This window comes from Tropicimonas omnivorans, from assembly GCF_031846565.1.
Classification (GTDB): domain Bacteria; phylum Pseudomonadota; class Alphaproteobacteria; order Rhodobacterales; family Rhodobacteraceae; genus Tropicimonas_B; species Tropicimonas_B omnivorans.
The window spans coordinates 615,204-725,288 of sequence record NZ_JAVRHL010000001.1; the positions used below are offsets into that span (position 1 = coordinate 615,204).

Genomic DNA, 110,085 nt, shown 5'->3' on the forward strand with positions numbered 1-110,085 from the left:
TCGGCGATGTGCGGCGCCTGCGCCAGGTTCTTCTCAATCTCGTCGGCAACGCGGTCAAGTTCACCGCGGACGGAACGGTCTCGGTGGAGGTCGAGAGGTTGCCCTGCGGCGTGACGGAGTTCCGCGTGATCGATACCGGCGTGGGGATCACGGAGGCGAATCTCGGAAAGATCTTCAACGATTTCGAGACGCTGGACGGTTCCTACACCCGCGCGGCCGGTGGAACGGGCCTAGGTCTCGGAATCGCCCGGCGCCTGACGGAGCTGATGGGCGGTGACATCGATGTTGAAAGTACGTTCGGCGAGGGAAGCTGCTTCCGCCTGCGCGTTCCGCTGGAGCTCGATTCAGGGGACGAGGAGGCGGAAGCGACGGGCCCCGCGGGCGGGCAGATCGCGGGACCGCTCGACCTGCTCCTGGTAGAAGACAACGAGATCAATCGGTTCGTCGCCCGCGCCATGCTGGAGGCCGACGGTCATCGCGTGATTGAGGCGCCGGACGGCCGCGTCGGCGTGGAGATGGCCGGAACGCGGCGGTTCGACGTGATCCTGATGGATATCTCGATGCCGGTGATGGACGGCCCGACTGCGGCCCGCGCGATCCGGGAGGGCAGCGGACCGTGCGCGGCGACGCCCATCGTCGCCGTGACGGCCCATGCCCTGCCGGAGGAGATCGCGCGGTTCAGTGCCGCGGGCATGGAGCACTGGGTCAGCAAGCCGATCGACAGGGCTGAGCTCCTGACGAAGCTGGCGGACATCGTCGCCGACGCGCCGGCACGGCCTGAGCGGGTGCGTCCGGGGCCCGGCGCGACCCCTCCGAACGCCGCGGCGGACTAGGGAGGATCTAACGCTGGACCCCTCGCGCTGTCGCCCCCTTCGCCTTTCTGCGGACAGCGGCATGAGGTAGGTTCGCCCTCACCGGGTGTACGGCATGGGAGAGGCGGGTGCTGCGATATTTGAAATGGACGTTCTGGATCGTCTTCTGGCTGATCTTCGCGGCGTTCCTCCACTACACGCTTCCGCAGACGGATATCGTCCGGATCACCGACACCGAGACGCGTCGGGTCGATTTCGGCGAGAACAGCATTTTCTGGGCCTCCCCCGATAGCGGCAACGCCACCGGCACGATCAATCGGGACGTCTTCTTCATTCAGGCGATCCGCACCAACGGGAAGCCGATCGTCTACCGGAACGAGGATACCGGCTGGGGCTGGCCTCCCTACTTCAAGTTCGACACCGCCAACCTGCAAACCCGGTCCGCCGACCTGCGGTCGACCTCGGCGGAGCCGCAATGGGCCGCGATGCGGCATTACGGGTGGCGCAACGAGGTCCTGTCCATCTATCCCAATGCCATCTCGGTGCGCCCGGTGGACGGGCCTGACGTGACGATCATCCCGTGGTTCAAGATCATCGTCCTGATCCTCCTCGCGATGCTGGTCTGGTTCATCTGGGCTCGCTGGCGACGGTTCCGGGAGCGGCGCCTCGACCCGATGTGGGACGAGCGCCACAGGGAGGCCGGCAATCGCCCGTCCGGTGCGCGGCGCTGGTTCGACGGCGGACGGAAGGGCTAGCTTCGGCTTTCCTCCGATGCGGGTGAACCGCCGGGCGCTCCGCGCGTTAGCCGGGCGTAGCGCTATGCAGGGGGCCGCCGTGACTGGCACCATCGTTGACACGGACATCGAGGATACGACCCGGGGCGTAGAGGGCTCCGAGACCGGGAACGGCGCGTCCCGGTCGTCGAGGGCAGGGGCCGTCGTGCTTCTGAACCTGGGGTCGGGAGCCGGCAAGGAAGACGGCGTTCCGGCCGACTTGCAAAAAGCCCTCGACGCGCATCCCGGCAAGTTCGAGTTGCGGACGATCGAGGGCGGTGACGATATCGAGCGCGAGACGAAGCGCGCCATGGCGGACGGCTTCCGAACGATCGTCGCAGCCGGCGGCGACGGTACGATCTGCGCCGTCGCCTCTCATGTCACCGGAACGGATCACACCCTCGGGGTCATCCCGCAGGGAACGTTCAACTATTTCTCCCGCGGCCTCGGCATCCCGGAGGATCCCGTGGAGGCCGTGAACCTGATCGCCATGGGGGACCATCACGCGATTTCCGTCGGCGAGGTGAACGGCCAGATCTTCCTCAACAACGCGTCTCTCGGTGTCTACCCTGCGATCCTTCGGCAGCGGGAAACCATCTACAAGCGTTGGGGCCGTAGCCGGATCGCGGCGCATTGGTCGGTCATCAAGACATTCTTCGGCTTCACACGGCGCCTGAAGATGGACGTGAAGGTGGACGGCAAGTCGATCCGGACGAAGACGCCGCTGGTTTTCGTCGCGCGGTCCGCGTTCCAGCTTGAGCAGTTCGGCCTCGACGGCGCCGATTGCGTGCGGCGCGGCCAGTTCGCCCTGCTTCTCGCCCCTGATACCGGGCGCTGGGCGTTGATGATGCTGGCGCTGCGCCTCGCCGTTCACAACATGCGCATGGGCAAGGACGTGGAGCTGATCTGCGGGGACGAGATCGTCATCACGCCGCGCCAGAAGAAGATGCTCCTGGCCCGGGACGGGGAGCGCGAGGCAATGGCTGCCCCGTTCCATTTCAAGATGCGCAAGGGTGCGCTGAAGCTGATCGCTCCGGCCGGGGAGGTCGAGTGACACGTCGCGTCGTTCATCTTTCGGATCTCCATTTCGGCCGAGACAACCCCGAGCTTCTGGACCCTCTCGTCGAGATGGTGAACGGGCTTTCCCCGGACCTCGTCGCCATCTCGGGAGACTTCACGCAGCGCGCGCGGATCTCCCAGTACAAGGAAGCCGCGGCGTTCCTCGATCGTCTCGATCATCCGTGGCTCGCGGTGCCCGGCAACCACGACACGCCGCTGGACAACCTTTTCGTGAGGTTCTTCCGGCCCTGGCGGCGGTATCGGGCGCACGTGACGCGAGACATGGAGCCCCGATTTTCGGACGAGGAAATGATCGTGGCCGGCGTGAACACGGTGAACCCCTACTCGTGGCAGCGCGGGCGGATCCGGCAGAAGGCCGTGCAGCGGGTGTGCGACGCGTTCGACGGGCGGCATGGGGAGCGGATGCGGATTGCGGTCCTGCATCACCCGCTCGAACAGGGGCCGGACGTGGACAAGGCGCCGACGCGGGGCGCCGACAGTGCGGTTGCGTCCTTCGGGGCGTGCGGCGCGGATATCGTCCTCTCCGGGCATCTGCATTCGTGGCGTGCTGAGCCGTTCGAGGGGGCGGCCGGCGTGCTGCTCGTGCAGGCCGGGACATCCCTGTCGACGCGATTGCGGGACGAGCCGAACGATTTCAACCTGCTGACCTTCGACGGGCCGGATCTCGAGGTGGCCCGGTACACCGCCCCGCAGGGAAAGCACGTCTTCGATAGGGCCGCGTCTCGCGCCTACAGCCGGACCGAGAGCGGATGGCGCGCGGCGTGACCCCATTGCGGGCAGCGTCCGTATGCTTCAGTTTCAGGGCAATCTTGATCAGGGGGACCCGCCCGAGATGAGTGCAGACTGGATCGCGGCGGACTGGTCCGGCGGCGTGCTGGTGGCTGTCGGCATCGGGCCGGGCGGAGCGGTGCTCTGGCAATCCGAATGCGCGGGCGCGTCGACCGAGGCCGCGTTGGCGGAGTTGCCGGAGCAGGCGCCCGCCATCGTCAGCGGCCCTGCACCCGAGGGCGGACGCGCGCTGCGGGGCGTACCGGCCAAGCCGCTCGACACCGCGCCCACGCGGACCGGCGACGCGCATGTCCTCAAGGGGCTGACGCAGGCCGAGCCGGTGGCGGCGATGGAGGGCCCCGAGGTCCGGATCGCCGGCTTTCAGGCGTTCAATCCGAAGTTCGACGGTATCCTGTGTCTTCCGGGCGCGGATGCGACATACTGGGCCGAGGTCAGCGCCGGCGAGGTCGTGTCGTTCCGAACTGCCCTCACGGGGCGCCTCGCGGAGGCGGTTTCGGGCGAGAGTGGGCCGCTCTTCGGCGATGCCTTCGAGGCGGCGCTGGATGCCACCCTCTCGCGGCCCGAACGGCTGGCGGAGACACTGGGCTCCGCCGCAGCGCGGCTAAGAACGGGCGCCGACGGGGCGGCTGACATGGCTCTCGGCGCGCTGATCGGTGCGGAGCTGGCAGCGGCGCGGCCCTATTGGCTCGGGCAAGAGGTCGCCGTGATCGGCAAGGGCGACGCGGCGCGCGCCTACGTCGCCGCGCTCGAGAGGCAGGGGACACCGGCCACCATCGCGGATCCCGATGCGATGTGGCTGCGAGGCATGAACGAGGCGAGGAGATCACTGGCATGAAACCCTTTGGCATCACCAAGGACGGTTACGGGGTCGAACGTCTGACGCTGCAGGCGGGCCCGGTCACGGCGAAGATCCTGACCCTCGGGGGGATCCTGCAGGACGTCCGGCTGGAGGGCGTTCCGCATTCGCTGACGCTCGGATCCGAGGATCTGGCCGCCTATGACGGGGGGCCGCTTGCCTATTTCGGCGCCATTGCCGGCCCCGTGGCGAACCGGCTGTCCGGCGGGCGCGCCGAGGTCGCCGGCCGCGAGATCGAGCTCGAGCCGTTCGCGGCGGGCGGACACTCCCTGCACAGCGAACCCCACGGCCTCCACGCGCGGATCTGGTCGATCGAAGATTTCGGGGCGGATCACGTCGAACTGGTCACCTGGGTTGGTGACGGGGAAGACGGTCTTCCGGGCAACCGGACGTTCCGGGCACTCTGGTCGGGCAGCGAGGATGGAACGCTGACGCTGACCGTCACGGTGGAGACCGACGCGCCGACACTGATGAACATCGCGCAGCATTCGATGTGGAATCTCGCCGGGACGGACACGATCGACGGTCACCTGCTGTCCATCGCCGCGGAGCGGGTGCTGCATATCGACAGCGCCGTCCTGCCCACCGGTGCCGCGCTGGACGTCTACGGCTGGCACTACGACTTCCGCGAGCCGAAGGAACTGGGGCCGGACGACCGTTTCGATCACAACTGGTGCCTGTCCGAGGCGCGGGAGCCGATGCGACAGGTGGCAACGCTCGCGGCTCCGAACGGACCGACGCTGACGATCTCCACCACCGAGCCCGGCCTCCAGGTCTACACCGCGGACGGATACGAGGCGGAGGGCGTCGAGGGACTCGACGGGCGGAGTTACGGCAACCGGTGCGGGATCGCGCTGGAGCCGCAGTTCTGGCCGGATGCGCCGAACCACGACTGGTTTCCCTCCATCCGCCTCGATCCCGGCGAGCCGTGGACACACGTGACGCGGCTGTCCTTCACGCGCTGACGCTTTACGCCTCGCAGGATGCGGGCGGGCGCGGTAAGTCCGTGGCATGACCGGCCTTCTGGATCTCGTCCCGCTCCCGCTTCTCGTTCTCGCCGCGTCCATCGCGGTGGGAGCCGGTGTCGTGAAGGGCGCCACGGGCTTCGCCTTCCCGATGATCATGATCTCGACGCTCGGCTCCTTTCTGCCGCCTCAGATCGCGCTCGCGGCGCTGATCGTGCCAACGGTGGTGACGAACGGATTCCAGGCATTCCGGGAAGGACCGGCGGCGGCGTGGGACGCGGTTCGGGCGCATTGGCTCTTCGTCCTCGTCGTGTCGATCTGCCTGATTTTGAGCGCTCAGCTCGTCGGCCTGCTGGATCCGCGGGTGATCTTCGCGGCAATCGGTGTGCCGATCACGCTCTTCGCGATCTTCCAGCTCGGCGGGTGGCGCCTGCGCATCACGCCCGGCTCGAAGCGCAAGGTGGAGATCGGCGCGGCGGCCTTCGCGGGCGCCGTCGGCGGGTTCTCCGGTGTCTGGGGGCCGCCGACCGTGGCCTACCTGACCGCCCTCGACACGCCGAAGACGGAGGCCGTACGGACCCAAGGGGTGATCTTCGGCCTGTCCTCGATCCTGCTTCTGCTGGCGCACATGAATTCGGGCGTTCTGAACCCGCAGACCTGGCCGCTCAGCCTCGCCATGGTCGTCCCGGCGCTTCTGGGCCTCAAGATCGGGCAGGGCCTCCAGGACAGCATGGACCAGGTCCGCTTCCGGCGGTTCACGCTCATCGTCCTTGTCGTGGCCGGGCTGAACCTCATCCGGCGGGCCTTGGCGGGATAGGACGGGCGCGGCTCCGACCGGCGGAGCCGCGCGGGATCGTTCAGCCGATCGCCACGGCCTTCACGTCGTCATCGATATGGGCGAGGTACTGCTCGAAATTCTCGGCGAACATGTCCACCAGCTTGGAGGCCTGCGCATCGTAGGCCGCAGGATCGTCCCAGGTGGAGCGCGGATCCAGAAGGCCGTCGTCCACGCCCCGGACGGAGACCGGGACCTGGAAGCCGAAATTGGAATCCTTCCGGAAGTCCGAATCGTTGAGCGAGCCATCGAGTGCCGCGGTCAGCAGCGCGCGGGTCGCCTTGATCGGCATCCGGCTCCCGGTGCCGTAGGCGCCGCCGGTCCAGCCGGTATTCACCAGCCAGCAGGTCGCCCCATGCTCGGCGATCTTGCCGCGCAGGAGCTCCCCGTAGACTTCCGGCCGGCGCGGCATGAAGGGCGCGCCGAAGCAGGTCGAGAAGGTCGGCTCCGGCTCGGTCACGCCACGCTCGGTGCCGGCGACCTTCGAGGTGAAGCCCGACAGGAAGTGGTACATCGCCTGCGCCGGGGTCAGCCGCGCGATGGGGGGAAGCACGCCGAACGCATCGCAGGTCAGCATGATGATGTTCTTGGGGTGCCCGCCGAGACCGGTCTCGGAGGCGTTGGTGATGTAGTCCAGCGGATAGGCGCAGCGCATGTTCGCGGTCAGGCTGTCATCCTCGAAATCGAGGGCCAGCGTCTCGGGATCGAACACCATGTTCTCGATCACGGTGCCGAACATCGACGTCGTGCGGAAGATCTCGGGCTCCGCCTCGGGAGAGAGGGAGATCGTCTTCGCGTAGCACCCGCCTTCGAAGTTGAACGTGCCCCGGTCGGACCAGCCGTGCTCGTCATCGCCGATCAGCGTGCGGTCCGGATCGGCGGAGAGCGTCGTCTTGCCCGTGCCCGACAGGCCGAAGAAGACCGCCGCGTCCACCGGGTTGCCGCTCGCGTGATTGGCCGAGCAGTGCATCGGCATGACGCCTTTCTCGGGCAACAGGTAGTTCAGCAGGGTGAAGACGGACTTCTTGTTCTCGCCGCTGTATTCAGTGCCGCCGATTAGGATCATCTTGCGGTCGAAGTTGAGGGCGATGACGGTCTCGCTCCGGCAATCGTGCTTCGCGGGGTCCGCCTTGAAGCCGGGGCAGTTCACGATGGTGAAGCCCGGTTCGAACGTGTCTAGCTCTGACGGATCGGGACGGCGGAGGAGATGGCGGATGAAGAGGCCGTGCCATGCCAGTTCCGTCACCATCCGCACGTCGAGACGGAGGGCGGGATCGGCGCCGGCGAAGAGGTCCTGCACGAACATCTCGCGGCCCTGCATGTAGTCCAGCATGTCCGCGTGGAGCGCGTCGAAGCCTTCGGGGGACATCGCGGCGTTGTTGTCCCACCAGATCGTGTCCGCCGTCGTCTCGGTGCGGACCACGTGCTTGTCCTTGGGAGAGCGACCCGTGAACTTGCCGGTCTCGACGAGAAGAGCGCCGCCGAGGCCGAGCGTTCCCTCGCGGCGCTCGATGGCGGCCTCAACGAGAGCGGGCTCGGCGAGATTGTAATGAACCGTGCCGAGGCCCGTCAGGCCCTGCGCGTCCAGTGTCAGGGACGGGTTCACGCGTCCGGTGCTCATGTCTTAGCTGCTCCCTGGCGCCGCATAAGGCCCGCGGTGCCATGTGTAGATTGCCGTCAGCGGCGCGGAGGATGCGCGCCGACCAGCCCCTCCCGGCCCGGTCTGGACGATATATCACCCCCAGTCGGCGAGGGAACCGGAGCGGGGAGGGGTTAGCGCAACCAAGTGCAGGTTAGCGCAACCACGTCCGGTCCGGTTGCATGATGGCGGGACCAACTGTGGTGCAAATTAGTCATTCCTTTGCGTTTTCCGCCGCATTCTGGGCGCCATTGCTCACAGAATCGGCTTTCCGAGTTGATCGCTCGCGCGGAAATCGGGAGGTTGGCTGAAAAGAATGATAACGGGTAGTATAGGGGCTTGAGTGCATGTCACGCATCGCGCTTGTCGACGATGACAGGAACATTCTGACGTCCGTGTCCATGACGCTCGAGGCCGAAGGCTTCGAGGTCGAGACCTACAATGACGGGCAATCCGCGCTCGACGCCTTCAACCGGAAGCTTCCGGACATGGCCGTGCTCGACATCAAGATGCCTCGCATGGACGGGATGGATCTGCTGCAGCGCCTGCGCCAGAAGACGCAGATGCCGGTGATCTTCCTCACCTCCAAGGACGACGAGATCGACGAGGTTCTCGGGCTGCGGATGGGGGCGGACGACTACGTCAAGAAGCCCTTCAGCCAGCGCCTTCTCGTGGAGCGGATCCGCGCCCTCTTGCGCCGTCAGGACACGCTGGCGGGCGATGTCGCCGGCGTCGAGCCGGAAACGTCCCAGGTTCTGGAGCGCGGCCATCTGCGCATGGATCCCTTGCGTCACTCCGTCCAGTGGAAGGGCCGGGACGTGACGCTGACGGTGACGGAGTTCCTGCTGCTTCAGGCGCTTGCCCAGCGGCCGGGCTTCGTGAAGAGCCGGGACCAGCTCATGGACGTCGCGTATGACGATCAAGTCTACGTCGACGACCGGACCATCGACAGCCACATCAAGCGACTTCGCAAGAAGATGCGCACGGTGGACGAGGACTTCCTCGCGATCGAGACGCTGTACGGAATCGGTTACCGCTACAACGAGGAATAGGACGCTCTCCGGAGGGTGTCTTTCGGGCGGGGACGGTCCCGTTCTGGCCTTGGAGGGGCTGTCGCTTGCGCGATACCAGACCTGGATATGACGGCGACGTGGTCCTCGGCGAGGAGTATGTCAGCCCCGGCGGCGGTGATGCCGGCCTCGCTGCCAGCCGCGCGGAGCGCAATCCGCTCAGGGTGAACCGCTCTCCGCTCGCGCGGAAGATCATCACCTTCAACCTCATCGCCCTGCTGATCCTCATCGGCGGCATCTTCTGGCTGGACCCGTTCCGCGGGCCCCTCGCGGTGCAACGCGGGGACGCGCTCTCACGCGAAGCGGCGCTCATTGCAAATGCCTTCGAGGTCCAGCTCCCGGGCGGTCTGCCCGTCAGTCTCGCGACAGGTGACGGGATCGACGCGGCAGCCACCCTCGGCGCGATCGATCTCGCGGACGGGGCGCAGGCCTTCGTCTTCGATGCCGCCGGCACCCTCGTCGCCGAAGCCGAAGGGCCCGCTCTGGCCGAGGCTGGCGGGAGCGATACGGTCCTCATCGATGCGCTGAACTCGGTCTGGGGCCTCTTCGCCCGGGTCTTCACGCCCGGCGGGGAGCCCGGTCCGGGGGAGGCCGCCGAAGCGCTCGTCCGCCAGCTCGTTCCGGGAGCGACGGACGGCGCCGCGTCGGTTCCCGTCGAGGCGACCGGCCCGCAGGGGACAATCTTCGCCGTGGCCGTTCCGATCCTGCAAGGGGACCGCACCGTCGGCGTCATCGGTCTGACCAGTGCCGCGACGGACCTTGATTCGCTGGCGCGCGGCGAGCGCGAACAGGCGCTGCAGATCTTCTTCATCGCGGTCTTTGTCTCGCTCGGTCTCAGCCTTCTTCTGGCGTCCACCATCGCCAACCCGCTGTCGGACCTCGCCGCGGCGGCGGAGATCGGCCGGGACCGCCACTCGCGCAAGCTCAATCCCGGCCGCGTGCGCATCCCGGACCTGACCGGGCGCCCGGACGAGATCGGCCGGCTTTCGGGCGCGCTTCGCGGCATGGTCGCCGCGCTCTACGACCGGATCGACGCCAACGAGCAGTTCGCCGCGGACGTGGCTCACGAGATCAAGAACCCGCTCGCCTCGCTCCGCTCCGCCGTCGTCACACTGCGCGTGGCCAAGCGGGAGGATCAGCGGGACCGGCTCCTCGACGTGATCGACCACGACGTGCGCCGCCTCGACCGGCTCGTCTCCGACATCTCCAACGCCTCCCGGCTCGACAGTGAGCTCGTGAAGGAGGAGGAGGAGAGCTTCGATCTGATCAAGATGGTCCGCAACCTGACCGACTACCTCGGCGAACAGGCGCGGGAGCGGGGCGTCGAGTTCATCACCGACCTGCCGCCGGGCCGCGTCGAGACGATGGGGCTGGAGGCAAGACTGGCGCAGGTCTTCGTCAACCTCATCACGAACGCGATTTCCTTCTGCGAGGAGGGAGACGCGGTGCGCGTCTGGGTCAGGCGGCGTGAGAACCGGGTGCTCGTCGTGGTCGAGGATACCGGGCCGGGCATCCCCGAGCAGGCGCTGACCAAGGTCTTCAACCGCTTCTACTCGGAGCGTCCGCCGGGGCAGTTCGGGGACCATTCCGGCCTCGGCCTCGCGATCTCCAAGCAGATCGTCGAATCGCATGGCGGCGTGATCTGGGCCGAGAACATCCGCCCCACCGATGCGGACATCACGTCCGACCCGCTCGGCGCGCGATTCGTCGTCGGCCTGCCGATCTGAGCGATGACGGAGGCGGGGGACCAGGGCGCAACCACCACGATCAGGGCCACCGCCATCGCGCGAGACGGACGCGCCGCGCTTCTGATGGGGCCGTCCGGCTCCGGCAAGTCCAGCCTCGCGCTCCGGCTGGCCGCCCTCGGGGGGCGGCTCGTCTCGGACGACATGACCCACGTTCGGCGCCGCGATCAGGTGCTCATCGCCTCCTGCCCGCGGCCAGAGCTTGCCGGCAAGATCGAGGCGCGAGGTGTCGGCATCATCGACATCCCCCATATCGAGCGGGCCGAGATCGTCCTTGCGGTCGAGTTGACCAATGGTCATGGCGTGCGGCACCCCGATCCCAGCACATTCGAGTTACTTGGCCTTCCAGTCACCTTGTATAGCGGTGCCGTATCGTCCCATTTTTGCGTGACGCTTCATCACCTGCTAGCCGGAAAGCCCGCGTGAACGATCCCAGGCCAGACGCCGTGCGGTCCTGCCCCGAAGTCCCCCGCTTCCTCATCGTGACGGGTGTCTCCGGCGCGGGACGGACCGTCGCCCTCCGGGCGATGGAGGATATCGGTTTCGAACCCATCGACAACCTGCCGCTCTCGCTGCTCGGCACGCTTTCCGGGTCGACCGCCGAGGATCGGCGCGTCGTCGTCGGGGTCGGCACGCGCAACCGCGACTTTTCTCCCGAGGCGCTCCTGGCGGCGCGGGGGCCGGACACGGTCCTCGTCTACCTCGACAGCCGGACCGACATCCTCGTGCGGCGCTACTCCGAAACCCGCCGTCGCCACCCGATCGGCGCCGAGACGGCGGAGGCCGGCGTCCTGCGCGAAATGGAGCTGCTGGCGCCGGTGCGGGACGGCGCGGACATGGTGATCGACACCTCCGAGATGACCCAGCACGATCTGCGCGCCGAAATGGAGCGGCGGTTCCGCTCGGGCCCGGCGCAGACGCGGCTGTCCGTGTCCGTGGAGAGCTTCTCCTATCGGCAGGGCATACCGGGCGGGCTCGATTTCGCGTTCGACTGCCGGTTTCTGGACAATCCGCATTGGGTCGAGGAATTGCGCCCGCTCGACGGGCGTTCGCCCGAAGTCGCTGCACATGTCGCCTCCGATCCGCGGCATGGCCCCTATCTCGAACAGGTTCTCGGGCTGCTGACCCTCGTCCTGCCGGCGCAGGCGGAGGAGGGCCGCGCCCATGTCGGGATCGGGTTCGGGTGCACCGGAGGGCAACACCGTTCCGTCGCGATGGTGGAGAGGGTGTCCAAGGCGCTTGCAGCCGGCGGATGGCAGGTGTCAACTCGTCACAGGGAAATCGAACGGCGGGCCGGCGGACAGGGCCGCGCCCTCACGGGGACAACGGCGTGATCGGCATCGTGATCGTGGCCCATGGCGGGCTGGCCCGCGAATATCTCGCGGCAGTGGAACATGTCGTCGGCCGGCAGGACGGTATCCGTGCGATCTCCATCGCGGCGGACCACGACCGCAGCGAGAAGCAGGGCGAGATCTGCGATGCGGCGGACGCGGTGGACGACGGCTCCGGCGTGGTCGTCGTGACGGACATGTTCGGCGGCACGCCGTCCAACCTTTCCCTGCGGGCCTGCGCGCCGCAGAACCGCCGGATCCTCTTCGGCGCGAACCTCCCGATGCTGATAAAGCTGGCCAAATCGCGACACATGCCCGTCGCCGATGCCGTGACGGTGGCCCTGAACGCCGGACGCAAGTATATCGACAGCTTCGACGGAGCGCCCGGCTGAGGCGGGCGGGAGGAGGAGAGGCGATGACAAGCGGCACCGTGCGGCGCGAGCTGGCAATCGTGAACGAGAAGGGCCTGCACGCCAGGGCCTCGGCAAAGTTCGTGGAGACGGTGGAGAGGTTCGACGCGCGCGCCGAGGTCAGCCGCGACGGCATGTCCGCCTCGGGGGACAGCATCATGGGTCTTTTGATGTTGGCAGCTTCGAGGGGAACCTCTATTGGTGTTGAGACCAGCGGCCCCGAGGCCGAAGCGCTGATGCAGGCGCTCGCCGCGCTGGTCGAGGACAGGTTCGGCGAGGACATGTAAGCGCCCCGCAGGAAAGGCCCGACGCTTTGGTTGACAGCCCGACGACTTCTCCACCGATCCTGATGCACGGATCCCGGAGCCTGCATGGTCAGGGCGACGGAACCGATCTTGGCGAGCAGCCGTACGACCGTCGCCGGCTGTCCTACGCCTCGACTTTCGACAACCGCTGGCAGCGCCTGTCGATCCAGACGATGGAAGCTCTGACGGGCAAGCTCCACCTGCTTCATCTCATCCGCAAGTTCGAGGCGATGGGCGTCCCCCACGGGCAGGCCTTCTGGCGGCAGGCGCTCGACGTGATGGGGATCGACCTTGCGACCCCGGCGGAGCAGATCGCCCGCATCCCGAAGGACGGCCCCCTCGTCATCGTTGCGAACCACCCGCACGGCCTGGTGGACGGCATGGTGCTGGCGGATCTCGTCGGGCGGCGGCGCACGGACTACAAGATCCTGACCCGGTCCCTTCTCACCGGCGTCGGCGAGATCGATCAGTTCATGATCCCGGTCCCCTTCGCGCATGAAAGCGACGCGCTGAAACAGAACCTCGAGATGCGGGCCAGGGCGATGGCGCATCTCGCCGATGGCGGCGTCGTGGTGCTCTTTCCTTCGGGCGTCGTGGCCGCGAGCCGGTCGATGTTCGGCCCGGTCGTCGAGGCGGACTGGAACCCCTTCACCGCGAAGATGATCCAGCGCAGCCGCGCTCAGGTCCTGCCGATCTTCTTTCCGGGGCGGAACAGCCGCTGGTATCAGATGGCCAACCGCGTGAGCGCGACGCTTCGGCAGGGCCTGCTGCTCTACGAGGTGAAGCACGCCCTCAATCGCCCGCAGGCCCCCGTCGTGGGCGAGGTCATCGGGCGAGACGTGGTCGAGGGCTACGCCGGCAAGCCGCGGGACTTCATGCGCTGGCTTCGCGAGACCACTCTGTCCCTCGGCCCGGCACGCCGCTGACCGATCAGCGGGTCGGCACCGGCGCGTCGCCACGATAGTCGTAGAAGCCCCGATCCGTCTTCCGGCCGAGCCAGCCGGCTTCGACGTATTTCGTCAGGAGCGGGCAAGGGCGATACTTGGTATCCGCCAGCCCGTCGTGCAGCACGTTCATGATCGCGAGGCACGTGTCGAGCCCGATGAAATCCGCCAGCTCCAGCGGCCCCATCGGATGGTTGGTGCCGAGCCGCATCGCGCTGTCGATGGAGGAGACGGAGCCGACGCCTTCGTAGAGCGTGTAGACCGCCTCGTTGATCATCGGCATCAGGATGCGGTTCACGATGAAGGCGGGGAAATCCTCCGAACTCGCGGCCGTCTTTCCAAGGGCCTCGACCACCCCCAGGAGCGTCTTGTAGGTCGCTTCGTCGGTCGCGATGCCGCGGATGAGCTCGACCAGCTGCATCACCGGGACAGGGTTCATGAAGTGGAACCCCATGAACTTTTCCGGCCGGTCCGTGCGGCTCGCGAGGCGCGTGATGGAGATCGACGAGGTGTTGGAGGTCAGGATCGTCTCGGGCTTCAGGTGCGGGACGAGCTCCTCGAAGATCGCTACCTTCACCGCTTCCCGCTCCGTCGCCGCCTCGATCACGAGGTCCATGCCGCCGAGATCGGACAGCTCAAGCGTGGTGGCGATGCGGCCAAGGGCGCCGTCCCGCTCCTCCTGGCTGATCTTCTCCTTGGAGACCTGACGGTCGAGGTTCCTCGTGACCGTCTCGATCGCCTTGTCCAGCGCGGTTTGGTCGATGTCGTTCAGAAGGATGTCGTATCCGGCGAGCGCGAAGACATGGGCGATGCCGCTGCCCATCTGGCCCGCTCCGACGATCCCCACACGCGTGATATCCATGGTCTTGGCGCTCCGTTGCTGCACTGCAGAGTGTAGCGTCTGCAGCCGTGCGCTCAACCCGCCCGAAAGGACCCGATTCCCTCGCATTGTACCCTTAGCCGTTTGTCAATTCCCCGGGCGCAAGTTGGGCGCGGGTGAGTCGAAACGGTGCGAAGGGATGAGATCCATGACGTTTGCGCGTTCGGGTCCGATCCGACTGGACTACGGTCTGTGTCGGTACGGGCAATCGAAACTGATGTGCCGCGGCCCCATGCGCCGCCTCAAGGGCGATTACGTCACCTTCCTCGGCGGGACGGAGACGTTCGGCAAGTTCGTCGAACGGCCCTATCCCGCGCTGCTCGACGAGCGGCTCGGGGCGACGATGATCAACATGGCCGCGAACAATGCGGGTGCGGATGCCCACGGGCTGGACGAGGATCTTCTCGCGCGCGCCAGCGACGGGGCGGCCTGCGTGATCCAGATTACCGGGGCGCCCTACGTTTCCAATCGTCTCTATTCGGTCCATCCCCGGCGGAACGACCGGTTCATCATGGCATCGCCCAGGCTGAGGGAAAGCTTCCCCGAGTTCGACTTCACCGAGATCGCCTTCGTCGGCCACCTGATGCGGCGTCTGCGAGAGGTCGCTCCGGAGCGGGTGGCGGAGCTCGAGGACGAGCTCAGGCGCGCATGGCTCGCACGGATGAAGCGCATGTTCGATGCGATTGCCGCGCCGAAGATCCTCCTTTGGATCGGCGAGGCTGCCCCTCCGCCCATCGGTGGGCACATCGCCGGGAAACGCGCGCCGCAGATCGTGGATCGGGGCATGATCGACGTGCTGAGGCCATCCGTGGAGGCCTATGTCGAGGTGGTGATCTCACCCCACGCCCGCGCGGCCGGCACGCGGGGAATGCTCCATTCGCTGATGGAAAAGCCCGCGGCGCAGGCCGTACCGAACCTGCGTGCCCATGCCGAGGTCGCGGACGCACTCGAGCCGACCCTTTCGGGATGGCTCTAGGCGGCGGTCAGGTCCGCCAGTCGAAGAAGCCGGGGCCGGCCTGTTCGAGAAGCCTCAGTGCCATCGCCCGGCCGAGCTCCGCGCCGTCTTCGACCGGCGCGACCTGCGTTTCTCCGATGGCCTCGGAGCCGTCCGGGCGCAGCACTTCCCCGGTAAGGCGGAGGGCGCCGTCCTCGAATTCCGCGAGGCCGGCGATGGGTGTCTCGCAGGACCCGTCAAGCGTGGCGAGGAAGGCGCGCTCGGCTGCAAGAAGAAGGCCGGTTTCCTCGTGGTGGATCGCGGCGAGAAGCCGGTCGATGTCCTCGTCGCCGATCCGCCGCTCGATCCCGATGGCGCCTTGCGCCACGGCAGGCAGCATCGAGCGGACCGGGACGGGCTGCCGCGGCACCTCGTCTCCCATGCCGAGGCGCGACAGGCCAGCGCAGGCGAGGAAGGTCGCACCCGCCACACCGTCCTCCAGCTTCTTCAGCCGCGTCTGAACGTTGCCGCGAAATTCGACCACGGTGAGGTCCGGCCGCTTGTAGAGCACCTGGGCCCGCCGCCTCAGGGAGGATGTCCCGACGACGCTGCCCTGCGGCAGATCGTCGAAGGCGGAGCCCGCCAGCGTGACGAAGGCGTCCCGCGGGTCCTCTCGCGGCAGGTAGGTGTCGAGGACGAGGCCGGCGGGTTGTTCGGAGGGCATGTCCTTCATCGAGTGGACCGCGATGTCGATGCCACCGGTCAGGAGCTGCTGCTCGATCTCGCGGGTGAAGAGGCCCTTCCCGCCAATTTCCTTCAGCGGCCGGTCGATGACGCGGTCGCCGGTGGTGCGGATGGGCACGATGGCGAAGGCGGTCTCCGGCAGGTCGTGCGCCGCCATCAGACGGTCCCGGGTCTCGTAGGCCTGGGCGAGGGCGAGCGGGGAGCCGCGGGTGCCGATGCGGAGCGGGCGGTCGGGAGAGAGTGTCATGGGGCCACTCGATACGGAACGTGCCGCGCACGGGCAAGCCGCCTTGACACCGGGCGCGCCGGCGGCGAGGCCTCCGGTCGCAATGGAGGGCGCGATGGCTGACAAGACGATCCTTAGGGCGCTGGCGGGGGAAACGCTTCCGGTCCCGCCGATCTGGATGATGCGGCAGGCGGGGCGCTACCTGCCCGAATACCGCGCGACGCGGGCGAAGGCGGGGGACTTCCTGTCGCTGTGCTACAACCCCGAGCTTGCCGCAGAGGTCACGCTCCAGCCGATCCGCCGCTACGGCTTCGACGCCGCGATCCTGTTCGCCGATATCCTCCTCGTGCCTCAGGCGCTGGGCGCGGATCTGTGGTTCGTGACCGGCGAGGGGCCGCGGCTGTCCACCATCACCTCGGAGGCCGACATGGCCCGTCTGGGCGATCCGAAGGACGTGCACGAGACGCTGTCCCCGATCTACCAGACCTTGCGCATCCTCAAGGGAGAACTGCCGAAGGAGACGACGCTGATCGGCTTTGCCGGTGCGCCCTGGACCGTCGCGACCTACATGATCGCCGGGCGCGGCACGCCCGACCAGGGGCCAGCCCATGCGTTGAAGGGGGAGAATCGCCCTGTCTTCGAGGCGCTCCTGTCGAAGATCACGGCGGCGACCATCGAGTACCTGTCCGCGCAGGCCGATGCCGGCGCGGAAGTCCTGAAGCTGTTCGATTCCTGGGCCGGATCGCTGGAGGGAGAGGCGTTCGAGCGCTACGCCGTCCGCCCCGCCGCGGAGATCATCGCCGCCCTGAAGGCGCGTCATCCGGGCGTGCCGGTCATCGCCTTCCCGCGCGGCGCGGGCTCCCGGTTCAAGGGGTTCGCACGGGCGACCGGCGCCGATTGCGTCGCTTTGGACGAGAGCACTGACCTCGCCTGGGCGGCGTCGCACGTTCAGACCGATGGCTGCGTGCAGGGCAATCTCGCCTCGCGGCACATGGTCACGGGCGGCGAGGATCTGGTGCGGGAGACCCGCGCCATCGTGGACGCCTTCTCGAACGGCCCCCACATCTTCAACCTCGGTCACGGGATCACGCCCGACGCCGATCCGGACAATGTCCACCGCATGATCGAGGCGGTGCGGGGCGCCTGACGCCCCGCGCGCCGATCAGAGGCCGCCCAGCTCCCTGACGATGTCCCATTCCGCAGGGGTCACCGGCTGGACGGAGAGGCGGGAATTGTTGACGAGCACCATCTCCGACAGGCGCGGATCGGCCTTGCACATGTCGAGCGAGACGGGGTTGGGAACGGGCTCCACCGCGCGGATGTCGACGCATTCCCAGCGCGCGTCCTCGGTGGTGCTGTCGGGGTGCGCCTCGGCGCAGACCTCGACGATGCCGACGATCTCCCGTGTCGTCTGGGAGTGGTAGAAGAAGCCGAGATCACCGACCTTCATCTGCCGCATGTTGTTGCGCGCCTGGTAGTTGCGCACGCCATCCCACTCTTCCCCCTCGGCGCCCTTGGCGACCTGGTCCTCCCAGGACCACACGTTCGGTTCGGACTTGAAGAGCCAGTACGCCATCAGCCAATCACCTTGTTCCATTCCGACACGGCGATGTCGGCGAACAGGCCGGCCTTGTTGTAGGGGTCGTCCTTCGCCCAGGACTGCGCGGTCTCGAGGTCGGGCGCATCGAGAACGATGAGCGAGCCTGCCATCTCTCCGCTGTCGTCGAGGAGCGGCCCGGCCATCTCGACCATGCCGGTCGCCTCGATATAGGCGAGATGGGCGGCGCGGGTGTCCTTGCGCACCTGGAGCTTGTTCGGCTTGTCTTTGCAGATCAGGGCAACGCGCATGGCGGCCTCCCGGGATGTTCGTGTCAGCGGCGCAATCTGGCGCCTGGTCGGAGGGGGCGCAACCCGCGATCAGGCCTTGGCGCCCTTTCGCCCACCGCCGATCAGGGCCGGGCTCGATGTGTCGAGGGGCCATCGGGGACGAGCGCCAAGGTCCATTCCGTCCCGGTGGCCCGCACGTATCCGCTCGATCCCGGCCCATGCGATCATCGCGGCATTGTCGGTGCAGAGGGGCAAGGGCGGGGCAATGAAGCGCGCGCCGGCACCTGCCGCGACGGTTTCGAGCCGCGATCTGATCGCTTCGTTTGCCGCGACCCCACCGGCCACCGCGAAGGACGGGGCCGTGGGCGCCTCCTCCTCCATGTAGACCGCGAGGGCCCGGCGGGACTTCTCGGCGAGGACATCCGCGACGGCGGCCTGGAACGACGCGCAAAGATCGGCGCGGCGGCGTTCGGGCAACCCGCCATGCTCGGCCACATCGGCGTCGCGCGCGCGCAGGAGGGCGGTCTTCAGCCCCGAGAAACTCATGTCGCAGCCCGGGCGGTCGAGAAGCGGGCGCGGAAAGCGGATCGCTCCCGGATCACCGCCCGCCGCGACGCGCTCCACGTGCGGACCGCCGGGCTGCGGCAGGGCGAGAAGCCGCGCACATTTGTCGAATGCCTCTCCCGGTGCGTCGTCGATGGTGCCGCCGAGACGGCGAAAGTCGTCCGGACCGCGCACGATCAGGAACTGGCAATGCCCTCCGGAGACGAGCAGCATGAGGTAGGGATAGGGCAGATGGTCCGTCAGTCGCGGGGTGAGGGCATGCCCGGCGAGATGGTTCACCCCGACGAGTGGCAGCCCGGTACCGAACGCGATCCCCTTCGCGCACATGACACCGGACAGGACGCCGCCGATCAGCCCCGGCCCGGCGGTGACCGCGATGCCGGACAGCTCAGCAAGGCGGGTCCCGGCTACCGCAAGCGCCGCCTCGACCGCGATATCGAGCCTCTCGGCATGGGCGCGGGCGGCAAGTTCGGGCACGACACCGCCATAGGCGGCATGGAGCGCGGCCTGTCCCGTCACCTCGGAGGACAGGATTTCGCCGTCGCTTCGGACCACCGCGGCGGCCGTGTCGTCGCAACTCGATTCGATGCCGAGCATGAGGAAGGGATCGCACATGGTCATCGCGGCGGCTCCGGGGCAGGATGGCCCGCAGATAGACCGCCCCGCCCCCCTTGTGAACCTGGTCCAACCGCCTTTGTCCCTTTCCCGCGCCACGCTTCTGCTGACCCGTCCGCGCGCCGCCTCCGAGCGGTTCGCCGCGATGCTGCGCGATTGGCCTGCGCTCGGCGGTCTGCCGGTCCTGATCGCGCCCGTCATGGAGATCGTGCGCCTGCCCGCGCCGCAGGACGTGCTGGAGGATGCGGGCGGCGTCGTCTTCACGTCGGTGAACGCGGTCGAGGCGCTGGGCCTGCCGGGGGCGGGGCGGCCGGCATGGTGCGTCGGACCCGCAACGGCGCAGGCGGCCCGAGCCGCGGGGTTCACGGTCCGGCTGGTGGCGCGGGACGCCGAGGAACTCGTGGCGACGATGATAGGGGCCCCCGAAGCGGGGCGCCTCGTTCATGTCGGCGGGCGGCACAGGCGCGGACGCGTGGCGGAGCGGCTGACGGCGGCGGGTTGGTGCTGCGATCCGGTCTGCGTCTACGATCAGGTGCCGCGGCCCATCGGAATTGCTGCACAGACGCTTCTCGGCGGACGTGATCCGGTCCTCGTTCCGGTCTTTTCGCCCCGCAGCGCGGCTCTCTTTCCGGGGCATGGGAGCGCGCCCCTGCATCTCGCCGCGATCAGCGCCGCGGCCGCCGAGGCATGGGCCGGACCGCCCCCGGCTGACGTTCGTATCGCGCCCGAACCCGATGCGAACGGAGTCGCCCGGGCGCTCGGCGCGTTGATTAATCCCGCATGCTCGCCTTGAGGGCCCATGGACCCCAAGCTAAGTTGATCCGGGCCCGGCAGATTTCTGCCGTGCCGAACACCAGTGGAGAGGGACCGGCGTGACAGATCAGACGACCCGATCAGACGAGGCCGCCGGCCTGCACGGCGCCGCGCGCCGCACCCACGGTGTCGGATATACAGCAGCGGACAAGACGACAGCGGATAAGGCGACGGACGCCGCGACACCGGTCGCCAGGGGCAGCGTCCCCAGTGCCGGAACGCGTGCCGCGTCCAAGCCCGCGGCAGAACCGGCGCCCGCCAAACCCGCTCCGGTCGATGAACCTGCTGCGCAGGATACGCCCGCGACCACGGTTACATCCAAGTCCACGGACCGCCCCCGGTCCGATGCCGCGGCGTCCCGCGGCGGCACACCGACGCCACCGCCTTCGACACCTGCGCGGTCCGGAGGCGGCGGTGGCTTCCTGGGCGGTCTGATCGGCGGGATCGTTGCCGCCGCCCTCGTGGTGTTGCTCGCCCCGTTCGTTCTGCCCGCGACATGGATGGGCGCCGATGACGGCACTGCGCTCGATGGGGTCAGCACAGAGGTCGAAACCGTCCGGACGGACCTCGATGGCGCTTCGGCGCGGATCGAAGAGCAATCAGGGCAGATCGGCGCGCTGACGGAGCGGCTCGATTCGCAGACCGCTGACCAGCAAGGGTCCCTGTCAGCCCTGAACGATCAGCTCGCCGACCTCACGGACCGCGTCGACGCCCTCGAGCGACGGCCGGTGGACAGCAGCGACGACGAGGAGATCGAGGCCGCCCTCAGCGCCTACCGGGCCGAGGTCGCCCGGCTCCGCGAGGATGTCGCGGCGCAATCGCAGGACATGCAGCGCCAGCTGGAGGAAGCCTCCGCCAACGCGGAAGCGGCGTCCCGCGCCGAAGCGGCGGCCGGCCGCGCCGCGCTCCTCTCCCGGATCCGCGATACGCTCGATACGGGCGCGCCCTACGACGACCTTCTTGCCGAGCTGGACACGACGCCGCCGGAGGCGCTGGCCGCCGCCGCACCGGACGGCGTGGCGACCCTCGCCGAACTTCAGGACCGCTTTCCCGAGCATGCCCGTTCCGCACTGGCCGCGTCGGCCAATGACGGTGACATCGGGGAGGGCAACGCCCTGACCCGCTTCGCCCGGTCCCAGCTCGGCGCCCGTTCCATCGCACCGCGCGAGGGAGACGATCCCGACGCGATCCTCAGCCGTGCGGAGGCCGCGCTGCGCTCCGGCGATCTGGAGGAGGCGGTGGCCGAGGTCCGCTCGCTTCCCGAGGTTCCCGCCGAAGAGATGCAGCCCTGGACAGATGCCGCCACCGAGCGGGCCGATGCCATTGCCGCGCTGGAGGACATGTCCTCCGCCGAGACAGAGAATTAAGGACGTACGCGAATGCTCTGGTCCCTCCTCAAGATCATACTCTTCGTCGCGGTCATCGCGCTTGTGACCATCGGCGCCGGCTGGCTCATGGAGACGGGGGCCGGTATCCGCGTCGCCTTCGGCGGTACGGAACTCAATCTCGGCCCGGTTCAGGCCGTCATCGCGATCCTCGTGATCGTGGCCGCGGTCTGGCTTGTGCTCAAGATTCTCGGCGCCCTCTTCGCTCTGGTGCGCTTTCTCAACGGCGACGAGACCGCGCTCTCCCGCCACTTCGACCGCCGCTCCGAGCGCAAGGGAATGCGGGCCCTCGCCGAGGGCATGGTGGCGCTGGCAGAGGGCGAGGGCCGTCTCGCCATGGCAAAGGCCGATCGGGCGAAGAAGTATCTGAACGAACCCCAGCTGGTCGCCCTGATCAATGCCCAAGGCGCCGAAATGGAAGGTCAGCACAAGGTCGCCGAGGAGAATTACAAGAGCCTTCTCGCCGACGAACGCACCCGATTCGTGGGGATCCGCGGCATCCTGCGCCAACGTCTGGCCGAGGGCGACACCGAGACCGCGCTCGCGCTCTCAGAGAAGGCCTTCGCCCTCCGCCCCAAGCACGAGGAGACGCAGGATACGCTGCTGCGCCTACAGGCCGAGAAGGCCGACTGGAAGGGCGCGCGCAAGACGCTGGATGCCAAGTTGCGCTCCGGTGCCCTCCCGAGGGACGTTCACCGCCGCCGCGACGCCGTCCTGGCGCTGTCCGAAGCGCGGGACGTGCTGGTCGACGGTCAGGACATCGAGGCGCGGGAAGCCGCGATCGAAGCCAACCGTCTCTCTCCCGACCTCATCCCCGCCGCCGTCCTCGCGGCGCGCAGCTACATCTCCGCCGGCAAGCAGCGCTACGCCGCCCGTGTGCTCAAGAAGGCCTGGGAGGCTCAGCCGCATCCCGATCTCGCCGCGACCTTTGCCGATATCACCCCGGGCGAGGACCCGGCCAAGCGGCTCAAGCGATTCTCCGAGCTGACCAAGGTGCGGCCCGAGCATCCCGAGACGAAGATGCTGCAGGCCGAACTCCTGATCGCCGCCGAGGATTTCCCGGCAGCACGCCGCGCGCTCGGAGATCTGCCGACGGCGCACCCGACCGCGCGGTCTCTGTCGATCATGGCCGCGATCGAGCGTGGCGAGGGGGCGGACGATGCCGTGGTCCGTGGCTGGCTTGCCCGCGCCGTGACCGCGCCGCGCGGCTCCCAGTGGGTCTGCGAGAACTGTCACGTCGTCGCAGCCGAATGGGCGCCCGTCTGCCCGCATTGCCATGCGTTCGACACCTTGGCCTGGACCGAGCCGCCCGAGGGGCAGCTCTCCAGTCCCACGGGCTCCGAGATGCTGCCGCTCCTCGTCGGCTCCGAGGCGTCCACCGCACCCACGGTGGCGCAGGGCCCGGCTCCCGCGGCGACGCCGCAGGTGGATGTGACGCCGCCAACGCGCGCGCGCGACGCCGACACCCCGCCTGCCGAGACGAAAGCGGTGCCCGACGCAGAGCCCGCCGACGCGCCGGAAGACGCACAAAAGGAAAAATAGGGGCTACCGTCCGATCTCAAGGACGTGTATGCCGCCACCGGTCGCCGATGTAGCTCAGCTGGTAGAGCAACGCATTCGTAATGCGTGGGTCGGGGGTTCGAGTCCCTTCATCGGCACCATTTTTCAGACAACTCGCACGATTTGAAGCCTCCCCCGGGGGCCGCCCTTCAGCATTCGCTTACCCCTTGTCCCTATCCCTGATGCCGGGGTGTGACAGTGCAAGGTGGTGCAATGGCTTCTGGCAGCAATGCATCGGCCGTCATCATCAAGCGGAAGAAGGTCGTCGGCGGTGGCGGGCATCATGGTGGTGCCTGGAAAGTCGCCTACGCGGACTTCGTAACGGCCATGATGGCCTTCTTCCTGCTGATGTGGCTGCTGAATGCGACGACGGAAAAGCAGCGCAAGGGGATCGCGGATTACTTCCAGCCGACGATCGCGGTGAACCGTATCTCCGGCGGAGGAGATGGTGCGCTCGGGGGAGACTCGATCTTCACCGACGACGATCTCGCCCAGAGCGGAACCGGTGGCGGACAGGACGCCTCCCGCGCGGTCGATGAGGAGCAGCGCCGCACGGAGGATCAGGTCTTCGGCGAGATGCAGGAACTTCTCCGTGGAAACAGCGGCGAGAGCCTCGTGTCGGACGAGATGCGTCGCCATATCGTCACGCGGATCACCGACGAGGGCCTCGTCGTCGAGCTCTTCTCACGCGAGGGCGCACCGCTCTTCGGCGGCGATGGAACGCAGGCCACGCCCCTTCTGTCGAGCCTGCTTGCCGTGATCGGACGGGTGTTCTCGCTCGCTGAGAACGACATCGCCGTCACGGGGCACGTGCGCGCCAGGCCGCTAACTCTGATCGACAATCCCGTCTGGGATCGGTCCGTCGGCCGCTCGGAGGTCGTTCACGAGGAACTCGCCCGCAGGCTTGGTGAGGCGCGATTCGCACGGATCACCGGCAAGGGGGACAGGCGTCCCTCCCGCGATTCGATGGATCCGATGTCTCCGCGGCACGACCGTGTCGAGATCACGCTCCTGCGCTCCGACATCCCGCGCTGAAAAGGACGAAGTCGCGTCGGCGTTAGGTCGATCTTAAGGGCGTGATGGCATGTCATGAGGGACCGCTTCGGGGATCGCTTCAGAAAGGCAAGTTTCCGTCCATGACCATCTCATCGTCCCTCAATGCCGGCGTGGCAGGGCTCGCGGCAAATGCCAACCGCCTCGCCACGATCTCGGACAACATCGCCAACTCGGCAACCTACGGCTACAAACGCGTCCAGACGGACTTCCATAGCGTCGTCACCTCGACCGGTGGGTCAAAGTACTCCGCAGGCGGCGTGCGTGCCACGACGATGCGCATGATCGACCAGTCCGGCTCCACCGTCACCACCGCCAATCCGACGGATGTCGCGATTCGCGGCAACGGGTTCATTCCGGTGACGGACGTGAACTCCATCGGCCTCGACGGGACCGGCTTCGTGACCCGCCTTGCCACCACCGGCTCCTTCCGCCTGGACGATGAAGGTTTCCTGCGCACGGAATCGGGCACCGTCCTTATGGGCATCCCGGCGGACGCAAACGGCCAGGTGCCCGATTACCCGAGAGACAGCTCCACCGCGCTCCGTCCGATCCAGGTCAGCCAGAACCAGCTGATCGGCTCCCCGACCACGCGTCTGTCCCTCGGAGTGAACCTTCCGGCGACGGACACAATGGCGGGCGCCTCCGGCATGGCCCGGAATGCGACGGTCGAGTACTTCGACAATCTCGGCATCTCCCAGACGCTGAGCATCACGATGACGCCCACCGTCCCGGCCGCCGGCGCGTCCAACGAGTGGACGGTCACCATTGGCGATTCGGCACAGGGCGGTGCCACGGTCGGAGAATACGTCCTGACTTTTGATGACAGCCGCGGAAACGGGGGGCAGCTTCTGTCCGTCTCGACCACGACGGGGGGCGCCTACGACCCGGCCACCGGGACCGCGCCGGTCACCGTGGCCAGCGGAGATATCGACATCGACTTCGGCGCGATCGGCGGCGACCCCGTCATCACGCAGCTGTCGAATATCTACGCTCCGCTCTCCATCTCCAAGAACGGCTCTCCGGTCGGCAACATGACCGGCATCGAGATCGACTCCCAGGGGTTCCTCGTCGCCAATTTCGATGTCGGCATCAGTCGCAGGCTCTACCAGATCCCGCTTGTCGATATCGGCAACCCGAACGCACTTCAGGCCGGTGACAACCAGACCTATTCGCCCACGGCAGAATCCGGCGGATTCTTCCTCTGGAATGCGGGCGATGGCCCGACCGGCAAGCTCATATCGGGCGCCCTCGAGCAGTCTTCCACCGATGTGGCCGGCGAGCTGACGGATCTGATCCAGACCCAGCGGGCCTATTCGTCCAACGCCAAGGTCATCCAGACGGTGGACGAGATGCTCCAGGAAACCACCAATATCAAGCGCTGATCGGGGGCCTGATCCATGTCCATTGCCGCCGCCTTCAACAGTTCCCTCAGTGGGCTGAACGCGACCTCCCGCCGTGTCCAGCTCACGGCCTCCAATGTCGCCGGAGCGCTGACGGAGGGCTATGGCCGCAGAGAGCTGTCCGTCAGTGTGAACGCCTATTCCGGTGGCGTTCGCATCGACGGCGTGATGCGGCAGGTCGACCAGGGGACCTTGCGGGACATGCGCCTCGGGGCGGCTGCCTCCGGCAACGCCGGCACCCGCGCCGACGCTCTCGCCCGGATCGAAACGGCCATCGGCGATCCGACGGCGGACGGGTCGATCCCGGCACGCCTCGCCGCCTTCGAGGGCGCCCTGATCGAAGCGGGCAGCCGCCCCGATTCGACCATCCGGCTCGATGCTGCGGTCCGGGCCGGGGACAGACTTGCGTCCGCATTGAACACGGCCACGGACGAGGTCCAGGACGCGCGCCGCGCCGCGGATGCCGGGATCGCCACGCAGGTCGGTCAGCTCAACGACGGTCTGAAGCAGGTTCAGGAGCTCAACGCCCAGATCTTCCGCCTTTCGAACTCCGGGCGAGACGTCTCCGGCCTGATGGACCAGCGACAGACCGCCATCGACGAGCTTTCCGCCATCGTTCCCCTCCGCGAGGTGCCGAGGGAAGGCGGGCAGGTCGCGCTCTTTACCACCGGCGGCACGATCCTTCTCGACGGCCGGATGGCGAAGATCGAGTTCGATCCGGCTGGCTACGTCACGGCGGATCTGACCCAGGCATCGGGCGCCCTGTCCCCGCTGATCGTCGACGATATTCCGGTCAGCATGGACCCCGGCGGCCAGCTGGACGGCGGCACCCTTGCCGCCCTGTTCGACACGCGTGACCGGATCGCTCCGGGAGCGCAGGCCGGCCTCGACGCGCTTGCCCGCGATCTGGCGGAACGACTGCAGGGAACCGCGGTCGATCCGACGCTCGGCCCCGGCGACCCAGGCCTCTTCACCGATGCCGGCGCGACGGTCCTCCCGGCGAACGAAGTGGGACTCGCCGGGCGTCTGAGGCTGAACGCGGCGATCGATCCGGATGCGGGCGGCGAAAGCTGGCGGCTCAGGGACGGTCTTGCAGCACCGGTGCCGGGAGACACCGGCTCGCCAGGTCTCCTCCATGCGATTTCCGACGCATTTGGCGGCACACGCGCCCCGTCCTCCGGCCCGGCGGCCGGTCTTGCGCGAACCGCGTCCGGTCACGCGGCGGATATCATCTCGGCCGTCTCCGTCCTGCGGCAGGGCGCGGTCGAGGAGCAGAGCTACCAGGCCGCCCGCGCCTCGACGCTGACGGAGCAGCACCTCGCAGGGGGCGTCGATACAGACCGCGAAATGCAGAACCTTCTGTCGATAGAGCAGGCTTATGCCGCGAACGCGCGCGTCATCCAGACACTGGACACCTTGATGCAACAGCTGATGGAGATCTGAGCCATGACGATGACAGCGATCGGCGATCTGGCCCGCACCTTCGTGTTGCGCAATCACAATACCGAATTGAAGGGTCGCTTCGACCGGCTGACCGATGAGCTCTCGAGCGGGCGCATTGCAGATCTCGGCGCGAAGGTTCGCGGTGACTGGTCGGTCGTCGCCGGGATGGAGACCTCGCTCAAACGCCTCGAATCGTTCGACATGGCCGTCAGCGAGGCCGCCTCCTACACCGCCGGGATGCAATCCGCGCTCGGTGCCGTCGCGAGCCTGTCCGAAGACCTCGGCGCCTCCCTCCTTGTCGCCGGCTCCGGGGGGAGCGATCTGCCGGCCGAAAACGTGGGCAGGGACGCGCTGGCCTCGTTTGAAGGCGCCGTCCGGGCCCTCAATGTGCAGGCCGCTGGCCGCTCGCTCTTCGCCGGCGCGGCGCCGGATTCGCCAGCGCTTTCCGAGCCGGGCGACATGCTGAACGACATACGGGCAGCCGTCGGGGGCGCCACGACCGCGGGTGCAATCACGACTGCCGTCGAGGCCTGGTTTGCGCCCGGCGGAGGGTTCGACGCAGCCTACCTGGGGTCCGCGACCTCCGCAGGGCCATTCGCGGTGGGGCAGGGGACGACCGTGGGCATCGATGTCACGGCCGAGGATGGCAGGCTGCGCGACGTCCTGGCGGGCCACGCGATGGCGACTTTCCTGGCGGACGGCACCCTGAGCGACGCCGACGAGAAGGTCGCCCTCGCCGCCTATGCCGGCGCGCATCTTCTGAGCGCGGACGCGGAACTCTCCAAACTACGTGCGGAAGTCGGAGGCGCCGAAGCCCAAATCGAACGCGCCGGAACGAGGAACGCGGCCGAACGAACGTCGCTCGAGATCGCGCGGACGGAGCTCGTCAGCGCCGATCCGTTCGAGCGCGCATCGGAACTGGAAGCGGTACGGACGAAACTGGAGATGCTCTATTCGCTGACCGTGCGAAGCGCCAACCTGTCCTTGATGGAGTATATGCGATGAGCGTGATGCGCGCTGTTCTGGCCGCAGCGGCGCTGGCCCTCCCGGAAACGGCGATGTCCGCGCCCGTTCGGCTCAAGGATCTGGTCGAGTTCGACGGAGTACGCGGCAACGATCTCGTGGGCTACGGTCTCGTCGTCGGCCTGAATGGCACAGGGGACGGACTACGCAACGCGCCGTTCACCGAGGAGATCATGTCGAGCATCCTCGAACGGCTCGGCGTCAACGTGACGGGCGAGCAGTTTCGCCCCAACAACGTCGCCGCCGTGCTGGTGACCGCGACGCTTCCGCCCTTCTCGCGTGCCGGTAGCCAGATCGACGTGACCGCCTCCGCCATCGGGGACGCGTCGAGCCTGCTTGGCGGAACACTGATCATGACCCCGCTGACCGCCGCGGATGGCGATATCTACGCCGTCGCCCAAGGCACCATACTTGCAGGCGGTGTCACGGCGGAAGGCGATGGTGCGGCGGTCACGACCGGCGTCCCGACGTCGGGGACCATTCCGTCCGGGGCCCGGGTCGAGCGGGAAGTCGACTTCGACTTTGCGGGCCTCGATACGATTCGCCTCGCGCTGAGGACACCAGATTTCACCACGGCCGCGCGCATCGAGGGGGTGATCAATGCGTCCTTCGGCGCGCCCGTCTCGGTCATGCGCGATGCCGGAACGGTGGAGCTCGACATCCTGGCGACGGGGATCGGTTCGCCCGCCCACGTTCTCGGCCGCGTTGAGAACCTTGCCGTCGAACCCGAGAGCCCGGCGCGCGTCGTCGTCGATCAGGCGTCGGGCACCATCGTCATGGGCGCCGATGTCCGAATCTCGGCGGTCGCGGTGTCCCAGGGCAACCTTACGCTCAAGGTGGCCGAAGCGCCGCTGGCCGTGCAGCCCAACCCGTTCACGCCGGGGCAGACGGTGGTCGTCCCGCGTACCGAGGCGGAGATCGTGGAGGAGCCCGGGATCGGTCTCGCCGAGGTGCCCGAGGGGACGACGCTGTCCGAGGTCGTATCCGGTCTGAACGCCCTCGGCGTGGGGCCGCGGGACATGATCGACATCCTGAAAGCGATAAAATCCGCGGGAGCGCTGCACGCGGACTTCATCGTCCGGTAACGCACGACCGGTCCAATCCGGGCCGGGCCATGCAGGAGGGGGTGCACCTATGCACCCCTCTCTGCGCGCAAGAGATGGACGTCGCGGCGGGCGCCGTGCCTTAGAGGTATCCTCGGACCAGCGCCCCGGAGATCAGTGACCATCCGTCCGCGACGACGAAAAAGGCAAGCTTGAACGGCAGCGAGACCAGAGCGGGCGGCACCATCATCATGCCCATCGACATCAGGACCGCGGCAACCACGAGGTCGATGATGAGAAACGGCAGGAAGATGAGAAAGCCGATCTCGAAGGCCCGCTCGATCTCGCTCAGAAGGAAAGAGGGTATCAGGATCGAGAGGGGCGAGCCGGCCTCCGGTTCACCTGCTGAAACCGGCGGTCGCAGATCGGCCATCGAGGCGAAGGTATCCGGATCGACCCGCGCCGCCATGAACTCCCGGAAGGGCGCCAGAGTCCGCGTGAACGCCTCCTCTGCTTCGATCTCTTCCTGGAGAAGAGGTTCGATGCCGGACTCCCACGCCTCGGTCAGAACCGGATCCATCACGAAGTAGGACAGGAAGAGCGCGAGTGTCACGATCAACATGTTAGGCGGGGCCTGCTGAAGGCCGATGGCCTGGCGCAGGATCGACAGGACCGTCACGATGAAGGGGAAGCAGGTGACCATGATTGCCAGCCCGGGGGCCAGCGAAAGCAGGGTCACGAGCGCGAGCAAGCCGAGGGTGCTGGCGGTCAGGGACCCGTCTCCGAAGGACAGTGACAGATCCTGCGCCAGCGCGGGGCCTCCGGCAAGGATCAGGGCTGCCGCGAGGGGGACGTGTCTCATTCCTGCCGGTCCGGCCCCGCCACGTCCGTGAGCCGAACCGCGAGTTGACCGGCCTGGGCGCCGTCCAGCTCCTGCAACTCGCCCCGCGCGATCAGCCGATCACCAACCCATAGCTCGACGGGATCCTCGATACGGCGATCTATCGGGAGGATCGAATCGGGGCCGAGCCGCATCAGGTCGCGTACCTTGGCGCGGGTGCGACCGACGGAGACGACGACCTCGACCTGGACCCGGGCGAGCGGAGAATCATCTGCCGGGGTCTCGAGACGGTGTTCGGGTTCAGCCATGGTGTGCATCCTTCTGGATCATGTCTGCGGTGTCCGGCCCGCGAGACGTCGAAAAGTAGGTTGAGATGACGGCGCGGATCCCCTCGAGCGCCGCATCGAGGTCGATCTGCCGTTCGCTGTCGCCGAGGCGGACATAGGCCTGCCCATCCCCGAGGCCGGCCTCGCCCATGACCTTCAGGGGCAGGCTCTCGTCCGTGTCCAGCATGTCGCGAACCGTCTCGACGTTCTCCGGAGCAACGCGGACTTCGGCGGCCGGGGCGATGTCCAGGGCGGATGTACGCACGAGGTGGGCGACCGTCTGCCCGAGTGCCGCGCCGAGATGCTCGGGCACGATACGCGACAGGATCCCGGCGATCAGGGGCTCGATCTCGGCGAGGAACGCCGTTCTGGCCTCGTGATACGAGAAGGCCATGGATTGCAGGCTCGCCGCGAGATCGGCGGCCGCGGACTGACGATCGGCAGCCCGAGTGGCCTCCGCCTCGGCCAGTGCCGCCGCGTATCCCTCCTCGTACGCGTCCTGCTGCGCTGTCGCCGCCTCTTGGGGGTCGGTGGCAGGCGGGCATGACGCATCCTCATCGAAAGACGTCAGAAGCCAGGGGCGTGCCATCACGCGTCCTCCTTGTCGTCCATCCAGCTCTGCAGGACCTTCATTGTCTCTTCACGGCGCTCGGACATCAGGCTGCGCAGGCGGTCCACCGGATCGGCGGGCGGAAGGGCGGGGGCGGGTGCGGCGCTGCTGCCCGGCGAGGAAAGTTCGAAGGACGCGTCCCCGGGGGCATCCGCGGCAGAAGGGAGCTCAGGGGCGATGGGCCTCGCCTCGCGGGCGGTTTCGGGGGAGCTCTCCTCCTTCGCCGTCTCCGGCGGCGATGGAAGGGCAGCTACGCCGCGGTTGCCCGCCAGAATGGGACGGACGACGAAAAGCCCGAGGGCGAGAGCGACCAGGGACAGGACGACCAGCTGCATCAGAGCCATCGCATCGATCGCGAACCGCTGGCTCCAGCCGACGGGCGCAGCGGTGCCGAGGTCCGCGCCGGGCATGAAGGCCAAGGATTTCACGGTGATCCGGTCCCCGCGCGCCTCGTCGTAGCCTACGGCGGATTCAACGAGTTCGCGGAGTTCGGACAGCTCCTCGTCGCTGCGGGGCACTATGGTCTCTTCGCCACCCGCCGCGGTCTCCACGCGGCCGTTGACCAGCACGGCGACCGTCTGCCGGCGGATCGTTCCGGGCGCGCGGAGGATCTCACGGGTCGTTTCCGATATCTCGAAGTTGACCCGTTCACGCGATTCGTTGTCCGTCGAGCGGCGCTCGCCGGCCGCGCTGGCGTCCCCGTCCGGAAGGTTGGACGCGACCGTGACATCCCCCTCGGAGCCTGACGAAGACGAATTGCGCGATTCCGTTTCCGTGCTGATCGCGACGCGCTCATCGGGATCGATCCGGCGCTCCACGATCTGCTCGCTCTCGGTTTCCGTATCGAGGCTGATCTCCACGATGGCCCCGCCGGGGCCGACATAGGCTTCGAGAAGGCGCTCGATGCTGCGTTCCATCTCATCGGCTCGGGACGCGCCGCTCTGCGCGCCGGCTGCATCGGTGCCGTCGACCACGGCGCCAGTTGCGGCATCGATCACGGTTACATCGTCCGGGCTGAGGCTCGGGACGGCAGACGCGACGAGCGAGCGCAGGGCGCGCGCTGTCTCGGCAGAGACGCTCCCCCCGGCCGGCGTTACGGAAACGGAGGCCGAGGCGTCGGCATCGCGCTCGAAGGGGCGCGAATCCCCCGTTGCGATGTGAACGCGGGCCGCGCGGATCTGCGGGCTGGCGACCATGGTTCGCGCCAGTTCGCCTTCCTTCGCGCGCCAGTAGGCGGCGTCGAACATCTGCGCCGTGGTGCCGAACCCGGACAGACCGTCGAGCAACTCGTATCCTGCGCCGCCGGAGGCCGGGAGGCCCTCTCCGGCAAGTGACATCCTCAGCGAATCGCGCTCGGTGGACGGCACCCAGATCGCGTTTCCGCGCACCTCGTACGGGACGCTGCGCTGATCCAGCGCGCTGATCACGTCTCCCGCCGCGGCGCCTTCCAGCCCGGCGTAGAGCAGCGCCATGCCCGGCTTCGTCGCCAGATTGGACAGCATCAGCACTGCAGCGAACATCGCGGCCGCGGCGGCGCCGGCAATGATCTTCTTCCTGGTATCGAGCGCCGACCACACAGACAGCAGGTTATTCACGTCACATTCCCCATCGGGCCCGTTCTGGGCCATGCGCTCATTTGGCCTGCCAGCCCTTAAGGTTTGGTTAGCTCCCGACGGCTTATTGAGGGTCATCCGCAAAATGCCGGAGGGACCGATGGCCGACGAAGCGCGCGCCGATGACGAGGCGCCGAAGAAAAGCTCCAAGAAACCCGTTCTGCTCGGGCTTCTGCTCGCTTTCATCCTGGGCGGGGGCGGCTTCTTTGCCGCCTATGCCGGACTGGTCGGAAGCGAATCGGGCAGCGAGGAGACGCCGGAGGAGGCGTACGAGCCGGTCGAGGCGGCGTCCTTCGTGCCGCTCGAGCCGCTGGTCATCTCGATCGGCGGCGCCGGGCGGCATCACCTGAAATTCGCAGCCGAGCTCGAGGTTGCGCCGGGGGAGGAAGAGGCCGTGGCGGGACTGATGCCGCGCATTCTGGACGTTCTGAACACGTATCTCCGGGCGCTTTCGCTCGAGGACTTCGAGCGGGACGGGGCTTTGGTGAACCTTCGGGCGCAGATGCTCCGCCGGGTTCAGCTGGTCGTCGGAGAAGGCCACGTCCGGGATCTTCTCGTAACCGAATTCGTCACGAATTGAGGACGCTCATGGCTTTGATAGCAGATATTCTACTTGTCGCCGCATCGCTTGCCGCAGCGTTCTACTGCCTGATCCTGTCGCGCCGTCTCAGCCGCTTCACGGATCTCGAAAAAGGCGTCGGCGGTGCGGTGGCCGTCCTGTCCGTTCAGGTGGACGAGATGACCCGGGCCGTGGCGGATGCGCGAAGCGCGGCGGGCCAATCGGCCGAATCGCTGTCCGAACTCGTCGTCCGCGCGGAGGACGCGCGGCGGGGTCTGGAGCTGCTGATGGCGTCCATGCACGACCTCCCCACGGAAGCCGCCGAGCCGCAAAAGGCGCCAGCCCCGGCGAGAACGCAATCCCCGACGAGAACGGTGCGCCGTAGCCGCCGGGAGCGCACGGGAGAGCCCGCATGAGCCGCTGGTGGAAGCCCCGCCGCGGGGCGCTCGTGATGATCGCCGTGCTCTTCAGTGCCGGCGCCGCTGTACGCCTCATGGGGCATGCGGACGTCATAGCCAGAGCCGCTTTCGCGAGTGATGGTGAAGCCGCCTCGGATGATCTCTGCACGCCTCAGCCGGCGATCGCCGAATTGCTGGCCGATCTGAAAGCGCGGGGCGATGAACTCGACGCGCGTGAAGAGACCCTGACGGGTCGCGCCGCCGAGATCGCAGTTGCCGAGGAGGAGCTGGCGGTCAGCCTTCAGCGTCTCACGGAGGCCGAACAGGCGCTTCAGGACACGATCGCCGCGGCGGATGGCGCCATGGAAAGCGACGTGGACCGGCTCGTCAGGGTCTACGAGGCGATGAAACCGGCCGAGGCCGCCGGGCTGTTCGAGGCGATGGAAGTGAGCTTTGCCGCCGGCTTCCTCGCCCGCATGAACGCAGAGTCGGCGGCGGCCATCATGTCCGGTTTGCCGCCGGAAATGGCCTACGCCGTCAGCCTGTCCCTCGCGGGCAGGAATGCGGGGGTGCCCACCGAATGAGTCTCGCCAGCGTTCGTCACAAGGAGTCCACGAAATGATCGGGATTGTCGGTATCGTCGTGATCTTCGTCATGGTGTTCGGAGGCTATCTCGCCGCCGGCGGCAAGATGGGGATCATCATGAAGTCGCTCCCCTTCGAGTTCACCATGATCGGGGGAGCCGCCGTCGGTGCGTTCCTCATCTCGAACGACATGTCCTCCGTGAAGCACACGCTGAAGGACGTGGGAAAGGTCTTCAAGGGACCGCGCTGGAAGCCGGGGGATTACAGGGACCTGCTTTGCCTTCTGTCGGAGCTCATCCGTCTTGCACGACAAAACCCGGTCGCTCTCGAGGAGCATACCGAAGATCCCGAAAACTCCGCCATCTTCATGCGTTACCCGCGCATCCTCGCTGACGGCGAGGCCGTCGGCCTCATCTGCGACACGCTGCGCTCCGCGTCGATGAACTACGACGATCCGCACCAGGTCGAGGAGGTGCTCGAGAAACGCATGGAGGCCAATCTCCACCACGCGCTCCATTCGAGCCATGCCCTTCAGACCATGGCCGACGGCCTGCCCGCACTCGGCATCGTCGCCGCCGTCCTAGGGGTGATCAAGACGATGGCGTCCATCGATCAGCCGCCGGAAATCCTGGGTAAACTGATCGGCGGCGCGCTGGTGGGAACGTTCCTCGGCGTCTTTCTTGCCTACGGCATCGTCGGACCCTTCGCAGCAAGGGTGAAAATGGTGACCGAGGAAGATTCCCACTTTCACCAGCTCATCCGTGAAGTGCTTGTCGCCAATCTTCACAACCACGCCGCCAACATCTGCATCGAGGTCGGCCGTCAGAACACGCCGGGCCATATTCGCCCGAGTTTCAACGAGCTTGAAGAGGCGTTGAAACAGGCCAAGACCAAGGAGGCTGCATGATCGCACGCCTCACCATCGTTGCCGCGTTCATCGCGGGAAGCGCGGCAGCGGAGCCGGTGCGTGTCCTGTCCGGGGAACATGCGGATTTCACGCGCATCGTCCTCATCTTCGATGCCCCGACCAGTTGGAGCGTCTCCGAGACCGAGACGGGGTATGACGTCCGGTTCGACCGCGACGATTTCGCCCTCGATCTGGGCAGGGTTTTCGACCGTATTCCACGGGACCGCATCACCGGCGTCAGCCAGGAGGGCGCCGCGCTCGCCATCGATACCGGGCCCGAATGTCCGTGTAGCCTGACCGTGTTCGAGGCTGGTGGAAACGCCGTCGCCATCGATGTGAAGGATGCGCCGGACGATAGCGAAGATGCCGCCCCGGCGCTGCCCACGACGTTCCCCGCATCCGTTGGTGGCGCAGCGGTGGAGGAGAGCGATCCCGCTCCGGTCCTGCCGGCAGCCAAGGATCTTTCGGATGCCGCCGAGAATGCGGACCTTCTGACGATGGAGGCCGATCTTCTGGAGCAGATCGGGCGGGCTGCAAGCTCAGGCTTCGTCAAGGTCGCCACACCATTGCCCGATCCCGAGCCCCGGCCGGACCCGGGCGTCGGCGAGGTTCCGGCACCGGTGGAGTCGGAGGTCGCCGGACGCTCCCGCCAGGTCTCCAGCCCCACCCGTGACAAGACCTGCCCCGACATTGCGTTCCTCGATGTCGTATCCGACGATGACGGCGATCCGCTTCTGGCTGTTGCCCAGGCCAGGGGGGATCTCATTGATGGCCGCGGTGATCTGGACCGGACGGCCGCTCTCGCGCTGGCGGAGGCCTATCTCAACATCGGCTTCGGCGCCGAAGCGGATCAGGCGCTCGACATCGCGGAACGCCCGCAATCGGACGTCCGCCGGGCAGTGGCACGGATCGTCGATGGGCGCCTCGACGAAACGCTCGCCTTTGTCGATAGCCATGATTGCGGCGGCATGACGACGCTTCTGGCCGTCGTTGCGGACACCGCGTCGCAGCTTCTGACGCAGGACATCGCGGACATCGAAGCGGCCTTCGCCTCCCTCACCGCGCCACTTCAGCGAAATTTCGGGCCGCGCCTCGCTGCGCATCTGGAAGACACCGGGCACCCCGAGGCGGCGCGCCGCCTTCGCCTCAAATCCCGCCTGCGCTTCGATGAGGGCCTGGTCGCGCCGATTGGCCTCGTGGAGCCAGATGCGGGCGCGGAAACCACTCGGAGCCTCCGCGACATTGTCAGGGAGGGTGGGCCGGATGCGCCAGAAGCCCTGCTCGGCATCCTGGAGCGCGTCCTCGAGGATAGTGGCATTCCGGCCCAGGAGGACCTCGCTCTGTCCGAGACGTTCATCAAGGAGCGGCACGAGGAAGACGTGACGCCGGATCTGCTCGCGGCCCTTGCGTTGGCGCGCGCGCGGGGTGGCGAGGCCTCTCGCGCCATCGCGGCCCTTGCCGATCTGTCCGCAACATCGCCTGAGGCTGAAGTCGACGATCTTGTGGAAAAGGTCGCCGGGGCCATCGCCCAGTTGCCCTCCGACGGACTGTTCCTGTCCGGGATCTACGAAATGAAGCTCGCAGGCTACCTGCCGGACCTCGCGGAGGGACCCGCCATCGCCATTGCCGAACGCACCCTGACGCTTGGGCTGCCCGCCCTCGCAAAGAACGCAATGACGGGCCTCCGAGGGGTGAACTCGCCCGAAATCAATGCACTGCGCGCGCGCGTCGCCGACGATCGGGGTGATCGTCGGCTGGCAGAGGCCTTGTCCTCCGGCGAGGTCGAGCAACCGGTGGCTGAAGAGACGCCGGATCCGCCGCTCGTTCCGCCCCGTCCGGAGTCGGTCTCCCTGGAAAGCAGCAACGCCGCCCTGGAGGCAGGACGTTCGACGCGGAGCCGGATCGAGGCTCTGCTCAGCGGGGAGGGGGCAGATGACTAGGTCGCTTTTCATCGCCCTGCTGATCGTCGTCGCGACGAGCACCTTCGCGGTCGCTTCCCACGATCCATGCAGGCAGGCCGCCCGGGACGCGGCCGATCGGACAGGAGTACCCTTCGATATCCTGCTGGCCGTCGCGACCGTCGAATCGGGACGAACGGCGAACGGGAGGAGTTCCCCCTGGCCGTGGACGCTGAACATCGAGGGCACCGGCCATTACCTGCCGAGCCGTGCCGCCGCCGAAGCGGCCTTCGCCACCGCCCTCGCCTCCGGTCGCACCAGCACGGATGCCGGCTGCTTTCAGGTGAATTACCGTTGGCACGGCAGCGCCTTCGATCGACCGGCCGACATGCTGGATCCGCAGGCGAACGCGCTCTACGCCGCGCGTTTCCTGGAAGATCTGCACGGCGAATTCGGTGACTGGGAGGCGGCCATCGGAGCCTACCATTCCCGCGATCCGGTCAGATCCACCCGCTATCTCGCCAAGATCCGCGACGCGCGATCGCGCGCGACACCGGGTGATCCGCCGGCGCCGGCCCCGGCGCGCCAGATTGCTCGCGCGAGCAGCTATCCACTCCTCGTCGCGGATGGCGGCAAGCGCTCTGCCGGGTCGCTGTTTTCCACGGCGGGGCGCGCGCGGCCACTCTTCGGGGCCCTGAGGTAAGAGGTCAGACGTGAAAGTGTTCAAGCCGACGATCCTGCTTGCCCTCGCCTTGATGGGCGTCATCGTCATGATGATCCTGCCGGTCCCGGCAATCGTCCTCGATATCGGACTGGCCGCGTCCTTCGGGCTTGCGATCCTGATCTTCACGCTGACGCTCTTCATCGAGCGTCCCCTCGATTTCTCCAGCTTCCCGACGATCCTGCTCGCGTCGCTGATGCTGCGCCTGTCGCTCAACGTGTCGTCGACGAAGCTCATCATCGGCCAGGGACACACGGGAACGGCAGCCGCGGGCGGCGTGATCCAAGGCTTTGCCGACTTCGTCATGGGCGGCTCCCTCCTTCTGGGTCTCGTCACGTTCGGCGTGCTGATGATCGTCAACTTCATCGTCATCACGAAGGGTGCGGCCCGCATGGCGGAGGTCGGCGCGCGCTTTGCGCTCGATGCCATGCCGGGCAAGCAGCTCGCCATCGACAGCGACATGTCGGCCGGCGCCATTGGTCATGAAGAGGCGAAGAGTCGACGCGAGACCGAACAGCAGGAAACGACCTTTTTCGGTTCGCTCGACGGCGCATCCAAGTTCGTGAAGGGCGATGCCGTGGCGGGCCTTCTGATCACCGGGCTCAATCTTGTCGTAGGCCTGATGATGGGCGTCCTCGTCCATGGCATGCCGGCCGGCCTTGCCTTCGAGACCTATGCGATCCTGACGGTCGGCGACGGCCTCGTGACCCAGATCCCCGCTGTCATCATCTCCATCGCGGCGGCGCTCCTGCTCGCAAAGGGTGGCGCGCGCGGCGCAATGGACATGGCCGTGTTCGGCCAGCTCGGTCGCCACCCGACAGCCCTTATCGCGGTCGCGATCCTGATGGGGCTCCTGGGGCTCGTGCCCGGTCTGCCATTCCTTCCCTTCGTTGCCGGCGCGGCGATCCTCGGGATCGCGGGATACCGGGCGATGAAGAGCGAGAAGCTGCGCGAAGCCGAAGAAGCCCGATCGATGGAAGCCCCGGCAGACATCCGCGAACCCTCCATCGGGGACATGCTCGATCTCGACGATATCCACGTCGAATTCGCATCGGACCTCGTCGACATGGTGCTGGATCCCGCAACGGGCCTCGATGCGCGGATCTCGAACATGCGCAGCCATGTCGCCTCCAACTTCGGGCTCCTGCTCCCCGAAATACGGTTGACGGACAATACGGCGCTCCCGTCCGGCACGTACAACGTGCGTATCCATGGGGTCATCCAGGCGACGGATACGCTGCGTCCGAGCCACCTTCTCGCGCTGGTCGGCGATGCGGTCGGCTTGCTGCCTCCGGGGGAGGACGTGTCCGAGCCGGTCTACGGCGCGCCCGCCCGCTGGATCGGCGATCAGGACCAGGAGGAGGCTGCGTTCGCCGGCGTGACGATCGTGACGCCTGCCGAAGTGCTCGCCACGCATCTCCTCGAGGTGGTGAAGCAGAATTTCCCGCGCCTGATGACCCTGAAGGCTCTGCGTCGCACCCTGTCCGAGCTGACCAACCTGTCGGACCCGGCGCGCTCGGAAGCAAACCGCAAACTCATCGATGAACTCGTCCCGGACAAGGTCCCGGTCGATCTGCTTCTGGCGGTCCTGCGGCTCTTGCTGGAAGAGCGGGTCTCTATACGCAACCTTCCGATGATCCTCGAGGCCATCGCCGAGGCGCGCACCGTTGCCGGGACGCCGGAAGCGGTCTGCGAGCATGTTCGTCAGCGCCTCGGGTTTCAGCTCGTGGCCGCGCTTCGGCGGCCGGACGGCACCGTGCCGCTCCTGCAGCTTGCGCCGGAATGGGAAGACCGCTTCCGCGCCTGCCAGGTGAATGCCCGGCAGGGAACGCATGAGATCGCGCTGCCGCCGGACGAGTTCGACAGGCTCTCGACGAGCCTTGCCGAGCGCCTCGCGCAGGCCGCGAGGGACGGGATCAACGCCGGTATCGTTGCGCCGCTGCAAAGACGACGTTTCATCACGTCCGTCCTCGCCGCGCGTGGGCTGACGGCACCGGTCCTGTCCTACGAGGAAGTGGGAATGGACGCGCGTCCGTCGATGATCGGGCAGATCCCGGCGTGACCGCCCTGGCGGAGATAGTACCAGGGGTGCAGCCCTACCTCGCCGTGGCCATCGCCGTCTTTCTCAGGGTCGGAGCGGCCCTTGCGGTCCTGCCCGCCTTCGGGGAGCGCAGCGTGCCGCAACGCATCCGCCTCGTCGCGGCGATTGCATTCACGGTGATCGTCCTTCCGGCGGCCGCGCCCCATTTTCCGGAGGAGCCGCTCGGCGGCCGCGCTTATCTCACCGAGCCGCTGACCGGCCTTGCGTTCGGAATCATGATTCGACTGACCGTGCATGCCCTGCAGATCGCCGGCACGGTCGCGGCCCAATCGACGTCCCTGTCGCAGATGTTCGGGAATGCCGGCACCGATCCGATGCCCGCCATAGGTCACGTTCTCGTCGTTGGAGGTCTCGCTCTCGCGGTGATGGCGGATCTCCACGTGCGTGCCGCTCAAGCCATGATACTGACATACGACATCGTACCGCCCGGTCGGCTCATTCCGTCGGGAGATCTTGCCGAGCTGGGAATCGCGAGGATCGGTGAGGCGTTCGCGCTCGGCTTGGCGCTCGCCGCGCCCTTCATGATCGCCGCGTTTCTCTACAATCTCGCGCTGGGCGTCATCAACCGCGCTATGCCGCAACTGATGGTCACCTTCATCGGTGCTCCCGCGATTACGGCCGCGGGTCTCATCCTCCTCGCGCTGGCAGCACCTCTCATGCTGCAGGTCTGGCTCGGGGCACTCGAGTCCGCCCTCGAGCAGCCGTTCGGGATGCCGCGATGAGCGACAAGGATGGAGCGGAAAAGAGTTTCCAGCCAACGCAGAAGAAGCTCGACGATGCGCGACGAAAAGGGGAAATCCCGGCTTCGGCCGATCTCAACACGGCGATGGCCTACGGGGGACTGCTGATCGGAGCGGCGATGTTTGGCGGGGCGGCATTCGCCTCGATCGGTGCCATCGGAGCCGGCTTCATCGGCGCGGCGGATCGCTGGGCGCCCCTTTTCCTCGACGGCCGCGGCACGGCGGCCATGGGTGGCACGTTGGGCGCATCGGCGCTCGCCATCGCGCCCATCTTCGCGCTCCCCGCCGGCGCCGTGGCCGTCTTCCTGCTCGCTCGGCGAGGTGTCGTCTTCGCGCCGGAAAAGCTGCAGCCCAAGCTGTCGCGCATTTCGCCGCCTTCTACGATGAAGCAGAAGTTCGGCCCGTCCGGACTCTTCGAATTCGCCAAGAGCCTCGTGAAGCTGATCGTCGTGAGTGCGATCCTCGCCTCGTTTCTTTCTTTGCGAAGCGAGGAGATCATCGGCAGCGCCGCCCTCCCGGCGAAGGGCGCGATCGCCCTGCTTCTTCGGACCGGTCTCGAGTTCCTGGCGGTGATCGCCGCGCTGCAACTTGTGATCGGCGGCATCGATTTCGCGTGGCAGCTCTTCGATCACAGGCGCAAGAACATGATGTCGCTGGAAGATATCAAGGACGAGACGAAGGAGAGCGATGGCGATCCGCACTTGAAACAGGAGCGCCGTCAGCGGGCTCAGGCGATCGCTTCGAACCGCATGATGGCGGACGTGCCCGATTCATCCGTCGTCGTCGTGAACCCCACGCATTACGCGGTCGCGCTGAAATGGGATCGCTCGCAGCCCGGCGCACCGGTTTGCGTGGCAAAGGGCGTCGATGAGATCGCGGCGCAGATCCGGCGAACGGCGAGCGAAGCAGGGGTGCCGATCCACGGCGATCCGCCGACCGCGCGAGCTCTCCACGCAACGGTCGAGATCGGCGCCGAGATTCCCGCCGACCTCTACGAACCGGTCGCTGCCGCGATCCGGTTTGCCGAGCGGGTGCGCGAGAAGGCGCGCGGGCTGTGACCGGGAAACGCCGCGTCGCGGACGATCCACGTTTGCCGCGCCTGCTCGATGCGGCAGAGGCGGCGTGGCGGGGACGGCAGAGAAAGCTTGCCCGAGCGATGGCGGCGGAACGGGAGGCGGCGGAGGCGGTCGCGGACCTGGATGCGCGGAAGGCGGAATGCCTTGCCATGATGTCCGGGGCAGGCTCCGCGTCCCCCGCCCAGTTCATGGCGGCATGCCGTTGGATGCAGTGGGCGGAGGCGGAGCGTGGGGAGCGTAACGCGGTCCTGGCCCGCGCGCGGGCGGCAGCGATGGCCGAGCGGGACGCGGCACGTCCGGTCTTCGGCCGCGTCGCGGTGCTGTCGAAACTGAGCGGCAAGAAGCCCGGCGGTTAAGCCACCGAGCTCCACGTCCGGGCGGAGCTTTCAGGAATCCTGCCGCGCGATATCCGTGATCAGAACGTCCACCACCTTCGGCCCGACGACGCCATGGGAAACGCTGAGCAGATCGCGCCTCAGCCCGTTCATGACCGCGGCGTCGGTGAATGTCCCGCTGAAGCCCCCGGCATTGGCATGGTCGAAGAGCACGCGCAGAAAGCCGTCCCGCAGTTTCGGCTCGCGCGCATAGACCTCCTCCTGAAGTGCCGGCTCGGTCTCCAGGCTGATCGACATCACGATCATCGAGATGACTCGCTCGCGGGACATGACCGGAACGATGAACTGATTGTTGAACTTGACGAACTCGGTGTCGTTCGACGGTTGCGGGATCGGGGCCGCGGCGGGGCTGGCGTCCCCGTCGAGCGGAGCGCAGGTCTCCGCCAGGTCCTCCCCCTCGCCGTCGGGCTTCAGCGCAAGTCCCGCCGCGATACCGCCACCGCCGCCTGCGAGCGCTAGGATGAGGGGAAGGAGAAGTTTCTTCACGGGTCTGGCTCCGTCAGAAAGGCAGGATGATATCGGCGATTTGCTGACCGATCCGCGGCTGCTGCACGTCGGTAATCTGTCCGCGGCCGCCGTAGGAAATGCGTGCTGACGCGATCTTGTCGTAGGTGATCTCGTTCTGCCGGGAGATATCCTCGGGCCGGACATAGCCGGACACGATCAGTTCGCGGATCTCGAAGTTGACCCGCACCTCCTGGCTTCCTTGGACGCGAAGAGCGCCGTTCGGCAGAACCTCCGTCACGGTCGCGGCGACGCGGAGGGTCAGCTTTTCGTTCCGGCGGACCGATCCGTCCCCGGCGGAAGAGCTGGAACTCGACGCATCGACCGCGTCCGCGAGGCTGGCGCCAAGAGGAAGACGCGGATCAACCCGCTGGGGGATGCCGACGAGCGATGGAATCGCCAGATCCTCACGGCCACTGCGGCTGCGCTCGGTCGAGTTCGAGATCTCGGCTTTCTCGTCGATCTCCACCACGACGGTCAGGATGTCCCCCTGGGCGCCTGCGCGCCGATCCCCCAGGAGCGATTGGCGATCCCGGCTCCATAGCGATGCCCGGTCCACCGGGCCCTCCGGCTCGAGCGGTGTGGCGAGGGGCGCGGCAACCATGGCGTGGTGCTCGTAATTCCCTGAGTTCGATGTGAAATCCGGGGCGCGGCCGATATGGCCCACACGGTTGCAGCCTGCTGCGGCCAGGCAGAGAAGAATGACGGCGAATGCGCGCATCAAGGGGACTCCAGTGCAAGTTCGAGGTCCGAGTTCGGGCTCAGTACGACGCGCCCCGATCCATCTACGCGGCCGGTGACCGTGGTTCGGGAGCTGAGATTCATGGCGCGAATGCGGTCACCTTCGGCGCCCCGGTCGAGCGCGCGCCCTTCGGTGGCAATCGCGACACCGCCGGCACGATAGATAAGCGTAATTAGGGCGTTGCGCTCAACGAGGGCAGGGGGCGCGAGGTCCCCGGGGCGAATCGCGCGATCCGGATAGAGCGTGACCACAGCTTCGAGGCCGATCGCTTCTGCCGGGTGTTCCAGTGCGCCCGTGGTCTCGCCGGGGAGGATCTCGACATCCCCCGGGGCGATGATCGTCTTGGCTCGGATGACACGTGTCGCAACGAGTGTCTCGGCCGATGCCGGCAGGCAGACCAGAAGAGCCGCAAGCGGCGCGAGATATGTCGCGAGGGCCTTCATCGGATTTGCGTTGTCGCGCCGAGCATCTGGTCGGCGGCGGAGATGACCTTGGCGTTCAGCTCGTATCCGCGCTGGGCCTGGATCAGTTCCGTGATCTCGCGAACCGCATCGACGGTGCTGTCCTCGAGGTAGCCCTGGCGCAGGGTGCCCAGGCCATCGACACCGGGGGTGGACACCAATGCGGGGCCGGATGCTTCCGTTTCGAGAAACAGGTTCGAGCCCATCGCCTCGAGGCCCTTGTCGTTGGAGAAGTTGGCGAGCGTGATCTGGCCCAGGAGCTCCGGCTCGACGCGATCCGCGAAGTAGGCGTAGATCTCGCCTTCGCCGTTAATGGACAGGCTCCGCGCATCGTCGGGAATGGTCAGACCGGGAATGATGGGATAGCCGTCCGCCGTCACGATGAGCCCGTCCGGCGATCGTTTCAATGCGCCGTCTCGGGTGTATCCGGACGCTCCGCTCGGCAGTTCAACTTCGAGATATCCACGCCCCTCGATGGCGATGTCGAGATCGCCGCCGGTCGCGCTGAGCGCCCCTTGGGCCACGTTGACCGTCACCGCCGAGGGGCGGACGCCGAGCCCGATCTGGACGCCTGCTGGCAGCACTGTCCCGTCCGATGAATTGATCGTGCCGGGGCGGGTCAGCTGACGGTAGTGCAGGTCCGCGAATTCGGCGCGACGGGCGTTGTAGCCCGTGGTGCTCATGTTCGCGAGGTTGTTCGAGATGACGTCGACCCGCATTTGCTGGGCCGTCATGCCCGTCGCAGCAATCTTGAGTGATTCCATGGAGATATATCCTCTCAGCCGAGCGTTTCGATGACGCTGGAAACGCGCTTGCTCTCACGGTCGAGGAAGCCCTGACCGAGCTCGTAGGCCCGCTGCACCTCGATCATCCGCGCCAGTTCCAGCACCTGATTGACATTGGCCCCCTCGACGAAGCCCTGCAGGATCGTGGCGCTCTCGGCGGGGTCGGTTCCGCCCTCGGCGCGGAAGAGCGTATCGCCCGTGCGCTCGAGCTCGGTGGGGTCGCGTGGCACAACGAGACCGATCTGCGAGATGGGTCGGCCGTCCGCGCTTACCGTGCCGTCCGCCGCGACTGCGACTCCCCGAGCGTCGGGCGGGACGAAGATCGGGGCGCCCCCCGCGTCGAGCACGAGATGACCGTCGGGAGTGACGAGGTCTCCGTTGCCGCTGGGCTGAAAGGCTCCGGCCCGCGTGAGGCGGGGGCCGTCCGGAGTTTCGACGGTGAAGAAGCCCTCCCCCTCGATCGCCAGGTCGAGCGTTCCGCCCGTGCGGTTGAGCGGCCCTTGCGACAGATCCACGTTCCGCCCCCGCGCCGCGCCCATGCTTGTCGACGGCCCCTCGCCGGCGGAGGACACCCATTCTGAGAAGATGACCCCCTCGCGGCGGAAGCCGGTCGTCGAGAGGTTCGCCATGTTGTTGGCGATGGTTCGCATCTCGGCCATGAGACCACTCTGCCGGGTCAGGGAAATATAGGACGACATGTCAGATCCCCGCGATCAGCGGCACGAGCCGCGCGGTGAAGAAGTTTGTCAGCGCACCGGTCATGAACCCCATCGAGATCCAGAAGGTGCAGACGATGGCGAGGAGCTTCGGTACGAAGGTAAGCGTCATTTCCTGCACCGAGGTCAGGGCCTGAAACAGGCCGACGAGGAGGCCCGCCGCCAACGCAACCGCGAGGATCGGCATGGAAGTCACGACCGCCAGTCGCAGACCCTCGCGCAGTACGTCGAAGAAAACGGCCTCGCTCATGGGGTCAGACCGGCATCCGCAGGATTTCCTGATAGGCCTCGACGACCTTGTCGCGGATGGTTGCCGCGGTTTCGACGGCCAGCTCGGTCTGCGCCAAGGCGGAGACGAGGGAGTGGGGGTCGGCTTCGCCGAGCATCGCCGCCTTCGCCGTCGCCTCGCCCTTCGCGACCGTGGCGGTCATGTTCCGCATTGCATCACCGAAAACCGCGCCGGGGCCGCTATCGGGGTCGGGTGCGGTGACGGGGCGTGCATCTGCATAGCCCCTGAGGGCGCCGAGAGCTGCGATCTCCATTCTGGATCTCCTTTAGCGTTTGATCAGATCGAGCAGGCCGGCCATCATCTGCCGGGCTTGATCGAATGCCTTGAGGTTGGCCTCGTAGCTGCGTTGGGCTTGACGGGCGTCCGCGATCTCGATCATCAGATCGACGTTCGATCCCTCGTAGGTCCCGCTGGCATCGGCGAGGGGGTGGGAGGGATCGTGAATTCGCTCGCGATCCGCCTGGCTCAGCCGAACGGGGCCCGTCCGGACGGCGCGCGTCTCGGTGCCGGTTTCCTCCAGGGTGAACGCGACGGTCTTTCGCCGGTAACCGGGCGTGTCCACGTTGGAGATGTTCTCCGAGACATGCTTGATCCGGGCGGCCTGAGCTTTGAGGCCGCTCGCCGAGAGCGACATGGTGCGTGCAAGATCGTTCATCCCTTACCGCCCCAGGCCGTGCCGGATGACGTTGAGCGCGTTGCGGTAGATCGCGAGCGCCATTTCGTGCTGTTGCCGGGTCTCCGACGACTTCACCATCTCGGTCTCGACGGAAATGGTGTTGCCGTTCGGGTCCGCGCCTGACTTCTGGGCGATGACGTCCGGGGAGCGGCTCCAGCCGGTCACCAGATGCCCGGCCCGCGTTCTTGACGGGCCTGACCGGGACGTCGCGTCCCAGACTTCGCTGAAGGGCGCGATATCGCGGGCGACCTCGCCGGGCATATCCACGCGCGCAATGTTGCCGGCGATAAGCGCCTGGCGACGCCCGGCATGGGCCGCCATGCCATGGGCCATTTTGAAGACGTTCAAGGTGTCGAACATCGGGGTTCTCCCGTTTGCTTCAACACTCTTTTAAGCCTGATTCCTTTAAAAACCGTTTGCAACAAAACGGGGAGGCTCAGAATGGCCGAAACTTCCATAGAAAACCTGTTCGACGCGGAATTCCGGGACCGGAGCGCGTTTCGGCCGGCGGGAAGAATTCTGTCGGCGGGACGGGGTCTGTTCGAGGTCGGAGGTCTCGCAAGAGATGCGGCGCTCGGCGATCACGTTCGGTTCGAAGGAGTGGCTGGGCGGATACGGGGGGAGATCGTCGGCCTGTGCGATAGTGCGGTCAGTGTCTTCCCCGACGGAGATGGCGCGGGACTGAGGGTCGGAGATCCCGCGGTTCTCATGGGCCCTCCCACGCTCGCGCCGGATCAGGGATGGCTTGGCCGGATCGTCGATCCTCACGGCAAGCCGCTTGACGGGCGCCCGCTCGGCCGGTCCTCAAATCCGCGCGCGCTTTTTTCAGCGCCGCCGCCGGCCTCCGCCCGCAAACCGTTCGGGCCACGGCTCGATACGGGTCTTGCGGTGTTCGACACGCTCCTGCCGGTTGTTCGAGGGCAAAGGATCGGGCTTTTCGCGGGGTCGGGCGTCGGGAAATCGTCCCTTCTCGGAATGCTTGCCCGGGGACTCGAAGCCGATGTCGTGGTGATCGCGCTCGTCGGGGAGCGGGGGCGGGAGCTCGGCTCCTTCGTTCGCGACGTCCTCGGACCCGAGGGCCTTGCTCGGTCCGTTGTCGTGGTGTCGACGTCGGATCAGCCTCCGTTGTCCCGGCGGCTGGCCTTGCCGGCGGCTTTGACGGTGGCCGAACATTTCCGCGATGAGGGGCAGCATGTTCTTCTCCTGGCGGATTCGATCACCCGGTTTGCCGAAGCGCATCGAGAGGTTGCACTGGCGTCGGGCGAACCGGCGTCGATGCGGGGCTTCCCGCCGTCCATGTCACATGCGGCGATGTCCCTAGCCGAGCGGACGGGGCCGGGTGCGTTTGGATGCGACGGAGACATCACGGCCGTGTTCTCCACGCTGGTCGCCGGCTCGGACATGGATGAGCCAGTGGCAGATACGATACGGGGCGTACTCGACGGGCACGTGGTTCTCGATCGCGAGATTGCCGAGCGCGGCCGCTATCCGGCAATCGACGTCTTGCGGTCGGTCTCCCGGAGCTTGCCTACGGCAGCGACGCCGCGGGAAAACGCGATTATTGCGACCGCCCGACAAAGGCTGGGCGCCTATGCGCGCGCAGAGCTCATGATCCAATCCGGCCTCTACGAGCCGGGCTCGGATGCAGCCACGGATGCTGCGATCAAGGTATGGGCGTCGCTCGATCAATTCGTGTCCGAACCCTCGGACTGCGTCGCATCCTCTTTCTTGAAGTTGTCCGCCGCGCTTGCGCCGGGAGGGCTAATGTAATGTCGGTCCGAAGGGATTCCGCTCTCGCAACGGGGCGGATGCCGGGCAGAACAGGCAGGAGGCGGCCTCGTTTTTCTATCTCTGCCTGAAACTTGCCTGAAGGGTGGCGGCCTGACTGACGAGGGTCAGGGCCGCAGATCCCGTCGTAGCGCCGAATGCCTCGGCGTCCGAGCGAACGAGGAATATGCGGATCAGCTTTTCCATGCGTTCCGGCTCAGCGAAATCGGCCGCGCTGCTCGCGCCGAAACGTCGTTCAGCGATATCCTTGAACGTGTCGAGCTGTGCGTCGATGTCGAGAGCGCCGAACGAGGACGGGAGACCGAACGCCTTTTCGAAGACGGCCCTCAGAGGCTTGTTGCCCATGATCGTGTACCATCCGGTGTTGGCTGATCCACCGGCGTTTGAAAGCTCGCTCAATTCCCGCCGCGCGCCGAGTGCAAGGCGGAGGTTCGCGTCCTGCTCGCCCACGTCCTTCTCGAAACTTCGAACCGCGAACTCCTTCAGGATCGAATTCGCAAAGTCCGGGCGAATGGTCTTTGGCGGCAGACCACTGCCGAAGCCGAACGCGGCGGAGAATTTCCTGTAACGTTTATCGGCAAGACGGTTGGAGAGTGCGTCCGGCTCGATCGTGCCATCCGACAGGATACGTTCGACGAAGGCACGGTTATTGATATCGTCCTCGAGGCCGAAGGCACCAAGCGCGACGCCGAGCAATCGCCGGTCCGCGACGAGGTCGGCCGCAGAGGTGATCGATCCGATTTTCTCTGCGAAGTACGCCTTGTCCCGCGACGAACTCGAATGCTCGGCATGTGTCTGCTGCTGACTTTCGAGCGTTCTCGTCAGAAAACGCCAGCCGCCATACCCGCCACCCACGACAATCGGCTGAAAGCTCATGCCAGACCGCTCGACATCAGGCGATCTTCCTCCGGGATCAAGCGACGCAGAATCTTGAGGGCTTGGTAAAAATTCTTCTCGTGGACGAGATCTCCTGCGATCGAGAGCACCTGCAGCCATTCGCGTGCAACGAAGACTTGGGATAGCTGATCGATTCCACGCAGGATCTGATGCTGGGCCTCGTCCGGGGCCGCGTCACCGGCGAGGACGAGTTGCGCGATGTAGCAGACCCGGCGCACCGGAGTCGTCGCTTCCTCCGGGTGGATGGCATCTCTAAGCCGCAAGATGTTTGCGTTCTTGCTGACGATGCTCAGGCGGCTGCGGCGTTCGCCGTTCTCGATAACGGCTCCATTGATCAGCACGCGCTCGCCGGGCCCCAGTTTGAGGACGAGCCCGCTCATGCTGCCTTCCCCTGTGGTGCAAGACCGCGCATGACGGATCTGTTGATGTCGACGAGGGGTTCGGCGCCCATTTCGCGGCGCAGGACCTGGCGGCTGTGGTGGTCGACGAACCGGGCGAGGTAGAAGAGGCGAGCACGAAGTTCGCTGGGCAAGCCGTTGTCCGTATCCGCGAGGTCCGCCGCCAGGATGATCCAAAGGCGGCGGTTGGCATGGACGGCGGAGGCCAGGGCCGCGAAGTCGTCGGGGCCTGCAGAACATGCGGATTGCAGGCGTCGGGTGACGTCTGCGAAGACGGCGTATTCGGTGCCGCGCTGTGTTCGGATCGGCGCCGATCCGGATCCGTAGGCCATTCGGGCCATGTCGACTGCGTTCACTGGATTTCCTTCCGGATGTTCGTGTCTCGAACACTAGATCGGGTCGGGGGCGCGATTGACCGCGCCCCCGATTGTGCCTTAGCGGAACAGCGAGAGGATCGACTGCGGCGCCTGGTTGGCGATGGACAGGGACTGGACGCCCAGCTGCTGCTGCACCTGCAGCGCCTGCAGCTTGGCGCTCGTTTCTTCCATGTCCGCATCCACCAGCGTACCGATTCCGGCCGTCAGGGCATCGGACAGCTCGTCGATGAAGTTCGCCTGGGTCTCGATACGGCCCTGGACGGAACCGAATGCTGCCGCGGCGGTCGTTGCGGACTGGATCATGCCCTCGATGTTCCCGAGCGCGGTTTCGGCATCGGTTTCGGTGGCAACGCTCAGGTTCTCGAGTTGAGCCAGGGCGCCCGTGCCACGTTCCTGCGTCAGAGAGATGGCGATGCCCGCCTCGTTCGTCAGGTTCTCGACGTCGAGGGTGCCCGCGCCGAGGGACAGGTCGAACTTCGTATCGTCAAGACCAGCTGCGGCCAGACCGTTCTTGAGCCCCGACAGGACGGCGTTGTTGTCGTCCCCGGCCTGCACCGTATAGCTGCCTTCGGTGTTGCCAACCTTGAGACGGAGGACGTCGCCGGCGACGAGACCCGTGCTGACAGAGGTGTCGACACCGGCTTCGCTCGCCTTCAGTGCTGCAGCGCCCGCCGCGGCACCGGCCGTATCGAGGAAGTTCGTGCCGAGGGCGACCTGTGTCGTGTCGTTCGCGCCCCCATTCTCGGTCAGCGTCGCGACGCTGTTGGTGGCAGCGGTGACGGCAGTGCCGGCGGTCGTCGAGAGGTTCTGGGCATCCACGCCGATGTTGGAGATGGCAACGCCGCCGCTGGCGTTGCGATCAAGCGAGGACAGGATGTCGGAACCGAGATTGCCGTTGGCATTGAAGGCGCTGCTGGAGCCATCGACGAGGTTCAGGCCGTTGAACTGCGCGGCACCGACGACGGACTTGATCTGATCCGTCAGGGCATCGACGTCATCCTGCAGCGTGGCACGGGAGACGTTGTCGGACTGGGCCGCGACAATCTTGCCCTTCATGTCGTTCAGAAGATCGACGACCGTTTCGGACGCCTGGCGGGCAACGGCAACGGTGGATTCGCCGAGGGAAAGGCTCTCGGAGATGCCCTTGAAGCCTTTCACGTCGGATTCCATGACTTTCGAGATGGCCCAGACCGCGGCATTGTCCTTGGCCGAGGCGACGGACTTGCCCGTGGAGATCTCGGACTGGGTCTTGGTCAGGTTCGCATTGATCCCCTTGAGGGTCTGGAGCGCAACCATGGAGCTGGTGTTCGTCAGAATGCTGGACATATGAGTAAGGTCCTTGAATTGGATCGGCGTGTTCCGCCTGTTTGCATCTTCCGCCGGGAGGGGGCGGTGCGTGGTCGGTATTCTGACCGAAGCGGGCCCTTTCGATGCCTGCCCATCCGTGCTGGATGCGAGGCCATGTCTGACGCTGAAACCCTAACGGGTGGCTAAGGTGCACGGGTCAGACACGGAAGAATTGAAGTAAATATCAGCGTCTTCGTTCGAGGCGGCCGCTTGCGGGTGTTCCTTTGGCGGAGCCGGAGGCGTCGTAGGTCCGGAGCGGTGCGCTTGTTTCCGCGATACGTGAGAGCGCAGACTCGATCCCACGGGATGCCGCTTTCAGCAGGCGATGGTTCTCGGCACCGACCCGCCCAAGCGTTTCGGCAAGCGCGGCGGCAGGGCTGATCCCCTTGGCGAGGATCTCTTCCTTCCGCGCGGCGATGTCCTCGAGCCGGGCGAGGTCACCGGACAGGAGGGCCGCGCGTTCAGACTCGAGCACGCGCAGGAGACGCTTGGCGTTGCGTTCACTCATTGCTCCGCCCCGCGATCTGCTGAAAGAGCTGCTCCGCAAGACCGATCCCCCCGGCATTCGCGATATGACGCGCCTGTTCGCGGCGCATCATGTCTGCAAATTGCGCCTCTCCGACGCCGCCGCCGAAACTCTCCCGCGCCTCGCCGAAGCCGGCGTGCTTCAGCATTTCGTCGAGGAATAACCCCTCGAGCTCTGCGGCGACCTTCCGGATCGCCGCGTTTCGGTCCGCCTGGGGCGGGGCGGGCGTGGTCGTTTCGATCAGCATTCTGCCACTCCTTTTCGTCTGTGGCAGCGCTATTACCGTCCCGCCGGTAAAGAAGTGGTAAGGGGCTTGGGCTATCCAGCGGTGGTCGATACCCCGAGAGAGGCCCACAGCCGATGTTTCTCGCGCTGCCCCAGACTGTTCCGTCCGTGGCTCCCGAGCCTTCAAAAACGCCCGCGCTAGGCGCGACCAAGGGCGATTCGGGCGTGTCGTTCCTGTTCCACATGATGCCCGAGGTTGGTGTTCCGGACGGGGAGCAGGGCGCGGGATCGCCTGACGGGGAGACCCTTGGTGCCGGGAACGCCCCGGTGAACGCCCCGGATGCCGATCCGGATGCCCAGGCGGCGAACTCTTCGGAAATCGTGGATGTCGCCGGTGAGACCATCGCTCCGGTGGACGTTCCCTCGCATCGGGGCGAACCCGAAGGTGATGAGGCGGTGGACCCTGCGAATCTCCGGCCGGCGGAGGATCGGACGAGGGACTTGCGCACCGATGCCGCCAGGGCGGAGCTCGCGGCTCCCCCCCGGATCGAGGCGACCGGCGAAACGCCCATAAGAAGAGGGACGAGCGAGGCAGCAGACGTACCTCGGCAGCCCGAGCTCCGACCCGTGACGAGCAACACGCCCGTACCTGGGCAACCGGTCGATATGCGCTCAGTTGATATGCGCGCCGTCGATGTGCGTTCGGTCGATATGCGTGCCGTCGATATGCGTGCGGCAGAGGGGCCGCCTGCCGTCACCGGACGCGTGGCCGGCGGGCAGAACCCGGTCGACGGTCCTGCCGCGACCGAGGAACGACAGGTGCAGGTGCGTGTCCTGGCGGATGGGAAGACTGAAGGGCGGGCTCTGCCGGAACGGGCGCCGCCCGAGGAGGTTGAGGACAAGCCGTTGCCCCGGGCCGCGGCACCCGATCGAGTGACGCCACAGGTCAAGGTCCTGCCGCAGCAGGTCTTCCTCCAGCTGGCCACCGTCGATCCGGTGATCGGGGCCGGACAGGCAGAGACGGTTGTGATGCCTCAAGGGGGCGGGGACGCGGGGACGCTGCAGAGCGCGTCTTCCGCCGGTCCTGCGAGCGCCCCCCAGTCCAGTCCGGCGCAGGCCCAGACCCAGGCCGCGGCAATCACCCAGCAGATCGCCGACGCCGCGCGGCGCCAACCCGATGGGCGCGTGGAGATTCGTCTCGACCCCGAGGAGCTCGGTCGGGTTAGCCTGACCCTCTCCCGAGGCGAGAACGGGATGAGCGTCAGCGTCGTCGCCGACCGGCAGGAAACGCTCGACCTCATTCGGCGCCATTCCGAGCTTCTCGCCCGCGATCTCGCCGGCCTTGGGTATGGCTCTGCGAGCTTCGACTTCTCCGGCGGATCCACCCGGCAGGGCAAGGACGACGATGCGCCGTTCCAGGCCGGAGGAGTTCTGTCGGACGTAGCCGGAGCAGAGCCTGTCGCTTCGATCGCAATGGCGCCGGGCACGGGCCTCGATCTCAGATTATAGGAGACCAAGAATGGATGTTTCGCCAGCACAGCTCACCTCTCAGGGCACTCAGGCAAGCGCGAGCAAGGCGGCAAGCGCTGCCCTGTCGTCCGACTTCGAGACGTTCCTGAAGATGCTGACGACCCAGATGGCCAACCAGGATCCGCTGAACCCGATGGAATCGTCGGATTTCGCGCTTCAGCTCGCGACGTTCTCCGGCGTCGAGCAGCAGGTCCAGACCAATCAGTTGCTCGAGGGACTGGCCCAGTCGATGGGGGCCGGGAACATGGCGCAGCTTGCCGGATGGGTCGGCATGGAGGCGCGGGCGGAGGCGCCGGCCGCGTTCTCCGGGCGGCCGATTACCGTCGTGCCATCCCCTCCGGCCGAGGCCAGCACCGTCGATCTTGTGGTGCGGGACGCCGAAGGCGTGGAGCAGGACCGTGTTCGCATCGGGGCGAGCGGCTCGCCGCTGGACTGGACCGGAGAACTCATGGGGGGCGGGATGGCCGCGCCCGGGACCTACAGCTTCGAGACGGAGGCGCTGGACGAGGCGGGCGAGGTGATCTCGACCGACCCGGCGGAGGTCTACGTTCCGGTCACCGAGGCGCGGAACGCCGGGGGGCAGGTCCGACTGGTGCTCGCCGGCGGCGCGGAGGTCGCCGCCTCCGAGATCGTCTCTGTCAGGGCAGGACAGTAGCGGACCGGCATCAGAGCAGGGTCATGACCCACCCGGCAAGGAGCGCCGAGGCCGCGCCGAACGCGAACCACAGACCGCGTCTCCTCGGCTCCTCCCTCCGCCCCTGCTCCTGTGCCTGATCCCGCCGGTCCTTCTGCGATTCGCGCAGGAGATCCTCGGCGAGATGCGGCAGGCGCGGGCCGAACCGGGACAGGACACGCGCCGTCCGTGCCAGATCGCGTGCGAAGGCCTTGGGGCCGAGATTGTCGCGGATGTAGGTCTCGACCACGGGCTGCGCGGTGTTCCAGATGTTGATGCGTGGATTGAGCGACCGCGACACCCCTTCCACCACGACCATGGTGCGCTGCAGAAGAATGAGCTCCGTCCGCGTCTCCATCCCGAAACGCTCCGTGACCTCGAAGAGATAGGTCAGCAGGCGGCCCATCGAGATGCGGGAGGCGTCCATGCCGAAGATCGGCTCGCCGACGGCGCGCAGGGCCCGGGCGAACTCGTCCACATCGCGGTCGGCCGGGACGTACCCCGCTTCGAAGTGCACTTCTGCAACCCGCCGGTAATCCTTGCGGATGAAGCCGTAGATGATCTCGGCATAGACCCGGCGGGTGTAATCGTCGATCCGCCCCATGATGCCGAAATCGAGGGCGATGATGTCCCCCTCCGGAGAGACCTTCAGGTTCCCCTGATGCATGTCCGCATGGAAGTAGCCGTCCCGGAGCGCATGGTTGAGGAACAGCTCCAGCACCCGATCGCCGAGGGCCGCGCGGTCGTGCTGCATGGCATCGATCGACGGCAGGTCATTCGCGGGAATGCCTTCGGCCCAGTCCAGCGTCATCACCCTGCGGCCGGAGAGGAACCAGTGCACGCCCGGCACCCGGAACCCCTTGTCCGCCTTGGTATTCGCGGCGAATTCTGCGGCTGCGGAGGCTTCCATCCGCAGGTCGAGTTCACCGAGCACGGTGTTCTCGAAATGCTCCACGACCTCGCGCGGCCGCAGGCGGCGGGAGGCGGGGTGAAGCGTCTCGATCACGGACGCGATCAGGTAGAACGCATCGATATCCCGGCGGAAGGCCTGCTCGATGCCCGGCCGCAGCACCTTCACCGCAACCTCCTGTCCCGTCTCGGCGACACGCGCATGGTGAACCTGCGCAATCGAAGCGGCGGCGACGGGCTCCGAGAATTCCGAGAAGAGCGTGTCGGGATCGGCTTCCAGCTCCGCGGAGACGGCGGCGAGCGCCTCGCTGCGCGGGAACGGGGCGAGCTTGTCCTGCAGGACGCGGAGCTGGCGGGCGAGATCGTCGCCCACCACGTCCGGGCGCGTGGAGAGGATCTGGCCGAACTTGATGTAGGCCGGACCGAGCGCGGTCAGGGCGCGCGTTGCGGGTGGCAGCGCAGGATCGCCCTCGTCCCCGAGGAACCGGAACGGCCGCCCCAGGATACGCGCGACGGCGCGCAGGCGCGGCGGCGCATCCATCGCTTCGAGGACGACGCTCATCGCACCCGTCCTCTCGAGCGTCGCGCCGGTGCGGATCAGCCGCCAGATATTGTGGGGCCCGCGCACCTAGATCTTCCACCCCGAATGAAGTGCCGCGATCCCGAGCGAGAGGTTGCGATACGCGACGCGCTCGAAGCCGGCGGTCCGGATCATGGAGGCGAAGGTGTCCTGATCGGGGAACTTGCGGATCGATTCCACGAGGTACTGGTAGCTGTCGCGGTCCCCCGTCACGAGCTTGCCCATGCCGGGAATGACGTTGAACGAGTAGGCGTCGTAGGCGCGGCGCAGCGCATCATTCGGGACGCGGGAAAATTCGAGAACCATCAGTCGCCCGCCGGGCTTCAGGACGCGGAACGCCTCGTTCAGGGCCTCTTGCGGCCGCGTGACGTTGCGGATTCCGAAGGCGATCGTGAAGACGTCGAAGGACGATGCCCGGAACGGCAGCGCCATCGCATCGCCCGCAACCCAATCCAGCCGCTCGGCGAAGTTCTCCGCGTCCGCGCGTCCGCGCCCGGCCTCGAGCATGGAGGCGGTGACGTCGCAGATCGTGGCCGTCGCGCTCGGCGCGCGCTTGAGGAACCGAAACGCGATGTCCCCCGTCCCGCCGGCCACGTCGAGAAGGGTCTGGCCGGGACGCGGTGCCAGCCAGTCCATCATGGCATCCTTCCAGAGCCGGTGAACGCCACCGCTCATCAGGTCGTTCATCAGGTCATAGCGGGACGCGACGGAGGTGAAGACGCCCTGGACGAGCCCCTTCTTCTCGGACTCCGGGACGGTGCGTGCGCCGAAATGCGTTTCGGGGGACGTCGGGTCGCTCTGGGGATGATCGGTCATGGGCCCTTGCCGTGGTGCAGACCGCCCTTTCTTATAGGCCGTCCGGGGCAGGAGACAATGGACGGCCCGAACGACGAAGCGAGGATCGATGCCCGAATTGCCCGAAGTCGAGACCGTCCGTCGGGGCCTTGTCCCGGCCATGGAGGGTCGCCGCATCGTCGCGGCGGACATCCGCCGGCCCGACCTTCGCTGGCCGTTGCCCGAGAAAATGGGGGAACGGCTGACGGGAGCGCGTGTCCTCGCGCTGCGTCGCCGCTCGAAGTACATCCTCGGCGAGCTCGACACCGGGGAGACCCTGCTGATCCATCTTGGGATGTCCGGGCGGATCCTGATCTCCGGCCATGCCGTCGGCGACTTCGTTCATGAAGCGAGCACGCCGCAGAAGCACGACCACGTGATCCTCGACATGGATGGCGGTGCCCGGGTGACGATGAACGACGCGCGGCGCTTCGGAGCGATGGACCTGATCGCGACGAAGGAGCTGGACGCGCATCCCCTCCTCGCCGGGCTGGGTCCGGAGCCCTTCGGCAATGCCTTCTCGGAGCCGTATCTCGTCCGGCGCCTCGCGGGGCGGAAGACGCCGATCAAGGCGGCCCTCCTCGATCAGAAAGTCGTGGCGGGTCTCGGCAATATCTATGTCTGCGAAGCACTTCACCGCGCCCGTATCTCGCCGAAGCGCCTCGCGGGCCGGGTGTCTGCGGAGCGCGTGGGGCGTCTCGTTCCGGTCATCCGCTCCGTGCTCGAAGAGGCGATCGCAGCCGGCGGCTCCTCCCTTCGGGATCATCGCCAAACGGACGGAGAGCTGGGATATTTCCAGCACGCGTTCCGCGTCTACGGCCGGGAGGGACAGCCTTGCGTGACGGACGGATGCCCGGGCGAGGTGCGCCGGATCGTGCAGTCCGGGCGGTCCACCTTCTATTGCCCGGTCTGCCAAAGATAGCTTGAACGCGAGGGCGTGGCTGCTAAGGCTACGTGCTTGTGACACCGTTAAGGGGATCCGCCCAATGGCGTACGAGACGATCGTCGTCGACACGTCGGACCATATCTGTCTGATCAAGCTCGACCGGCCGGAGGCGCTGAACGCGTTGAATGCCCAGCTCCTGCGGGAACTCGGGAAGGCGCTGACGGAGGCCGATGCCAACGAGAAGGTGCGCTGTATCGTCATCACCGGCACCGAGAAGGCGTTCGCCGCCGGTGCGGATATCGCCGAGATGTCCAAGATGAGCTTCGTGGATGCGTTCGGTGGGGACATATTCGGCGCCGAGGCGCAGCCGCTCCAGCGCGTTCGCAAGCCGATCATCGCGGCCGTCTCGGGCTACGCGCTTGGCGCCGGCTGCGAGCTTGCCATGATGTGCGACTTCGTCATTGCCGCCGATACCGCCAAGTTCGGCCAGCCCGAGATCAACCTCGGTGTCATGGCGGGGATGGGAGGCACGCAGCGGCTGACCCGGCTCTGCGGCAAGTCCAAGTCGATGGACATGCACCTGACCGGCCGTTTCATGGATGCGGAGGAAGCCGAGAGGGCGGGGCTCGTCAGTCGCGTGGTTCCGGCCAAGAAGCTGATGGAAGAGGCGATGGCCGCTGCGGCCAAGATCGCTGAGAAGTCCGCCCTGTCCGTCATGGCGGTCAAGGAAGCAGTGAACCGCAGTTACGAGACGCCGCTCGCCGAGGGCATCCTCTTCGAGCGCCGCATGTTCCACGCGCTTTTCGCCACCGAGGACAAGTCCGAGGGCATGTCCGCCTTCCTCGAAAAGCGTGAACCTGCCTTCCGCGACAAATAAGGTGCCCGGCCGGGGTTCCATCGCCGGGCGGATTGCCGTATAGGCCGCCGTCACATGCGCGTGGAGCCCGCTCAGGCTGGAATCGACCGGTTCGGACCGAACCCGGGACTTTTGCGTGCGAAGATTTGCAACTGACCCGATCCGAGGGACCCGAACATGGCCAATACGCCGCAATCCAAGAAACGCGCCCGTCAGGCCGCGCGCCGTCTCACCGTCAACAAGGCCCGCCGCTCGCGCATCCGGACCTTTATCCGGCGCGTCGAGGAGGCCATCGCCACCGGTGACAAGGAGGCCGCCGAGACCGCTCTGCGGACCGCCCAGCCCGAGCTGATGCGAGGCGTCACCAAGGGCGTCATCCACAAGAACACGGCGTCGCGGAAGATGTCCCGCCTGGCGCATCGCGTGAGCAAGGTCGGCGCTGAAGGCTGATAGCCCAGCGTAGCTTCAGCATCCGGATTCGAGAAGGCCCGTCGCACCAGCGGCGGGCCTTTTTCTTGTGCATGTCCGAGTCGGCGCGGGCGTTCGACTGCGGAAATTTCTTTACTGACGCAGCGTCTTATGGCGAATCCGGGCGGCGGGACCCGTGCGTTCTGCGGATGCCGAAATTTGCGGCTCGTGCGCCACATCGCGGGGCAAAAGACGAGGTCTGTCGCCGGCCGGGCGCCTGCCGCAGGGACGCTCTCCAGGCGTCGGAAGCTTGTTTGATTTGCGCCGCAATAGGTTGCCCGGATTCGGGGGCGCCCGGACAGAGTCAAGGTACAGGTTTGCGTTGCCGAGTCCGCAATCCGGACGGTAGTTTGTCCAAGCGATTCACATCGTCCGGGGGGACAGTGATCGAGTCGTTCGCCGGACGTCTTGGGGAAGTCTTGTCCGGCTTGTTGAACGACACGGTCGACCAGCGGAATTGCCGGAGTACCCGGCATCCGAGCGAGCATTCGGCGCGTATTGCCGGATCTCTGGTCATGTCCGGAACATGAGCAACCCGGCCGTTAGCCGGAGACACACGCACCGGCGTAGGGTGCGGTCCGTACTGACCGTTTGTCCTCGGGCAAGCGGGTGGTTGCTCTCGTCCGAATGTCCGGCCCGCTGTGAATTGCCGGAGCCTTGCACCAACGCAGGCTCTGCAAAGAGGCAAGAAATTGACGCAGGAGCGTGTCGGGCATGACGCACGAAGCATGGGGGCAAGTGCAGGAGCAGTTGCGCAGATCGGTGGGCCAGAGCAGCTACAAGAGCTGGATCGAGCCGCTCGAATTCGATCGCGTGAGTGAGGGTGTCGCCCGGTTCAAGGTCCCGACGGGATTCTTCGGCACCTGGGTCTCCCGCCATTACGGCGACCTGATCGTGCGCGGTTTCGCCCAGTCCGGCTCGCCGGTGGACCGTCTCGATTTTGCCCTCGTGGATGCCGCGCCGCCGGCGCCGAAGCCGTCCCCCGCCCGGAGTGACGCCGCCCCGGCCCGCCCCAAGGCGGAGGAGCACGACAACACCAGCGCGCCTCTCGATCCCAGTTGCACCTTTGACGAGTTCGTCGTCGGCAAGTCCAACGCGCTGGCTCATGCCGCCGCGCGCCGCGTCGCCTCCGCCACGGACATCACCTTCAACCCGCTTTTCCTCTATGGCTCGACGGGCCTTGGAAAGACGCACCTGATGCACGCCATCGCCTGGAAGCTCAGGACCGAGCGTCCGGATCTGCGCGTGGTCTACCTGTCGGCCGAGAAATTCATGATGCGCTTCGTCGAGGCGCTGCGGATGAACGGCACGATGAAGTTCAAGGAGCTGTTCCGTTCGGTGGACATCCTGATGGTGGACGATATCCAGTTCATCGCCGGCAAGGACAGCACGCAGGAAGAGTTCTTCCATACCTTCAACGCCCTCGTGGACCAGCGGAAGCAGATCGTCCTCTCCGCGGACCGTGCGCCCGGCGACATCAAGAAGCTCGAGGACCGGATCGCGAGCCGGATGCAATCCGGCCTCGTGGTGGATCTTCTGCCCACCGATTACGAACTGCGCCTCGGCATCCTGCAACAGAAGGCCGAGCTCTATCGTTCGCTGGCGCCGGGGTTCTCGGTTCAGCCGGACGTCCTCGAATTCATGGCTCGCCGCATCTCTGCGGACACGCGGACCCTGGAAGGCGCGCTCAAGAAGCTCATCGCCCATGGCGGGTTCCTCGAGCGGGAGATCACGCTGGAAGTGGCCCAGGATTGCTTGTCGGACACGCTCCGGTCCTCCGAGAAGGCGCTGAGCATCGAGGAGATCCAGCGCGCGGTGAGCGAGCATTTCGCCATCCGCCTGTCGGACATGATCGGGCCGAAGCGCCTGCGTGCGATCGCCCGTCCGCGGCAGGTCGCGATGTATATCTGCAAGGATCTCACCTCCCGCTCCCTGCCCGAGATCGGGCGCCGCTTCGGCGGGCGGGACCACACGACCGTGATCCATGCCGTGAAGCGGATCCAGGAGCTGATGGTCGGGGACCGTCAGCTGGCCGAGGATATCGACATCCTCCGCCGCCGCCTGCAATCCTGACCCAACCTTTTCGCGCGACTGCAACAGGCGTCGCCTCTCGTCCCTTCGGGGACTTGTGCGGCGCCGCGAAGCGGGTAACGTGCGCCTCCCTGCGGTAGATGGAGCGCCTGTCATGAAGATCAGCATCGAGCGCGGCACGCTTCTGAAGGCGGTCAGCCATGCCCAGTCGGTGGTCGAACGCCGCAATACCATTCCGATCCTCGCCAATGTGCTTATCGAGGCGGACGGCGACACGGTCAGTTTCCGCGCCACTGATCTGGATATCGAGGTCGTGGACAAGGTGCCGGGCCAGGTCGAGCGCGCCGGCTCCACGACAGTATCGGCGGTGACGCTCCACGAGATCGTCCGCAAGCTGCCCGACGGAGCGCTGGTGAAACTCGTCGACGACACCGCCTCCCAGCGTCTGTCCGTCGAGGCCGGGCGCTCGCATTTCCACCTCGCCACCCTGCCGCGGGAAGATTTCCCGGTGATGGCAAGCGCCGAATACACCGCGAATTTCGCGGTTCCGGCGCCGGTCCTGCGGCGGCTGTTCGACAAGTCCAAGTTCGCGATCTCCACCGAGGAGACGCGGTACTATCTCAATGGCGTCTACATGCATCTCGCCGATGGCGAGGACGGGCGGGCGCTGCGCTGCGTGGCGACGGACGGGCACCGCCTCGCCCGTATCGACGCGCCGCTGCCCGAGGGTGCCGACGGCATGCCGGGCGTGATCGTGCCCCGCAAGACCGTGGGTGAACTGCGCAAGCTCCTGGACGACGACGAGACGGAGATCGCCGTCTCCGTCAGCGAGACCAAGGTGCGCTTCGCGACGCCCGAGATCACGCTGACGTCCAAGGTCATCGACGGAACGTTCCCGGATTACGCCCGCGTGATCCCGGTCGGGAATCCCAAGCGTCTCGAAGTGGATGCCAGCGAATTCGCCCGCGCGGTGGACCGTGTGGCGACCGTGTCCTCGGAGCGCTCCCGTGCCGTGAAGCTCTCCCTTGACGAGGATCGGCTGGTCCTGTCGGTCAACGCGCCCGACAGCGGCGCGGCGGAGGAGGAGCTGGCCGTCGCGTATGCGGACGAGAAGCTGGAAATCGGCTTCAACGCCAAGTACCTCCTGGAGATCGCGAGCCAGGTGGACCGCGAAAACGCTGTCTTCATGTTCAATTCCTCGGGCGATCCCACCCTGATGCGCGAGGGGTCCGACACCTCCGCCGTCTATGTCGTGATGCCGATGCGGGTCTGAGCCCGCCCGGACGGGGCGGCGTGCGCCGCCGTCCTTCGCCAAGATAAAGGGGCGCCATGCCCGGCCTGGCCGTCACCGAGCTGACCCTGTCGCATTTCCGATCCCACCGCCGGATGAGTCTGGAGGCCGGGGCGCGGCCGGTCGCGATCTTCGGGCCGAACGGGGCGGGGAAGACCAACCTGATCGAGGCTGTCTCCCTGCTGTCGCCGGGCCGCGGGATGCGGCGCGCGGGAGCCGAGGAGATCGCCCGGCGCCCCGAGGCGCTCGGGTGGAAGATCGCGGCAGAGATGGACACCCCCTCCGGCCGGCATTCCGTCGAGACCTGGTCCGAAGGCGGCCCCCGCAGCGTTCAGGTGGACGGCAAGCCAGCGCCGCAGGCCGCGCTCGGGCGGATCGCCCGCGTGGTCTGGCTCGTGCCGAGCATGGACCGCCTCTGGATCGAGGCCTCCGAGGGGCGACGACGGTTTCTCGACCGCATGGTCCTGGCCTTCGATCCAGGCCACGGGGAGGCGTCGCTTGCCTATGAGAAGGCAATGCGCCAGCGGAATCGGCTTCTGAAGGACCAGGTCCGGGACGCGGGCTGGTACGGGGCGCTGGAGGCGCAGATGGCGAGCGCCGGCGCGCGGATCGCTTCGGCGCGGCGCTCGGCCCTGAGCCGGATCGCCGCGGCGCAGGAGGGGGCCGTGACGGCCTTTCCCGCGGCGGATCTCTTCGTCGAGGCGGAGGGGCCCGAGGAGGAGGATGCGCTCGCGGAGGCCTTTGCCCGGGGCCGCCCCTCGGACCTTCACGCCGGCCGCACCCTCGTCGGCCCGCACCGGACGGACCTGGGCGCGATCTACACCGCCAAGGGGGTGCCGGCGGCGCAATGCTCCACCGGGGAGCAGAAGGCGCTCCTCATCAGCCTCGTGCTGGCGCAGGCGCGCGCCGTGGCCGAGGATGCCGGCGCGCCGCCGCTTCTCCTGCTCGACGAGGTCGCCGCACATCTGGACGAGGGGCGCCGCGCCGCGCTCTACGACGAGATCGTTCGCCTCGGCGCGCAGGCCTGGATGACGGGCACGGGACCTGAGCTGTTCGAGCCTCTCGAGGGCCGGGCGCAACGGCTCCACGTGACCGAGGCGGACGGCATATCCCGCGTGGAGGATGTGACGTGAGGATCGCCAAGGTGAGGTATCTGATATGACGCTCGGCCCCGCACAACTCGCGCTCTATGCTGGGGGGCTGCTGGCCCTCTTCCTCACTCCGGGGCCGGTCTGGGTCGCTCTGGCGGCGCGCACGCTCGCGGGCGGGTTCTCCGCGGCATGGCCGCTTGCGATCGGCGTCGCGATCGGGGATCTCCTCTGGCCGGTCCTCGCGATCTTCGGCGTGACCTGGATCCTGTCCGTCTACGGCGGGTTCCTCGAGATCCTTCGCTGGGTTGCGGTGGTGCTCTTCGCCGTCATGGGGGCTCAGCTCATCCGGAAGCCCGCCGTCCTGACCGAGGGCTCGGACAGCCGTCTGACCCGCCCTGGACGCCGCGCCGGGTTCATTGCCGGCGTCGCCGTCATCCTCGCGAACCCGAAGGCGATCCTGTTCTACATGGGGATGCTGCCGGGCTTCTTCGATCTGGATGCGCTGACGGGGCCGGACATCGTCCTCATCGCCTGCATCTCCTTCACCATCCCGCTGTTCGGCAACCTCGTGGTTGCGACGTTCGTGGACCGCGCGCGGCGGCTTTTGTCCTCGCCTGCCGCGGTGCGGCGTACGAACCGCATCGCCGGCGGGATGCTCCTCGCCGTCGCGCTCGCAATCGCGTTCGGGTGACACCAAATATTGTGGGCGCTGCGTGACAATCCCCACTGCTTCGCGATATACGGGCAGGCAGAATAACAAGGATCGTGCAGATGTCCGAACCCGCCCGGCAGCCTGAAGACTACGGCGCCAGTTCGATCAAAGTTCTCAAGGGCCTGGAGGCCGTTCGCAAGCGTCCCGGTATGTATATCGGGGACACGGACGACGGTTCCGGCCTGCACCACATGATCTACGAGGCCGTGGACAACGGCATCGACGAGGCGCTTGCCGGTCATGCGGATGCGGTAACGGTGACGCTTCTTGCCGACAACTCGGTCTCCATCCGCGACAACGGCCGGGGTATTCCGACCGATATCCACGAGGAGGAGGGCGTCTCCGCGGCCGAGGTCATCATGACCCAGCTCCACGCGGGCGGCAAGTTCGACCAGAACAGCTACAAGGTCTCGGGCGGTCTGCACGGCGTCGGCATCTCGGTGGTGAACGCCCTGTCCGACTACCTCGAGCTGCGCATCTGGCGGAACGGCAAGGCCCATTACGCCCGGTTCGAGCGCGGGGATACGGCGGAGCCCCTCCGGGTGACGGGCGAGGCCGAGGGGGAGAAGGGCACCGAAGTGCGCTTTCTCGCCTCGACCGATACGTTCTCCAACCTCGACTACAACTTCGCCACGCTCGAGAAGCGCCTGCGCGAGCTGGCGTTCCTCAATTCCGGCGTCAAGATCGTCCTGCGGGACGAACGTCCGGCCGAGGTCAGGGAAGTGGAGCTCTGCTACGAGGGCGGCGTGCGGGAATTCGTGCGCTACCTCGACCGGTCCAAATCGTCGGTCATGCCGGACCCCATCTTCATGGAAGGGGAGCGGGACGGCATCGGCGTCGAAGTCGCGATGTGGTGGAACGACGGCTACAACGAGATGGTCCTGCCGTTCACCAACAACATCCCGCAGCGCGACGGCGGTACGCACCTCGCCGGCTTCCGCGGCGCCCTGACACGGACGATCAACCTCTATGCGGGCCAGTCCGGCATCGCGAAGAAGGAAAAGATCAACTTCGCCGGGGACGATGCACGCGAAGGCCTGACCTGCGTCCTGTCGGTGAAGGTGCCGGATCCCAAGTTCTCCTCCCAGACCAAGGACAAGCTGGTCTCCTCCGAGGTGCGCCCCGTGGTCGAGAGCCTCGTGAACGAGAAGCTCGCCGAGTGGTTCGAGGAGCACCCCCAGGAAGCGCGCATGATCGTCGGCAAGATCGTCGAGGCGGCCCTGGCGCGCGAGGCGGCCCGCAAGGCGCGGGAGCTGACGCGGCGCAAGACCGCGATGGACGTGGCCTCGCTGCCGGGCAAGCTCGCCGATTGCCAGGAGAAGGACCCGGCGAAGTCGGAACTCTTCCTCGTCGAGGGTGACAGCGCCGGCGGCTCGGCCAAGCAGGGCCGCTCCCGCCAGAACCAGGCCGTGCTGCCGCTCAAGGGCAAGATCCTGAACGTCGAGCGCGCGCGCTTCGACCGGATGCTGTCGAGCCAGGAGATCGGCACGCTGATCACCGCCCTCGGCACAGGCATCGGACGGGACGAGTTCAACATCGGCAAGCTGCGCTACCACAAGGTCGTCATCATGACCGATGCCGACGTGGACGGCGCCCACATCCGGACCCTGCTTCTGACGTTCTTCTTCCGGCAGATGCCGGAGCTGATCGAGGGCGGCTATCTCTATATCGCCCAGCCGCCCCTCTACAAAGTCTCCCGCGGCAAGTCCGAGGTCTATCTCAAGGATCATCCGGCGCTGGAGGATTACCTGATCGACATGGGGGTCGAGGGCGCCATGCTGCGGCTTTCCACGGGGGAGGAGATCACCGGCCATGACCTCGTCCGCGTCGTCACCGAGGCGCGCGAGATCCGCCGGATGCTGCAATCCTTCCCGACGCATTACCAGCACCGGATCCTCGAGCAGGCCGCCATCTCGGGGGCCTTCGTGCCCGGCCGCATCGATCAGGACCAGCAATCCGTGGCCGATGCCGCGGCCTCACGGCTCGACCTCGTGTCGCTGGAATACGAGCGCGGCTGGCAGGGCCGTCCCACGCAGGAAAAGGGCATCCGCCTGTCGCGCATGGTCCGCGGCGTGGAGGAGGCCCGGATCCTCGACGGTCACGTCATGCGCTCCGGCGAGGCGCGCAGGCTCGGCGGTCACACCAAGGCTCTGCAGGACATCTACAGCGGAATCGCCCAGCTCCATCGCAAGGATAAGCACATCCAGATCGAGGGGCCGCTCGGCCTCCTGGACGCGATCCTCGAGGAGGGGCAGCGCGGCCTGTCGCTCCAGCGCTACAAGGGTCTTGGCGAGATGAACCCCGATCAGCTGTGGGAAACCACGCTCGATCCCGAAGCCCGCACCTTCCTGCGCGTGACGGTGGACGACGTCGCCGAAGCCGACGACATCTTCACCAAGCTCATGGGCGACGTGGTCGAGCCCCGCCGCGAGTTCATCCAGTCCAACGCGCTCTCCGTGGAGAACCTCGACGCGTAAGGACTTCTAGGCGGCGTCCGGGAAGGCCGTCGAGGCGGTTAGCCCCCTGTCCCCATCGCCGCGACCTCGGACAGGAGGGCGCGGGCGTCCTCGCCGTTCCAGTCGGCGATGCCGGAGAGCCGGCCGATCTCGCGGCCAGACCCGTCCAGGATGATTGTCAGGGGAAGCTGGCGGACGCCGGCGGTGCGGGACAGGATCCGGTCGGCATCGAGAAGGACGGGCAGATCGCCCGCGCCCGTCTCGGAGAGGAACCGCTCGACGGCCGGCGGGGCATTCCGTCCGCTCGCGACCGTGACCACGGCGACGTTGCCGGCGCTTTCGGGATCGGCGGCGAGGGCGGCGAGGGACGGCATCTCCTCCCGGCAGGGCGCGCACCATGTGGCCCAGAAGTTCAGCAGGACCGGACGGCCGGACCAGTCGGACAGGCGTGCCGTGCCGCCATCGAGGCGCGCGACCTCGGCCTCGGGCGCCAGCGCCTCGGGTGTCCCCTCGGGGCGTTCGATGCCGTCCATGTCCCCGGTCAGGAGCGCGGACACATCTGCCGAGCCCGTGTTTGCCATGACCGCCGCCAGAATGTAGATCGTGGCCGATAGCGCATGCCTCATGCGGTTCCTCGCCTCATTTTTCCAGTTTCGGAGCGCCCATGTCCGGTCCCGACCTCGATCCCGCCAACGGCACCCCGCCCAAGGCCGCCAACCAGATGTGGGGCGGCCGGTTCTCCAGCGGGCCCGACGCCATCATGGAGGCGATCAACGCCTCGATCTCCTATGATCAGAGGCTCGCCGCGCAGGACGTGGAAGGCTCGCGCGCCCATGCCGCGATGCTCGCGAGCCAGGGCATCATCAGCGATAGCGACGCCACCGCGATCCGGGAAGGTCTTCTCACGGTGTTGTCAGAGATCGAGGACGGCAAGCTCGCCTTCTCCGCCGCGCTCGAAGACATCCACATGAACGTCGAGGCGCGCCTGAAGGACCTGATCGGCGAACCGGCCGGCCGGCTCCACACCGCCCGCAGCCGCAACGACCAGGTGGCGACGGATTTCCGCCTCTGGGTCCGGGACCAGTGCGACGCCGCCATCGAGGGGCTGCGCGCCGTCCAGCGCGCGCTCCTGGGGCAGGCGGAGGCCGGGGCGGACTGGGTGATGCCCGGATTTACCCATCTTCAGACCGCGCAGCCGGTCACCTGGGGCCACCACATGCTGGCCTATGTCGAGATGTTGGGCCGCGATGCGGGCCGCTTTGCCGATGCGCGCGCCCGGATGAACGAGTGCCCGCTCGGCGCCGCCGCCCTCGCCGGGACGTCCTTCCCGATCGATCGGCACGCCACGGCCGAGGCCCTCGGTTTCGACCGGCCCTGCGCCAACTCGCTCGACGCCGTGTCCGACCGGGATTTCGCGCTGGAGTTCCTCGGCGCCGCCTCGATTTCGGCGATGCACCTGTCGCGGCTGGCCGAGGAGCTGGTGATCTGGTCCTCCGCGCAGTTCCGGTTCGTGACCATGTCCGATCGCTGGTCCACCGGCTCCTCGATCATGCCGCAGAAGAAGAACCCGGATGCCGCCGAGCTCCTGCGCGCCAAGATCGGCCGCATCGTCGGTGCGAACGTGGCGCTTTTGACGGTGATGAAGGGGCTGCCGCTCGCCTATTCGAAGGACATGCAGGAAGACAAGGAGCAGGTCTTCGATGCCGCGGACAACTACCTGCTGTCGCTCTCGGCCATGTCCGGAATGGTCGCCGACATGACGGCGAACAGGGGGTCTCTCGAAGCCGCGGCCTCGGCCGGCTTCTCCACCGCCACGGACCTCGCCGATTGGCTCGTGCGCGAGGCCGGACTGCCGTTCCGGGATGCGCACCATGTGACCGGCTCCCTCGTCGCCCTCGCGGAGAAGGAGGGCTGCGGTCTGGAAGACCTCTCGCTGGTCGCGATGAAGGAGGTCGACTCGCGGATCGACGAGGGCGTCTTCGGCGTGCTCGGCGTCGCCAGCTCCGTGGCCAGCCGGACGTCCTATGGTGGCACCGCGCCGGACCGGGTGCGGGAGCAGGTTGCGCTCTGGTCGGAGCGGATCGGATGAGGGGCGCCGCGCTGCTTCTCGTGCTGGGGCTGGCCGCCTGCGGCGTCGGTGGTGAGCCGGAGCGGCCGGGCGGCAGCGGGGCCTTCGAGTCCCCGGCGATCCAGAACGGGATCGAGCCAGGCGTGTCCTCTCCCTCCATCACCCGGCCGGACGTGATCGAGGTCGGTGTGGACGAGGCGCCCGCATGAAGATTGCCCGGATGCGCTGCCCTTCCTTGAGCGACGTGGCAGCGCGTCCGGTCGTGCCTCGGAAGGATGCATTATGAGCCGATTTGTCTGCATCGCCCTGATCCTCGCGCTCGCCGGCTGCGGTGGTGCCGGGGCACCCAGAAACGATCCGTTCGGAGCGAAGCGGGATCCCGTCTCCGTTTCCGGGACGGTGAAGGCCGGCTATGCCAGCGAGCGGCCGGGCTTCGGCGGCGGTCTGGTCACCGGCGGGGATGTCATCGTCTCAATGACGCCCTGAGCAGCGTCACGCCCGGTCTATCGGCCCGGCATGGCCCATCGCGCGGTCGGTCCCGTCGGTCAGTTCGTCGAGGTCCGCTTCGAGCCTCGCCCGGAGGACCTCCATCTCTGCGGGATCTGTGCGCCGCCCGATCTCGCCCCATCTCTTCCAGACCATGCGGCCGGCGCCGCCGGGCTTCGGCACGATGAGCCGGTCCCACGAGGGCAGGGTGGAGTATCGCTCCACGGAATAGCTCCACATGAAGATCGGCGCGCCGGTCACGCGTGCCCAGTCGACCGCCACGGACGACATCCGGCGCGCAGGGCCGATCGGTCCGTCGCAGGCGATGCCGAAGGAGGCGCCCGCTCTCGCGGCGCGGGCGAGGGTGAGCGTGCCGCGATCGTTGCGGCGGGTGTCGTGCATCCGGACAGTCTCCCAGCCGAAGCGTCCGAGTACGCCGCCGACGATCCGCCCGGGCCGCTGATGCGAGGTGACGGACCAGATCGGCCCCCAGCTGCGGTCCCACATCCAGGGCGTCATCGCGAGGCGACCGTGCCATACCGCGAAGATCACCGGCCCCGCCGCGGCGGCCTCGCAGAGCGCATCCCACCCCTCCAGCGTCCAGTCCGTCCGGGCGTGGACGCGCCGGAGGCGCCGGGCGATGAGCGCCTCCGCCGAGCCGAGAACCGCGCGGCTGTCTGCCAGCGCCTCGGCCTTGCGGCGGGTCCAGGTGGGGCGTCGTTTCGCCATGACTTCGTGCTCCTTCGCTGCGGCGCCTGAATAGGAGCGCGCGGCGCGCGTTGCCAGAGGGCGCGAGCCCCGCTAGGAACGGCGCCGCCGACCCTGCATTCAAGCTCAGCGAGCCCTTCATGGACCATTTCCTCTACCGCGACGGCGTTCTTCATGCCGAGGACGTGCCCCTGACGGAGATCGCCAGATCTGTCGGCACGCCGTTCTACTGCTACAGCACTGCCACGCTGACCCGGCATTTCAAGCTGTTCCATGAGGCGCTCGAAGGGACGGACCACCTCGTCTGCTTTGCCGTGAAGGCGAACGGCAACGTCGCCATCCTGCGCACCCTCGCCGCGCTCGGCGCCGGGATGGACGTGGTGTCGGCCGGCGAATACGCCCGGGCGAAGGCTGCGGGCGTGCCCGGCGAACGCATCGTCTTCTCCGGCGTCGGCAAGACACCGCAAGAGATGCGTGCCGCGCTGGAAGGCGGGATCCGCCAGTTCAACGTGGAGAGCGAGCCCGAGCTGGAGGTTCTCTCCGCCGTTGCCGCCGAGCTCGGGACGACGGCGCCCATTGCGCTCCGGATCAACCCGGATGTGGACGCCGGAACCCATGACAAGATCTCCACCGGCCGGAAGGAAGACAAGTTCGGCATCCCCGTCGGCCATGCCCGCCGGGTCTATGCCCGCGCCGCGGCCCTGCCCGGGATCGAGGTCGTGGGCGTGGACGTTCACATCGGCAGCCAGCTCACCGATCTTCAGCCCTTCGAAGCGGCGTTCGGCAAGGTCGCGGAGCTGACCGAGGCGCTCCGCGAGGACGGCCACGACATCCGCCGGCTGGACCTCGGCGGCGGCCTCGGCATCCCCTACACGCGCAGCAACGCCCCGCCGCCGCTCCCGCTCGATTACGGTGCGATGATCCGCCGGACGCTCGGTCACCTCGGCTGCGAGATCGAGATCGAGCCGGGCCGCCTCATCGTCGGCAATGCGGGTGTTCTGGTCTCCTCGGTGATCTACGAGAAAGCCGGCGAGGGGCGGGACTTCCTGATCCTCGATGCCGCGATGAACGATCTTCTCCGCCCCGCGATGTACGGCGCGCACCACGATATCGTCCCGGTGAAGGAGCCTCTCCCCGGCGGTCCGACCGCGCAGAAGGACATCGTCGGTCCGGTCTGCGAAAGCGGCGACACCTTTGCCAAGGCGCGCGAGATGCCGCCCGTGGCAGCCGGCGATCTTCTCGCCTTCCGCTCGGCCGGAGCCTACGGTGCGTCGATGTCGTCGGAATATAACGGGCGTCCGCTGGTGCCGGAGGTTCTGGTCAACGGCGATCAATTCGCCGTCATTCGGGCCCGCCCCTCGTTTGACGAAATGATCTCCCGCGATAACGTGCCTGAGTGGCTGGAGGACTGATCCCTCGGCCGCGCCCGTGCCACCTGGTGGGCTGATATCCGGGAGAGGCCCAGACGCAGGATCCGTGCCATGACCTCCGATCGCCAGAGCCCGGAGACGGGACATGCCGGCCCGGCAAGCCCTGAGACGGATCGCGCGCGCGCCGAGGCGACGCGCCGCCTGACACGTCCGCTGCGGTTGACACGCCTCGGCATGGTGGCCGAGCGGGGCGCCCGTGCGTTCTGGCCGGTCTGGGCATTGCTTCTCCTGGCCGTGGCCCTGCTCGCATTCGGGGTGCACGACATGGTGCCGCCGATCTGGGCGCTCATCGGAGGGTCCGTCTGGGCGGCTTCCATCATCGGGCTGGGCCTCTGGGGTGTCTTCCGCTTCAGGATGCCGTCCCGCGTCGAAGCCGTGCGCCGTCTCGATGCGACGATGCCGGGCAGGCCAATCCAGGCCCTGACGGACCTTCAGGCGGTGGGCGCGGCCGATGGTGGGTCCGCTGCCGTCTGGGCCGCGCATGTGCGCCGCATGGCGGAGCGCGCAGGGACCGCGCGTGCGCCGAGACCCGACCTCGCCCTTGCCGCGCGCGATCCCTACGCGCTCCGCTACGTCGCCCTTCTCGCCGCGGTAATGGCGCTGCTCTTCGGCTCGATCTGGCGGGCGGCCAGCGTCGGGGAGATCGCGGGACAGGCCGGCCCCGGCGCCGCGCTCGCCTCCGGTCCCGCCTGGGAAGGCTGGATCGAGCCGCCTGCCTACACGGGTCGTCCCGATCTTTATCTCGTGGATCAGCCCGAGGGCGCACTGCGCGTTCCCGAGGGCAGCCGCGTGACCATCCGTCTCTACGGCGCGCCGGGCGATCTCGATGTCTACGAGTCGATCTCCGGCCCCGTCCCCTACGACGCCGACGAGACTGCGCCGCCCGAGGAGATGACCGCCCGGTCCTTCGATGTCATCGATGACGGTATCCTCTCCATCGAGGGCGATGGCGGGCGGGAATGGGACATCGTCCTCATTCCGGACGAGGCGCCGCAGGTCGCCTTCGACGGTACGATGAGCCGCGAGGCGAGCGGGGAGATGAGCCAGCCCTTCGCCGCCTCCGACGATTATGGCGTGGTTTCAGGGCGCGCTCGGATCGCGCTCGACCTGCCCGAGGTGACACGGCGCCACGGCCTCGCCGCCGATCCCGAGCCGCGGGAGCCGATCACGGTCGATCTGCCGATGACGATTTCCGGCGACCGCACGGAGTTCACCGAGGCGCTGGTCGACGATTTCTCGAAGCATCCGTGGTCCGGTCTTTCGGTGGAGATCACGCTGGAGGTGAGCGACGCCGCCGGCCAGGCCGGCGAAACGGTGGAGCCGCTGGAGGTGCGTCTTCCGGGCCGGCGCTTCTTCCAGCCGGTCGCTGCCGCGTTGATCGAACAGCGGCGGGACCTGCTCTGGACCCGGCAGAACGCCCCGCGCGTGGCGCAGGTGCTGCGCGCCGTGAGCTATGAGCCGGGCGACGTGATGCCGGACAGTTCGAGCTACCTGCGCCTGCGCACGCTGATCCGCCGGCTCGAACAGGGCGCCGCGGAGGGCGAACTCGCCGACGCGGCCCGCGACGAGATCGCCGAGGAGCTCTGGTCGCTGGCGCTCAAGCTGGAGGAAGGATCGCTGGCCGATGCGCTCGAACGGCTCCGCCGGGCGCAGGATCGCGTGTCCGAGGCGATCCGCAACGGCGCCTCCGAGGAGGAAATCGCCGAGCTCATGGACGAGATGCGGCAAGCGCTGGACGAGTACATGCGCCAGCTTGCCCAGCAGCAGGATCCATCGCAACAGGATCAGCAGCAGGCCGAGAACACCATGGAGATGTCGGGCGATCAGCTTCAGCAGATGCTCGACCGGCTTCAGGAGCTCATGGAGGAGGGGCGGACCGCGGAAGCCGCCCGCCTCCTGGAGCAGCTCAGCCAGATGATGGAGAACATGCAGGTCACGCAAGGCCCCGGTCAGGGGCAGCAGCCCGGGCAGCAGGCGATGGACGACCTCGCCGAGACGCTGCGGGACCAGCAGGGCCTGTCCGACGACTCCTTCCAGAACCTGCAGGAGCAGTTCGGCCAGGGTCAGCAGCAGCCGGGCCAACCCGGTCAGCAGGGACAGCAGCCCGGACAGCCGGGTCAGGGACAGCAAGGGCAGGGACAGCAGCCGGGACAGCAAGGGCCGAACCAACAAGGGCAGGGACAGCCGGGGCAGGGCGGTGCGCCGTCCGCCGAGGATCTCGCCCAGAGGCAGAGGGAGCTGCGGCGGGAGCTGGAGCGGCAGCAGGGCGGCCTGCCCGGCGCCGGAACCGAGGAGGGGCAGCGCGCCCGCGACAGCCTCGGCCGCGCCGGCGAGGCGATGGACCGCGCCGAGCAGGCGCTCCGGCAGGACGACCTCGCCGGCGCCATCGACGAGCAGGCGCAGGCAATGGAGGAGTTGCGACAGGGGATGCGCGATCTCGGCGAGGCGATGGCGCGGCAGCAGCGCGAGCAGCAGGGCCAGCAGGGTCAGGCGACGGGACAAGCGGGACCGGACGGCCAGCGCGACCCCCTCGGCCGGGATCGCGGCGCCGACGGACCGCTCGGGACCGACGAGAACCTTCTCCAGGGGGAGGACGTCTATCGCCGGGCCGAGGAGCTCCTCGACGAGATCCGCCGCCGCTCCGCCGATCAGGGGCGCCCGGAAGCCGAGCGTGATTACCTGGAGCGCCTTCTGGAGCGGTTCTGAGCGGTTTCGGCGACGCTCCCTTCACACGAACGAAAAAGGCCGCGCCCAATCTGGCGCGGCCTTTTCTGGTTCCGGACGGGGGGGGGGCAGCTCAGGGCTGCTCGTCCTCATCCTCGTCGTCATTGTTTTCCGGCAGGTTGAAGAAGCTGTCCGCATCGACGGGCTTCTTGTCATCCTCTTCCTCATCGCGCGGATCGCCGGACAGCGTGAAGGTCTCGAGACCGGAGATCGAGGAGGGGATCTTCGGTTCGGCCGGATCGGACAGGCTCTGCTCGGTGGAGACGAGGCGGCGGCGCTCGTCATCCGACATGACGGCGCCTTCGGCCGCCCGTCGCTGCGCGGCCTTCTGGACAGCGGCATCGAGTTCGGACTGCTTGCAGAGGCCGAGCGCAACGGGGTCGATCGGCTGGATGTTCTGGATGTTCCAGTGGGTCCGCTCCCGGATCGCCTGGATCGTCGGCTTCGTGGTGCCGATGAGCTTGGAGACCTGGGCGTCCGTCAGTTCCGGGTGGAATTTCACCAGCCACAGGATCGAGGCCGGACGGTCCTGGCGCTTCGACAATGGCGTGTAGCGCGGCCCGCGGCGCTTCTCTTCGCCGACGGCGGCCGCGTTGTACTTCAGCTTCAGCTTGTGAAGCGGATCCTTCTCCGCCTTGTCGATCTCGTCCTGGGTGAGCTGATTGTTCGCCACCGGATCGAAGCCCTTCACACCGGCCGCGACGTCGCCATCGGCAATGCCCTGGATCTCGAGCTCGTGCAGGCCGCAGAAATCCGCGATCTGCTTGAAGCCGATCGTCGTGTTGTCCACGAGCCAGACCGCGGTGGCCTTCGCCATCAGGGGCTTCGTCATGTCATCATCTCCTTGACCAAAGGTCGCACAAGCCTTCCCCGTCGCCGGGCGGCCGGCGGCGCCCGGATGCGGGCGCGGTCCTCGTTTTCGGGGATTGGGCGGGATATAGTCCCGATTGCCTCGAAAGGAAAGATCCCATGTCGCCTCGCCGCCTGATCCTTGCGCTTTGCCTCGCCCTGCCCGGCTTCGCCGTGGCCGAGGGGGAGCAGCCGGGACGCTTCGATTACTACGTCATGGCCCTGTCCTGGTCGCCGAACTGGTGCGCGGGCGAGGGGCAGGGGTCCCAGCAGTGCGGGCGCGGACTGGACTGGGTCCTGCACGGGCTCTGGCCGCAGAACGAGCGGGGCTGGCCGAGCTACTGCGCCGGGCCGCAATCGCCCCCCTCCCGCGGGCAGACCCGCGCCATGGCGGACATCATGGGCACCGCCGGGTCCGCGTTCTACCAGTGGAAGAAGCACGGCACCTGCGCCGGTCTGTCCCCGGCCGACTATTTCGAAACTGCACGTGAGGGGTATGACAGCGTCACCCGTCCCGAGATCTTCCGCCAGCTCCCGCGCGAGATGGAGCTTGCGGCCTCCGTCGTGGAAGAGGCGTGGCTCGAGGCGAACCCGGATCTGGACGCGGACGGGCTGACGGTGACCTGCAAGGCGGGGGCGATACAGGAGGTCCGGATCTGCCTGACGAAGGATCTGGAGCCGAGGCGCTGCGGGGCGGACGTCATTCGGGATTGCACCTTGTCGGATGCCGTGATGCAGCCCGTGGAGTGAAAGCTCATCCGGCTGCCGCTAGGGCAGGCGCGCTGTCCGATGAGAGCCCGACAGGTGCCGCATTCCGGCCCTGATCCTTGACTAGCCTGCCCGCGATACGAACCGCCAGGACCTCCGCCCCATGCTTCGCGTACTCGCTGCCTGTCTCCTCCTCGCCGGCCAGGCAGCCTCGGCGGATACCACCCTCAGGGAGCTTGCCACGGCGGATGACGGGAAGGGATGGGAGGCGGTCGGACGGATCGATCTCGGCGGCAAGGGTTCCTTCTGCACCGGCGCGCTCATCGCGGCGGACCTGGTCCTGACCGCGGCGCATTGCCTCTTCGACAGTCGCGATGGCGCGCGCATCCCGGACGGGCAGATCAAGTTCATGGCCGGTCTCCGGAACGGGCGGGCGGAGGCGTATCGCGGTGTGCGGCGTTCGACAGTCCCGAAAGATTACGATTACCTCGACAAGGGCAGCATTCAGCGTGTCTCCCGCGATATTGCGCTGCTCTTGCTCGACCAGCCGATCCAGCTGCCCTCGATCCGGCCGTTCCCGCCGGCAATGGGGCTGACGATCGGAACCGAGGTCGGCGTCGTCTCCTACGCGGCAGGGCGCGAGGCCGCACCGTCCCTTCAGGAGGTCTGCGAGGTTCTGGACGCGGCGGGTGGCGTGGCCATGCTGTCCTGCGTCGTCGATTTCGGGGCCTCCGGCGCCCCGGTCTTCGTGCTTGGGCCTGGCGGCCCGCAGGTGGCTTTCGTGGTGTCGGCAAAGGCAGAATCGGACGGCCGGAAGGTCGCGCTCGCCAGCGATCTGGGTGCGACGCTCCATGGGCTCAAACGCAGCATCGAGATGAATCCGACGGGCGCCATGAACGCCGGAAGTGCCTTCGTCACCGGGGCGAAACGCATCCGTCCCTGACCCTTCACGACCTCGTAACCAGGAGCCGGCAAGGCTCTTGAACGGCCGCCGGCGATCCCCATATCAGCCGCGTCCGGATGCCGCTTCAGGGTCCGGGCGACGACCCGAACGGCGCTCGTCCGACGAGGAGGGCGCCAGCATGACACATCGCTTACGAGGATGAATCCTATGCGTACCCATGACCTTGCCCCGCTCTACCGTGCCACCGTCGGCTTCGATCGCGTCGCCGACCTGATGGACCGCGTTCTGAGCGCCGACGTTTCCCAGCAGACCTACCCGCCCTACAACATCGAGAAGACCGACGAGAACGCCTATCGGATCTCCGTCGCCGTCGCCGGGTTCTCCGCCGACGATCTCAATGTCGAGGTGAGGGACAGCGCGCTCATCGTGTCCGCCCGCAGGGTGGAGGACGAGAAGGACACCTCCCGCACCTACCTCCATCGCGGCATCGCGACGCGTGCCTTCGAGCGCCGCTTCGCCCTCGCTGACCACGTCCGCGTCACCGGGGCCGATCACGTCGACGGAATGCTGCATATCGATCTCGTCCGCGAAGTCCCCGAAGCGCTGAAGCCCCGTCGCATCGCGATTGGCGGATCCAGCTCGATCGAAGGGCAGAGCTCCCGGACGACCGAGACCGCCGAGGTCTAACTTGCCCGAGTAGTGCCTTCGGCGGGAGCGCGCGGCCCCTTGGGTCGCGCGCTTACCCCATCCAGCGGCGGCCCTCGTCGCCAGGGGGCAGGCCGCAGGATCGGAGGGCGTGGGGCGCCAGCCCGTCCCGCCCTCCTCGATGTTTGGTCAGGTATCGTTGTTCGAGAGGGACAGGTAGGCGCTGGCGACGTTGAAGGCTGCGTTGGCGAGCATCCGGCGCTGTTCGGACCGAAGCTGGGACTGGGTTTCGATCACGCTGCGCACTGCATCGTTGATATGCCCGAGGTGGTTGTCGATCCCCTCTTTCGTCACGTTCCGCTCCAGTTCGAACTGTGAGCCGATGAAGTAGATCGGTGTCCCTTCCCGGTCCTGAAGGGCCTGCATGAACAGAAGGTTGTCGAAGATTTCGCCGTTCTTGCGTCGATTGCTCAGGACGACCTGACAATTGGTGCCTGCGGCCAGCGCTTCCTTCAGCTCGGCGCGCGCCGCGGAGTTGTCCAGATCGCTTTGCAGGAAGCGGCAGTTGCGGCCGACCACTTCGTCCCGCGAGTAGCCGCAGATATCGAGGAAGCTCTGGTTGGCGAGAATGAGCGGGACGTCGTCGCGCCGTGTATCCGCAAGGGTCAGCGCGATGGGGGAGCGATCGAACATCTCGCTCACTCTTTCGAGAGCCGGGTCCAACCCATTCTGCTTGCTCTGTTCGTCCATTCGGTGGACACCATATCTCTGTTGAACATGACGATGAACGTTAAGGCCATGACCCTAGACCCGCAAGCGACCGCGCCATGAAGGATGTCGGCCCGGACCCCGCACGAGGGGTTGAAGGCAATGTGCCGCTGATCGTCGGTATCGGTGCGTCCGCCGGTGGGCTCGAGGCGTTCCAGGAGGTTCTCCAGCGCCTTCCCGAGCGGCATGATCTCGCGCTCGTTCTCGTTCAGCATCTCGACCCGGATCACGAAAGTCTTCTTCCCGAGCTGCTGTCCCGTCAGACGAACACGCCGGTGCATTCGGTGACGGACGGCATGATCGTTGAGCCGGGGCATATCTATCTCATTCCGCCCAATGCCCGGATGATGCTTCGGGATGGTCAGCTTCACCTCAAGATGTTCGAGAGCCCCCGCGGTCTCCGCCGGCCCATCGACGAGTTCTTCCAGTCGCTCGCGAGCGAGGCGCGGGACCGGTCCGTCGGGATCGTCCTGTCCGGAACGGGCAGCGACGGAAGTACCGGCGTCAAGGCGATCAAGGAGTCCGGCGGCCTCGTCTTCGTGCAGGATCCGAAGCAGGCGAAGTATGACGGGATGCCGCGCGCGGCGATGTCCACGGGCGCCGTGGATCTCGTCCTGCCGACCTCCGAGATGATCGACGTGGTCAACGACTATTACGATCGGCGCACCGGCGTGGAGCCGTCGCTGCGCAACGATGCCGAGTTCGTCTCCCGGGTCGTGCGCCATGTCCGCTACCGGACGGGGCACGATTTCACGGACTACAAGCAGGGCACGCTCCTGCGGCGGCTCGCGGTACGGATGTCCGTCCTCGGCATCACGCGCCCCGAGGATTACCTGCGCTCCCTGATCAATCACAAATCCGAAGCGTCCCGGCTGGTGAAGGACCTTCTGATCAACGTGACCTCCTTCTTCCGCGATCCGGATGCCTTCCGGCAGATCGAGGAGGAGATCGTTCCGGCCATCCTCGATGGCAAGGGGCCGTCCGACGAGGTCCGCATCTGGGTGCCGGGCTGCTCCACGGGGCAGGAGGCCTATTCCCTCGCCATCCTCTTCGCTGAAGCGGCCGAACTGCGTGATATCGCGCCGCACGTCTCCGTCTTCGCGACCGATATCGACGAGGATGCGCTGGCCGAGGCGCGCGCCGGAATCTACTCGAGCGCCATTGCCGAGGAGATGAGCCGGGAGAGGCTCGAGAACTTCTTCCGGCCTCATCGCAGCGGGTTCGAGGTGCGCTCCGGACTGCGTGACATGGTCCGCTTCTCGGTGCAGTCCCTGGTGCGCGATCCGCCGTTCAGCCGGGTCGACCTGCTGTCGTGCCGCAACGTGACGATCTACTTCAACGAGAACCTTCAATCCCAGGCCTCCCGCGTCTTTCAGTATGCCGTGCGACCCGAGGGATTTCTCTTCATCGGGCCGTCCGAGATGCTGCCGGACCTGCCGGACGCATTCACCGAGCGGAAGGGCAGCGGCCGCGTTTACCAGCGGCAGAACACGCCGGCCCTGCCCTTGTCCCTGCCGCGTACCGCATCGCGTCCGCCGGAGGCCGTCCGCGCGCCGGAGCGCGCCGAGGGGGCGCAGCCGGGCGCGAGAGAGCGGCGGCTGCTGGAGCGGCACGTTCCGCCGCATGTCCTCATCGATGCGAGCGATAACGTCACCTATTCCTCCGACGGGGCCGAACGCTTCCTGATGATGCGGGCGGGCACGACGCGGACGGGAATCCTCTCCCTCATCCGCCCGGAGCTCGAAGGCACTGTCCGCCGTCTGCTCAACTCCGCCGTAAAGAGTGAGGATGCGCCGCCCCACCGGGAATTCGAGGGGGAGGTCGCGGGGCAGGCCGTGCGGCTTCTCATCACCCTCGAGACGCTGGACCGGGGCCTCCGGATGCTCGTCCTGCGGGATTCGCTGGACGTCATCGGCAGACCGGAACCGGAGAGCGCGACGGAGGACACGACCGACGCGGCCTATGTTCGCGGGCTCGAAATTCAGCTCGACGAGGCGCGGGAGACGATCCGGACGACGGTGGAGGAGCTCGAGACATCGAACGAGGAGCTGAAGAGCTCCAACGAAGAGATGATGTCGATGAACGAGGAGCTTCAGTCCGCGAACGAAGAGCTGTCCACGGTCAACGAGGAGCTGAAGAACAAGCTTTCGGAGCTCAATCAGGCCAATACGGACCTGTCGAACTTCATCCGCTCGACCCGGATCCCGACGGTGTTCCTCGACGAGTCGCTGCGTCTGCGCTCCTACACCGAGGAAAGCCGCGAGTTTTTCCGTTTCGTGGAGACCGACAAGGGGCGTGCGATCAACGATATCGGTTCGGACCTCGATATCGACCGCGTCGTGGAAATGTGCCGGTCGGTGCTCGAAAGCGGCGAGCCGGACGAGGAGGAGATGCGGACGCGGGATGGCGCGCGCGATGTCGTGTTCCGCGCGCTGCCTTATCACGGCGACGCGCCGGATCAGCAGTCCGGCGTCGTCTTCACCATGTCCGACGTGACCGATCTGCACGCCCACTTGGCGGAGGCCGACCGTCAGCGCGAGAAGGCGCAGGCCAGCCTGACCGAGATCGAAGGGGTCTACCGTTCCAGCCCGCAGGCAATGGGACTCCTGGGCCCGGATTTCCGCCTTCTGCGCGTCAACGAACAGCTCGCCGCCCTTGCCGGGCGCAGCACCGAAGCCTGCATCGGCGAGCGGCTTTCGGACCTGATCCCGAACCTCTGGCAGAACATGTCGGGGCCGGCGGGCGAGGTCTTCGAGACGAACAGCAGCGTGGTGGACGTCAGGATCCCCAACGACCCGTGCGATGACGACGAGCGCAGCTGGCTCCTCGACTGCTATCCCGTCGCCGCGGCAGGCTCCGTCCGTGCCGTCGGCGTGACCCTGCGGGACATCTCCGAGCTGACGAGACTCCAAACCGAACTTCAGCGCGTCATGCGCGAGCTGCAGCACCGGGTGAAGAACATGCTGGCCAACGTGCTGGCCCTCGTGAACCGCGCACGGGGAGAGGCTGCCGAAGACAAGGAGGTCTTCCGGACCCTCGCCATGCGGATCGAGGCGCTGTCGAACACCCACAAGCTCCTGACCACGGAGAACTGGGGCGCGGCGGAGCTGCACTCGGTCCTCGAGCCGGAGCTGACGTCCGTCTACGGTGCCGACCGCGCGACGCTCAAGGGGCCGCGCATGCGGCTCAATGCTCGGGCGACCCTCGCCGTCGGCATGGCGATCCACGAACTGGCCACCAATGCCGCGAAATACGGCGCGTTCTCCCAGCCGGGCGGCAAGGTGATGCTCTCATGGGTGAGGATCGACGAGGGCGACGGGGACATCATCCGCATGACATGGCGGGAGACAGGCGGACCCACCGTCGAGCCAGCGGAGAAGCAGGGATTCGGCAGCCAGCTCATCGCCTCGACGATCGAAGGAGCGCTGGACGGGACCGTGACATTTGATTGGAACCCGGGCGGGTTGGTCTGCGTTCTGGAGTTCGAGTGTTACCACGCCAAAGATATGGGTTCATGACTGCCGAGCCAGCAATTCTCTACGTAGAAGACGAAATCATCATCGCCCTCGATACGGCGCAAACCCTTGAGGAGATGGGATTTTCCAATGTCGTCGTCGCCCATACGCTTGACAAGGCGCGGCGTCTCGCGGCCGAGCAGACGTTTCAGATAGCGCTTCTCGACATCAATCTCGGCGGTGGAGAGATAAGTCTCGACTTCGGGATCGAGCTGCGAGAGCGCGGGACCAACGTGATCTTCGCCAGCGGATACAACAGCGACGAGATGCGGCTTGAGAACCCCGGCTGCGAGTTCATCGAGAAGCCCCTGACCCGAAAGACGATCCGGGACGCCGTGGTGCGCGCCGAAAGCTCACCGCCCGTCGCCAGCGCCTGACGCATCCCGATCAGGCACCAGAAAAAAGGCCGCGCCAGTGATGGCGCGGCCTTTTTCGTGAGGCGGAAGTGAAAGACCCTCAGCTGTGGATCGCCCCGTCGCCGCAGGCCAGAGCCGCTTCGCGGACGGCTTCGGAATAGGTCGGATGTGCGTGGCAGGTCCGCGCCAGATCCTCGGCCGCAGCGCCGAATTCCATCGCAACGCAGATCTCGTGGATCAGGTCGCCCGCCATCGGACCGACGATATGGGCGCCGAGGATGCGATCGGTGTCCTTGTCCGCGAGGATCTTCACGAAGCCGTCCGCGGCAAAGTTCGCCTTGGCCCGGCCATTGCCCATGAAGGAGAACTTGCCGGTCTTGTAGGATCGCCCCTCCTCCTTCAGCATTTCCTCGGTCTGTCCGACGGAGGCGACCTCGGGGTGGGTGTAGATCACCGCGGGGATGACGCCGTAATTCACGTGGCCCGCCTGTCCCGCGAGGATCTCGGCCAGGGCCATGCCCTCGTCCTCGGCCTTGTGGGCGAGCATCGGGCCGGAGACCACGTCCCCGATCGCGTAGATCCCGTCCACGCTGGACTTGTAGCCCTTGTCGATCTCGACCTGGCCACGCTTGCTGATCGCAACGCCAAGCTCCTCGAGACCGAGGCCTTTCGTGACAGGCTTGCGGCCGGTCGAGACGAGGACGACATCCGCATCCTGCTCTTGCGCGCTGTCGTCCTTGCGCAGCGTGTAGGAGACGGTCGCCTTGTTGTTCTTCGTCTCGACCTTCGTGACGCCGGCGCCGGTGATGATGTTCAGCCCCTGCTTGGAGAGAAGCTTGGAGAACGTCTTGGTCACTTCCATGTCGAGGCCCGGGGTGATGTGGTCGAGATACTCGATCACGGTCACCTCGGCGCCGAGCCGGGCATAGACGGAGCCCATCTCGAGGCCGATCACGCCACCGCCGACAACGATCATGCTCTTCGGGACCTTCGGCAGCTCGAGCGCGCCGGTGGAGGTGATGACGACCTTCTCGTCGATCTCGAACTCGGCGTTCGGGATGCCGGCGCTTTCGGAGCCCGACGCGATGACGATGTGCTTCGCCTCGTGGACCTCGTCGCCGACCTTGACCTTGCCGGCCTCGGGGATGGAGCCCCAGCCCTTCAACCAGTCCACCTTGTTCTTCTTGAAGAGGAACTCGATGCCCTTGGTGTTCTGCGCGATGACGTCATCCTTGTAGGAGAGCATCTGCGGCCAGTCGACGGACGGGCTTTTGCCCTTCAGGCCCATCTTCGCGAAGTTGTGCTCCGCCTCGTGGAGCATCTCGGTGGCGTGCAGAAGAGCCTTGGACGGGATGCAGCCCACGTTCAGGCAGGTGCCGCCGAGCGTATCGCGGCCTTCGACACACGCGGTCTTGAGGCCGAGCTGGGCACAGCGGATCGCGCAGACATAGCCGCCCGGGCCGGAGCCGATGATGATGACGTCGTAGCTAGCCATAGGTCAGATCCCTTCGGTCGTCTCGTTGTTGCGGGGGGAGGAGGGGAGATGCACGCCCCCGGCGCCCGTGCCGGCGAGCCCCCGCGGCGTATGGTTCGAAAGATGGAGCATCAGATCAGCGCGGCGACGTAAAGCGCCATCGTCGCGAAGAAGCCCGCCATCCAGATGAAGCTCCGCCAGGGCCGCCAGCCGGCGGCGTAGGCCGGGATGTAGAGAACGCGCGCGGCGAGGTAGAGCCAGGCGAAGGACGTGGTCCAGACCGTGGATTGCCCGGTCAGCGAGATCACGATGGCGATCGGGGCGAAGAGGATCAGGGCCTCGAAATGGTTGTCGAACGCGCGCTTCATGCGGCCGGCGAGCGGAGACAGCTCCCGGCTCGGTTCCCGGTCCCGCGCGCTCATGGTGTAGCCAGGGCCGAGATCGCGGTTCGCGGGGATCGCCATCAGGGCGAACTGGACGCCCTGGAGGAGCCCCGCAAGCACGAGGACGAAGAGTTCGGGTGTCATCATCGGGGCCTCCGGGGGCACGTTCGTTGGAGAGGGGCCGGCATCAGGCGCTGCAGCGGACGGGGGCCGCGAGGAGCGTTCGGGAATACGTCTGGCCCTGCTTCGCCGTCTGCGCCTCGATCTCCGCGCGGGAGGCCCCGACCCAATCGCATCCGCGCTCCCGCCCGATGCTGCGCCGTGCGATCGCGATGCGGTCGTCCAGCGAGCGGGCTTCCTCGGGGTCGAAGACGAAGAGATGCCACCGCGCGCCGTTCCCCGCCGTCTCGGTGGAGGCGAAGTGGCGCACGGAGACGTCCGCCCCCGGAGGGGCGGCGCAGGCGGCGAGGAGTGGCAGCGCGGCGATCAGTGCCGCGCCGCGTCCGCCCGATTTGGTTACCGCAGACCTCACAGGTCCATCAGCAGGCGGCGGGGATCCTCGAGCGCTTCCTTGACGCGGACGAGGAACGTCACGGCGCCTTTGCCGTCGACGATGCGGTGATCGTAGCTCAGCGCGAGGTACATCATCGGACGGATGACGATCTCGCCATTCACGACCATGGGCCGCTCCTGGATCTTGTGCATCCCGAGGATGCCCGATTGCGGCGGGTTCAGGATCGGCGAGGACATCAGCGAGCCGTAGACGCCGCCGTTCGAGATCGTGAAGGTGCCGCCCTGCATGTCCGCCATGGAGAGCTTGCCGTCGCGGGCGCGCTTGCCCTTCTCGGCGATGGCCTTCTCGATCTCCGCGAAGGACATCGTGTCGGTGTTGCGGATGACCGGAACGACGAGGCCGGTGGGCGTGCCGGTGGCGATGCCCATGTGCACGAAGTTCTTGTAGATGACGTCTGTGCCGTCGATCTCGGCGTTGACCTCCGGGACCTCCTTCAGCGCGTGGCCGCAGGCCTTGGTGAAGAAGGACATGAAGCCGAGGCGCACGCCGTGCTTCTTCTCGAAGAGCTCCTTGTACTCCGAGCGCAGCGCCATGACCTCGGTCATGTCCACCTCGTTGTAGGTGGTCAGCATCGCGGCGGTGTTCTGCGCTTCCTTGAGGCGGCGGGCGATGGTCTGCCGCAGGCGGGTCATCTTCACCCGCTCCTCGCGATCGGCATCCTCTGCCGGGGCGGGCGCGCGGGGCGCCTGCTTGGCCTCGGTCTTCTCGGCGGGCTTGTTCAGCGCGTTCAGGACGTCTTCCTTCATCACGCGGCCGTCGCGGCCGGAGCCTTTGACATCGGAGGAGGAGAGGCCCTTCTCGGCCATCAGCTTCTTCGCGGAGGGCGCATCCTCGACATCACGATCCTTGCCGCCTTCGGAGGAGGGGGCCGGTGCGGAGGAGGTCTCCTCGCTGGGGGCGCTCTTGGCCGGAGCCGCGCCGCCGGAGGTCAGGACGGCAAGCTTGGCGGACGCGTCGACAGTGGTGCCCTCTTCCGCCACGATCTCGCTCAGGACACCCGAGGCGGGCGCGGGCACTTCGACGGAGACCTTGTCCGTTTCCAGCTCGCACAGCATCTCGTCCTGGTTGACGCTGTCGCCGACCTTCTTGAACCAGGTCGCGACGGTGGCCTCGGAGACGCTTTCCCCGAGCGAGGGGACCATCACGTCCACGCTCTCGCCGCCCTCGGAGCCGCCGGAGTTCTCGGAAGCGACCTCTTCGGCCACCTCGCCGCCGCGCTCGGTGCCGGCGCCGGAGGCGGTTTCCCGGGAGGACCCCTTCGGCGTCATCTCCTCGGGGCCGGCATTGCCTTCCTCGGCGATGTTGGCGAGGAGCGCATCGACGCCGACCGTCGCGCCTTCCTCGGCGACGATCTCCGCGAGCGTGCCAGCCGCGGGGGCCGGCACTTCGACCGTCACCTTGTCGGTCTCGAGCTCACACAGCATCTCGTCCTGCGCGACGGTGTCGCCCGGCTTCTTGAACCAGGTGGCGACGGTGGCCTCGGTGACGCTTTCGCCCAGTGTGGGGACGCGGACTTCGGTGCTCATGTCATTTAGTTCCTTCGATGGTCAGCGCCTCGTCGACGAGGGCGGCTTGCTGTGCCTTGTGCTGGCTGGCGAGGCCGGTGGCGGGGGAGGCCGCCGTGGACCGGCCGACGTAACGCGGGCGCCGGGAATCGGCCTTCACGCGGCCGAGCACCCATTCGAGATTCGGCTCGATGAAGGTCCAGGCGCCCTGGTTCTTCGGCTCCTCCTGGCACCAGACGATCTCGGCCTGCTTGAAGCGCTCCAGCTCCTTCACGAGGCTGAAGGCCGGGAAGGGATAGAATTGCTCGACGCGCATCAGGTAGACGTCCTCGATGCCGCGGGAATCCCGTTCCTCGAGCAGGTCGTAGTACACCTTGCCGGAGCACAGCACGACGCGGCGGATCTTCTCGTCCGGGGCGAGCTGCGTGTCGGACAGGCCGCGCTTGTTGGTGTCCGCATCGTCCCAGAGGACGCGGTGGAAGGAAGAACCGGTGGTGAAGTGCTCTGCCTTGTTGACCGCGAGCTTGTGGCGCAGCAGCGACTTCGGCGTCATCAGCACGAGCGGCTTGCGGTAGGAGCGGTGAAGCTGCCGGCGCATGATGTGGAAGTAGTTCGCCGGGGTCGAGCAGTTGGCGACGATCCAGTTGTCCTGACCGCACATTTGCAGGAAGCGCTCGAGGCGTGCGGAGGAGTGCTCCGGCCCCTGGCCCTCGTAGCCGTGCGGCAGGAGCATGACGAGGCCGGACATCCGCAGCCACTTGCTCTCGCCCGAGGAGATGAACTGGTCGAACATGATCTGGGCGCCGTTGGCGAAGTCCCCGAACTGGGCTTCCCAGAGCACCAGCGCGTTCGGCTCGGCGAGCGAGTAGCCGTATTCGAAGCCGAGCACCGCGTATTCGGACAGCATCGAGTCGATCACCTCGAAGCGCTGCTGCCCCTCGCGGATGTTGTTGAGCGGGTAATAGCGCTCCTCGCTCTCCTGATCGACGAGGGCGGAGTGCCGCTGGCTGAACGTGCCGCGGGTCGAATCCTGTCCCGACAGCCGCACCGGGTAGCCCTCGGTGAGGAGCGAGCCGAACGCGAGCGCCTCGGCCGTGGCCCAGTCGAACCCCTCGCCCGTCTCGAACATCTGCGACTTCGCGTCGAGCAGGCGCTGCACGGTCCGGTGCATCGTCAGATCCTTCGGCGGCGTGGTCAGGGCCTTGCCGATCGCCTCCAACGTCTCCGGCTTGATCGCCGTCTTGCCGCGCTGGTACTTCTCGCCCTGCGCGTCGAGGTGGGACCAGCGTCCGTCCAGCCAGTCCGCCTTGTTGGGGCGGAACTCCCGGCCGGCTTCGAACTCACCGTTCAGGTAGGACTGGAAGGAGGCCTTCATGTCCTCGATCTCGCCCTCAGGAATGAGGCCGTCCTTCACCAGCCGCTCGGTGTAGAGCGACAGGGTCGTCTTGTGACCCTTGATCGACTTGTACATGAGCGGGTTGGTGAACATGGGCTCGTCGCCCTCGTTGTGCCCGAACCGCCGGTAGCAGAAGATGTCGATCACGACGTCCTTATTGAACTTCTGCCGGAACTCCGTCGCGACCTTCGCCGCGTGAACCACGGCCTCGGGGTCGTCTCCGTTCACGTGGAAGATCGGCGCCTCGACCATCAGCGCGATGTCCGTCGGGTAGGGGGACGAGCGGGAGAAGTGCGGCGCGGTGGTGAAGCCGATCTGGTTGTTCACCACGACATGGATCGTGCCGCCGGTGCGGTGACCGGTCAGGCCCGAGAGGCCGAAGCACTCCGCCACGACGCCCTGACCGGCAAAGGCCGCATCGCCGTGCAGCAGGACCGGGATCACCGTGTCGCGGTCGCTGCCGAGCTGGGCCTGCTTGGCCCGCGCCTTGCCGAGGACGACGGGGTTCACCGCTTCCAAGTGCGAGGGGTTGGCGGTCAGCGAGATATGCACGCTGTTGCCGTTGAACTCCCGGTCCGACGAGGCGCCGAGATGGTACTTCACGTCTCCCGAGCCCTCGACGTCATCGGGCTTGAAGCTGCCGCCCTGGAACTCGTTGAAGATCGCACGGTAGGGCTTCTGCATCACCGTGGCGAGTACGCTGAGGCGACCGCGGTGGGGCATGCCGAAGACGATCTCCTTGGCCCCGAGCGCACCGCCGCGCTTGATGATCTGCTCCAGCGCCGGGATCAGGGCTTCGCCGCCGTCGAGGCCGAAGCGCTTGGTCCCCATGTACTTGACGTGCAGGAACTTCTCGAAGCCCTCGGCCTCCACCAGCTTGTTGAGGATCGCCCGGCGGCCCTCCCGCGTGAACTTGATTTCCTTGTCGAAGCCCTCGATCCGCTCCTTGAGCCAGGCGGCTTCCGCGGGGGCGGAGATGTGCATGTACTGAAGCGCGAAGGTGCCGCAATAGGTGCGGCGGACGATCTCGAGGATCTCGCGCATGGTCGCGACCTCGAGGCCGAGGACCTTGTCGATGAAGATCGGCCGGTCCATGTCCTCGTCGCGGAAACCGTAGGACTTGGGATCGAGCTCGGGATGCGGCGTCTGGCTGCGCATGCCGAGCGGATCGAGATCGGCCACGAGGTGACCGCGGATCCGGTAGGCGCGGATGATCATCAGCGCGCGGATCGAATCGAGGACGGCGCGCTTCACGGCCTCCTCGGTCACGGCGATGTTCTTCTCGGCGGCCTTGTCGCGGATCTTCTGCCCGGCACCGGCGATCTCGGGGGCGAGCGCCTCGCCCCATTCGCCCGTCAGGGCGGCGGTCAGGTCGTCATTCGGTTGCGGCGGCCAGTCGGCGCGGGCCCAGGAGGGGCCGTCCGCCTCGGATTTCACGTCTGTGTCCATGTCCCCGAGCGAGCGGAAGAACGTGGCCCAGGCCTCGTCCACCGATGCGGGATCGTCGGCGAAGCGGGCATAGAGCTGTTCGAGATATTCCGCGTTCTGCCCCTCCATGAAGGAGGAGGCGTGGAAGACGTCGTTTGAGGTCTGCTCGGTCATCTGGGGTCAGCTCCTGGGGCTGAGAAACGTCTCGCGACGATGGGGTGGCGCGCATGGATCCTGGCGGAGCGAGCGGTCAGGTGTGTCTGGATGAAATATGGGGATCCGGGCAGCCTGAGGCCACCCGGGATCTGCGTTGGACAAGAGGGACGGCGACAGATCGCTGCCGGGACCGGCAGAGGGCGGGGCGTGGCCGAAGCCACGCCCGAGCCTAGGTATGCGGGGCCGCCCGTCACCGATCTCAGCCGATGGCCTTCAGGACGGCTTCGCCGAGGCCCGCGGGGCTGTCGGCAACGACGATGCCCGCTTTCTGCATGGCCTCGATCTTGTCCTCGGCGCCGCCCTTGCCGCCGGCGACGATCGCACCGGCATGGCCCATGCGGCGACCCGGAGGCGCCGTGCGGCCGGCGATGAAACCGGCGGTGGGCTTCCAGCGGCCGTTCTTCTTCTCGTCCGCGAGGAACTGGGCGGCTTCTTCCTCGGCGGAGCCGCCGATCTCGCCGATCATGATGATCGCCTCGGTCTCCTCATCGGCGAGGAACCACTCGAGCACGTCGATGTGCTCGGTGCCCTTGATGGGGTCGCCGCCGATGCCGACGCAGGTGGACTGGCCGAGGCCGACATTGGTGGTCTGAAGCACCGCCTCATAGGTCAGCGTGCCGGAGCGGGACACGACGCCGACCTTGCCGCGCTTGTGGATGTGACCGGGCATGATGCCGATCTTGCAGGCGCCGGGGGTGATGACACCGGGGCAGTTTGGCCCGATCAGCGTGCTGCTGGATCCTTCCAGCGCGCGCTTCACCTTCATCATGTCGAGCACCGGGATGCCCTCGGTGATGCAGCAGATGAGCGGGATTTCGGCATCGATCGCCTCGAGGATCGAGTCGGCCGCGAACGGCGGCGGAACGTAGATCACGGAGGCGTTGGCCCCGGTGCGCTCGACGGCCTCGTGGCAGGAATCGAAGACCGGAAGGTCCAGATGCTCCTGTCCGCCTTTGCCGGGCGTGACGCCGCCGACCATCTTGGTGCCGTAGGCGATTGCCTGTTCGGTGTGGAAGGTGCCCTGCGAGCCGGTGAGGCCCTGGCAGATCACCTTGGTGTTTTCGTCAACGAGAATGGCCATCGGGGCCTCCTTCGTGGTGGCGGCGCGAAAGGCCGCCTCTTCGATTACCAGCAGGCCGCGCGCGGCCCGCACAATTCCATGTCGCCGGGGACTGTCCCGCCATGCCGAAGCCTTCGGGGCTCCGGCCCGGCAATCAGCCCTTCACGGCCTTCACGACCTTCTCGGCAGCGTCCGACAGATCGTTCGCGGCGATGACGTCGAGGCCGGAATTGTTGATGATGGCCTCGCCCTTCTCGACGTTCGTGCCTTCGAGGCGGACGACGAGCGGAACCTTGAGACCGACTTCCTGAACCGCGGCGATCACGCCCTCGGCGATCACGTCGCAGCGCATGATGCCGCCGAAGATGTTCACCAGGATGCCTTTGACGTTCTCGTCGGAGGTGATGATCTTGAACGCTTCGGTCACCTTCTCCTTGGTCGCGCCGCCGCCCACGTCGAGGAAGTTGGCGGGTTCCGCACCCTTGAGCTTGATGATGTCCATCGTCGCCATCGCGAGGCCGGCGCCGTTCACCATGCAGCCGATCTCACCGTCGAGAGCGATATAGTTGAGGTCGTACTTGGAGGCCTGCAGCTCCTTGCTGTCCTCCTCGGTCTCGTCGCGCAGGGCAGCGATGTCCGCGTGGCGATAGAGCGCGTTGCCGTCGAAGCCCATCTTGGCGTCGAGGCACTTCAGGTCGCCCTTGTCGGTCACGATGAGCGGGTTGATCTCCAGCATCTCCATGTCCTTGTCCACGAAGAGCTTGTAGAGCGTGCCCATCAGCTTGACGCACTGCTTCGTCTGCTGACCGCTGAGGCCGAGCGCGAAGGCGATGCGGCGACCGTGATAGGGCTGGTAGCCCGCGGCCGGATCGACGCTGAAGGAGAGGATTTTCTCGGGCGTGTTCGCGGCGACTTCCTCGATGTCCATGCCGCCCTCGGTGGAGCAGACGAAGGAGATGCGGGAAGTGGCGCGGTCGACCAGGAGCGCGAGGTAGAGCTCGGTCTCGATCTCGGAACCGTCCTCGATGTAGATCCGGTTCACCTGCTTGCCGGCGTCACCCGTCTGATGCGTCACCAGCGTGCGGCCCAGCATCTTCTTCGCTTCGTCGGCAGCTTCCTCGACCGACTTCGCGAGGCGGACGCCGCCCTTCTCGCCAGCATCGGCTTCGTTGAAGTGGCCCTTCCCGCGGCCGCCGGCGTGGATCTGGGCCTTCACGACCCAGAGGGGGCCGTCGAGTTCGCCAGCCGCGGTCTTGGCCTCTTCGGCCTTGAGGACGACGCGTCCGTCGCTGACCGGTGCGCCATAGTCGCGAAGCAGAGCCTTCGCCTGATATTCATGGATATTCACGAGACCATCCCGTCTTGCTGCGATTCAGACGTGCATTTGCACGCCGCTTGTCGCAAGTCTAACGCGAAGAGCGCAGGCGTCAGGTAAAAAGATGAAAAAAGCGACATACGTGATCACACGATTTCAGGGTGTGATCACAACGCTTCCAAGTGCCCCCGGATCTTCCGGCGAGAACCTGCGCGAGCCTGCGACTCACTTGGCGACGGGCACGTGACCGAGCCGCGCTGGGGCGTGGTTGCGACCGTGCGGGAGCCTTCGGCTCTCGTCCTGGCCTTCGTCGCATGGCACATCTCCCTCGGCGCCGAAGAGGTCAGGATCTTCCTCGACGATCCGGACGACCCCGTCTTCGACGCACTCAGGCGCATCGATCGCTGCCACGTCATTCGCTGTGACGCGGAGTATTGGGAAGGGCGGCGGAAGCGGCAACGTCCACCTTTGCAATCCGTCCGGCAACTCGCCAATGCGACGTGGGCCTACAACCGCACCAAGGTCGACTGGCTTCTGCATATCGATGCCGACGAGTTCCTGTGGCTGGGGCGGCCTTTGTCCGAGGAGCTGGCCGAACTCGGCCCGGACCACGGCTGGCTCAAGCTGCGGAACTGGGAGCGATGCTGGGGTGAGGCGGACGAGGCCGGTTCGATGTTTTCAGGGCGCTTCCGGAAGCCGTGCCGGAGCGTTCCGGCAGCCCGGATGCGGGAGATCTACGGTCCGATGCTACCCTACCTCCAGGCCGGGTTCGCAGGCTATCCCGTCGGCAAGGGCTTGTCCCGAACCGGGCGGGGCTATCGTCTCAACGTCCACTCCCCGAAGGCGCCCGTCGAGGGCGGCCCTTCGATCGTGCCGCCCTTTCGCACGGCAAGCCAGGCCGCGATTCTTCATTTCGACGGGCTGACTCCGATGCACTGGGCCGCCAAGACCCTGCGCTATGCCGAGGCACCGGACGAAACGATCTCGCTTCTGCTGCACAAGGAGCGCCAGCGGCAGGTCCGCCGCGTCCGAGACAGTTGCCGGACCCTGGGCGAGGTCCTCGCCTTCCACGCCAGCCTGTTCGAACTGACATCCGAGCAGGGGAGTGCGCTTGCAGGGGAGGGACGGATCGCTGCACCGCCGATCGACCCAGCCGCCGCGCTCGACCATATCGGGCTGCGGAGCCGCGTCGAGCTATCGGCGGCCGCGTTCGACGCCGCGCTCGGAGCCGAAAACGAGGAGCGTTTCGCGCGGTTCGGCTAGTCCGAGGAGCCCTTGCGTTTCCACCGCTTCCTGCGGGATCGCTCGAGTGAGAAGCGCAGTCCGCCCAGAACGCCGGTATCGGCATAGGGCTTTACCTTGACCACCTTCGACGCGCCGAGGTTGCGGTCATTCGCGACGAGCCGCTTGATGTGCTCGTAAAGGCCCGGTCCCATGTAGCCCGGTATGTTGTGGATCTGCTGGGTCCCATGGGTGATGTGCCAGCGCAGACGCCAATGGTGCAGAACACGCGGCGCGGCATGGTTTTCATTCATCGCTTCCGCCATGCGGAACTCGACGAAGTTGTATTCGGGCGGCAGAATCGCCAATCGCAGCTTGGACAGGAACAGAAGCTCCCGCAGGACGGGTTGATCCTTGTCGAGCTTCTCGTCCTGCAGCGCGCGCTCGGTTTCTTCGATCAGCGCCAGGGTCCCCGGGCTCTTGCGCATGCCCATCAGGCCGCCGTTGATCTGCGGGAACGCCGCGGGGATGGGCCGGCGCCAAAGCGTGTTCGACCAGTCCGAATTGCGTCGCTGGTTGTGGCATGCGGCGAAGTCGAACTCTTCCAGCACCTCGAAGATGTCCGAGATATCGGCGAGGAAATACATGTCCGCGTCGAGGTAGACGACGCGCTCGAACCGGGCGCGCCGCAACGCTTCGAACTTCGGACGGAACCAGCTCATTTCCAGCTTGTGGACCTGGTCGAAGATCCCGTCCGGCACCTCGGCATCGGTGTAGATGTCGATATTCGCGTCGGGCGCGACGGCGCGCAAGGTTTGCGCCGCGCGGGCGGCCAGCTGCGCGTATTCAGCGCCCGAAACGCCGAAGACGAAGCCTGTTTCCGCCGGGGCGATGGCGTCACTCATGGGGACCGTTCCTTACCAAAGTCCGGGCGGCAAGCGCTTCGGAAATTCAATGCCCTGCCGCTTGCGTCGCCTGTTCGTGAGTTTCTTGAGAAAGGCGAACCCCGGCAGACTTTCGTACATGGGAGGAACCTCCCGCCGGTCGCCGCCGAGGGTTGGATCGCAGGCGATCATGGCCTCGATATGTGCCATCGCCCTCGGGCCGATCACCTCTTCGAGGGTCGGAACCCGGTGATCCCCGATGCGGCGATGGAAGTAGGAGGAATGAATGATCCGTGGAGCCAGGCTCTGGCGGTGCATGGAGACCAGAAGGCGCAGGTTCTTCAGATTGTACTGCCACGGCAGGACAGCAAGCCGCAGGTCCCCCTCGTAGAGAGCCCGCCGAACGATCGGCTGATCCTGCTTCGCCTCGGTCTCGATGAGGGTGCGGACACAAGACTCGAGGAATGCGCGCGTGGCTTCGGATCTGCGAATTCCGAAGACTCCGGTATTGATCTGCGGATAGGCCGCCGGGATCGGCCGCGTCGTCTGCAGATCATCCTCCGGCATGCGCACCTGGACATGCGCCGCCGCGACGTCGAACCGTCCGAGCAGGTCGAACACGTCATTCACCGGCGCGACCATCGCGATATCGCTGTCGAGATAAAGCGTTCGCTCGAATCGCGACCGGATCAGGGCCTCGAATTTCGGCCGGAAGTGAGCGTCCTGAAGAATGTGGACCTTGTCGAAGACGTCCGCCCCGTCGGGGGCGGCGTCCGCAAAAAGATCGATCGGGATGTCGGGGTGAATCGCGCGTACCGTCCGGGCAGCCTGAGCGGCGAGCAGGCCATAAGGCTCGCCGAATGCACCGAAGACGAAACCGCGATCCACCTCGCTCTCCACCTCCGATCAGGCGAGAGTTTCGTCGATGCCCTTGCAGGCGTCCACGAGGCCTTTCACCGACTCGACCGACTTGTCGAACATCGCCTGCTCGCTCTTCGTCATCTCGATGTTGACGATCCGCTCGACGCCATTGGCGCCGATCACGGTCGGCACGCCGACGTAGAGGCCCTTCAGGCCGAGCGCGCCGTCCACGTAGGCGGCGCAGGGCAGGACCCGGCGCTGATCTTTGAGGTAGGCTTCGGCCATCTCGATCGCGGAGGTCGCCGGGGCGTAGAAGGCAGAGCCAGTCTTCAGCAGGCCGACGATCTCGGCGCCGCCGTCGCGGGTGCGCTGAACGATCGCGTCGAGCTTTTCCTGAGTGGTCCAGCCCATCTTCACGAGGTCCGGCAGGGGGATGCCGGCGACGGTGGAGTACCGGGTCAGCGGAACCATCGTGTCGCCGTGGCCACCGAGCACGAACGCGCTGACGTCCTTCATGGAGACATTGAACTCGAGGCTCAGGAAGTGACGGAAGCGGGCCGAATCCAGCACGCCCGCCATGCCGACGACCTTCTCGTGCGGCAGGCCGGAGAACTCGCGGAGGGCCCAGACCATCGCGTCGAGGGGGTTGGTGATGCAGATCACGAAAGCGTCCGGCGCGTGGGCCTTGATGCCCTCGCCGACGGACTTCATCACCTTGAGGTTGATGCCCAGCAGGTCGTCGCGGCTCATGCCGGGCTTGCGCGGCACACCGGCGGTCACGATGCAGACGTCTGCACCGGCGATGTCGGCGTAGTCCTGGGTGCCCGACAGGTGAGCGTCGAAGCCCTCGGCGGGGCCGCTCTCGGCGATATCCAGCGCCTTGCCCTCGGGAACACCCTCGGCGATGTCGAACAGAACGACGTCGCCGAGTTCCTTCATGGCGGCAAGATGGGCGAGGGTTCCGCCGATCTGCCCGGAGCCGATGAGCGCGATCTTGGGTCTGGACATGGAATGGGTTCCCGAAAGTGGATATGTCGCGGGGCTGCGTAAGCCTTCGGGACCGTTTTCGCAAGCGCGCGGGCGAGAGGACGGAAGAGCCAGTCGGGACGAGCGGACAATTCAGGCATCGCTTTCCTCAACGACGCGGAGCTTTTCGGCGACGGGCTCATAGGCCTGACCCGTCGCCATGAGGCAGGTCTCGCCGGAGGGCTTGGTAACCGTGATCGTCCATGTCCCCGTTTCGGCGGACGCGTAGAGTTCGACCACCTGGTTTCCGGTTCCGAGGCCGATCGTCTGCCGCGATTCCCCGTACTTTTCTGCCAGCCGTCCGACCACGGTGTCGCGCGCCGCGCAGTGGCGAAAGACTTGAGCAAGGCTCGCATCGGCGGTCAGACCGGTGAGCAGGGTCGCAAGGACAGTGATGCGAAGCGCGAGGGCCATGATGTGTCCTTCCATGCGAAAACCGGGCTGTCGGAGGGTTGGCACGAACAGCATCGCCGCAAGAGGTTGTCGAAGGGTAAATGTCAGAGCATTTTTTCGTCAGCGTCCACGGCTTTTCGCAGGCTTGAGGTTCGGAGCGGCAAAAGGGCAGGATTTCCCCCGATGGTAACGATCCAGAAAGGCGAATCATGTCATCAACGCGTCCATTGAGATCACTGCTCTATGTTCCCGCGTCGAATGCGCGGGCGCTGGCAAAGGCGCGGGACTTGCCGGCGGATGCTCTGATCCTGGATCTGGAGGACGCGGTCGCTCCTGCCGAAAAGGCGGCGGCACGGGGCATGGCGGCGGCAGCTCTTGCCGAGGGCGGTTTCGGCCGCAGGATGACGATACTCCGTGTCAACGCGTTGGACACGGAGTGGGGCCGGGACGATCTCGCCGCGGCAACGGATGCCGATGCGGTCCTGCTGCCCAAGATATCCGGGGCAGAGGCGGTCGAGGGGTATGCGCGGGCCCTCGGGGACGGGCCGGAGATCTGGGCGATGGCGGAGACGCCTTCCGGCGTTCTTCGTGCCGCCGAGATCGCGGCGGAACCGCGGGTTAGGGGGCTGGTCATCGGGACGAACGATCTCGCGGCGGAGCTTGGCTGCCGTCCCGGGCCGGGCCGTGCAGAGCTGCAGATGGCGCTCCAGAGCTGCGTTCTGGCGGCGAGGGCCGCGGGGGTCGCCTGTATCGACGGCGTCTACAATGCCATCAAGGACGAAGATGGCTTTCGTGCGGAATGCGCGCAGGGTCTGGCGCTCGGGATGGACGGCAAATCGCTGATCCACCCCTCACAGATTGCAGCGGCGAACGAGATTTTCGTGCCCTCGGCGGCGGAAATAGACCTCGCCCGGCGGCAGATCGATGCGTTTGCGGAGGCCGAACGTAACGGACGCGGCGTGGCCGTGCTCGATGGCAGGATCGTCGAGGCGCTCCACGCCAGGGCCGCTCAGCGGTTGTTGGAGCGCGTGGCGGAGATTCAATCGTAAAGCGTCTAGAGGGAGGGCCATCGCGGGGTAGCCGACGGGCGCGAAGCCGTGGTTAGATCGTGTGGTCCGCGCGTAAAGCGGAGCAGGTCGTCCCTGCGGCCTACGGGGCGAACGCCGGATGCTCGTGACGGCGCGTGATCTTCGCTTTGGACCGCGAAACTTGCCGGAGAAATCAAAGGCGAGATGGGGCGTTTACGAATCATGCCTCGGGCAGGGCGATCGACTCCGGTCACGGGTGGCCCGGAACGTGCTCCGGGACGGCTTTGCAACGTGGGTTGCCGCCGCGCGGCAGCTGATCACCGCCTGAGGTCAATCGGTATCGTGACGGTGCTGCGGCGGAGTCCGCCGGGGGCCGGTTCTTTTTCCGTCGACATTCCATCGAATAGCCGAGAGCCTGCGACACCGAGGCATGGGAGCGAGCGACATCATCTCCGGGGGATGCCCGGAGACGGGGGATCACACGGGCCGGGAGGCGCAGGATCTTTCCCGAACCGGTCCGGGAGTTCCGCCCTCCCCGGCGCCCCGGAAGCGTCTTCCCCTTACGGGCGCCCCTCGTGATCGACGCGGACCGGACTGGCCCCTGCCGCCCGGCCACGTTACGGTTTCCGAAATCCGGGTCAGCCACACTCGCGGCTCGCTCCGGGACTTGCACAGCCACGCGTTCCGGCCTCGGAGAGCCTCGCCATGTTCCTTCTCGTTCTCGGTGTCCTGCTTTGGATCCTGCCGCATTTCTATGTCCGGTTCGTGCGGCGCAGCAGGCCGGAACCGTCCGGACCGGCAAAGGGGCTCATCGCGGCCGGAATCGTCGCCGGAATCGTGCTGATGGTGATCGGCTACCAGCGCGCGGCGTTCACGCCGGTCTATGCGCCGCTTCCCGGCATGGGGCACCTGAACAACCTGCTGATGCTCGTCGCGATCTTCCTGCTCGGCGCCGGTCACATGAAGGGCCGCGTCGCGCATTACATGCGGCACCCGATGCTGACCGCAGTCATTCTCTGGTCGGTCGCGCATCTACTGGTGAACGGCGATGCCGCCTCGCTCGTGCTGTTCGGCGGAATCGGTCTCTGGGCCGTCGCCGAAATCGTGGCGTTGAATGCATCGGGTCCGTGGGCGCGGCCGCCGAAAGGGCCGGTCCGGCGCGATCTGATGAACGTCGCCGGAACCGTGGTGCTTTACGCCCTGATCGCCGCGATCCATGTCTGGCTCGGCCATAATCCATTCCTGGGGACCTACGGATGAAGCTCTATCGCTACCTGACCGGCGACGACACGTCGGACTTCTGTCACAAGGTCACCGCGGCGCTGAACCAAGGGTGGGAGCTTCACGGTGACCCGTCCTACGCGTTCGATACGGCGAACGGCGTCATGCGCTGCGCCCAGGCGGTGACCAAGGAGGTTCCGGGCGGAACCTACACACCGGGCATGAAGCTGTCCGACCAGTAGACCCTTCTGACCAAACTTGTGATCACGCGCTCACAGCGTGTGATCACATCGTCGACAAATTTGCCCCGGCGCCTGCGATATAACGTCTGATCTGCTCTTCGGGGGAGTGACTTGGGCGACAAATCGGCTAGGACGGGGAGAAACATGATCCGGGCCGCGCCGTGTGACGCATCCCGCATCGCCGTCCAGTGGGAGACATCCATGCCAGACGTGAACCGGGGCAAACGCCCGCTTTCGCCCTTCATGCTCGGGCCCTACTACCGCCTCCAGATCACGTCGGTGAGCTCGATCCTGACGCGCATCACCGGCCTTGCGATGCTGGTGGCGGCGCTTCTCATCGTGTGGTGGCTGCTCGCCGCCTCTGCCGGTCCCGAAGCGTTCGACAGGGCGGACGGCGTGCTGACGAGCTGGATCATCGACATCGTGATGACCCTGTCGGTGCTGGCGCTGTGGTATCACGCGCTTGCCGGCCTCAGGCATCTCTACTGGGACACGGGCCGCGGGCTCGAGGTTGCCACCGCCGAACGCCTCGGCATCGCGGCGATGGTGGGCTCGGTGATCCTCACCCTCATCACGATCCTTCTGGTCTGAGCGGAGCGACTGATATGGCCTACATGACCGACCGCAAGCGCGCCACTGGGCGCGGCGCCGCCGGCTCCGGCACCGAGCATTTCTGGCACATGACCGTCACCTCGGTGGCGCTCGTGATCCTGACGCCGCTCTTCGTCTTCGTCGTCGGCCCCGCAATCGGGAAGCCCTACGCCGACGTCGCTCTGCATTTCGCGAACCCCTTCAATGCCATCGTCACCGCGCTGATGCTGGTCGTCGGGTTCAACCATTTCCGGCATGGCGCACAGACCGCGATCGAGGATTACAGCGACGGGCTGACCCGCAAGGCGCTGGTCCTCGCGACGATCTGCATCAGCTATGCCGCGATGGCGACGGGGCTGTTTGCCCTTGCCCGCCTCGCGCTCTGAGGAGACCCACATGGCATCCTACGACATTACCCATCACAGCTACGACGTCATCGTGATCGGTGCCGGCGGCTCCGGTCTCCGCGCGACGCTCGGCATGGCGGAGCAGGGGCTGAAGACGGCCTGCATCACCAAGGTCTTCCCGACGCGCTCGCATACCGTCGCGGCGCAGGGCGGGATCGCCGCATCGCTGTCCAACATGGGCCCGGATCACTGGCAGTGGCACATGTACGACACCGTGAAGGGCTCCGACTGGCTCGGCGACACCGACGCGATGGAGTACCTGGCGCGCGAGGCGCCGAAAGCGGTCTACGAGCTGGAGCATTACGGTGTCCCGTTCAGCCGGACCGAGGAGGGCAAGATCTACCAGCGGCCCTTCGGCGGCCACACCACCGAGTTCGGCGAAGGCCCCCCGGTGCAGCGGACCTGCGCCGCGGCGGACCGCACGGGCCACGCCATCCTCCACACGCTCTACGGCCAGTCGCTGAAGAACAATGCCGAGTTCTACATCGAGTATTTCGCAACCGATCTCATCATGTCCGAGGACGGGGAATGCCAGGGCGTGCTCGCCTGGAACCTCGAGGACGGCTCGCTGCATGCCTTCTCCGCCAAGATGACGGTGCTGGCGACGGGCGGCTACGGCCGGGCCTACTTCTCCGCGACCTCCGCCCATACCTGCACCGGCGACGGCGGCGGGATGGTGGCGCGTCAGGGCCTGCCGCTGCAGGACATGGAGTTCGTCCAGTTCCACCCCACCGGCATCTATGGCGCCGGCTGCCTCATCACCGAAGGCGCACGGGGCGAGGGGGGCTATCTCACCAACTCCGAGGGCGAACGGTTCATGGAGCGCTACGCGCCCACCTACAAGGATCTCGCCTCCCGCGACGTGGTCAGCCGCTGCATGACGATGGAGATCCGGGAAGGGCGCGGCGTCGGTCCCGACAAGGATCACATCTTCCTGCACCTCAACCACCTGCCGCCGGAGACTCTGGCGTTGCGGCTGCCGGGCATCTCCGAGAGCGCCCGGATCTTCGCCGGGGTGGACCTGACGAAGGAGCCGATCCCGGTCCTGCCGACGGTGCACTACAACATGGGCGGCATTCCGACGAATTACTGGGGCGAGGTTCTCAACCCGACCGCCGAGGATCCCGACCGCATCGCGCCGGGCCTGATGGCCGTGGGCGAAGCGGGCTGCGCCTCGGTCCACGGGGCGAATCGCCTCGGCTCCAACTCGCTGATCGACCTTGTCGTCTTCGGTCGTGCCGCCGGCATCCGGGCCGCCTCGATCGTCGATCCCGAAAGCCCGGCGCCGACGCTCAACCAGGCCTCCCTCGACAAGGCACTGGAGCGGTTCGACAGCCTGCGCCATGCCAGCGGCGGCACGCCGACGGCGGCGCTGCGGAGCGAGATGCAGAAGGTGATGCAGGACGATGCCGCCGTCTTCCGGACCGACGAGACGCTCGCGAAGGGCGTGGAGCGGATGTACGAGGTCGCCGGCAAGATGGACGACATCAAGGTGACCGACCGCTCCATGGTCTGGAATTCGGATCTGATGGAGACGCTCGAGCTGACCAACCTGATGCCGAATGCGCTCGCCACCATCGTCGGCGCGGAGGCCCGCAAGGAAAGCCGTGGCGCCCATGCCCACGAGGATTACCCCGACCGGGATGACGAGAACTGGCGCAAGCACACGCTCGCGCGGGTGAACGGCAAGGTGGACCTGACCTACCGTCCCGTCCATCTCGATCCGCTGTCGGTTCAGGAAGAGGGCGGGATCGACCTCGCCCGCATCGCGCCCAAGCAGCGCGTGTACTGACGATCGGGGGTGGCCCGGACGGCGAGGATCCGCTGCCCGGGCCGCCCGGACGATTGAAACGTGATCGAGTCCCGCCGCTGGAGGCGGAACGTTCGGGAGGAAGGAGCGGTTCGCCCTTCATGCATACCATGATCAGACCTCTCACCTTCCTGCGGCCCGCTGTGCTGGTCGCCATCCTCACTCTGCCCGGCTGCGCGGCCGTCGTTGCCGATCAGGTGGCGCGGACGGCGGCGCGGCAGGTCGTGAACAATGTCGTCGCCGAACGCTTCCCCGGCGCGACCGTGCAGCCGGTGACGGACTGCATCATCAACAACGCCAGCGCGCGCCAGATCGTGACCGTCGCGGCGGATGCGGGCCGCGCGCAGCCCTCGCCCCGCAGCATCCAGGTCGTGACCGATGTCCTGCAGGAGCCGGGCACCCTGAACTGCCTGTCGACCCGCGCGCTTCCGAACCTCTTCGGACAACCGGTCTCGCAGTGAACGTGGCGGCGGATCATCCCACCCGCGATGCGGCCGGCAGGGCCGGGGTCCGGTCCGGGGCCAAGCGTGTGGTGATCCATGCCGGCTTGCCGAAAACCGGCTCCACCGCGATCCAGAACATGCTGCGCGCCAACGAGAATGCGCTCGAGCAGGACATGGCGCTCGCCGTGCGGGAAGATCGGACGCGGGAACTTCGGCTAGCTGCCTACCGTATCCTCAGCCGCGGCGGTTTCCGTGCGCGGCATCGCCTCAGGCGCGCGGCACGGGATCTGGCGCAATGGGCGGCTTCCGCCCCGCAGGATACGGTTCTGATCTCGGACGAGAACCTCCTCGGTGTGACATCCGGCACCTTGTTCGGCGCGACCTACGGCGATGGCCCCCGCGCCGTCGTGGACGCGCTCCTCACCGCGTTTGCGGGGCAGGACGTGATCGTCGTCCTTTACACGCGAGAGGGGGAGGCCCTGCGCCGGTCCTGCCACAACCAGAAGGTCCGCAACGGCGGCGGCACGATGGATTATGCGGGGTTCTGCCGCGCGTTTCCGGATCCGACCATGCCCGCGCGGCTCGCCGCGGATCTCAAGGCGGATCTCGGTGCGCGGGCACGGATCGTGACGCTCGAGGACGAGGCGGATGGCCGCGTCGGGCGGACGGTGCTGCGCGAGGCGGGCATGGGCGAAGCCGCGATCGACGCCCTGATCGAGCCGCCGCGGATCAACGTCTCAATTCCCGCGGCGGTTCTCGAGCTGATCCGGGAGATCAACGGGCTGGGCCTGCCCGACGAGAAGCGGCGCGAGGTCGTGGCGCTCGTCCGCAAGCATGCCGGTGCCGTCGGGGGGCCGCGGACATGAACGTCGACGTCGCGCGCCCCGGGGCCCGTAAGCCGCCGCTTCTGGCGATGTTCGGCATGCGGCGCTCAGGCAACCACGCCATCGCGGACTGGCTCCGCCGCAACGTACCGGGTGAATGCGTCTTTCTGAACGACTGCGCGCCGGGCGATCCGTTCGAGACCTACGCGTTGATGGAGACGCCCCGCGGCGACCGTCACGGACCGAGCTTCCGGACGACCCGCTGGTTCCCGCAGTTTCCGGACGGACGCAACGCGCGGGCGCATCTCGTGAGCTACGAGGATCGTCTGCCGGGCACCGCGACCCCCGAGGGCTGGGGTCGGCCGGCGACGGAGATCGTCGTTCATCGCTCCTTCCTCAACTGGCTCGCATCGTTCCTCAAGCTGGTGCGCGTGCGCAAGGCCGGCACGGCGCAGGGCGCGCGCGGCATGGGCCCGCTCCGCCGGGCCGTCTCGCAGTATGTCGCCCTCCTGACGGCCTGCGAGGGGCGTGTTTCCCTGTCGCTCGACCGATGGCGGCAGGATGCGGACTACCGCGCCCGCCGCCTCGATGCTCTTCGCCTGCCGATGCTCGACAACGAAGTGGGCACGCAGGCACGTTACGGCGGCGGCTCTTCCTTTTCCCCCGGACATGCGGCGCCGGGAGCGAGCGACCTTTCGTCCCGCTGGCGCATTGCCGCCACGGACCCCATCTTCAGAACGATTGCAGGTGCCGCGGGGCGTTCGCCCGGCCTGCTCGATGTGCTAAACCGCCATTACCCCGAGGACGTCGCACGCTTGCGGCGGATCGCCGGGGACACGGCTTGGACCCCGAGGACCCTATCATGGTGCAACTGACGCTCCCGAAGAACAGCAAGATCACCACGGGAAAGACGTGGCCGAAGCCGGAGGGCGCGACGAACGTCCGGGCCTTTCACATCTACCGCTGGAACCCGGATGACGGAAAGAACCCGCGCGTGGACACGTATTTCGTGGACATGGACACCTGCGGTCCGATGATCCTGGACGCGCTGATCAAGATCAAGAACGAGATTGATCCCACGCTGACCTTCCGTCGCTCCTGCCGGGAAGGCATCTGCGGCTCCTGCGCGATGAACATCGACGGGATCAACACGCTGGCCTGCATCTACGGCATGGACGAGGTGAAGGGCGATGTGAAGATCTATCCCCTGCCGCACATGCCCGTCGTGAAGGATCTCATTCCCGACCTGACGCTGTTCTACGCCCAGCATGCGAGCATCATGCCGTGGCTGGAAACCAAGACGCAGCGGCCCGAGAAGGAATGGCGGCAATCTATCGAGGACCGCAAGAAGCTCGACGGCCTCTACGAATGCGTGATGTGTGCATCGTGCTCCGCCGCCTGTCCGTCCTACTGGTGGAACGGCGACCGTTATCTCGGGCCGGCCGCGCTGCTGCACGCCTACCGCTGGATCATCGACAGCCGGGACGAGGCGACGGGCGAGCGGCTGGACGATCTGGAAGATCCATTCAAGCTCTACCGCTGCCACACGATCATGAACTGCGCCAAGACCTGCCCGAAGGGTCTGAACCCGGCAAAGGCGATTCAGGACATCAAGAAGATGATGGTCGACCGGCACGTGTGAGGTCGGCGCAAACTGACGCCGAAAGGGCGCCGCGAGGGATCGCGGCGCCCTTTTTCGTGGCGGGCGATGCGTCCTCCCCCCGCCCTCACCGCAAACGAAAAACGCGCCACCCGGTGGGGCGACGCGTTTCACGTAAATCATTGGACGTCGGGACGCCCTCAGTTGATGGCGGTGGTGTCGCCGTCGATGATGCCGTCGCCGTCCAGATCCTGATCGAGATTGGCTTCGGTCGCGCCGGAATTCTGCATCCCGGTCGGGGCGCAGGCGGACAGCGCCGCGACGAAGGCGACGAGCAGGGCGGACAGTTTGAGGTTGGTCATGACGGTCTCCATGTCGGACTTTTTTAGATTGGTTGCATGACCCAAGACATCATTCGCAATCGGGTTCCCGGATCGGCTTGCGAGAGGATCAGCTTTCGAAGACGATCTGCTCGCCGTCGATGATGCCGTCTCCGTCAAGATCCTGATCGAGGTTCTCCTCGGTCGCGGCCGGGGGTTGCGACGGCATCGGGGTGCAGGCCCCGATAATGGCGAGGGTCATCAGAAGGGCGAAACTGCGGATGAGCACGGACATGGACGATCTCCAATTCCTTGATTTGAATGGCCCGGCCCCGGACGGCCGGTTCCCGTCATCCTGTCTCGAAGATGTCCCTGCGACAAGGGCGATGCGCCGATGAAGGGCCCCGCGGACGCAGAGGCCCGCCGCGCCGCGCCTCCCGTCATCGCCTATGATCCTGCCTCTCTGCCGCCGGTGGACATGGCGGCGCGGGCGGGGCGCCGGGGGACCATGCGCGCAACCGGCAGTGTCACGGTTCCGCCCAGGGAGGCGCGCACGGCGTGCGTTCCGGCGGGCGGCGCATTCCGGATCTCGTGCCCCGAAGGCTCCCAGGTCGGCGATCTGAACCTCTGGGCGGCAAACGATCCGGAAGAGCGCTTCTACTCGGGCAAGACCCGCGCCCTCCACGGAACGCATGTGGGGCAGGGCGACCGCCTCTGGTCCGCCTTTCCGTACCTGCGCCCGATGGCGACGATCCTGGAAGACAGTCTGGACTGGTACGGGATCGATGCGGATGGCGGGGCCGTGCATGACGTCATCGGAACGCGCTGCGATCCCTATACCCATGTCCGCCTCGGGGGCGCACCGTATCACCAGTGCTGTCATTCGAACCTGACGCGCGCCCTCGTCCATGAGCTGGGACTGTCTCCGGGGGAAGCGGAGGGCCGGGTGCACGACGTTCTCAACGTCTTCATGTGCACCGGTTTCACGCAGCATACGGGGCAGTACTTCATGAAGGCGAGCCCGGCGCGGGCAGGAGACTTCATCGAGTTCTTCGCGGAGATCGATCTGCTGATCGCCCTCAGCGCCTGTCCCGGCGGAGATTGCGGCGCGGAGCATTCGTCGGATGAAGCCATCTGCCGCCCCCTCCTGATCGAGGTGTTCGAGGGGGAGGGCGCCTGGGCCTCGCCGGAGACTGCGCCCTACGACCGGTCCCACGGGATCTGATCGGCGGGCCCGGATCAGGCGACGCGGTTCGGCGGCTCACGTCCCTCGAGAGCGGCGCGGACATTATCGAGTGCCATCATCCCCATCGCTTCGCGCACCTCGAGAGCAGCGGTGCCGAGATGAGGCAGCAGGGACACGTTCGGCAGGCGGCGCAGGGCCGCCGGCACGTCAGGCTCGGTCTCGTAGACGTCGAGGCCCGCGCCCGCGATCCAGCCGCCTTCGAGCGCGGCGATGAGCGCCCCCTCATCCACCAGCTCGCCGCGGGCGATGTTGACGAGGTGGGCGTGGGGGCGCATCGCGGCGATCTGGTCCGCGCCGATGATGCCGGTCATGCCCGGTCCCGCGGCGAGGGCGATCACGACGACGTCCGCCGCCGACATGACCTCCTCGATCCGGCCCAGCTGCCGGGCGGGCACGCCGGCGTCCCGGTCCGGCGAGCGGTTCCAGAACGCGATGTCCATTCCGAAGCCGTGATGCGCGCGGGCAGCGACGGACCGGCCGATCCGGCCCATGCCGATCACGCCCAGCGTCTTGCCGGACATGTGGAGGCCGAGAAGCTGGGTCGGCGTCCAGCCCGTCCACTTGCCCGAGCGCAGAAGGGATTCGCCCTCCGACGCTCGGCGGCAGCTCATCAGCATCAGCGTCAGGGCGATATCGGCGGTCGCCTCGGTGACGGCGCCGGGCGTGTTGCTGACCACGATGCCGGCCCTCGCCGCGGCCTCCACGTCGATATGACCGAAGCCCGCGCCGAAATTCGCGAGGATCTTCGTGCGATGCGGCCCGCCAGCGAACGCGGCCTCGGTGAAGGCATCCCCCAGCGTCGGCACGATCGCGTCGTACTCCCCGAGCGCGGCTCCGGCGTCCCGTGGGCCATAGGCCGCGCGCTCCTCGTCGACGACGACCTCCCCCAGCGTGTGGGCCATCTCCAGAACACGGTCCGGCAGGCGCCGGGTGATGAGGATGCGGGCCGTCAAAAGAGCCGTCCGCCGACGGGCACGTCCCGCTCGGGCTCGATCAGGACGACCTCGCCTTCCGCATCCGGCACCCCGAGAACCAGCGCCTCGGACATGAACTTGCCGATCTGCCGGGGCGGAAAGTTCACCACGCCGAGGACCCGCCGTCCGGGCAGGGTCTCCGGGGCGTAGTGTGCCGTGATCTGGGCGGAGCTCTTCCTTTCCCCGATCTCCGGCCCGAAATCGACGCGCAGCTTGATCGCCGGTTTGCGCGCCTCGGGGAAAGGCTCGGCGGCGATGATCCGACCGACGCGGATGTCGAGCTTCATGAAGTCGTCGAACGTCGCCTCGTCCGTCACTTCGACAGCTCCTCGTCCCGCTTGATCGCGGCCATGACCGTGCGGTGCATCAGGTCCGGCAGCTCCTCCATCAGCGTTCGGAGTGCGACCTCCGTGACGCCGTTCGGGGAGGTGACGTTGGTGCGGAGCTGGGCCGCGCTCTCGTCCGAGCTGTCGAGAAGCGCGCCGGCTCCCGAGATCGTGGCGCGGGCGAGCTGGCCCGCGACCTCTTCGGACAGTCCCTCGCGAACGCCGGCCTCGGTCAGCGCCTCGACCATGTGGAAGACGTAGGCCGGGCCACAGCCAGAAATGCCGGTGACCGTCCGCATCTGCGCCTCGCTCTCGAGCCGCACGACCTGGCCCACGGCGGACAGCAGCTCCTCGGCAAGATCGAGGTAGCCGGTGCCGCCCTCGTTTCCGACGATCGCGGTGATGCCGCGCTTCACGGCCGAGGGCGTGTTGGGCATGGCGCGGATGACAGGCGTTCCGGCCCCGAACGCGCGTTCGTAGTAGCGGATCGGCAGGCCGGCCGCGACGGTCAGAACAGGGACCTCGCCGCCGCCGTAATGCGTGACTTGGGCCAGCGCATCCTGCATTATCTGCGGCTTCACAGCGAGAAGGACGAGAGCGGGGCGCTCAGGCAGGGCTGCGTTCAGGCGGCAGCCGGTCGATGTCAGGAAGTCGGAGGGCGTCGGATCCAGAACGGTGACGGACTGGGGCGCAAGACCGCCGGCGAGCCAGCCTTCCAGCATTGCCGAGCCCATCTTTCCGCAGCCCAGGATCACGAGACCCCGTGCCGTGATATCGGTCATGTCCATGTCGGTCCTCTCCCGCGTCTAGAAGCGCGGGGCGGAGGTTAGGCGCGGCCGTAAGCCTCTGCAATGGCGACCTGCATCGCGTCCGCCGGCTCCCGCTCGCCCCAGGTGACGAGCTGGAAGGCGGGGTAGAAACGCTCTGATGCGGTGACGGCGGCCTCGATCAGGGTGTCGATCTGCTCCGGACCCGCCATCTGGCCCCCCGCGAGCACGAGCCCGTAGCGGTAGGTCATCAGGTTCTGTTCGGCCCAGTAGGTGAAGCCGCCCGCCCAACAGGCATCGTTCACGCGATTCAGCGCCTCGTAGAGCTTGGGCAGCCGCGCTGCGGGCGGCTCCATCTCGAAGGTGCAGATGAGGCGGAGCGTCTCGTCGTAGTGGGACCACGCCAGCGTGATGGAATAGGTCTTCCAGCGGCCTTCGACGGCCATGGCGATCTGATCGTCGCCGATGCGGTCGAAGTCCCACGCGTGGTGCTGCGCAAGGGATTCCACGATGTCGATGGGGTGAAGGTCGTCCGTCATATATGCTTCGGAAAGCGACATTGCCCGGCCTCGTTGGTTGTAGCCCCGGCACCGTCACTGGCGTCTAGGGCTAGGTGCCTGCTCAAGGATCAGCGGGCGAAGCCGGCTGCCCTTACCAGATATGGTGGGGGCAAGGGGGGTCGGCTGTAAAGAGACATTCGGGGCGCAAAGGCCCCCGCGCGGCAGGTTTCTGGGGATAAGTGCGTCTGCCTCAGGGGCAGGGATGCCCGCGGCGCGCAAGCGCGCGATCAGGGCGTGCCTCCGGCGAATGACGCGGGGCACCAGCGCTGCGCGTCTTGCCCGGCGGGCGTATCGCTCGCCCTCGGCCGGCGATTGCCCCCGACGGAACAGCTTCGGGATCAGGAGTCCGAAGCGTGCTTCGCTTCGAGCGTCTCGATCCGGGCCTTCAGGGCTTCGTTCTCTTCGCGGGCCTTCTGCGCCATTGCGCGCACGGCATCGAATTCCTCGCGGGTGACGAGGTCCCGCTCGGCGAGGAACCGGTCGATCATGCCGCTGAAGGCGGTCTCGGCCTCCTCCCGCGCGCCCTGAGCCACGCCCATCGCATTGGTCATCAGCTGGGACATGTCGTCGAAGAACTTGGAGCGCGTCTGCATCGGGATCCCCTCGGCGTTGGAACAAGGGCGTTATATGGGGCTTGGGGGCGCGCCCACAAGGTTGACTTATGCCCGCTTCCACGGTTCAGAGCCGGCATGCGTGCCATGATCCCCTTTCCGGCGATAGATCCGGAACTCGTCTCGGTCAGCCTCTTCGGGCTGGACCTTGCCCTGCGCTGGTATGCCCTCGCCTACATCGCCGGCATCCTCGCCGGCTGGAGGATCGGCATCCTGCTTCTGCGCCGGGAGCGGCTCTGGCCGCGGGACGTGCCGCCGATGCGCCCCGCGCAGGCGGACGATCTGCTCACCTGGCTGATCCTCGGCATCGTGCTCGGCGGGCGCCTCGGCTACGTGCTGTTCTACAATCTTGGCTTCTACCTGCAGAACCCGGGCCAGATCCTCGTCTTGTGGGAGGGCGGCATGTCCTTCCACGGGGGGATGCTGGGCGTCGTCCTCGCCTTCACGATCTTCTGCCGTCGCAACGGTATCCCGATTCTGCAGACCGCGGACATGCTCGCGGTCGCGACGTGGCCCGGCCTGTTCTTCGGACGGCTGGCCAACTTCATCAACGCGGAGCTCTACGGCCGCCCGACGGACGTGCCATGGGCGATGAAGTTCCCGACGATGTGCCAGGTCCCCTCCGTGCAGAACTGTCCGGTCGCCGGGGAGTGGTTCTATACCGGCCAGGAGCTCGCGCGGCATCCGAGCCAGCTCTACCAGGCCGGCCTGGAAGGATTGGCGCTGGGGGCGGTGCTTCTGCTGCTCGCCTTCGGAACGCGCGCGCTGAAGCGCCCCGGCATCCTCGTCGGCACCTTCCTGACGGGTTATGCTTTGGCGCGGATCGTGGTGGAATACGTGCGCCAGCCGGACGCGCAGTTCGTCTCGCCCGGCAATCCCATCGGGTTCGTGATCGGCGAAGGAGCCATCGGCCTGACCATGGGGCAACTCCTGTCCCTTCCCATGCTGGCGTTCGGGATTTTCCTCATCGTCTGGGCGCGGAGGGGGCGCACGGTCCCGGCATGACCGACCTGGCGCGCCTCCTCGAAGAGCGGATCCGGGCCGCAGGGCCCCTTACGCTTGCCGACTACATGGCCGAGTGCCTGCTTCATCCCGAACATGGTTACTATACCGGGGGGCGCGTCTTCGGCGCGTCGGGTGATTTCATCACCGCGCCCGAGGTCAGCCAGATGTTCGGCGAGCTGGTGGGCCTCGCCCTCGCGCAAGGCTGGATGGATCGGGGTCAGCCGGAGAGGTTCGTCCTCGCGGAGCTGGGACCGGGGAGGGGCACCTTGATGGCCGACGCCCTGCGGGCCGCGGAGCGGGTGCCGGGATTCGTGGCGGCCGCCGAGGTCGTGCTGGTCGAGGCGAGCCCGCGACTGCGGGAGGTTCAGGCCGAGACGCTCGCGGACCGGTCACCGCGCTGGCTGGACAGCGTCGAGCAGCTCCCCGAGGCGCCGCTTTTCCTGATCGCGAACGAGTTTTTCGACGCGCTTCCGATTCGCCAGTTCCAGAGAGATGGCGAGACCTGGCGGGAGCGGGTGATCGGGCTCGGGCCGGAGGGCGGTCTTGCGATGGGGCTGGCCGATGCCGCACCGCCCGGCGCCGCGCCGCGGGCGTCCGAAGGGGGAGACGTGGTGGAGATCTGCCCGTCGCTTCCGACCGTGGCCGGCACGATTGCCGCACGGATCAAGGATCACGGCGGTCTCGCGCTCATGATCGACTATGGCGCCGAGGGCGGCCGCGGGGACACGTTCCAGGCTGTCCAGAACCACGCCTATGCAGATCCCCTCGCCGCTCCGGGGCAGGCGGACCTCACCGCGCATGTCGACTTCGCGGCGCTCGCGCGGGCAGGCGAGTGGGCCGGGCTCCGCGCCAGCGGCCCGCTCAAGCAGGGATTGTGGCTCGGCGCGCTCGGAATCGTGCCGCGGGCGCAGGCCCTGGCGCGCGCGGTATCGGATCGGCCCGGCGGGATCGATGAGGTCCGAAGTGCGCTGGAACGCTTGACCGATCCGTCTCAGATGGGTTCGCTCTTCAAGGTCCTTGCGTTCGACCGGCCGGACGCGCCCCTGCCTGCGGGATTTGCCCCATGACGCTCGAAATACTGACCTCTGACGCGCTCTCGCCCCTGCGGCACGGGTTCTTCACGCGCCGCGGTGGCGCGTCCTCCGGCATCTTCGAGGGACTGAACTGCGGCCCGGGATCCAGCGACCAGCGGGAGGCGGTCGAGATCAACCTGGCCCGCGTCGCCGATGCGATGGACGTGCCGCCGGCACGCCTCGCCGGCATGACGCAGGTGCATTCTGCCGACGTCGTCCGGGCGATCCCCGGCGAACGCCCCCGCGCCGACGGTCT

The 110,085-nt window shown here is 66.9% G+C and carries 119 protein-coding genes and 1 tRNA gene (2 of these 120 running past the window's edge); 71 read left to right on the forward strand and 49 right to left on the reverse strand.

What is annotated here, in order from left to right; all coding sequences use genetic code 11:
* The 7 genes from RM543_RS03005 to RM543_RS03035 form a co-directional block, all read left to right on the forward strand.
* Positions 1-833: the end of an ATP-binding protein gene (locus RM543_RS03005; RefSeq protein ID WP_311689413.1), read on the forward strand. 1,408 nt of this gene lie to the left of the window's left edge; 833 of the gene's 2,241 nt are visible here — the last part of the coding sequence; the start codon falls outside the window, past its left edge; it ends in the stop codon at positions 831-833.
* Between the two features lie 110 nt (positions 834-943).
* Complete coding sequence (locus RM543_RS03010; protein ID WP_311689852.1) at positions 944-1,567, forward strand: DUF1523 family protein; 624 nt, start codon at positions 944-946, stop codon at positions 1,565-1,567.
* Positions 1,568-1,646: 79 nt separating this feature from the next.
* Positions 1,647-2,639, forward strand: a complete 993-nt coding sequence (locus RM543_RS03015) for a diacylglycerol/lipid kinase family protein (protein ID WP_311689414.1) — start codon at positions 1,647-1,649, stop codon at positions 2,637-2,639.
* A complete protein-coding gene (locus RM543_RS03020; protein ID WP_311689415.1) occupies positions 2,636-3,430 on the forward strand; it encodes a metallophosphoesterase family protein in 795 nt (264 codons plus the stop codon). Before RM543_RS03015 ends, RM543_RS03020 begins: the two co-directional genes overlap by 4 nt.
* 67 nt (positions 3,431-3,497) lie before the next feature.
* Positions 3,498-4,289 (forward strand): 2-dehydro-3-deoxygalactonokinase, encoded by a 792-nt coding sequence (locus tag RM543_RS03025; RefSeq protein ID WP_311689416.1) that lies wholly within the window; start codon positions 3,498-3,500, stop codon positions 4,287-4,289.
* Positions 4,286-5,275 (forward strand): aldose epimerase family protein, encoded by a 990-nt coding sequence (locus tag RM543_RS03030; RefSeq protein WP_311689417.1) that lies wholly within the window; start codon positions 4,286-4,288, stop codon positions 5,273-5,275. Before RM543_RS03025 ends, RM543_RS03030 begins: the two co-directional genes overlap by 4 nt.
* Before the next feature lie 46 nt (positions 5,276-5,321).
* Complete coding sequence (locus RM543_RS03035; RefSeq protein ID WP_311689418.1) at positions 5,322-6,092, forward strand: sulfite exporter TauE/SafE family protein; 771 nt, start codon at positions 5,322-5,324, stop codon at positions 6,090-6,092.
* A gap of 40 nt (positions 6,093-6,132) precedes the next feature.
* Here RM543_RS03035 and RM543_RS03040 read toward each other — a convergent pair whose 3' ends face one another.
* Positions 6,133-7,731: a phosphoenolpyruvate carboxykinase gene (locus RM543_RS03040; RefSeq protein WP_311689419.1), complete on the reverse strand. Its 1,599-nt coding sequence runs from the start codon at positions 7,729-7,731 to the stop codon at positions 6,133-6,135.
* A 365-nt stretch (positions 7,732-8,096) separates the two neighbouring features.
* Between RM543_RS03040 and RM543_RS03045 the strand changes: the two genes are divergently transcribed.
* The 7 genes from RM543_RS03045 to RM543_RS03075 all read left to right on the forward strand — a co-directional run bounded on the left by RM543_RS03045 (position 8,097) and on the right by RM543_RS03075 (position 13,536).
* Positions 8,097-8,801 carry a response regulator transcription factor gene (locus tag RM543_RS03045; protein WP_311689420.1) on the forward strand — a complete coding sequence of 235 codons (705 nt, stop codon included), beginning with the start codon at positions 8,097-8,099 and terminating at the stop codon, positions 8,799-8,801.
* Positions 8,802-8,866: 65 nt separating this feature from the next.
* Positions 8,867-10,546 (forward strand): ATP-binding protein, encoded by a 1,680-nt coding sequence (locus RM543_RS03050; protein WP_311689421.1) that lies wholly within the window; start codon positions 8,867-8,869, stop codon positions 10,544-10,546.
* A 3-nt stretch (positions 10,547-10,549) separates the two neighbouring features.
* Complete coding sequence (locus tag RM543_RS03055; RefSeq protein WP_311689422.1) at positions 10,550-10,990, forward strand: HPr kinase/phosphorylase; 441 nt, start codon at positions 10,550-10,552, stop codon at positions 10,988-10,990.
* Positions 10,987-11,898, forward strand: a complete 912-nt coding sequence (gene rapZ / locus RM543_RS03060; RefSeq protein ID WP_311689423.1) for an RNase adapter RapZ — start codon at positions 10,987-10,989, stop codon at positions 11,896-11,898. The genes RM543_RS03055 and rapZ overlap by 4 nt, the downstream gene beginning before the upstream one ends.
* Positions 11,895-12,287 (forward strand): PTS sugar transporter subunit IIA, encoded by a 393-nt coding sequence (locus RM543_RS03065; protein ID WP_311689424.1) that lies wholly within the window; start codon positions 11,895-11,897, stop codon positions 12,285-12,287. The genes rapZ and RM543_RS03065 overlap by 4 nt, the downstream gene beginning before the upstream one ends.
* A 23-nt stretch (positions 12,288-12,310) precedes the next feature.
* The gene (locus tag RM543_RS03070; RefSeq protein WP_311689425.1) at positions 12,311-12,592 is read left to right on the forward strand and encodes an HPr family phosphocarrier protein; all 282 of its coding nucleotides are present in this window, start codon (positions 12,311-12,313) and stop codon (positions 12,590-12,592) included.
* Between the two features lie 62 nt (positions 12,593-12,654).
* On the forward strand, positions 12,655-13,536 hold the full coding sequence (locus tag RM543_RS03075) for a lysophospholipid acyltransferase family protein (protein ID WP_311689426.1): 882 nt from the start codon (positions 12,655-12,657) through the stop codon (positions 13,534-13,536).
* 4 nt (positions 13,537-13,540) lie between these two features.
* On the opposite strand, the gene RM543_RS03080 is transcribed toward RM543_RS03075, so the two are convergent.
* On the reverse strand, positions 13,541-14,416 hold the full coding sequence (locus tag RM543_RS03080) for a 3-hydroxybutyryl-CoA dehydrogenase (RefSeq protein ID WP_311689427.1): 876 nt from the start codon (positions 14,414-14,416) through the stop codon (positions 13,541-13,543).
* 166 nt (positions 14,417-14,582) lie between these two features.
* Here RM543_RS03080 and RM543_RS03085 point away from each other — a divergent pair, with 166 nt between their 5' ends.
* Positions 14,583-15,410 (forward strand): DUF6473 family protein, encoded by an 828-nt coding sequence (locus RM543_RS03085; protein ID WP_311689428.1) that lies wholly within the window; start codon positions 14,583-14,585, stop codon positions 15,408-15,410.
* Positions 15,411-15,417: 7 nt separating this feature from the next.
* On the opposite strand, the gene hemC is transcribed toward RM543_RS03085, so the two are convergent.
* Positions 15,418-16,359, reverse strand: a complete 942-nt coding sequence (gene hemC, locus RM543_RS03090; RefSeq protein WP_311689429.1) for a hydroxymethylbilane synthase — start codon at positions 16,357-16,359, stop codon at positions 15,418-15,420.
* 94 nt (positions 16,360-16,453) lie between these two features.
* On the opposite strand from hemC, the gene hemE reads away from it, so the two are divergent.
* Complete coding sequence (gene hemE / locus RM543_RS03095; protein WP_311689430.1) at positions 16,454-17,485, forward strand: uroporphyrinogen decarboxylase; 1,032 nt, start codon at positions 16,454-16,456, stop codon at positions 17,483-17,485.
* A 15-nt stretch (positions 17,486-17,500) separates the two neighbouring features.
* On the opposite strand, the gene RM543_RS03100 is transcribed toward hemE, so the two are convergent.
* From RM543_RS03100 to tsaD, 3 genes are all read right to left on the reverse strand, one after another.
* Positions 17,501-17,914 (reverse strand): EVE domain-containing protein, encoded by a 414-nt coding sequence (locus RM543_RS03100; protein WP_311689432.1) that lies wholly within the window; start codon positions 17,912-17,914, stop codon positions 17,501-17,503.
* Positions 17,914-18,186, reverse strand: a complete 273-nt coding sequence (locus RM543_RS03105; RefSeq protein ID WP_116086088.1) for a YciI family protein — start codon at positions 18,184-18,186, stop codon at positions 17,914-17,916. The genes RM543_RS03100 and RM543_RS03105 overlap by 1 nt, the downstream gene beginning before the upstream one ends.
* 69 nt (positions 18,187-18,255) lie before the next feature.
* Positions 18,256-19,344 carry a tRNA (adenosine(37)-N6)-threonylcarbamoyltransferase complex transferase subunit TsaD gene (gene tsaD, locus RM543_RS03110; RefSeq protein WP_311689853.1) on the reverse strand — a complete coding sequence of 363 codons (1,089 nt, stop codon included), beginning with the start codon at positions 19,342-19,344 and terminating at the stop codon, positions 18,256-18,258.
* Between tsaD and RM543_RS03115 the strand changes: the two genes are divergently transcribed.
* From RM543_RS03115 to RM543_RS03155, 9 genes are all read left to right on the forward strand, one after another.
* A complete protein-coding gene (locus tag RM543_RS03115) occupies positions 19,325-20,137 on the forward strand; it encodes a uroporphyrinogen-III synthase (protein WP_311689433.1) in 813 nt (270 codons plus the stop codon). The two genes, tsaD and RM543_RS03115, sit on opposite strands and share 20 nt — an antisense overlap.
* 79 nt (positions 20,138-20,216) lie before the next feature.
* Positions 20,217-21,524, forward strand: a complete 1,308-nt coding sequence (locus tag RM543_RS03120) for a COG4223 family protein (RefSeq protein ID WP_311689434.1) — start codon at positions 20,217-20,219, stop codon at positions 21,522-21,524.
* 12 nt (positions 21,525-21,536) lie between these two features.
* The gene (locus RM543_RS03125) at positions 21,537-23,084 is read left to right on the forward strand and encodes a heme biosynthesis protein HemY (protein WP_311689435.1); all 1,548 of its coding nucleotides are present in this window, start codon (positions 21,537-21,539) and stop codon (positions 23,082-23,084) included.
* A 43-nt stretch (positions 23,085-23,127) separates the two neighbouring features.
* Positions 23,128-23,203 (forward strand) — tRNA-Thr (locus tag RM543_RS03130).
* Positions 23,204-23,315: 112 nt separating this feature from the next.
* Entirely contained in the window at positions 23,316-24,137 is an 822-nt protein-coding gene (locus RM543_RS03135; RefSeq protein WP_311689436.1) for a flagellar motor protein MotB, read from the forward strand.
* Positions 24,138-24,238: 101 nt separating this feature from the next.
* A complete protein-coding gene (locus tag RM543_RS03140; RefSeq protein ID WP_311689437.1) occupies positions 24,239-25,540 on the forward strand; it encodes a flagellar hook protein FlgE in 1,302 nt (433 codons plus the stop codon).
* A gap of 15 nt (positions 25,541-25,555) precedes the next feature.
* Positions 25,556-27,001: a flagellar hook-associated protein FlgK gene (flgK, locus tag RM543_RS03145; protein ID WP_311689438.1), complete on the forward strand. Its 1,446-nt coding sequence runs from the start codon at positions 25,556-25,558 to the stop codon at positions 26,999-27,001.
* 3 nt (positions 27,002-27,004) lie between these two features.
* Positions 27,005-28,006, forward strand: coding sequence for a flagellin (locus tag RM543_RS03150; protein WP_311689439.1), 1,002 nt, complete (start codon positions 27,005-27,007; stop codon positions 28,004-28,006).
* A 5-nt stretch (positions 28,007-28,011) separates the two neighbouring features.
* Complete coding sequence (locus RM543_RS03155; protein WP_311689854.1) at positions 28,012-29,109, forward strand: flagellar basal body P-ring protein FlgI; 1,098 nt, start codon at positions 28,012-28,014, stop codon at positions 29,107-29,109.
* 100 nt (positions 29,110-29,209) lie between these two features.
* Here RM543_RS03155 and fliP read toward each other — a convergent pair whose 3' ends face one another.
* From fliP to fliF, 4 genes are read right to left on the reverse strand one after another with little or no spacing between them, the layout of a single operon-like run.
* Positions 29,210-29,929 carry a flagellar type III secretion system pore protein FliP gene (gene fliP / locus RM543_RS03160; RefSeq protein WP_311689440.1) on the reverse strand — a complete coding sequence of 240 codons (720 nt, stop codon included), beginning with the start codon at positions 29,927-29,929 and terminating at the stop codon, positions 29,210-29,212.
* Complete coding sequence (locus RM543_RS03165; RefSeq protein ID WP_311689441.1) at positions 29,926-30,216, reverse strand: FliM/FliN family flagellar motor C-terminal domain-containing protein; 291 nt, start codon at positions 30,214-30,216, stop codon at positions 29,926-29,928. The genes fliP and RM543_RS03165 overlap by 4 nt, the downstream gene beginning before the upstream one ends.
* Complete coding sequence (locus tag RM543_RS03170; protein ID WP_311689442.1) at positions 30,209-30,823, reverse strand: hypothetical protein; 615 nt, start codon at positions 30,821-30,823, stop codon at positions 30,209-30,211. Before RM543_RS03170 ends, RM543_RS03165 begins: the two co-directional genes overlap by 8 nt.
* Positions 30,823-32,439: a flagellar basal-body MS-ring/collar protein FliF gene (gene fliF, locus RM543_RS03175; protein ID WP_311689443.1), complete on the reverse strand. Its 1,617-nt coding sequence runs from the start codon at positions 32,437-32,439 to the stop codon at positions 30,823-30,825. The genes RM543_RS03170 and fliF overlap by 1 nt, the downstream gene beginning before the upstream one ends.
* Before the next feature lie 118 nt (positions 32,440-32,557).
* On the opposite strand from fliF, the gene RM543_RS03180 reads away from it, so the two are divergent.
* Genes RM543_RS03180 through RM543_RS03225 form a run of 10 tightly spaced genes read left to right on the forward strand, consistent with a single transcriptional unit; the run spans position 32,558 to position 41,797 of the window.
* Positions 32,558-33,037, forward strand: a complete 480-nt coding sequence (locus RM543_RS03180; RefSeq protein WP_311689444.1) for a flagellar basal body-associated FliL family protein — start codon at positions 32,558-32,560, stop codon at positions 33,035-33,037.
* Positions 33,038-33,045: 8 nt separating this feature from the next.
* Positions 33,046-33,432 carry a DUF6468 domain-containing protein gene (locus RM543_RS03185; RefSeq protein ID WP_311689445.1) on the forward strand — a complete coding sequence of 129 codons (387 nt, stop codon included), beginning with the start codon at positions 33,046-33,048 and terminating at the stop codon, positions 33,430-33,432.
* Complete coding sequence (locus RM543_RS03190; RefSeq protein WP_311689446.1) at positions 33,429-33,998, forward strand: MotE family protein; 570 nt, start codon at positions 33,429-33,431, stop codon at positions 33,996-33,998. Before RM543_RS03185 ends, RM543_RS03190 begins: the two co-directional genes overlap by 4 nt.
* A 34-nt stretch (positions 33,999-34,032) precedes the next feature.
* Positions 34,033-34,905 (forward strand): flagellar motor stator protein MotA, encoded by an 873-nt coding sequence (gene motA, locus RM543_RS03195; protein WP_311689447.1) that lies wholly within the window; start codon positions 34,033-34,035, stop codon positions 34,903-34,905.
* Positions 34,902-36,845, forward strand: a complete 1,944-nt coding sequence (locus tag RM543_RS03200) for a hypothetical protein (RefSeq protein ID WP_311689448.1) — start codon at positions 34,902-34,904, stop codon at positions 36,843-36,845. Before motA ends, RM543_RS03200 begins: the two co-directional genes overlap by 4 nt.
* The gene (locus RM543_RS03205; protein ID WP_311689449.1) at positions 36,838-37,506 is read left to right on the forward strand and encodes a transglycosylase SLT domain-containing protein; all 669 of its coding nucleotides are present in this window, start codon (positions 36,838-36,840) and stop codon (positions 37,504-37,506) included. The genes RM543_RS03200 and RM543_RS03205 overlap by 8 nt, the downstream gene beginning before the upstream one ends.
* A gap of 52 nt (positions 37,507-37,558) precedes the next feature.
* Positions 37,559-39,586 carry a flagellar biosynthesis protein FlhA gene (gene flhA / locus RM543_RS03210; protein ID WP_432280432.1) on the forward strand — a complete coding sequence of 676 codons (2,028 nt, stop codon included), beginning with the start codon at positions 37,559-37,561 and terminating at the stop codon, positions 39,584-39,586.
* Positions 39,583-40,347 (forward strand): flagellar biosynthetic protein FliR, encoded by a 765-nt coding sequence (locus tag RM543_RS03215; RefSeq protein ID WP_311689451.1) that lies wholly within the window; start codon positions 39,583-39,585, stop codon positions 40,345-40,347. The genes flhA and RM543_RS03215 overlap by 4 nt, the downstream gene beginning before the upstream one ends.
* A complete protein-coding gene (locus RM543_RS03220) occupies positions 40,344-41,423 on the forward strand; it encodes an EscU/YscU/HrcU family type III secretion system export apparatus switch protein (RefSeq protein WP_311689452.1) in 1,080 nt (359 codons plus the stop codon). Before RM543_RS03215 ends, RM543_RS03220 begins: the two co-directional genes overlap by 4 nt.
* A complete protein-coding gene (locus RM543_RS03225) occupies positions 41,420-41,797 on the forward strand; it encodes a hypothetical protein (RefSeq protein WP_311689454.1) in 378 nt (125 codons plus the stop codon). Before RM543_RS03220 ends, RM543_RS03225 begins: the two co-directional genes overlap by 4 nt.
* Positions 41,798-41,827: 30 nt before the next feature.
* On the opposite strand, the gene RM543_RS03230 is transcribed toward RM543_RS03225, so the two are convergent.
* From RM543_RS03230 to RM543_RS03270, 9 genes are read right to left on the reverse strand one after another with little or no spacing between them, the layout of a single operon-like run.
* Positions 41,828-42,322, reverse strand: a complete 495-nt coding sequence (locus tag RM543_RS03230; protein WP_311689455.1) for a flagellar basal body-associated FliL family protein — start codon at positions 42,320-42,322, stop codon at positions 41,828-41,830.
* Positions 42,323-42,335: 13 nt separating this feature from the next.
* Positions 42,336-43,061: a flagellar basal body L-ring protein FlgH gene (flgH, locus tag RM543_RS03235; RefSeq protein ID WP_311689456.1), complete on the reverse strand. Its 726-nt coding sequence runs from the start codon at positions 43,059-43,061 to the stop codon at positions 42,336-42,338.
* Positions 43,061-43,525 carry a flagellar basal body P-ring formation chaperone FlgA gene (gene flgA / locus RM543_RS03240; protein WP_311689457.1) on the reverse strand — a complete coding sequence of 155 codons (465 nt, stop codon included), beginning with the start codon at positions 43,523-43,525 and terminating at the stop codon, positions 43,061-43,063. Before flgA ends, flgH begins: the two co-directional genes overlap by 1 nt.
* Positions 43,522-44,307, reverse strand: a complete 786-nt coding sequence (gene flgG, locus RM543_RS03245) for a flagellar basal-body rod protein FlgG (protein ID WP_311689458.1) — start codon at positions 44,305-44,307, stop codon at positions 43,522-43,524. The genes flgA and flgG overlap by 4 nt, the downstream gene beginning before the upstream one ends.
* A 14-nt stretch (positions 44,308-44,321) precedes the next feature.
* Positions 44,322-45,026, reverse strand: coding sequence for a flagellar hook-basal body complex protein (locus RM543_RS03250; RefSeq protein ID WP_311689459.1), 705 nt, complete (start codon positions 45,024-45,026; stop codon positions 44,322-44,324).
* A 1-nt stretch (position 45,027) separates the two neighbouring features.
* Complete coding sequence (locus RM543_RS03255) at positions 45,028-45,294, reverse strand: flagellar biosynthetic protein FliQ (protein ID WP_311689460.1); 267 nt, start codon at positions 45,292-45,294, stop codon at positions 45,028-45,030.
* Positions 45,295-45,298: 4 nt separating this feature from the next.
* On the reverse strand, positions 45,299-45,586 hold the full coding sequence (gene fliE / locus RM543_RS03260) for a flagellar hook-basal body complex protein FliE (RefSeq protein WP_311689461.1): 288 nt from the start codon (positions 45,584-45,586) through the stop codon (positions 45,299-45,301).
* Between the two features lie 12 nt (positions 45,587-45,598).
* Positions 45,599-45,988: a flagellar basal body rod protein FlgC gene (flgC, locus tag RM543_RS03265; protein ID WP_311689462.1), complete on the reverse strand. Its 390-nt coding sequence runs from the start codon at positions 45,986-45,988 to the stop codon at positions 45,599-45,601.
* Between the two features lie 3 nt (positions 45,989-45,991).
* Entirely contained in the window at positions 45,992-46,357 is a 366-nt protein-coding gene (locus RM543_RS03270; RefSeq protein ID WP_311689464.1) for a FlgB family protein, read from the reverse strand.
* Positions 46,358-46,465: 108 nt separating this feature from the next.
* Between RM543_RS03270 and RM543_RS03275 the strand changes: the two genes are divergently transcribed.
* Positions 46,466-47,779, forward strand: coding sequence for a FliI/YscN family ATPase (locus RM543_RS03275; RefSeq protein ID WP_432280433.1), 1,314 nt, complete (start codon positions 46,466-46,468; stop codon positions 47,777-47,779).
* A 75-nt stretch (positions 47,780-47,854) separates the two neighbouring features.
* Here the strand turns inward: RM543_RS03275 and RM543_RS03280 are convergent, their stop codons facing one another.
* From RM543_RS03280 to RM543_RS03305, 6 genes are all read right to left on the reverse strand, one after another.
* Complete coding sequence (locus RM543_RS03280; protein WP_311689855.1) at positions 47,855-48,493, reverse strand: DUF1217 domain-containing protein; 639 nt, start codon at positions 48,491-48,493, stop codon at positions 47,855-47,857.
* A gap of 176 nt (positions 48,494-48,669) precedes the next feature.
* On the reverse strand, positions 48,670-49,074 hold the full coding sequence (gene flbT, locus RM543_RS03285; protein WP_311689467.1) for a flagellar biosynthesis repressor FlbT: 405 nt from the start codon (positions 49,072-49,074) through the stop codon (positions 48,670-48,672).
* A complete protein-coding gene (gene flaF, locus RM543_RS03290; RefSeq protein ID WP_311689468.1) occupies positions 49,071-49,448 on the reverse strand; it encodes a flagellar biosynthesis regulator FlaF in 378 nt (125 codons plus the stop codon). The genes flbT and flaF overlap by 4 nt, the downstream gene beginning before the upstream one ends.
* 78 nt (positions 49,449-49,526) lie before the next feature.
* The gene (locus RM543_RS03295; RefSeq protein WP_311689469.1) at positions 49,527-50,795 is read right to left on the reverse strand and encodes a flagellin N-terminal helical domain-containing protein; all 1,269 of its coding nucleotides are present in this window, start codon (positions 50,793-50,795) and stop codon (positions 49,527-49,529) included.
* A gap of 205 nt (positions 50,796-51,000) precedes the next feature.
* A complete protein-coding gene (flgN, locus tag RM543_RS03300; protein ID WP_311689470.1) occupies positions 51,001-51,324 on the reverse strand; it encodes a flagellar export chaperone FlgN in 324 nt (107 codons plus the stop codon).
* Complete coding sequence (locus tag RM543_RS03305; protein WP_311689471.1) at positions 51,317-51,589, reverse strand: rod-binding protein; 273 nt, start codon at positions 51,587-51,589, stop codon at positions 51,317-51,319. Before RM543_RS03305 ends, flgN begins: the two co-directional genes overlap by 8 nt.
* 113 nt (positions 51,590-51,702) lie before the next feature.
* Here RM543_RS03305 and RM543_RS03310 point away from each other — a divergent pair, with 113 nt between their 5' ends.
* Complete coding sequence (locus tag RM543_RS03310) at positions 51,703-53,076, forward strand: flagellar hook-length control protein FliK (protein WP_311689472.1); 1,374 nt, start codon at positions 51,703-51,705, stop codon at positions 53,074-53,076.
* A gap of 10 nt (positions 53,077-53,086) precedes the next feature.
* Positions 53,087-53,752 carry a flagellar hook capping FlgD N-terminal domain-containing protein gene (locus RM543_RS03315; RefSeq protein ID WP_311689473.1) on the forward strand — a complete coding sequence of 222 codons (666 nt, stop codon included), beginning with the start codon at positions 53,087-53,089 and terminating at the stop codon, positions 53,750-53,752.
* 10 nt (positions 53,753-53,762) lie between these two features.
* Here the strand turns inward: RM543_RS03315 and ubiB are convergent, their stop codons facing one another.
* Together ubiB and ubiE are read right to left on the reverse strand one after the other, a co-directional pair.
* Positions 53,763-55,307 (reverse strand): 2-polyprenylphenol 6-hydroxylase, encoded by a 1,545-nt coding sequence (gene ubiB / locus RM543_RS03320; protein ID WP_311689474.1) that lies wholly within the window; start codon positions 55,305-55,307, stop codon positions 53,763-53,765.
* Positions 55,308-56,075, reverse strand: coding sequence for a bifunctional demethylmenaquinone methyltransferase/2-methoxy-6-polyprenyl-1,4-benzoquinol methylase UbiE (gene ubiE, locus RM543_RS03325; protein ID WP_311689475.1), 768 nt, complete (start codon positions 56,073-56,075; stop codon positions 55,308-55,310). It abuts the gene before it with no gap.
* Between the two features lie 88 nt (positions 56,076-56,163).
* Here ubiE and mutM point away from each other — a divergent pair, with 88 nt between their 5' ends.
* The 8 genes from mutM to gyrB all read left to right on the forward strand — a co-directional run bounded on the left by mutM (position 56,164) and on the right by gyrB (position 65,905).
* Positions 56,164-57,015 (forward strand): bifunctional DNA-formamidopyrimidine glycosylase/DNA-(apurinic or apyrimidinic site) lyase, encoded by an 852-nt coding sequence (gene mutM, locus RM543_RS03330; protein WP_311689476.1) that lies wholly within the window; start codon positions 56,164-56,166, stop codon positions 57,013-57,015.
* 64 nt (positions 57,016-57,079) lie between these two features.
* Entirely contained in the window at positions 57,080-57,856 is a 777-nt protein-coding gene (locus tag RM543_RS03335) for an enoyl-CoA hydratase (protein ID WP_311689477.1), read from the forward strand.
* Positions 57,857-58,012: 156 nt separating this feature from the next.
* Entirely contained in the window at positions 58,013-58,285 is a 273-nt protein-coding gene (rpsT, locus tag RM543_RS03340; RefSeq protein ID WP_116086018.1) for a 30S ribosomal protein S20, read from the forward strand.
* A 732-nt stretch (positions 58,286-59,017) separates the two neighbouring features.
* Positions 59,018-60,376, forward strand: coding sequence for a chromosomal replication initiator protein DnaA (gene dnaA / locus RM543_RS03345; protein WP_311689478.1), 1,359 nt, complete (start codon positions 59,018-59,020; stop codon positions 60,374-60,376).
* Positions 60,377-60,488: 112 nt separating this feature from the next.
* Positions 60,489-61,607: a DNA polymerase III subunit beta gene (gene dnaN, locus RM543_RS03350; protein WP_116086014.1), complete on the forward strand. Its 1,119-nt coding sequence runs from the start codon at positions 60,489-60,491 to the stop codon at positions 61,605-61,607.
* 56 nt (positions 61,608-61,663) lie between these two features.
* Positions 61,664-62,758, forward strand: a complete 1,095-nt coding sequence (gene recF, locus RM543_RS03355) for a DNA replication/repair protein RecF (RefSeq protein WP_311689480.1) — start codon at positions 61,664-61,666, stop codon at positions 62,756-62,758.
* Positions 62,759-62,783: 25 nt separating this feature from the next.
* The gene (locus RM543_RS03360; RefSeq protein ID WP_311689481.1) at positions 62,784-63,407 is read left to right on the forward strand and encodes a LysE family translocator; all 624 of its coding nucleotides are present in this window, start codon (positions 62,784-62,786) and stop codon (positions 63,405-63,407) included.
* Positions 63,408-63,487: 80 nt separating this feature from the next.
* A complete protein-coding gene (gyrB, locus tag RM543_RS03365) occupies positions 63,488-65,905 on the forward strand; it encodes a DNA topoisomerase (ATP-hydrolyzing) subunit B (RefSeq protein WP_311689482.1) in 2,418 nt (805 codons plus the stop codon).
* A 38-nt stretch (positions 65,906-65,943) separates the two neighbouring features.
* Here gyrB and RM543_RS03370 read toward each other — a convergent pair whose 3' ends face one another.
* The gene (locus RM543_RS03370; protein WP_311689483.1) at positions 65,944-66,510 is read right to left on the reverse strand and encodes a TlpA family protein disulfide reductase; all 567 of its coding nucleotides are present in this window, start codon (positions 66,508-66,510) and stop codon (positions 65,944-65,946) included.
* Positions 66,511-66,548: 38 nt separating this feature from the next.
* On the opposite strand from RM543_RS03370, the gene argH reads away from it, so the two are divergent.
* The 3 genes from argH to RM543_RS03385 all read left to right on the forward strand — a co-directional run bounded on the left by argH (position 66,549) and on the right by RM543_RS03385 (position 68,438).
* A complete protein-coding gene (argH, locus tag RM543_RS03375; RefSeq protein WP_311689484.1) occupies positions 66,549-67,973 on the forward strand; it encodes an argininosuccinate lyase in 1,425 nt (474 codons plus the stop codon).
* On the forward strand, positions 67,970-68,161 hold the full coding sequence (locus RM543_RS03380; protein ID WP_311689485.1) for a hypothetical protein: 192 nt from the start codon (positions 67,970-67,972) through the stop codon (positions 68,159-68,161). The genes argH and RM543_RS03380 overlap by 4 nt, the downstream gene beginning before the upstream one ends.
* A gap of 73 nt (positions 68,162-68,234) precedes the next feature.
* Positions 68,235-68,438: a hypothetical protein gene (locus tag RM543_RS03385; protein WP_311689486.1), complete on the forward strand. Its 204-nt coding sequence runs from the start codon at positions 68,235-68,237 to the stop codon at positions 68,436-68,438.
* Positions 68,439-68,444: 6 nt separating this feature from the next.
* On the opposite strand, the gene RM543_RS03390 is transcribed toward RM543_RS03385, so the two are convergent.
* Positions 68,445-69,167 carry a lysophospholipid acyltransferase family protein gene (locus RM543_RS03390; protein WP_311689487.1) on the reverse strand — a complete coding sequence of 241 codons (723 nt, stop codon included), beginning with the start codon at positions 69,165-69,167 and terminating at the stop codon, positions 68,445-68,447.
* Between the two features lie 119 nt (positions 69,168-69,286).
* On the opposite strand from RM543_RS03390, the gene lysA reads away from it, so the two are divergent.
* On the forward strand, positions 69,287-70,558 hold the full coding sequence (gene lysA, locus RM543_RS03395) for a diaminopimelate decarboxylase (protein WP_311689488.1): 1,272 nt from the start codon (positions 69,287-69,289) through the stop codon (positions 70,556-70,558).
* A 69-nt stretch (positions 70,559-70,627) separates the two neighbouring features.
* The gene (locus RM543_RS03400) at positions 70,628-73,282 is read left to right on the forward strand and encodes a TIGR02302 family protein (RefSeq protein WP_311689489.1); all 2,655 of its coding nucleotides are present in this window, start codon (positions 70,628-70,630) and stop codon (positions 73,280-73,282) included.
* A gap of 91 nt (positions 73,283-73,373) precedes the next feature.
* Here RM543_RS03400 and RM543_RS03405 read toward each other — a convergent pair whose 3' ends face one another.
* Positions 73,374-74,132 carry a DUF1013 domain-containing protein gene (locus RM543_RS03405; RefSeq protein ID WP_311689490.1) on the reverse strand — a complete coding sequence of 253 codons (759 nt, stop codon included), beginning with the start codon at positions 74,130-74,132 and terminating at the stop codon, positions 73,374-73,376.
* Between the two features lie 137 nt (positions 74,133-74,269).
* Here RM543_RS03405 and RM543_RS03410 point away from each other — a divergent pair, with 137 nt between their 5' ends.
* The 3 genes from RM543_RS03410 (at position 74,270) to RM543_RS03420 (ending at position 76,448) form a co-directional block, all read left to right on the forward strand.
* Complete coding sequence (locus RM543_RS03410; RefSeq protein WP_311689491.1) at positions 74,270-74,899, forward strand: ribonuclease T2 family protein; 630 nt, start codon at positions 74,270-74,272, stop codon at positions 74,897-74,899.
* 121 nt (positions 74,900-75,020) lie between these two features.
* Positions 75,021-75,800: a trypsin-like serine peptidase gene (locus RM543_RS03415; RefSeq protein ID WP_311689492.1), complete on the forward strand. Its 780-nt coding sequence runs from the start codon at positions 75,021-75,023 to the stop codon at positions 75,798-75,800.
* A 168-nt stretch (positions 75,801-75,968) separates the two neighbouring features.
* Positions 75,969-76,448 carry an Hsp20 family protein gene (locus tag RM543_RS03420; protein WP_311689493.1) on the forward strand — a complete coding sequence of 160 codons (480 nt, stop codon included), beginning with the start codon at positions 75,969-75,971 and terminating at the stop codon, positions 76,446-76,448.
* Between the two features lie 147 nt (positions 76,449-76,595).
* On the opposite strand, the gene RM543_RS03425 is transcribed toward RM543_RS03420, so the two are convergent.
* Positions 76,596-77,156 (reverse strand): PAS domain-containing protein, encoded by a 561-nt coding sequence (locus tag RM543_RS03425; RefSeq protein WP_311689494.1) that lies wholly within the window; start codon positions 77,154-77,156, stop codon positions 76,596-76,598.
* A 77-nt stretch (positions 77,157-77,233) separates the two neighbouring features.
* Between RM543_RS03425 and RM543_RS03430 the strand changes: the two genes are divergently transcribed.
* Both RM543_RS03430 and RM543_RS03435 read left to right on the forward strand, forming a co-directional pair.
* Positions 77,234-80,692 (forward strand): chemotaxis protein CheB, encoded by a 3,459-nt coding sequence (locus tag RM543_RS03430; RefSeq protein ID WP_311689495.1) that lies wholly within the window; start codon positions 77,234-77,236, stop codon positions 80,690-80,692.
* The gene (locus tag RM543_RS03435) at positions 80,689-81,066 is read left to right on the forward strand and encodes a response regulator (protein ID WP_311689496.1); all 378 of its coding nucleotides are present in this window, start codon (positions 80,689-80,691) and stop codon (positions 81,064-81,066) included. The genes RM543_RS03430 and RM543_RS03435 overlap by 4 nt, the downstream gene beginning before the upstream one ends.
* A gap of 79 nt (positions 81,067-81,145) precedes the next feature.
* On the opposite strand, the gene lpdA is transcribed toward RM543_RS03435, so the two are convergent.
* From lpdA to sucC, 7 genes are all read right to left on the reverse strand, one after another.
* Positions 81,146-82,540: a dihydrolipoyl dehydrogenase gene (gene lpdA, locus RM543_RS03440; RefSeq protein WP_311689497.1), complete on the reverse strand. Its 1,395-nt coding sequence runs from the start codon at positions 82,538-82,540 to the stop codon at positions 81,146-81,148.
* Positions 82,541-82,650: 110 nt separating this feature from the next.
* Positions 82,651-83,046 (reverse strand): MAPEG family protein, encoded by a 396-nt coding sequence (locus RM543_RS03445; protein ID WP_311689498.1) that lies wholly within the window; start codon positions 83,044-83,046, stop codon positions 82,651-82,653.
* Positions 83,047-83,089: 43 nt separating this feature from the next.
* Entirely contained in the window at positions 83,090-83,434 is a 345-nt protein-coding gene (locus tag RM543_RS03450; RefSeq protein ID WP_311689499.1) for a hypothetical protein, read from the reverse strand.
* Positions 83,431-85,002 carry a 2-oxoglutarate dehydrogenase complex dihydrolipoyllysine-residue succinyltransferase gene (odhB, locus tag RM543_RS03455; RefSeq protein WP_311689501.1) on the reverse strand — a complete coding sequence of 524 codons (1,572 nt, stop codon included), beginning with the start codon at positions 85,000-85,002 and terminating at the stop codon, positions 83,431-83,433. Before odhB ends, RM543_RS03450 begins: the two co-directional genes overlap by 4 nt.
* A 1-nt stretch (position 85,003) precedes the next feature.
* Positions 85,004-87,979: a 2-oxoglutarate dehydrogenase E1 component gene (locus RM543_RS03460; RefSeq protein WP_311689502.1), complete on the reverse strand. Its 2,976-nt coding sequence runs from the start codon at positions 87,977-87,979 to the stop codon at positions 85,004-85,006.
* A 241-nt stretch (positions 87,980-88,220) separates the two neighbouring features.
* Complete coding sequence (sucD, locus tag RM543_RS03465) at positions 88,221-89,102, reverse strand: succinate--CoA ligase subunit alpha (protein ID WP_311689503.1); 882 nt, start codon at positions 89,100-89,102, stop codon at positions 88,221-88,223.
* A 133-nt stretch (positions 89,103-89,235) separates the two neighbouring features.
* Positions 89,236-90,429, reverse strand: coding sequence for an ADP-forming succinate--CoA ligase subunit beta (gene sucC / locus RM543_RS03470; protein ID WP_349254809.1), 1,194 nt, complete (start codon positions 90,427-90,429; stop codon positions 89,236-89,238).
* A gap of 210 nt (positions 90,430-90,639) precedes the next feature.
* Between sucC and RM543_RS03475 the strand changes: the two genes are divergently transcribed.
* Positions 90,640-91,659 (forward strand): glycosyltransferase family 2 protein, encoded by a 1,020-nt coding sequence (locus tag RM543_RS03475; RefSeq protein WP_311689504.1) that lies wholly within the window; start codon positions 90,640-90,642, stop codon positions 91,657-91,659.
* Here RM543_RS03475 and RM543_RS03480 read toward each other — a convergent pair.
* The 4 genes from RM543_RS03480 to RM543_RS03495 form a co-directional block, all read right to left on the reverse strand.
* Positions 91,656-92,522, reverse strand: a complete 867-nt coding sequence (locus RM543_RS03480) for a putative nucleotide-diphospho-sugar transferase (RefSeq protein ID WP_311689505.1) — start codon at positions 92,520-92,522, stop codon at positions 91,656-91,658. The two genes, RM543_RS03475 and RM543_RS03480, sit on opposite strands and share 4 nt — an antisense overlap.
* Positions 92,523-92,534: 12 nt before the next feature.
* Positions 92,535-93,389 (reverse strand): hypothetical protein, encoded by an 855-nt coding sequence (locus tag RM543_RS03485; RefSeq protein WP_311689506.1) that lies wholly within the window; start codon positions 93,387-93,389, stop codon positions 92,535-92,537.
* A gap of 18 nt (positions 93,390-93,407) precedes the next feature.
* On the reverse strand, positions 93,408-94,370 hold the full coding sequence (gene mdh / locus RM543_RS03490) for a malate dehydrogenase (RefSeq protein WP_311689507.1): 963 nt from the start codon (positions 94,368-94,370) through the stop codon (positions 93,408-93,410).
* A gap of 111 nt (positions 94,371-94,481) precedes the next feature.
* Positions 94,482-94,802: a hypothetical protein gene (locus RM543_RS03495; protein WP_311689508.1), complete on the reverse strand. Its 321-nt coding sequence runs from the start codon at positions 94,800-94,802 to the stop codon at positions 94,482-94,484.
* Between the two features lie 206 nt (positions 94,803-95,008).
* On the opposite strand from RM543_RS03495, the gene RM543_RS03500 reads away from it, so the two are divergent.
* From RM543_RS03500 to RM543_RS03545, 10 genes are all read left to right on the forward strand, one after another.
* Positions 95,009-95,830 carry an HpcH/HpaI aldolase/citrate lyase family protein gene (locus RM543_RS03500; RefSeq protein ID WP_311689509.1) on the forward strand — a complete coding sequence of 274 codons (822 nt, stop codon included), beginning with the start codon at positions 95,009-95,011 and terminating at the stop codon, positions 95,828-95,830.
* Between the two features lie 684 nt (positions 95,831-96,514).
* Positions 96,515-97,069 (forward strand): NnrU family protein, encoded by a 555-nt coding sequence (locus tag RM543_RS03505; protein ID WP_311689510.1) that lies wholly within the window; start codon positions 96,515-96,517, stop codon positions 97,067-97,069.
* Positions 97,066-97,272 carry a DUF1737 domain-containing protein gene (locus RM543_RS03510; RefSeq protein WP_116085928.1) on the forward strand — a complete coding sequence of 69 codons (207 nt, stop codon included), beginning with the start codon at positions 97,066-97,068 and terminating at the stop codon, positions 97,270-97,272. Before RM543_RS03505 ends, RM543_RS03510 begins: the two co-directional genes overlap by 4 nt.
* Before the next feature lie 201 nt (positions 97,273-97,473).
* Entirely contained in the window at positions 97,474-97,863 is a 390-nt protein-coding gene (gene sdhC / locus RM543_RS03515) for a succinate dehydrogenase, cytochrome b556 subunit (RefSeq protein WP_311689511.1), read from the forward strand.
* A 14-nt stretch (positions 97,864-97,877) separates the two neighbouring features.
* Positions 97,878-98,249, forward strand: a complete 372-nt coding sequence (gene sdhD, locus RM543_RS03520; protein WP_116085927.1) for a succinate dehydrogenase, hydrophobic membrane anchor protein — start codon at positions 97,878-97,880, stop codon at positions 98,247-98,249.
* 10 nt (positions 98,250-98,259) lie between these two features.
* Entirely contained in the window at positions 98,260-100,062 is a 1,803-nt protein-coding gene (gene sdhA, locus RM543_RS03525) for a succinate dehydrogenase flavoprotein subunit (protein WP_311689512.1), read from the forward strand.
* A 128-nt stretch (positions 100,063-100,190) separates the two neighbouring features.
* Complete coding sequence (locus RM543_RS03530) at positions 100,191-100,541, forward strand: hypothetical protein (protein ID WP_311689513.1); 351 nt, start codon at positions 100,191-100,193, stop codon at positions 100,539-100,541.
* A gap of 2 nt (positions 100,542-100,543) precedes the next feature.
* On the forward strand, positions 100,544-101,389 hold the full coding sequence (locus tag RM543_RS03535; RefSeq protein WP_311689514.1) for a hypothetical protein: 846 nt from the start codon (positions 100,544-100,546) through the stop codon (positions 101,387-101,389).
* Positions 101,386-102,222: a hypothetical protein gene (locus tag RM543_RS03540; RefSeq protein ID WP_311689515.1), complete on the forward strand. Its 837-nt coding sequence runs from the start codon at positions 101,386-101,388 to the stop codon at positions 102,220-102,222. Before RM543_RS03535 ends, RM543_RS03540 begins: the two co-directional genes overlap by 4 nt.
* Complete coding sequence (locus RM543_RS03545; protein WP_311689516.1) at positions 102,210-102,989, forward strand: succinate dehydrogenase iron-sulfur subunit; 780 nt, start codon at positions 102,210-102,212, stop codon at positions 102,987-102,989. The genes RM543_RS03540 and RM543_RS03545 overlap by 13 nt, the downstream gene beginning before the upstream one ends.
* 158 nt (positions 102,990-103,147) lie before the next feature.
* Here RM543_RS03545 and RM543_RS03550 read toward each other — a convergent pair whose 3' ends face one another.
* Positions 103,148-103,309 carry a hypothetical protein gene (locus RM543_RS03550; protein ID WP_311689517.1) on the reverse strand — a complete coding sequence of 54 codons (162 nt, stop codon included), beginning with the start codon at positions 103,307-103,309 and terminating at the stop codon, positions 103,148-103,150.
* A gap of 88 nt (positions 103,310-103,397) precedes the next feature.
* The gene (locus RM543_RS03555) at positions 103,398-103,562 is read right to left on the reverse strand and encodes a hypothetical protein (RefSeq protein WP_311689518.1); all 165 of its coding nucleotides are present in this window, start codon (positions 103,560-103,562) and stop codon (positions 103,398-103,400) included.
* Positions 103,563-103,661: 99 nt separating this feature from the next.
* Between RM543_RS03555 and RM543_RS03560 the strand changes: the two genes are divergently transcribed.
* Entirely contained in the window at positions 103,662-104,492 is an 831-nt protein-coding gene (locus RM543_RS03560) for an urea carboxylase-associated family protein (RefSeq protein WP_311689519.1), read from the forward strand.
* A gap of 14 nt (positions 104,493-104,506) precedes the next feature.
* Here RM543_RS03560 and RM543_RS03565 read toward each other — a convergent pair whose 3' ends face one another.
* From RM543_RS03565 to RM543_RS03585, 5 genes are all read right to left on the reverse strand, one after another.
* Entirely contained in the window at positions 104,507-105,466 is a 960-nt protein-coding gene (locus tag RM543_RS03565) for a 2-hydroxyacid dehydrogenase (RefSeq protein ID WP_311689520.1), read from the reverse strand.
* Positions 105,463-105,804, reverse strand: coding sequence for a tRNA-binding protein (locus RM543_RS03570; protein WP_311689521.1), 342 nt, complete (start codon positions 105,802-105,804; stop codon positions 105,463-105,465). Before RM543_RS03570 ends, RM543_RS03565 begins: the two co-directional genes overlap by 4 nt.
* Entirely contained in the window at positions 105,801-106,601 is an 801-nt protein-coding gene (gene proC / locus RM543_RS03575) for a pyrroline-5-carboxylate reductase (RefSeq protein ID WP_311689522.1), read from the reverse strand. Before proC ends, RM543_RS03570 begins: the two co-directional genes overlap by 4 nt.
* Before the next feature lie 38 nt (positions 106,602-106,639).
* Complete coding sequence (locus tag RM543_RS03580; RefSeq protein ID WP_311689523.1) at positions 106,640-107,140, reverse strand: type III secretion system chaperone family protein; 501 nt, start codon at positions 107,138-107,140, stop codon at positions 106,640-106,642.
* A gap of 338 nt (positions 107,141-107,478) precedes the next feature.
* On the reverse strand, positions 107,479-107,733 hold the full coding sequence (locus tag RM543_RS03585; protein WP_311689524.1) for an accessory factor UbiK family protein: 255 nt from the start codon (positions 107,731-107,733) through the stop codon (positions 107,479-107,481).
* Positions 107,734-107,829: 96 nt separating this feature from the next.
* Between RM543_RS03585 and lgt the strand changes: the two genes are divergently transcribed.
* The 3 genes in view from lgt to pgeF are tightly spaced (each overlapping or abutting the next) and all read left to right on the forward strand, a layout consistent with a single transcriptional unit that may run on beyond the window.
* Positions 107,830-108,756: a prolipoprotein diacylglyceryl transferase gene (lgt, locus tag RM543_RS03590; protein ID WP_311689525.1), complete on the forward strand. Its 927-nt coding sequence runs from the start codon at positions 107,830-107,832 to the stop codon at positions 108,754-108,756.
* Positions 108,753-109,823, forward strand: coding sequence for a class I SAM-dependent methyltransferase (locus RM543_RS03595; protein ID WP_311689526.1), 1,071 nt, complete (start codon positions 108,753-108,755; stop codon positions 109,821-109,823). Before lgt ends, RM543_RS03595 begins: the two co-directional genes overlap by 4 nt.
* On the forward strand, positions 109,820-110,085 hold the beginning of the coding sequence (gene pgeF / locus RM543_RS03600; RefSeq protein ID WP_311689527.1) for a peptidoglycan editing factor PgeF. Its footprint extends 484 nt past the window's final position; 266 of the gene's 750 nt are visible here — the first part of the coding sequence; the start codon lies at positions 109,820-109,822; its stop codon lies off the right edge, out of view. The genes RM543_RS03595 and pgeF overlap by 4 nt, the downstream gene beginning before the upstream one ends.

What these genes read in the sequence shown, in the direction of transcription:
- RM543_RS03025 (WP_311689416.1), top strand. Translation starts at nt 3,498, where the DNA reads ATGAGTGCAGACTGGATCGCGGCGGACTGGTCCGGCGGCGTGCTGGTG.
- RM543_RS03030 (WP_311689417.1), top strand. Translation starts at nt 4,286, where the DNA reads ATGAAACCCTTTGGCATCACCAAGGACGGTTACGGGGTCGAACGTCTG.
- RM543_RS03035 (WP_311689418.1), top strand. Translation starts at nt 5,322, where the DNA reads ATGACCGGCCTTCTGGATCTCGTCCCGCTCCCGCTTCTCGTTCTCGCC.
- RM543_RS03040 (WP_311689419.1), bottom strand. Translation starts at nt 7,731, where the DNA reads ATGAGCACCGGACGCGTGAACCCGTCCCTGACACTGGACGCGCAGGGC.
- RM543_RS03045 (WP_311689420.1), top strand. Translation starts at nt 8,097, where the DNA reads ATGTCACGCATCGCGCTTGTCGACGATGACAGGAACATTCTGACGTCC.
- RM543_RS03055 (WP_311689422.1), top strand. Translation starts at nt 10,550, where the DNA reads ATGACGGAGGCGGGGGACCAGGGCGCAACCACCACGATCAGGGCCACC.
- RM543_RS03070 (WP_311689425.1), top strand. Translation starts at nt 12,311, where the DNA reads ATGACAAGCGGCACCGTGCGGCGCGAGCTGGCAATCGTGAACGAGAAG.
- RM543_RS03075 (WP_311689426.1), top strand. Translation starts at nt 12,655, where the DNA reads ATGCACGGATCCCGGAGCCTGCATGGTCAGGGCGACGGAACCGATCTT.
- RM543_RS03080 (WP_311689427.1), bottom strand. Translation starts at nt 14,416, where the DNA reads ATGGATATCACGCGTGTGGGGATCGTCGGAGCGGGCCAGATGGGCAGC.
- RM543_RS03085 (WP_311689428.1), top strand. Translation starts at nt 14,583, where the DNA reads ATGACGTTTGCGCGTTCGGGTCCGATCCGACTGGACTACGGTCTGTGT.
- hemC (WP_311689429.1), bottom strand. Translation starts at nt 16,359, where the DNA reads ATGACACTCTCTCCCGACCGCCCGCTCCGCATCGGCACCCGCGGCTCC.
- hemE (WP_311689430.1), top strand. Translation starts at nt 16,454, where the DNA reads ATGGCTGACAAGACGATCCTTAGGGCGCTGGCGGGGGAAACGCTTCCG.
- RM543_RS03100 (WP_311689432.1), bottom strand. Translation starts at nt 17,914, where the DNA reads ATGGCGTACTGGCTCTTCAAGTCCGAACCGAACGTGTGGTCCTGGGAG.
- RM543_RS03105 (WP_116086088.1), bottom strand. Translation starts at nt 18,186, where the DNA reads ATGCGCGTTGCCCTGATCTGCAAAGACAAGCCGAACAAGCTCCAGGTG.
- RM543_RS03115 (WP_311689433.1), top strand. Translation starts at nt 19,325, where the DNA reads ATGAGGAAGGGATCGCACATGGTCATCGCGGCGGCTCCGGGGCAGGAT.
- tsaD (WP_311689853.1), bottom strand. Translation starts at nt 19,344, where the DNA reads ATGTGCGATCCCTTCCTCATGCTCGGCATCGAATCGAGTTGCGACGAC.
- RM543_RS03125 (WP_311689435.1), top strand. Translation starts at nt 21,537, where the DNA reads ATGCTCTGGTCCCTCCTCAAGATCATACTCTTCGTCGCGGTCATCGCG.
- RM543_RS03135 (WP_311689436.1), top strand. Translation starts at nt 23,316, where the DNA reads ATGGCTTCTGGCAGCAATGCATCGGCCGTCATCATCAAGCGGAAGAAG.
- RM543_RS03140 (WP_311689437.1), top strand. Translation starts at nt 24,239, where the DNA reads ATGACCATCTCATCGTCCCTCAATGCCGGCGTGGCAGGGCTCGCGGCA.
- flgK (WP_311689438.1), top strand. Translation starts at nt 25,556, where the DNA reads ATGTCCATTGCCGCCGCCTTCAACAGTTCCCTCAGTGGGCTGAACGCG.
- RM543_RS03150 (WP_311689439.1), top strand. Translation starts at nt 27,005, where the DNA reads ATGACGATGACAGCGATCGGCGATCTGGCCCGCACCTTCGTGTTGCGC.
- RM543_RS03155 (WP_311689854.1), top strand. Translation starts at nt 28,012, where the DNA reads ATGCGCGCTGTTCTGGCCGCAGCGGCGCTGGCCCTCCCGGAAACGGCG.
- fliP (WP_311689440.1), bottom strand. Translation starts at nt 29,929, where the DNA reads ATGAGACACGTCCCCCTCGCGGCAGCCCTGATCCTTGCCGGAGGCCCC.
- RM543_RS03165 (WP_311689441.1), bottom strand. Translation starts at nt 30,216, where the DNA reads ATGGCTGAACCCGAACACCGTCTCGAGACCCCGGCAGATGATTCTCCG.
- RM543_RS03170 (WP_311689442.1), bottom strand. Translation starts at nt 30,823, where the DNA reads ATGGCACGCCCCTGGCTTCTGACGTCTTTCGATGAGGATGCGTCATGC.
- RM543_RS03180 (WP_311689444.1), top strand. Translation starts at nt 32,558, where the DNA reads ATGGCCGACGAAGCGCGCGCCGATGACGAGGCGCCGAAGAAAAGCTCC.
- RM543_RS03185 (WP_311689445.1), top strand. Translation starts at nt 33,046, where the DNA reads ATGGCTTTGATAGCAGATATTCTACTTGTCGCCGCATCGCTTGCCGCA.
- RM543_RS03190 (WP_311689446.1), top strand. Translation starts at nt 33,429, where the DNA reads ATGAGCCGCTGGTGGAAGCCCCGCCGCGGGGCGCTCGTGATGATCGCC.
- motA (WP_311689447.1), top strand. Translation starts at nt 34,033, where the DNA reads ATGATCGGGATTGTCGGTATCGTCGTGATCTTCGTCATGGTGTTCGGA.
- RM543_RS03200 (WP_311689448.1), top strand. Translation starts at nt 34,902, where the DNA reads ATGATCGCACGCCTCACCATCGTTGCCGCGTTCATCGCGGGAAGCGCG.
- RM543_RS03205 (WP_311689449.1), top strand. Translation starts at nt 36,838, where the DNA reads ATGACTAGGTCGCTTTTCATCGCCCTGCTGATCGTCGTCGCGACGAGC.
- flhA (WP_432280432.1), top strand. Translation starts at nt 37,559, where the DNA reads ATGGGCGTCATCGTCATGATGATCCTGCCGGTCCCGGCAATCGTCCTC.
- RM543_RS03220 (WP_311689452.1), top strand. Translation starts at nt 40,344, where the DNA reads ATGAGCGACAAGGATGGAGCGGAAAAGAGTTTCCAGCCAACGCAGAAG.
- flgH (WP_311689456.1), bottom strand. Translation starts at nt 43,061, where the DNA reads ATGCGCGCATTCGCCGTCATTCTTCTCTGCCTGGCCGCAGCAGGCTGC.
- flgA (WP_311689457.1), bottom strand. Translation starts at nt 43,525, where the DNA reads ATGAAGGCCCTCGCGACATATCTCGCGCCGCTTGCGGCTCTTCTGGTC.
- flgG (WP_311689458.1), bottom strand. Translation starts at nt 44,307, where the DNA reads ATGGAATCACTCAAGATTGCTGCGACGGGCATGACGGCCCAGCAAATG.
- RM543_RS03250 (WP_311689459.1), bottom strand. Translation starts at nt 45,026, where the DNA reads ATGTCGTCCTATATTTCCCTGACCCGGCAGAGTGGTCTCATGGCCGAG.
- RM543_RS03255 (WP_311689460.1), bottom strand. Translation starts at nt 45,294, where the DNA reads ATGAGCGAGGCCGTTTTCTTCGACGTACTGCGCGAGGGTCTGCGACTG.
- fliE (WP_311689461.1), bottom strand. Translation starts at nt 45,586, where the DNA reads ATGGAGATCGCAGCTCTCGGCGCCCTCAGGGGCTATGCAGATGCACGC.
- flgC (WP_311689462.1), bottom strand. Translation starts at nt 45,988, where the DNA reads ATGAACGATCTTGCACGCACCATGTCGCTCTCGGCGAGCGGCCTCAAA.
- flbT (WP_311689467.1), bottom strand. Translation starts at nt 49,074, where the DNA reads ATGAGCGGGCTCGTCCTCAAACTGGGGCCCGGCGAGCGCGTGCTGATC.
- RM543_RS03295 (WP_311689469.1), bottom strand. Translation starts at nt 50,795, where the DNA reads ATGTCCAGCATTCTGACGAACACCAGCTCCATGGTTGCGCTCCAGACC.
- flgN (WP_311689470.1), bottom strand. Translation starts at nt 51,324, where the DNA reads ATGAGTGAACGCAACGCCAAGCGTCTCCTGCGCGTGCTCGAGTCTGAA.
- RM543_RS03305 (WP_311689471.1), bottom strand. Translation starts at nt 51,589, where the DNA reads ATGCTGATCGAAACGACCACGCCCGCCCCGCCCCAGGCGGACCGAAAC.
- RM543_RS03310 (WP_311689472.1), top strand. Translation starts at nt 51,703, where the DNA reads ATGTTTCTCGCGCTGCCCCAGACTGTTCCGTCCGTGGCTCCCGAGCCT.
- RM543_RS03315 (WP_311689473.1), top strand. Translation starts at nt 53,087, where the DNA reads ATGGATGTTTCGCCAGCACAGCTCACCTCTCAGGGCACTCAGGCAAGC.
- ubiE (WP_311689475.1), bottom strand. Translation starts at nt 56,075, where the DNA reads ATGACCGATCATCCCCAGAGCGACCCGACGTCCCCCGAAACGCATTTC.
- mutM (WP_311689476.1), top strand. Translation starts at nt 56,164, where the DNA reads ATGCCCGAATTGCCCGAAGTCGAGACCGTCCGTCGGGGCCTTGTCCCG.
- RM543_RS03335 (WP_311689477.1), top strand. Translation starts at nt 57,080, where the DNA reads ATGGCGTACGAGACGATCGTCGTCGACACGTCGGACCATATCTGTCTG.
- rpsT (WP_116086018.1), top strand. Translation starts at nt 58,013, where the DNA reads ATGGCCAATACGCCGCAATCCAAGAAACGCGCCCGTCAGGCCGCGCGC.
- dnaA (WP_311689478.1), top strand. Translation starts at nt 59,018, where the DNA reads ATGACGCACGAAGCATGGGGGCAAGTGCAGGAGCAGTTGCGCAGATCG.
- dnaN (WP_116086014.1), top strand. Translation starts at nt 60,489, where the DNA reads ATGAAGATCAGCATCGAGCGCGGCACGCTTCTGAAGGCGGTCAGCCAT.
- recF (WP_311689480.1), top strand. Translation starts at nt 61,664, where the DNA reads ATGCCCGGCCTGGCCGTCACCGAGCTGACCCTGTCGCATTTCCGATCC.
- RM543_RS03360 (WP_311689481.1), top strand. Translation starts at nt 62,784, where the DNA reads ATGACGCTCGGCCCCGCACAACTCGCGCTCTATGCTGGGGGGCTGCTG.
- gyrB (WP_311689482.1), top strand. Translation starts at nt 63,488, where the DNA reads ATGTCCGAACCCGCCCGGCAGCCTGAAGACTACGGCGCCAGTTCGATC.
- RM543_RS03370 (WP_311689483.1), bottom strand. Translation starts at nt 66,510, where the DNA reads ATGAGGCATGCGCTATCGGCCACGATCTACATTCTGGCGGCGGTCATG.
- argH (WP_311689484.1), top strand. Translation starts at nt 66,549, where the DNA reads ATGTCCGGTCCCGACCTCGATCCCGCCAACGGCACCCCGCCCAAGGCC.
- RM543_RS03380 (WP_311689485.1), top strand. Translation starts at nt 67,970, where the DNA reads ATGAGGGGCGCCGCGCTGCTTCTCGTGCTGGGGCTGGCCGCCTGCGGC.
- RM543_RS03385 (WP_311689486.1), top strand. Translation starts at nt 68,235, where the DNA reads ATGAGCCGATTTGTCTGCATCGCCCTGATCCTCGCGCTCGCCGGCTGC.
- RM543_RS03390 (WP_311689487.1), bottom strand. Translation starts at nt 69,167, where the DNA reads ATGGCGAAACGACGCCCCACCTGGACCCGCCGCAAGGCCGAGGCGCTG.
- lysA (WP_311689488.1), top strand. Translation starts at nt 69,287, where the DNA reads ATGGACCATTTCCTCTACCGCGACGGCGTTCTTCATGCCGAGGACGTG.
- RM543_RS03400 (WP_311689489.1), top strand. Translation starts at nt 70,628, where the DNA reads ATGACCTCCGATCGCCAGAGCCCGGAGACGGGACATGCCGGCCCGGCA.
- RM543_RS03405 (WP_311689490.1), bottom strand. Translation starts at nt 74,132, where the DNA reads ATGACGAAGCCCCTGATGGCGAAGGCCACCGCGGTCTGGCTCGTGGAC.
- RM543_RS03410 (WP_311689491.1), top strand. Translation starts at nt 74,270, where the DNA reads ATGTCGCCTCGCCGCCTGATCCTTGCGCTTTGCCTCGCCCTGCCCGGC.
- RM543_RS03415 (WP_311689492.1), top strand. Translation starts at nt 75,021, where the DNA reads ATGCTTCGCGTACTCGCTGCCTGTCTCCTCCTCGCCGGCCAGGCAGCC.
- RM543_RS03420 (WP_311689493.1), top strand. Translation starts at nt 75,969, where the DNA reads ATGCGTACCCATGACCTTGCCCCGCTCTACCGTGCCACCGTCGGCTTC.
- RM543_RS03425 (WP_311689494.1), bottom strand. Translation starts at nt 77,156, where the DNA reads ATGGACGAACAGAGCAAGCAGAATGGGTTGGACCCGGCTCTCGAAAGA.
- RM543_RS03430 (WP_311689495.1), top strand. Translation starts at nt 77,234, where the DNA reads ATGAAGGATGTCGGCCCGGACCCCGCACGAGGGGTTGAAGGCAATGTG.
- RM543_RS03435 (WP_311689496.1), top strand. Translation starts at nt 80,689, where the DNA reads ATGACTGCCGAGCCAGCAATTCTCTACGTAGAAGACGAAATCATCATC.
- lpdA (WP_311689497.1), bottom strand. Translation starts at nt 82,540, where the DNA reads ATGGCTAGCTACGACGTCATCATCATCGGCTCCGGCCCGGGCGGCTAT.
- RM543_RS03445 (WP_311689498.1), bottom strand. Translation starts at nt 83,046, where the DNA reads ATGACACCCGAACTCTTCGTCCTCGTGCTTGCGGGGCTCCTCCAGGGC.
- odhB (WP_311689501.1), bottom strand. Translation starts at nt 85,002, where the DNA reads ATGAGCACCGAAGTCCGCGTCCCCACACTGGGCGAAAGCGTCACCGAG.
- RM543_RS03460 (WP_311689502.1), bottom strand. Translation starts at nt 87,979, where the DNA reads ATGACCGAGCAGACCTCAAACGACGTCTTCCACGCCTCCTCCTTCATG.
- sucD (WP_311689503.1), bottom strand. Translation starts at nt 89,102, where the DNA reads ATGGCCATTCTCGTTGACGAAAACACCAAGGTGATCTGCCAGGGCCTC.
- RM543_RS03480 (WP_311689505.1), bottom strand. Translation starts at nt 92,522, where the DNA reads ATGAGTGACGCCATCGCCCCGGCGGAAACAGGCTTCGTCTTCGGCGTT.
- mdh (WP_311689507.1), bottom strand. Translation starts at nt 94,370, where the DNA reads ATGTCCAGACCCAAGATCGCGCTCATCGGCTCCGGGCAGATCGGCGGA.
- RM543_RS03495 (WP_311689508.1), bottom strand. Translation starts at nt 94,802, where the DNA reads ATGGCCCTCGCGCTTCGCATCACTGTCCTTGCGACCCTGCTCACCGGT.
- RM543_RS03505 (WP_311689510.1), top strand. Translation starts at nt 96,515, where the DNA reads ATGTTCCTTCTCGTTCTCGGTGTCCTGCTTTGGATCCTGCCGCATTTC.
- RM543_RS03510 (WP_116085928.1), top strand. Translation starts at nt 97,066, where the DNA reads ATGAAGCTCTATCGCTACCTGACCGGCGACGACACGTCGGACTTCTGT.
- sdhC (WP_311689511.1), top strand. Translation starts at nt 97,474, where the DNA reads ATGCCAGACGTGAACCGGGGCAAACGCCCGCTTTCGCCCTTCATGCTC.
- sdhD (WP_116085927.1), top strand. Translation starts at nt 97,878, where the DNA reads ATGGCCTACATGACCGACCGCAAGCGCGCCACTGGGCGCGGCGCCGCC.
- sdhA (WP_311689512.1), top strand. Translation starts at nt 98,260, where the DNA reads ATGGCATCCTACGACATTACCCATCACAGCTACGACGTCATCGTGATC.
- RM543_RS03530 (WP_311689513.1), top strand. Translation starts at nt 100,191, where the DNA reads ATGATCAGACCTCTCACCTTCCTGCGGCCCGCTGTGCTGGTCGCCATC.
- RM543_RS03540 (WP_311689515.1), top strand. Translation starts at nt 101,386, where the DNA reads ATGAACGTCGACGTCGCGCGCCCCGGGGCCCGTAAGCCGCCGCTTCTG.
- RM543_RS03545 (WP_311689516.1), top strand. Translation starts at nt 102,210, where the DNA reads ATGGTGCAACTGACGCTCCCGAAGAACAGCAAGATCACCACGGGAAAG.
- RM543_RS03550 (WP_311689517.1), bottom strand. Translation starts at nt 103,309, where the DNA reads ATGACCAACCTCAAACTGTCCGCCCTGCTCGTCGCCTTCGTCGCGGCG.
- RM543_RS03555 (WP_311689518.1), bottom strand. Translation starts at nt 103,562, where the DNA reads ATGTCCGTGCTCATCCGCAGTTTCGCCCTTCTGATGACCCTCGCCATT.
- RM543_RS03560 (WP_311689519.1), top strand. Translation starts at nt 103,662, where the DNA reads ATGAAGGGCCCCGCGGACGCAGAGGCCCGCCGCGCCGCGCCTCCCGTC.
- proC (WP_311689522.1), bottom strand. Translation starts at nt 106,601, where the DNA reads ATGGACATGACCGATATCACGGCACGGGGTCTCGTGATCCTGGGCTGC.
- RM543_RS03580 (WP_311689523.1), bottom strand. Translation starts at nt 107,140, where the DNA reads ATGTCGCTTTCCGAAGCATATATGACGGACGACCTTCACCCCATCGAC.
- RM543_RS03585 (WP_311689524.1), bottom strand. Translation starts at nt 107,733, where the DNA reads ATGCAGACGCGCTCCAAGTTCTTCGACGACATGTCCCAGCTGATGACC.
- lgt (WP_311689525.1), top strand. Translation starts at nt 107,830, where the DNA reads ATGCGTGCCATGATCCCCTTTCCGGCGATAGATCCGGAACTCGTCTCG.
- RM543_RS03595 (WP_311689526.1), top strand. Translation starts at nt 108,753, where the DNA reads ATGACCGACCTGGCGCGCCTCCTCGAAGAGCGGATCCGGGCCGCAGGG.